At 60.0% G+C, this 100653-nt stretch carries 89 protein-coding genes, 1 tRNA gene and 3 pseudogenes; 48 read left to right on the top strand and 45 right to left on the bottom strand.

Annotation, left to right across the window (positions count from 1 at the left end):
• Positions 1 to 214: pseudogene (locus Q0X21_RS01785) on the top strand (glycerol dehydrogenase); the annotation flags it as partial.
• An 85-nt stretch (positions 215 to 299) separates the two neighbouring features.
• On the opposite strand, the gene Q0X21_RS01780 reads toward Q0X21_RS01785, so the two are convergent.
• From Q0X21_RS01780 to argS, 5 genes are all read right to left on the bottom strand, one after another.
• Positions 300 to 2300, bottom strand: coding sequence for a VWA domain-containing protein (locus Q0X21_RS01780; RefSeq protein WP_297849978.1), 2001 nt, complete (start codon positions 2298 to 2300; stop codon positions 300 to 302).
• 143 nt (positions 2301 to 2443) lie between these two features.
• Entirely contained in the window at positions 2444 to 3373 is a 930-nt protein-coding gene (gene thrB / locus Q0X21_RS01775; RefSeq protein WP_297849977.1) for a homoserine kinase, read from the bottom strand.
• Positions 3374 to 3376: 3 nt separating this feature from the next.
• Complete coding sequence (locus tag Q0X21_RS01770; RefSeq protein WP_297849976.1) at positions 3377 to 4729, bottom strand: homoserine dehydrogenase; 1353 nt, start codon at positions 4727 to 4729, stop codon at positions 3377 to 3379.
• A gap of 75 nt (positions 4730 to 4804) precedes the next feature.
• Positions 4805 to 6160, bottom strand: a complete 1356-nt coding sequence (gene lysA / locus Q0X21_RS01765) for a diaminopimelate decarboxylase (RefSeq protein ID WP_297849985.1) — start codon at positions 6158 to 6160, stop codon at positions 4805 to 4807.
• 57 nt (positions 6161 to 6217) lie between these two features.
• Positions 6218 to 7870, bottom strand: coding sequence for an arginine--tRNA ligase (argS, locus tag Q0X21_RS01760; RefSeq protein WP_297849975.1), 1653 nt, complete (start codon positions 7868 to 7870; stop codon positions 6218 to 6220).
• 62 nt (positions 7871 to 7932) lie between these two features.
• Here argS and Q0X21_RS01755 point away from each other — a divergent pair, with 62 nt between their 5' ends.
• The 6 genes from Q0X21_RS01755 to Q0X21_RS01730 all read left to right on the top strand — a co-directional run bounded on the left by Q0X21_RS01755 (position 7933) and on the right by Q0X21_RS01730 (position 13311).
• Entirely contained in the window at positions 7933 to 8718 is a 786-nt protein-coding gene (locus Q0X21_RS01755; RefSeq protein ID WP_297849974.1) for a (Fe-S)-binding protein, read from the top strand.
• Positions 8715 to 10244, top strand: a complete 1530-nt coding sequence (locus Q0X21_RS01750; protein ID WP_297849973.1) for a LutB/LldF family L-lactate oxidation iron-sulfur protein — start codon at positions 8715 to 8717, stop codon at positions 10242 to 10244. The genes Q0X21_RS01755 and Q0X21_RS01750 overlap by 4 nt, the downstream gene beginning before the upstream one ends.
• Entirely contained in the window at positions 10244 to 10882 is a 639-nt protein-coding gene (locus Q0X21_RS01745; protein WP_297849972.1) for an LUD domain-containing protein, read from the top strand. Before Q0X21_RS01750 ends, Q0X21_RS01745 begins: the two co-directional genes overlap by 1 nt.
• Positions 10883 to 11142: 260 nt before the next feature.
• On the top strand, positions 11143 to 11859 hold the full coding sequence (locus tag Q0X21_RS01740; RefSeq protein ID WP_297849971.1) for a CPBP family intramembrane glutamic endopeptidase: 717 nt from the start codon (positions 11143 to 11145) through the stop codon (positions 11857 to 11859).
• 107 nt (positions 11860 to 11966) lie between these two features.
• The gene (locus Q0X21_RS01735) at positions 11967 to 12860 is read left to right on the top strand and encodes a DMT family transporter (protein WP_297849970.1); all 894 of its coding nucleotides are present in this window, start codon (positions 11967 to 11969) and stop codon (positions 12858 to 12860) included.
• A gap of 91 nt (positions 12861 to 12951) precedes the next feature.
• Positions 12952 to 13311: a VOC family protein gene (locus Q0X21_RS01730; protein WP_297849969.1), complete on the top strand. Its 360-nt coding sequence runs from the start codon at positions 12952 to 12954 to the stop codon at positions 13309 to 13311.
• Positions 13312 to 13514: 203 nt separating this feature from the next.
• On the opposite strand, the gene Q0X21_RS01725 is transcribed toward Q0X21_RS01730, so the two are convergent.
• On the bottom strand, positions 13515 to 14105 hold the full coding sequence (locus Q0X21_RS01725; protein ID WP_297849968.1) for a hypothetical protein: 591 nt from the start codon (positions 14103 to 14105) through the stop codon (positions 13515 to 13517).
• 227 nt (positions 14106 to 14332) lie between these two features.
• Positions 14333 to 14409, bottom strand: a tRNA-Arg gene (locus Q0X21_RS01720).
• 190 nt (positions 14410 to 14599) lie between these two features.
• Here Q0X21_RS01720 and Q0X21_RS01715 point away from each other — a divergent pair.
• A complete protein-coding gene (locus tag Q0X21_RS01715) occupies positions 14600 to 15148 on the top strand; it encodes a YceI family protein (protein WP_297849967.1) in 549 nt (182 codons plus the stop codon).
• A gap of 107 nt (positions 15149 to 15255) precedes the next feature.
• Here the strand turns inward: Q0X21_RS01715 and Q0X21_RS10330 are convergent, their stop codons facing one another.
• From Q0X21_RS10330 to Q0X21_RS01685, 6 genes are all read right to left on the bottom strand, one after another.
• Positions 15256 to 15552 (bottom strand): PspC domain-containing protein, encoded by a 297-nt coding sequence (locus tag Q0X21_RS10330; RefSeq protein WP_367172627.1) that lies wholly within the window; start codon positions 15550 to 15552, stop codon positions 15256 to 15258.
• Between the two features lie 95 nt (positions 15553 to 15647).
• Positions 15648 to 16121, bottom strand: coding sequence for a MarR family winged helix-turn-helix transcriptional regulator (locus Q0X21_RS01705; RefSeq protein ID WP_297849966.1), 474 nt, complete (start codon positions 16119 to 16121; stop codon positions 15648 to 15650).
• 53 nt (positions 16122 to 16174) lie between these two features.
• Entirely contained in the window at positions 16175 to 18853 is a 2679-nt protein-coding gene (locus Q0X21_RS01700; RefSeq protein ID WP_297849965.1) for an AAA family ATPase, read from the bottom strand.
• Positions 18853 to 20070: a DNA repair exonuclease gene (locus tag Q0X21_RS01695; RefSeq protein ID WP_297849964.1), complete on the bottom strand. Its 1218-nt coding sequence runs from the start codon at positions 20068 to 20070 to the stop codon at positions 18853 to 18855. The genes Q0X21_RS01700 and Q0X21_RS01695 overlap by 1 nt, the downstream gene beginning before the upstream one ends.
• A 70-nt stretch (positions 20071 to 20140) precedes the next feature.
• Entirely contained in the window at positions 20141 to 20965 is an 825-nt protein-coding gene (locus Q0X21_RS01690; protein WP_297849963.1) for a hypothetical protein, read from the bottom strand.
• A 15-nt stretch (positions 20966 to 20980) separates the two neighbouring features.
• Positions 20981 to 24046, bottom strand: a complete 3066-nt coding sequence (locus Q0X21_RS01685) for a DEAD/DEAH box helicase (protein WP_297849962.1) — start codon at positions 24044 to 24046, stop codon at positions 20981 to 20983.
• Between the two features lie 154 nt (positions 24047 to 24200).
• Between Q0X21_RS01685 and putP the strand changes: the two genes are divergently transcribed.
• From putP to Q0X21_RS01670, 3 genes are all read left to right on the top strand, one after another.
• Entirely contained in the window at positions 24201 to 25760 is a 1560-nt protein-coding gene (gene putP / locus Q0X21_RS01680) for a sodium/proline symporter PutP (RefSeq protein WP_297849961.1), read from the top strand.
• A 117-nt stretch (positions 25761 to 25877) separates the two neighbouring features.
• Positions 25878 to 26531 (top strand): HNH endonuclease family protein, encoded by a 654-nt coding sequence (locus Q0X21_RS01675; RefSeq protein ID WP_297849960.1) that lies wholly within the window; start codon positions 25878 to 25880, stop codon positions 26529 to 26531.
• 6 nt (positions 26532 to 26537) lie between these two features.
• The gene (locus tag Q0X21_RS01670; RefSeq protein ID WP_297849959.1) at positions 26538 to 27020 is read left to right on the top strand and encodes a DUF2269 domain-containing protein; all 483 of its coding nucleotides are present in this window, start codon (positions 26538 to 26540) and stop codon (positions 27018 to 27020) included.
• 66 nt (positions 27021 to 27086) lie between these two features.
• On the opposite strand, the gene Q0X21_RS01665 is transcribed toward Q0X21_RS01670, so the two are convergent.
• The 3 genes from Q0X21_RS01665 to Q0X21_RS01655 all read right to left on the bottom strand — a co-directional run bounded on the left by Q0X21_RS01665 (position 27087) and on the right by Q0X21_RS01655 (position 30741).
• Positions 27087 to 28076, bottom strand: a complete 990-nt coding sequence (locus Q0X21_RS01665) for a trypsin-like serine protease (protein WP_297849958.1) — start codon at positions 28074 to 28076, stop codon at positions 27087 to 27089.
• A gap of 88 nt (positions 28077 to 28164) precedes the next feature.
• The gene (locus Q0X21_RS01660; RefSeq protein WP_297849957.1) at positions 28165 to 30084 is read right to left on the bottom strand and encodes a DEAD/DEAH box helicase; all 1920 of its coding nucleotides are present in this window, start codon (positions 30082 to 30084) and stop codon (positions 28165 to 28167) included.
• Between the two features lie 99 nt (positions 30085 to 30183).
• On the bottom strand, positions 30184 to 30741 hold the full coding sequence (locus tag Q0X21_RS01655; RefSeq protein WP_297849956.1) for a hypothetical protein: 558 nt from the start codon (positions 30739 to 30741) through the stop codon (positions 30184 to 30186).
• 130 nt (positions 30742 to 30871) lie between these two features.
• On the opposite strand from Q0X21_RS01655, the gene Q0X21_RS01650 reads away from it, so the two are divergent.
• On the top strand, positions 30872 to 31525 hold the full coding sequence (locus tag Q0X21_RS01650; protein WP_297849955.1) for a hypothetical protein: 654 nt from the start codon (positions 30872 to 30874) through the stop codon (positions 31523 to 31525).
• A gap of 24 nt (positions 31526 to 31549) precedes the next feature.
• Here Q0X21_RS01650 and Q0X21_RS01645 read toward each other — a convergent pair whose 3' ends face one another.
• Complete coding sequence (locus tag Q0X21_RS01645; RefSeq protein WP_297849954.1) at positions 31550 to 31975, bottom strand: hypothetical protein; 426 nt, start codon at positions 31973 to 31975, stop codon at positions 31550 to 31552.
• Between the two features lie 896 nt (positions 31976 to 32871).
• Between Q0X21_RS01645 and Q0X21_RS01640 the strand changes: the two genes are divergently transcribed.
• Positions 32872 to 34080, top strand: coding sequence for a DNA cytosine methyltransferase (locus Q0X21_RS01640; protein ID WP_297849953.1), 1209 nt, complete (start codon positions 32872 to 32874; stop codon positions 34078 to 34080).
• Positions 34081 to 34899, top strand: coding sequence for an Eco29kI family restriction endonuclease (locus Q0X21_RS01635; RefSeq protein ID WP_297849952.1), 819 nt, complete (start codon positions 34081 to 34083; stop codon positions 34897 to 34899). It abuts the gene before it with no gap.
• A gap of 301 nt (positions 34900 to 35200) precedes the next feature.
• Here Q0X21_RS01635 and Q0X21_RS01630 read toward each other — a convergent pair whose 3' ends face one another.
• Positions 35201 to 36205, bottom strand: a complete 1005-nt coding sequence (locus Q0X21_RS01630) for a nucleoside hydrolase (protein WP_297849951.1) — start codon at positions 36203 to 36205, stop codon at positions 35201 to 35203.
• Positions 36205 to 37494, bottom strand: a complete 1290-nt coding sequence (locus Q0X21_RS01625; RefSeq protein WP_297849950.1) for an MFS transporter — start codon at positions 37492 to 37494, stop codon at positions 36205 to 36207. Before Q0X21_RS01625 ends, Q0X21_RS01630 begins: the two co-directional genes overlap by 1 nt.
• A 128-nt stretch (positions 37495 to 37622) precedes the next feature.
• Between Q0X21_RS01625 and Q0X21_RS01620 the strand changes: the two genes are divergently transcribed.
• Entirely contained in the window at positions 37623 to 38084 is a 462-nt protein-coding gene (locus Q0X21_RS01620; protein ID WP_297849949.1) for a hypothetical protein, read from the top strand.
• Here the strand turns inward: Q0X21_RS01620 and Q0X21_RS01615 are convergent.
• A complete protein-coding gene (locus tag Q0X21_RS01615; protein WP_297849948.1) occupies positions 38081 to 38953 on the bottom strand; it encodes a hypothetical protein in 873 nt (290 codons plus the stop codon). The two genes, Q0X21_RS01620 and Q0X21_RS01615, sit on opposite strands and share 4 nt — an antisense overlap.
• Positions 38954 to 39063: 110 nt before the next feature.
• Positions 39064 to 40647: a carboxylesterase/lipase family protein gene (locus Q0X21_RS01610; protein ID WP_297849947.1), complete on the bottom strand. Its 1584-nt coding sequence runs from the start codon at positions 40645 to 40647 to the stop codon at positions 39064 to 39066.
• A 131-nt stretch (positions 40648 to 40778) separates the two neighbouring features.
• Here Q0X21_RS01610 and Q0X21_RS01605 point away from each other — a divergent pair, with 131 nt between their 5' ends.
• The 4 genes from Q0X21_RS01605 to Q0X21_RS01590 all read left to right on the top strand — a co-directional run bounded on the left by Q0X21_RS01605 (position 40779) and on the right by Q0X21_RS01590 (position 50453).
• The gene (locus Q0X21_RS01605; protein ID WP_297849946.1) at positions 40779 to 41711 is read left to right on the top strand and encodes a hypothetical protein; all 933 of its coding nucleotides are present in this window, start codon (positions 40779 to 40781) and stop codon (positions 41709 to 41711) included.
• A 39-nt stretch (positions 41712 to 41750) separates the two neighbouring features.
• The gene (locus tag Q0X21_RS01600; RefSeq protein ID WP_297849983.1) at positions 41751 to 45428 is read left to right on the top strand and encodes an ABC transporter ATP-binding protein; all 3678 of its coding nucleotides are present in this window, start codon (positions 41751 to 41753) and stop codon (positions 45426 to 45428) included.
• A gap of 65 nt (positions 45429 to 45493) precedes the next feature.
• Positions 45494 to 49249 carry a multifunctional oxoglutarate decarboxylase/oxoglutarate dehydrogenase thiamine pyrophosphate-binding subunit/dihydrolipoyllysine-residue succinyltransferase subunit gene (locus Q0X21_RS01595; RefSeq protein WP_297849945.1) on the top strand — a complete coding sequence of 1252 codons (3756 nt, stop codon included), beginning with the start codon at positions 45494 to 45496 and terminating at the stop codon, positions 49247 to 49249.
• Between the two features lie 133 nt (positions 49250 to 49382).
• Positions 49383 to 50453 carry an HNH endonuclease signature motif containing protein gene (locus Q0X21_RS01590; RefSeq protein ID WP_297849944.1) on the top strand — a complete coding sequence of 357 codons (1071 nt, stop codon included), beginning with the start codon at positions 49383 to 49385 and terminating at the stop codon, positions 50451 to 50453.
• Here Q0X21_RS01590 and Q0X21_RS01585 read toward each other — a convergent pair.
• Entirely contained in the window at positions 50450 to 51154 is a 705-nt protein-coding gene (locus tag Q0X21_RS01585) for a hypothetical protein (protein ID WP_297849943.1), read from the bottom strand. The genes Q0X21_RS01590 and Q0X21_RS01585 overlap by 4 nt on opposite strands.
• 23 nt (positions 51155 to 51177) lie before the next feature.
• Positions 51178 to 51720 carry a general stress protein gene (locus Q0X21_RS01580; protein ID WP_297849942.1) on the bottom strand — a complete coding sequence of 181 codons (543 nt, stop codon included), beginning with the start codon at positions 51718 to 51720 and terminating at the stop codon, positions 51178 to 51180.
• Positions 51721 to 51814: 94 nt separating this feature from the next.
• Here Q0X21_RS01580 and Q0X21_RS01575 point away from each other — a divergent pair, with 94 nt between their 5' ends.
• Positions 51815 to 52954: an Mrp/NBP35 family ATP-binding protein gene (locus tag Q0X21_RS01575; protein ID WP_297849941.1), complete on the top strand. Its 1140-nt coding sequence runs from the start codon at positions 51815 to 51817 to the stop codon at positions 52952 to 52954.
• Here Q0X21_RS01575 and Q0X21_RS01570 read toward each other — a convergent pair.
• The 3 genes from Q0X21_RS01570 to sigE are packed head-to-tail and all read right to left on the bottom strand — an operon-like array spanning position 52951 to position 54393.
• A complete protein-coding gene (locus Q0X21_RS01570) occupies positions 52951 to 53394 on the bottom strand; it encodes a Sec-independent protein translocase TatB (protein WP_297849940.1) in 444 nt (147 codons plus the stop codon). The genes Q0X21_RS01575 and Q0X21_RS01570 overlap by 4 nt on opposite strands.
• 4 nt (positions 53395 to 53398) lie before the next feature.
• Entirely contained in the window at positions 53399 to 53722 is a 324-nt protein-coding gene (locus Q0X21_RS01565; protein WP_297849939.1) for an anti-sigma factor, read from the bottom strand.
• A 5-nt stretch (positions 53723 to 53727) separates the two neighbouring features.
• The gene (sigE, locus tag Q0X21_RS01560; protein ID WP_297849938.1) at positions 53728 to 54393 is read right to left on the bottom strand and encodes an RNA polymerase sigma factor SigE; all 666 of its coding nucleotides are present in this window, start codon (positions 54391 to 54393) and stop codon (positions 53728 to 53730) included.
• Here sigE and Q0X21_RS01555 point away from each other — a divergent pair.
• The gene (locus Q0X21_RS01555) at positions 54378 to 55028 is read left to right on the top strand and encodes an O-methyltransferase (protein ID WP_297849937.1); all 651 of its coding nucleotides are present in this window, start codon (positions 54378 to 54380) and stop codon (positions 55026 to 55028) included. The genes sigE and Q0X21_RS01555 overlap by 16 nt on opposite strands.
• Before the next feature lie 96 nt (positions 55029 to 55124).
• Here the strand turns inward: Q0X21_RS01555 and glgC are convergent, their stop codons facing one another.
• Entirely contained in the window at positions 55125 to 56357 is a 1233-nt protein-coding gene (gene glgC, locus Q0X21_RS01550; protein WP_297849982.1) for a glucose-1-phosphate adenylyltransferase, read from the bottom strand.
• Between the two features lie 87 nt (positions 56358 to 56444).
• Here glgC and glgA point away from each other — a divergent pair, with 87 nt between their 5' ends.
• Positions 56445 to 57614, top strand: a complete 1170-nt coding sequence (gene glgA, locus Q0X21_RS01545; protein WP_297849936.1) for a glycogen synthase — start codon at positions 56445 to 56447, stop codon at positions 57612 to 57614.
• 16 nt (positions 57615 to 57630) lie between these two features.
• Complete coding sequence (locus Q0X21_RS01540) at positions 57631 to 59022, top strand: GH32 C-terminal domain-containing protein (protein ID WP_297849935.1); 1392 nt, start codon at positions 57631 to 57633, stop codon at positions 59020 to 59022.
• Between the two features lie 58 nt (positions 59023 to 59080).
• Here the strand turns inward: Q0X21_RS01540 and Q0X21_RS01535 are convergent, their stop codons facing one another.
• Genes Q0X21_RS01535 through dapE form a run of 7 tightly spaced genes read right to left on the bottom strand, consistent with a single transcriptional unit; the run spans position 59081 to position 64023 of the window.
• The gene (locus Q0X21_RS01535) at positions 59081 to 59953 is read right to left on the bottom strand and encodes a methyltransferase domain-containing protein (protein ID WP_297849934.1); all 873 of its coding nucleotides are present in this window, start codon (positions 59951 to 59953) and stop codon (positions 59081 to 59083) included.
• Positions 59954 to 59976: 23 nt separating this feature from the next.
• Entirely contained in the window at positions 59977 to 60147 is a 171-nt protein-coding gene (locus Q0X21_RS01530) for a DUF3117 domain-containing protein (RefSeq protein ID WP_259798789.1), read from the bottom strand.
• Complete coding sequence (locus Q0X21_RS01525; protein ID WP_297849933.1) at positions 60135 to 60482, bottom strand: cell division protein DivIVA; 348 nt, start codon at positions 60480 to 60482, stop codon at positions 60135 to 60137. Before Q0X21_RS01525 ends, Q0X21_RS01530 begins: the two co-directional genes overlap by 13 nt.
• Positions 60483 to 60491: 9 nt before the next feature.
• The gene (locus tag Q0X21_RS01520) at positions 60492 to 61235 is read right to left on the bottom strand and encodes a glucosyl-3-phosphoglycerate synthase (RefSeq protein WP_297849932.1); all 744 of its coding nucleotides are present in this window, start codon (positions 61233 to 61235) and stop codon (positions 60492 to 60494) included.
• Positions 61232 to 62080: a dihydropteroate synthase gene (gene folP / locus Q0X21_RS01515; protein WP_297849931.1), complete on the bottom strand. Its 849-nt coding sequence runs from the start codon at positions 62078 to 62080 to the stop codon at positions 61232 to 61234. The genes Q0X21_RS01520 and folP overlap by 4 nt, the downstream gene beginning before the upstream one ends.
• Entirely contained in the window at positions 62080 to 62880 is an 801-nt protein-coding gene (locus Q0X21_RS01510; protein WP_297849930.1) for a TIGR00730 family Rossman fold protein, read from the bottom strand. Before Q0X21_RS01510 ends, folP begins: the two co-directional genes overlap by 1 nt.
• A gap of 57 nt (positions 62881 to 62937) precedes the next feature.
• Complete coding sequence (gene dapE / locus Q0X21_RS01505; RefSeq protein WP_297849929.1) at positions 62938 to 64023, bottom strand: succinyl-diaminopimelate desuccinylase; 1086 nt, start codon at positions 64021 to 64023, stop codon at positions 62938 to 62940.
• A 42-nt stretch (positions 64024 to 64065) separates the two neighbouring features.
• Between dapE and Q0X21_RS01500 the strand changes: the two genes are divergently transcribed.
• The 3 genes from Q0X21_RS01500 to dapD all read left to right on the top strand — a co-directional run bounded on the left by Q0X21_RS01500 (position 64066) and on the right by dapD (position 67539).
• Entirely contained in the window at positions 64066 to 64995 is a 930-nt protein-coding gene (locus Q0X21_RS01500; protein ID WP_297849928.1) for a succinyltransferase, read from the top strand.
• Positions 64996 to 65074: 79 nt separating this feature from the next.
• Positions 65075 to 66445, top strand: a complete 1371-nt coding sequence (locus tag Q0X21_RS01495) for an amino acid permease (RefSeq protein ID WP_297849927.1) — start codon at positions 65075 to 65077, stop codon at positions 66443 to 66445.
• Positions 66446 to 66573: 128 nt separating this feature from the next.
• Positions 66574 to 67539 carry a 2,3,4,5-tetrahydropyridine-2,6-dicarboxylate N-succinyltransferase gene (dapD, locus tag Q0X21_RS01490; RefSeq protein ID WP_297849926.1) on the top strand — a complete coding sequence of 322 codons (966 nt, stop codon included), beginning with the start codon at positions 66574 to 66576 and terminating at the stop codon, positions 67537 to 67539.
• Positions 67540 to 67588: 49 nt separating this feature from the next.
• Here the strand turns inward: dapD and Q0X21_RS01485 are convergent, their stop codons facing one another.
• The 7 genes from Q0X21_RS01485 to typA all read right to left on the bottom strand — a co-directional run bounded on the left by Q0X21_RS01485 (position 67589) and on the right by typA (position 74669).
• Complete coding sequence (locus Q0X21_RS01485) at positions 67589 to 68101, bottom strand: GtrA family protein (RefSeq protein WP_297849981.1); 513 nt, start codon at positions 68099 to 68101, stop codon at positions 67589 to 67591.
• 173 nt (positions 68102 to 68274) lie between these two features.
• A complete protein-coding gene (gene dapC / locus Q0X21_RS01480) occupies positions 68275 to 69378 on the bottom strand; it encodes a succinyldiaminopimelate transaminase (protein ID WP_297849925.1) in 1104 nt (367 codons plus the stop codon).
• Positions 69379 to 69382: 4 nt separating this feature from the next.
• Complete coding sequence (fdxA, locus tag Q0X21_RS01475) at positions 69383 to 69706, bottom strand: ferredoxin (protein ID WP_297849924.1); 324 nt, start codon at positions 69704 to 69706, stop codon at positions 69383 to 69385.
• A gap of 46 nt (positions 69707 to 69752) precedes the next feature.
• Positions 69753 to 70052: a hypothetical protein gene (locus Q0X21_RS01470; protein WP_297849923.1), complete on the bottom strand. Its 300-nt coding sequence runs from the start codon at positions 70050 to 70052 to the stop codon at positions 69753 to 69755.
• Positions 70053 to 70119: 67 nt separating this feature from the next.
• Positions 70120 to 71025, bottom strand: coding sequence for an N-acetyl-1-D-myo-inositol-2-amino-2-deoxy-alpha-D-glucopyranoside deacetylase (gene mshB, locus Q0X21_RS01465; protein ID WP_297849980.1), 906 nt, complete (start codon positions 71023 to 71025; stop codon positions 70120 to 70122).
• Positions 71003 to 72706: an ABC transporter family substrate-binding protein gene (locus tag Q0X21_RS01460; RefSeq protein ID WP_297849922.1), complete on the bottom strand. Its 1704-nt coding sequence runs from the start codon at positions 72704 to 72706 to the stop codon at positions 71003 to 71005. Before Q0X21_RS01460 ends, mshB begins: the two co-directional genes overlap by 23 nt.
• 46 nt (positions 72707 to 72752) lie before the next feature.
• Entirely contained in the window at positions 72753 to 74669 is a 1917-nt protein-coding gene (typA, locus tag Q0X21_RS01455; protein ID WP_297849921.1) for a translational GTPase TypA, read from the bottom strand.
• A gap of 235 nt (positions 74670 to 74904) precedes the next feature.
• Here typA and Q0X21_RS01450 point away from each other — a divergent pair, with 235 nt between their 5' ends.
• Both Q0X21_RS01450 and Q0X21_RS01445 read left to right on the top strand, forming a co-directional pair.
• On the top strand, positions 74905 to 75603 hold the full coding sequence (locus tag Q0X21_RS01450) for a hypothetical protein (RefSeq protein ID WP_297849920.1): 699 nt from the start codon (positions 74905 to 74907) through the stop codon (positions 75601 to 75603).
• Positions 75604 to 75611: 8 nt separating this feature from the next.
• Positions 75612 to 76241: a DUF402 domain-containing protein gene (locus Q0X21_RS01445; RefSeq protein ID WP_297849919.1), complete on the top strand. Its 630-nt coding sequence runs from the start codon at positions 75612 to 75614 to the stop codon at positions 76239 to 76241.
• Here the strand turns inward: Q0X21_RS01445 and Q0X21_RS01440 are convergent.
• The gene (locus Q0X21_RS01440; protein WP_297849918.1) at positions 76238 to 76594 is read right to left on the bottom strand and encodes a DUF2218 domain-containing protein; all 357 of its coding nucleotides are present in this window, start codon (positions 76592 to 76594) and stop codon (positions 76238 to 76240) included. The genes Q0X21_RS01445 and Q0X21_RS01440 overlap by 4 nt on opposite strands.
• Positions 76595 to 76673: 79 nt before the next feature.
• Between Q0X21_RS01440 and Q0X21_RS01435 the strand changes: the two genes are divergently transcribed.
• The 3 genes from Q0X21_RS01435 (at position 76674) to Q0X21_RS01425 (ending at position 80230) form a co-directional block, all read left to right on the top strand.
• Entirely contained in the window at positions 76674 to 77591 is a 918-nt protein-coding gene (locus Q0X21_RS01435; protein WP_297849917.1) for a DUF808 domain-containing protein, read from the top strand.
• Positions 77592 to 77664: 73 nt separating this feature from the next.
• Positions 77665 to 78777 carry a hypothetical protein gene (locus tag Q0X21_RS01430; protein ID WP_297849916.1) on the top strand — a complete coding sequence of 371 codons (1113 nt, stop codon included), beginning with the start codon at positions 77665 to 77667 and terminating at the stop codon, positions 78775 to 78777.
• 169 nt (positions 78778 to 78946) lie between these two features.
• A complete protein-coding gene (locus Q0X21_RS01425; protein WP_297849915.1) occupies positions 78947 to 80230 on the top strand; it encodes a DUF4185 domain-containing protein in 1284 nt (427 codons plus the stop codon).
• A 17-nt stretch (positions 80231 to 80247) separates the two neighbouring features.
• On the opposite strand, the gene Q0X21_RS01420 is transcribed toward Q0X21_RS01425, so the two are convergent.
• Entirely contained in the window at positions 80248 to 80634 is a 387-nt protein-coding gene (locus Q0X21_RS01420; RefSeq protein ID WP_297849914.1) for a DUF4298 domain-containing protein, read from the bottom strand.
• Positions 80635 to 80745: 111 nt separating this feature from the next.
• Between Q0X21_RS01420 and Q0X21_RS01415 the strand changes: the two genes are divergently transcribed.
• From Q0X21_RS01415 to Q0X21_RS01400, 4 genes are all read left to right on the top strand, one after another.
• Entirely contained in the window at positions 80746 to 81180 is a 435-nt protein-coding gene (locus tag Q0X21_RS01415) for a cupin domain-containing protein (protein WP_297849913.1), read from the top strand.
• A 261-nt stretch (positions 81181 to 81441) separates the two neighbouring features.
• Positions 81442 to 83463 (top strand): bifunctional UDP-sugar hydrolase/5'-nucleotidase, encoded by a 2022-nt coding sequence (locus Q0X21_RS01410; RefSeq protein ID WP_297849912.1) that lies wholly within the window; start codon positions 81442 to 81444, stop codon positions 83461 to 83463.
• Between the two features lie 129 nt (positions 83464 to 83592).
• The gene (locus Q0X21_RS01405) at positions 83593 to 85038 is read left to right on the top strand and encodes a DHA2 family efflux MFS transporter permease subunit (RefSeq protein WP_297849911.1); all 1446 of its coding nucleotides are present in this window, start codon (positions 83593 to 83595) and stop codon (positions 85036 to 85038) included.
• A gap of 64 nt (positions 85039 to 85102) precedes the next feature.
• The gene (locus Q0X21_RS01400) at positions 85103 to 85963 is read left to right on the top strand and encodes an SDR family oxidoreductase (protein ID WP_297849910.1); all 861 of its coding nucleotides are present in this window, start codon (positions 85103 to 85105) and stop codon (positions 85961 to 85963) included.
• Between the two features lie 188 nt (positions 85964 to 86151).
• Here Q0X21_RS01400 and Q0X21_RS01395 read toward each other — a convergent pair whose 3' ends face one another.
• Entirely contained in the window at positions 86152 to 88335 is a 2184-nt protein-coding gene (locus Q0X21_RS01395) for a YhgE/Pip domain-containing protein (protein WP_297849909.1), read from the bottom strand.
• A 230-nt stretch (positions 88336 to 88565) separates the two neighbouring features.
• Here Q0X21_RS01395 and Q0X21_RS01390 point away from each other — a divergent pair, with 230 nt between their 5' ends.
• The 3 genes from Q0X21_RS01390 to Q0X21_RS01380 all read left to right on the top strand — a co-directional run bounded on the left by Q0X21_RS01390 (position 88566) and on the right by Q0X21_RS01380 (position 91391).
• Positions 88566 to 89657, top strand: a complete 1092-nt coding sequence (locus Q0X21_RS01390) for a hypothetical protein (protein WP_297849908.1) — start codon at positions 88566 to 88568, stop codon at positions 89655 to 89657.
• 207 nt (positions 89658 to 89864) lie between these two features.
• The gene (locus Q0X21_RS01385; RefSeq protein WP_297849907.1) at positions 89865 to 90524 is read left to right on the top strand and encodes a hypothetical protein; all 660 of its coding nucleotides are present in this window, start codon (positions 89865 to 89867) and stop codon (positions 90522 to 90524) included.
• Positions 90525 to 90713: 189 nt separating this feature from the next.
• Positions 90714 to 91391: a YoaK family protein gene (locus Q0X21_RS01380; protein ID WP_297849906.1), complete on the top strand. Its 678-nt coding sequence runs from the start codon at positions 90714 to 90716 to the stop codon at positions 91389 to 91391.
• Here the strand turns inward: Q0X21_RS01380 and Q0X21_RS01375 are convergent, their stop codons facing one another.
• Positions 91392 to 91952 carry a DUF1707 domain-containing protein gene (locus tag Q0X21_RS01375; RefSeq protein WP_297849905.1) on the bottom strand — a complete coding sequence of 187 codons (561 nt, stop codon included), beginning with the start codon at positions 91950 to 91952 and terminating at the stop codon, positions 91392 to 91394.
• 290 nt (positions 91953 to 92242) lie between these two features.
• On the opposite strand from Q0X21_RS01375, the gene Q0X21_RS01370 reads away from it, so the two are divergent.
• The 10 genes and pseudogenes from Q0X21_RS01370 to Q0X21_RS01325 form a co-directional block, all read left to right on the top strand.
• The gene (locus Q0X21_RS01370; protein ID WP_297849904.1) at positions 92243 to 92812 is read left to right on the top strand and encodes a TetR/AcrR family transcriptional regulator; all 570 of its coding nucleotides are present in this window, start codon (positions 92243 to 92245) and stop codon (positions 92810 to 92812) included.
• 178 nt (positions 92813 to 92990) lie between these two features.
• Positions 92991 to 93602 (top strand): hypothetical protein, encoded by a 612-nt coding sequence (locus tag Q0X21_RS01365; RefSeq protein WP_297849903.1) that lies wholly within the window; start codon positions 92991 to 92993, stop codon positions 93600 to 93602.
• A 104-nt stretch (positions 93603 to 93706) separates the two neighbouring features.
• Positions 93707 to 94747 (top strand): FUSC family protein, encoded by a 1041-nt coding sequence (locus tag Q0X21_RS01360; RefSeq protein WP_297849902.1) that lies wholly within the window; start codon positions 93707 to 93709, stop codon positions 94745 to 94747.
• Positions 94748 to 94757: 10 nt separating this feature from the next.
• Entirely contained in the window at positions 94758 to 95201 is a 444-nt protein-coding gene (arfB, locus tag Q0X21_RS01355) for an alternative ribosome rescue aminoacyl-tRNA hydrolase ArfB (RefSeq protein ID WP_297849901.1), read from the top strand.
• An 88-nt stretch (positions 95202 to 95289) separates the two neighbouring features.
• A pseudogene (locus Q0X21_RS01350) lies at positions 95290 to 95551 on the top strand (cation-transporting P-type ATPase); the annotation flags it as partial.
• A gap of 652 nt (positions 95552 to 96203) precedes the next feature.
• Positions 96204 to 98165, top strand: a complete 1962-nt coding sequence (locus Q0X21_RS01345; RefSeq protein WP_367172629.1) for a heavy metal translocating P-type ATPase — start codon at positions 96204 to 96206, stop codon at positions 98163 to 98165.
• Between the two features lie 47 nt (positions 98166 to 98212).
• Complete coding sequence (locus Q0X21_RS01340; protein WP_076599909.1) at positions 98213 to 98524, top strand: metal-sensitive transcriptional regulator; 312 nt, start codon at positions 98213 to 98215, stop codon at positions 98522 to 98524.
• A 94-nt stretch (positions 98525 to 98618) separates the two neighbouring features.
• Positions 98619 to 99686, top strand: a complete 1068-nt coding sequence (locus Q0X21_RS01335; protein WP_297849900.1) for an LLM class flavin-dependent oxidoreductase — start codon at positions 98619 to 98621, stop codon at positions 99684 to 99686.
• A gap of 82 nt (positions 99687 to 99768) precedes the next feature.
• Entirely contained in the window at positions 99769 to 100128 is a 360-nt protein-coding gene (locus Q0X21_RS01330; protein ID WP_297849899.1) for a helix-turn-helix transcriptional regulator, read from the top strand.
• Positions 100125 to 100653: pseudogene (locus tag Q0X21_RS01325) on the top strand (cation-transporting P-type ATPase); the annotation flags it as partial. The gene Q0X21_RS01330 and the pseudogene Q0X21_RS01325, both read left to right, overlap by 4 nt.

The raw sequence follows: 100653 nt of genomic DNA, 5'->3' as shown, positions 1-100653 counted from the left end.
CCTGACCGAGGTCGGCCTCACGCCTGAGGACACCGAGGAACTCGAGGCAGTGGCCAAGGCCGCCACCGCTGAGGAGGAGACCATCCACAACATGCCGTTCCCGGTCACCCCGGAGATGGTCGTCGAGTCGCTCATCGCCCTCGAGGGCATTTCCCGCCGAGTCCGCGAGGAGCGCGGCCTGCCGGAGCCCGTCAAGTACGAGGCCAAGCACTAAATAGCTTCGCTTAACGACGAATCGCCCCGCAGCCCACCCCGCTGCGCGGCGATTTTTCGTTTCAGGCCCTCAGCCCTTCCAGGTTCTACGCCCAGGGCCCTCCAGGGCCAGCAGGGCCTTGCGGACCGCCGTGGAAGTTCTGTTGCGGGTAGGCGCCGTTGGCCATATTCGCCGCATTCTTCTTCTTATTCCTCCGCAGCAGGAATACCAGAAGGCCAATGAGAGCCAGAAGCAGCACGCCAGCACCGATCACGGCTGGCAGTACCCACGACGGCTTTCCGGACTCATCATCAACTGCTGCTGCACCGTCGTCTTGAGCACCGTCATCCTTGGCGGAGCCAGAATCCTCCGCCTTAGCACTATCGAAATTGATCGGCTCATCAGACGGCTCCGGGCCATTCTCGTAGGTGGGCTGCCAATCCAGGCCGCCATCGGCAGGCTCACCATCGAGGGCGACCGCGAACTCATACGGCTGCTCCACGCCGGTGATGTAGTCCCCGCCTTTCGAGCCCATACCGAACCACACAAAGTAATAGCCTTGTCGCTCGCTCTGAGAAGCTTGCCAGGCGTAACTACTAGGGGAGACTGGACCTTCCTCAACGGCTTCATCAAAAAATGTCAGCGATCCTTCGCCGGCTCCTCCGCGGGTCGGATTGTAAAACCCGAACTTGATCGAATCTGCAGCTTCTGCCACTGATTTCGGAGTCTTGGCCTTGATCACCGGGCGCTCGCCCCATTTAACCGGGATCTTGTAGAAGCGGTATTCGCCCGGAACAATCTTGTCGGAATAGGAACCTTCAGAGATTTCCACTGCGTCATTGAATCCGGTGCCGCCGTTGATCGGCTCAGAGTCCTCGATCTCCGGGACCTCATCAGGATCGCCCGGGGAAGTGATTTCGCGCTCATCCCACTCCCTCGCCTGCTCTTCGTCCGGCAACGGTGCGTGGAAAACGCTAATTTCGATAGGCACATCCTCAGTGATCTCGTCCCCGTTCTGATAGACCTGAGCGCCGATGAGCCAGTTGCTCATATCGCACCGATTCTCTTTGCCCTTGAACCGTTGAGGTCCATCTCGTTTCAAAGCAATGTGGTAGGAATCAATCCCGAACTGGGCACTCGCGACATTGGAAGCATTCGCTAGCGTCGTTTTTGCTTCACCGCAGGACGAATCGCCTTCATTGGTCACTTCACTAGTCGTTATGAAAATCTCGCCATCATGCCAGTCACCATTGGTCTGCCACACCGGGGTGATGGTGATCAGGGCGTCGTGCTCTTCAGGCACAGAGACACGGAAGTAGCGATCCTTCTTCGCATTACGGTCCGGCTTCACCTTCGTTTGGTACTGGCCTTCTCCAAGCCACTTGGCATCTTCGGGGTTGTCGGCGAATTCGAATTCGGTGCCTTTGACTTTGTACTTACCCACATCACGCTGAGAGAGGAACTTCAAAGACTCAGCGAGACTGCCGGCGTCATCGGCTTCCAGGAACTGACCATTGCCAGCCTCTGCAATGCACTCCAACTCTTCGCGAGCTTTATCGTCGACTTTGAAGCCGACGGTGTGAATCGCCAGGTCGACTCCGTCGCTGGCGAGCTCCTCAGCCACCTCACACACCGGCGGCGGAGCACACGTATCAATGCCGTCGGAGACGAGGATGATGGAACGCTGCCCCTTGTCACCAAGCTCATCAGCAGCAGCGCGAAGGGAATTACCCATCGGGGTATAACCCTTCGGCGTCACACCGTTGATCGCCTTGACCAACTTGTCCTTATCCACATCGCCAACAGGTGCAAGGGTCTCAATATCCTTGCAACCAGTCTCGTGGTTCTCCGGCGCATCAGTCACCTTCGAGCCGTAAACCATCAGGCCCATCTGAGCCGTCGGCGGCAAAGACTCGATCAAGTCCTTTGAGGCCTGCTTGGCAGCGTCGATACGCGGACCTTCAGCATCTTCCTCCAACATCGACGACGAAGCGTCAAGAATCAGCATTGCTTTGCTATCCGCACTGCCTTGCTCCTCATCGGAAGCTTCCTGCGCAAACACAATCGGCGTCCACGCGACACAACAAACAGCTGCAAGAATAAGCACAAGGACAGCTCTGGCCCTCGCTATTGAAGATAAAGCCTGCATCGACCCGTTCCCTTCTGCGATGTGTCCAACGTCACTTCGCAACATAAAGGAAACGAGCCCCTATTGCAGGACTCGTTATCGGTTTGTGCCAGAAAGTTCTTCTAAGCGCGCAGCAACTCAGCCTTCACAGGGCCGGCAATGTCGAGCTCGAGAACGCGGAGACCGTCTTCGCGCGCGGATTCGAGGATCTTCGCATCCACGGGCTCGGTGGACAGCACCATCGCGGTCGGGCCGGCGCCGGACAGGTACGCAGCGTAACCACGGTTGCGCAGACGGTTGACCCACTCAGCGGTAACCGGCAGAACATCAGCGCGGTACGGCTGGTGCAGGCGGTCGCGGGTGCCCTCCCAGAGGAACTGGGGGTGGGTCTGGATCGCCACGGTCATGACTGCGGTGCGCGAGACATTGAAGCGGGCATCAGAGTGCGTGACGTGGGATGGCAACACTTTGCGCACAGCATTTGTCGACGCATGGAAATTCGGCACGAGAGCTGTGGCGATGATGTCCTTGTGCACGGTCAACGGGACCGCACGGTACTCGGGCTGCGAGACACCATCAACGGGGATATCCGTCCAGGACACCACTGCCCCACCGACGACGCTGGCTGCAGCATTGTCGGGGTGTCCTTCGAAGGCGGAGCTGAGCTGGATGACTTCATCGGTGCTCAGCGGGTCACCAGCCAGGGTATTCGCCGCAACCACACCAGCGACAGCAGCAGCCGCGGACGAGCCCAGACCACGGGATTGTGGGATGCTGTTGTGGCACGTCACCTTCAGGCCCGGGGCATGCACATCAGCTGCGTGCAGGCCCGAATTGATGGCCTTGACCACGAGGTGGGAGGAATCGCGGGGCAAGTCGTCGGCTCCCTCGCCGAAGATCTCCACCTCAAGGCCGGAGTTGGTCACTTCAACTTCGACCGTGTCGTAGATCCCCACGGCAAGGCCGAGGGTGTCAAAGCCGGGACCAAGATTCGCAGAGCTGCCAGGGACGGTCACGCGGGCGCGTAGGCCCACCTCAAGATCAATGGCCATGTTCTAAGCACCCAAACGGATGACGGAGTTGATGGCCTTGACCTCTTCGATGTCACGCAGCTCGTCGACAATTCCGGCAAGCTTGCGCTCCAGCGAGGAGTGGGTGACCACGATCAGACGGGAATCATTCCCTGACTCCTCCTGGCGCACTGCCGAAATGGAGATATCCTGCGCGGCAAAGCGGCGGGAGATCTCAGCGAGCACACCGGCACGATCCACCACGGACATGTCAATGTGGTAGCGGGTCGGCACATCGCCGAAGTCCGCGATCGGGTAGTGCGCGTACGGGTTTTCAGCCGGAGCACGACCACCGTGGATCTTGTTGCGCGCGGCACCGACCAGGTCGCCGAGCACGGCAGAAGCGGTCGGCGCACCGCCGGCACCATTGCCGTAGAACATCAGGCGACCTGCAGCTTCAGCTTCGACGAACACAGCATTATAAGACTTATCGACGGTCGCCAGCGGGTGCTCATTCGGCACCAGCGTCGGGTGGACGCGGGCGGAGACGGAGGTGTTACCGGCGTCGTCGATAAGCCTCTCGCAAATGGCAAGCAGCTTGATGGTGAAGCCGGCTTCGCGCGCGGCTTCAATATCTTCGGCCGTGATATTGGTGATGCCTTCGGCATGGACATCGTCGTAGGTGACGCGGGTGTGGAAGCCCATGGAGGCCATGATGGCAGCCTTGGAAGCGGCGTCGTGGCCCTCGACGTCAGCGGTCGGATCGGCCTCGGCGTAGCCCAGGCGGGTGGCCTCGGCAAGTGCTTCCTCGTAGGACATACCGGTGGATGCCATCGCGTCGAGCACGAAGTTGGTGGTGCCGTTGACAATGCCGGAGATGCGCTGGACCTGGTCACCGGCCAGGGAGCGGCGCAGCATGCCCACGACCGGGATCGCGGCAGCAACGGCAGCCTCGTAGTAGAGGTCGACGCCGGCCTCATTAGCAGCGTCGGAAAGCTCGTCAGCGTGTGCGGCGATGAGCGCCTTATTCGCAGTGACGACGGACTTGCCCGCCTTGAGAGCGGCGAGCACCAGCTCACGCGGGTAGTCGATGCCACCGATGACCTCAACGACAACGTCGATATCGTCGCGATCAATCAGTTCGCGTGCGTTATCGGTGAGCGTGATGTCCGGGAAGTGATCGAGAACGTCGCGCTTCTTGCTCAGGTCAGAAACCGCAACGCCACGGACGTCGATCGGGCCGCCGATGCGGTTTTCCAGGTTGGAAGAGAACTCATTAATCAGGCGCAGGACCTCAGTACCGACGGTACCCATACCGAGCACGGCAACCCCCACGGGTTGCCCGATGCCCTTACCGGGGTAGTTTCCGTTCCTTCCTTCGGCGCTCAACGCAGTCATGGTTCTCCTGTGTCGTAGTTGACGGCTGTTTTTCACCATGGTGGCGGTGGAAACGGCCGTTGCGGACGCAATGCTCTAAGAGTCTACAAAAACCTCGCGGGCAAGTAGATCTTCGACCGTCTCTCGGCGGATCATTGGGGTCACTTCCCCATCGCGCACACTGACTACGGCGGGGCGTCCGAAGCAGTTGTAATTTGATGCCATGGAGAAGCAGTAGGCCCCCGTGGCGGCAAGGGCGATCAGGTCGCCGGGCGCAATATCGTCAGGCCAGAGGGCATTATTGATCAAAATATCGCCGGATTCACAGTGCGATCCGACAAGACGCGTCGCGTGTGGCGCGCCTTGTGTGAGGCGATTGATCACGCGCGCGTCGTACTCAGCTCCGTACAGAGCGGTACGAATATTATCGCTCATTCCGCCGTCGACAGCGATGTAGCGGCGCGTAGCTTCGTCAGTGACGTGGACGTCTTTGACGGTGCCAACCGAGTAGACAGTCACAGCAGCGGGACCGGCGATTGCGCGACCCGGCTCAACAATCACCTGTGGCGGGACAATGCCCAGATCGCCTGCTGCTTCATTGACTGCGCGGAGCAGATCGCGTGCAACAGCTTCGACGTTGAGCGGCTCCTCCTCGACGGTGTAGGCAATGCCGTAGCCGCCGCCCAGGTCGAGGTACTCCAGCTCCACGCCGAGTTCGCGGTAGATCTTGGCGTACAAGCCCAGCACGCGGGAGGCGGCCAGCTTAAAGCCTTCAGCATCAAAAACCTGGGAGCCGACGTGGCAGTGCAGGCCGGTCAGGCGCACATTCGACGCGGCGTGCGCGGTCTGTGCAGCCAAGAATGCGGAGCCTGAAGCCAGAGAGAGTCCGAATTTCTGGTCCTCGTGGCTAGTAGCGATGAACTCGTGGGTGTGCGCCTCCACACCAGGCTTGACGCGAATGAACACGTCTTGGACGACACCCTCTTCCCCGGCAATGCGCTCGAGTGCGTCGAGCTCCTGGTGGGAGTCAATCACCACATGGCCCACACCATTGGTCACGCAGCGGCGCAGGAAAGAATCGGATTTGCTGTTGCCGTGCGCGGTGATGCGCTCAGCCGGAAAATCAGCAGCAAGTGCAATGAGCAGCTCGTTTTCACTCGCGACATCAAGAGCCAGACCTTCTTCAGCCACCCACTTGGCAATCCGGGTAGTCAGGAATGCCTTCGCCGCATAGTGCACGTGCGCCGGATCGCCATACGCACGAGCCATGTCACGGCAGCGGGAACGAAAATCGTCCTCGTCGACGACCATGACGGGAGTGCCGTATTCAGCGGCAATCTCGGTCAGGGAGACGCCGGCGATGGAGACTGTGCCGTCGTCATTGCGGGAGGCATTGCGTGGCCAAACATGCGCGGGCAGATCATTGAAGCAACCAGCCTCCTGGTGGCGCATGCGCAGAAGGTCATCGCGCGACAGATTCGCCGTATTCAGGACGGGATCGAGCATGCTTTACATCCTTTCCGGCGCGGTAATGCCCAGCAGGCGCAGGGCATTCGCAAGCACCTGGCGCGATGCGGAGGCGAGCGCCAGACGCGCAGCGTGGATCGGTTCTGCATCTTCGCCAGCCTTGGGCAGGATCTGGCATGCGTCGTAGAACTTGTGGAAGACGCTGGCCAGTTCCTCGGCGTAGCGCGCGATACGGTGTGGCTCGCGCAGCTCCGCAGCAGCCTTGACCACAGCGGGGAATTCACCGAGGGTGCGAATCAGGTCGCCTTCCTTCTCATGGGTCAGCAGCGACAGGTCAGCGCCATCCGCGGACACGCCCGCTTCAGCCGCCTTACGCTCGATGGACGCAAGACGCGTGTGTCCGTATTGGACGTAGTAGACCGGGTTGTCGTTGGACTGCTTCTCCCACAGGTCCAGGTCAATATCCAACGTGGAATCGACCGAGGAGCGCACAAGCGAGTAACGCGCAGCATCACGGCCAATCAGGTCGACCAAGTCGTCGAGAGTGATCACGGTGCCAGCACGCTTGGACATCTTCACAGGCTTGCCGTCGCGGACAAGGTTGACCATCTGCCCGATCAGAACCTCGACGGCTTCCGGGTCATAGCCCAAAGCCTGAGCAGCGGCACGCAGACGCGCGATATAGCCGTGGTGATCCGCACCGAGCATGTAGATCGCTAGCGTGTGGCCACGATCAAATTTGTCTGCCACATACGCGATATCGCCAGCGATGTACGCAGCATCACCGTCGGACTTGAGCACCACGCGGTCCTTGTCATCACCGAAATCAGTGGAACGCAGCCACCACGCGCCGTCAGCCTCATAGAGGTTGCCGTTGTCCTTCAGAGTCTGGATTGCACGGTCCACAGCGCCGGATTCAAACAGTGAGTTCTCGTGGAAGAACACATCGAAATCGGTACCGAAATCGTGCAAAGACTGCTTGATCTGCTCAAACATCATTTCCACGCCCTCAGCGCGGAACGCTTCCTGGACAGTTGAGGCATCACCGTCGAGAGCATCAGGACGCTTATCGACGACCGCACGCGCAATCTCCTGGATGTACTCCCCGCCGTAACCGTCTTCCGGGGTCGGCTCGCCCTTGGCTGCTGCAACGAGCGACCGTGCAAAGCGGTCGATCTGGCCACCGTGGTCGTTGAAGTAGTACTCACGGGTCACCGAAGCACCGGAGAATTCCAGGACACGGCCGAGGGAATCACCGACGGCTGCCCAACGGGTACCACCAAGGTGGATCGGACCAGTCGGATTCGCGGAGACGAATTCAAGGTTGATCTTCGCATCAGCCAGCAGATCAGATCCGCCGAAAGATGGACCCTTTTCAAGGATGTCGGCCACGATGCCACCCGTGGCAGCTGCACCGAGGCGGAGATTGATGAAGCCTGGGCCTGCGACCTCGGCGGAGTCGATCTCGGGGCGGTTCGCCAATGCGTCGCAAAGCCACTGCGCAAGCTCCCGCGGATTCGTGCCCGCCTTCTTGGCCACCTGGAGCGCGATATTCGTTGCGTAGTCGCCGTGCTCCGGGTTGCGGGGTCGCTCAACAGTGACAACGTCGGGGACGACCGTCGAGTCGAGGCCGCGTTCGTCCAGCGTCTGGACAGTGATTGAGCGAACAGTGGAAGTCAGATCAGCAGGCGTCATGGCAAAGGAGTTTAATTGAAGGTAGCCACTGCCCGGCAACTTACCCAGAAAGGAGCCAATCAGTGCGCGTAGCCCTATTTTCCACCTGCATTGGAGACGCATTGTTCCCCGATGCACACAAGGCGGCTGCCATCGTCCTATCTCGACTTGGATGTGAGGTCGTCTTCCCGCCGGAGCAAACCTGCTGCGGCCAAATGCATATCAATACTGGGTACCAGAAAGAGACGGTGCCCATGATTGAAAATTACGTCGACGCTTTTGCCGACGATTCCATTGATTATGTTGTCACCCCGTCCGGCTCCTGCACCGGTGCAGTGCGCGAACAGCACACCCGCATCGCGGAGCGCTACGGCTCCAAAGAGCTCGTTGCCGGCACCAAGAAAACTACGAAGAAGACCCTGGACCTCTCCGAGTTCATCGTCGATGTCATGGGTACTACCGATGTGGGTGCTTTCTTCCCGCACCGCGTGACATATCACTCCACCTGCCACTCCCGCCGCTTCATCAAGGTCGGCGACCGCCCGACTGATCTGCTCAAGGCAGTCGACGGCCTCGAACTTGTCGAGTTGGAGAATATTGAGGAGTGCTGTGGTTTCGGCGGCACCTTCGCAGTGAAGAACTCTGATACTTCAGCTGCGATGGTCTCGGACAAGGTGCGCCACATCAAGGACACCCAGGCGGAATACGTCACGGCGGGTGACTCGTCGTGCCTGATGAATATTGGTGGCGCCATGTCTCGCCAGCACACCGGCATTCGTGCGATCCACCTCGCTGAGATCCTTGCCTCCACCCGTGAGAATCCGTGGACTCCAGAGTCCGCCGCGTACACGAAGGAGAAGATGCTGTGAAGGTCGGACTTGGTACCCCGACGATGCCACCCCATGCTCCGAGTGACTTGGGGCACTTCCGCGAACACGACAAATTTCAGAAGAACGCCAAAACTGAGCTGAATAACTCAACTCAGCGTCGCAATCTGAATTACGCCACCACCCAGATCCGCTTGAAGCGCCAGGGAGTTGTCAGCGAGCTTGATGACTGGCAGGACCTGCGCGAGGCTGGTTCAACCATCAAGCGTGATACGCTCGCTCGCCTGCCGGAGTTGCTGGAGCAGTTTGAGGAGAACGTGACCAAGCGTGGCGGACACGTCCACTGGGCACGTGACTCCAAGGAGGCGTCGCAGATTGTCACCGACTTGATCAAGAAGACCGGCGAGACCGATGTTGTGAAGATCAAGTCGATGGCCACCCAGGAGATCGCGCTGAACGATGTCCTAGAAGAAAACGGCATCAGCGCGCGTGAGACGGACTTGGCTGAGCTTATTGTGCAGCTTGGCGACGATTTCCCGTCTCACATCGTCGTCCCCGCTATTCACCGCAACCGTGCGGAGATTCGCGACATCTTCACCGAGAAGATGCCCGGTGCTGGCGACGATCTGACTGCTGAGCCTGCGGTGCTGGCGGAGGCTTCCCGCAAATTCCTCCGCGAGCAGTTCATGAAGGCCAAGGTGGCCATCTCAGGCTGCAACTTCGGTATCGCGGAGACCGGTTCGGTCTCCATCGTCGAATCCGAGGGCAACGGCCGTATGTGCCTGACCCTGCCGGAGACCCTGATCACCGTCATGGGCATTGAGAAGATCCTGCCTAAGTACGAGGATCTGGGTGTGTTCATGCAGCTGTTGCCGCGTTCGTCGACAGGCGAGCGCATGAATCCGTACACCTCGATCTGGTCGGGTGTGACGGAAAATGATGGCCCGCAGGACTTCCACATCGTGCTCGTGGACAATGGCCGCACCGCTGCCCTGTCCAATGAGATCGGCCGCGAAGCCTTGAAGTGCATTCGCTGCTCTGCCTGCCTGAATGTGTGCCCGGTCTACGAGCGCGCTGGTGGTCACGCCTACGGTTCGGTTTACCCAGGCCCGATCGGCGCAATTCTCACCCCGCAGCTCGCCGGCATGGATTCTGCCGACGATGTGACCGCTTCCCTGCCGTACGCGTCCTCGCTGTGCGGTCGTTGTGATGAGGTCTGCCCTGTCAAGATCCCGATCACCGACGTCCTGTTGGAGATGCGTCACCAGAAGGTGGAGAACCACCGTCCCGCAATGGAAGGCGCGATGTTCGCTGCCATCGGTCAGCTGTGGGGCCACTCCAAGTTGTGGGACAAGGCCGTGCGCATGGTTGCTGCTGGCCGCGTGCTCGGTGGGTTCAACGGTGTGATCAACAAGATGCCGCCGCCAGTTTCCGGTTGGACGAATTACCGCGATGTGGCTGTGCCGCCGAAGAAGTCCTTCCGCCAGTGGTTCGAGACCGATGAGGCGAAGGATCTCATGGCCAAGGCTCGCGCTGAAGGTGTGCATACACGCAAGGAGGACCAGTAATGGCTACTGCTAAAGAAGAGATCCTCGGTCGCATCCGCAACGCCCACCAGCTGGCGGATTCCCCGGCGAGTGTCGAGCAGGTACGCAATTACCGCACGGAATCGCCTCTGAACCGCGATGAGCTGCGCGAGATGCTCGTTGATCGCCTCGTGGACTACAAGGCAGAAGTCTCCACTGTTTCTGCTGCTGAGTTGCCCGGCAAGATTGCTGAGATCCTCAACGAGAACAATGCTAAAGAGGTCCGTTATGCGCAGGGCCTCGATGCCGAACTGTTCGTGTCTTTCGACGGTAATGCGCAGCCGGACGACGTCGCAGTGGATCCGCGTGATCTGAACGATGTCGACGCAGTTGTCACCAGCTCCGTCGTCTCGTCTGCCCAGACTGGCACCATCTGCCTTCAGTCTGAAGGCGGTGCCGGCAAGTGCGGCCGCCGCGCTTTGAGCCTGGTCCCCGACCGCCACCTGTGCATCGTTCCGATGGATTCGGTGGTCTACGGCGTTCCTGAGATGTTCGCCAAACTCAACCCTGAGCTGCCGACAACGCTGATTTCTGGCCCGTCGGCCACCTCGGATATTGAGCTTGTCCGCGTCGAGGGCGTGCATGGTCCGCGTGACTTGATTGTGTTGATCGTCGATTAGCACGCACACACAAATCGGCCCGCACCTTCCGTTTGTAAGGGGTGCGGGCCGATTTGCTGTCATTTTCCCGTGCCGCGCTTTGTCGCGCGCAAGATCTACTATGAGGCATCAACCGTTGAGCGCAATGACTAACTGATGCTTGTTCCATCTGTGTTTTCTCCCTGTTTGCTGGGAGCCACAACACCGCCCTTCCTCATCGCTGTCTGCGCAGTACAAACGCCCGATCTTCACGCATGCGCATCATTGCTAAAGTTTGGGCAATGAGCACTCCGTACGACGAAGAAATGGCCTCATCTGTCGACCGCGCAATATCCGATCCGCTCAGCGTGCGCCCGCAGCTGAAGGACATGATCGTCGGCGTGGTTGCAATGCTCGCCGTCTATGCGTTGCTGATCGGCACCGCCCTCGGGCTCAAAGCGCTAGATCTTCCCGTCGGGATCAAAGCGGCCTTGCCAGTGTTGATCATCTTTTCACTGGTGATCCCCACAATCGCATTGGTGATGTATCTGAGACGCCGCAATCTTCCTCTCGGGTTCCGCCCACTGGGTAAGCGTGGCTGGCATCTGCTGTGGCAGATTCCCGTTGCAATTGTTGGCTCTGCAGTATGCACGTCGATCGTCCGTCCACTGCTCGGCATTGAATCCACCGATGCGTCGAGTCCCGCTGGAACTGGTACTGCACTGGTGTTGTTCACACTGGGCGCATACCTGTTGATCGGGCCGTTCCTTGAGGAGGTCGTCTTCCGCCGCCTCATCATGGGGTACCTGGATACTGTGATGCCCGCGGTGGCCAGCGTGCTGCTGACCTCCCTGGCGTTCGGGCTCGTACACATCGCACCGGCTGCCATCGTCTATACGTTCTTCGGTGGTCTCGCTTTCGCACTCGTGACCAGGTGGCACCGCTCCTTGTGGGCCGGTTTCATCGTGCACATGTGCAATAACGTGCTCGTTGAAATCATCGTGCTCGCCGGCGTTTAAACCCCATTTGTCTCTCCTCTGCGCAATAGGGATACGATCAGTAGCCGTCTTTCCTCCGCCGCGTGTGGGGGCTTTGTTCTTCACTACCCCGGCAAAGAAGGCGGCACATGGCTCAGGCACACAGCAACGCAGTCGATTTACGCCCAGTCGTGCTCGTTCTCATTGGCTCGTTGGGCATTCAATCTTCAGCGATCGTGTCCTCAACGCTCTTCGCGGGGCTCGGCACAGTTGCTGTATCCACTTTCCGTTTGCTGATTGCGGCAGTGATGCTGCTTGTCGCATTCCGCCCGGCAGTACGCACTTTCACCCGTCAGCGCTGGATCAATGCGTGCATCTACGGCATCGCCATGGCCGCGATGAACCAGTTCTACTTCGCTGCCGTCGACCGCCTCCCGCTAGGTGTTGTGGTCACACTGGATTTCCTCGGCCCGTGCCTTGTGTCATTTCTTGGCCTCAAGTACTGGCGCGAACGCGGCTGGGCACTCATCGCATTCATCGGTGTCGTCCTTATCGCCGGGCCATCATCCGGCATGGACCCCGTCGGCCTGATCTACGGTTTCCTCGCCGGCGCATTCTTCGCCGCGTACACCGTCTTCGCGGAGCGCGTCGGCAAGGCCGAAGGCGGTGGCATGAGCGACCTGGCCATCTCCGTCGCGGTCGCAGCACTCGTCACGCTTCCCATCGCCGCGCCGACGCTTATCGACGTCTCCCCCAACTCCTGGCTCATCCTCACCCTCGCCGCCCTGATCGGTGTGGTGATCCCCTATATCGCTGACACGGTGGCAGCACGAATCACCTCTGCACAGGTCGTCGGCACGCTTTTCGCCCTCGATCCTGTTGTCGGTTCCATCCTCGGCTGGTTATTCAAGGGCGACGAGCTGACCACCCGCATGCTCATCGGCATCCCCATGGTCGCGCTCGCCGGCGCCATAATCACCTGGCGCTCCAAACCCCGCGATGAGGCCGGTGGTTCTGCTGCCTGGCCGCAGGTGCAGGAATAGCCTCTTCCCCGAGTGGGGCTTGTCCGGGCGGCCTTCGCTCCGGAGATTTTCTTTATCCTGGCATCACTGTCCGTTATCTAAGGAGCAACCAGTGAACCGCGAAATCGTCTTCATCGTCTACGTCTCGGATATCGACACCTCCGTCGCGTTCTACCGCGATCTTCTCGACCTCGACACCGACTTCGTCTCGCCCCGCTACGTCACATTCGCCCTGGCTGAGAATGTGTACCTGGCCCTGTGGACCGGCAACTCTGAAGACCTCGACGCCGCAGGAAACCGCACCACCGAAGTGTGCATCAACGTCCCCGCCGACGAAGTCACCTCCACGTTGAAGCAATGGAAAGACAAAGGCGTGAACGTCCTCCGTGAACCGTACGAGGAAGTCTTCGGCACCACCTTCGTCGTCGCCGATCCGGACGGCAACCTCATCCGCGTCGCCCCCATCGACTAGTGGCGCGTACTGGCAGGAGGGAAAGCGAGAGCAGCCCCAGACCGGGCAACAAGAATAAAAGAAGTCTCGAGACATAACCGGAAGGTTGTCTCGAGACTTAAACGGTTTCGAGTACTCATCTCGCTCGTCTCAGGATGTCGGACAAGGCCGCGATTCTCTAGCGAGATGGGTTCCAGTTCCCTTTGCAGCAGATGCCAAACGCTTTACTCAAGCTTGTCGTCTTCTTGTCTGCGGACTGTCCTAACAAACTTCCCCATGAATTGGAAAACTGGAGGCGCTAGGAAAACTCCTGCCAACCACTCGGAACCTCCACCAAAGTGCACGAGCAAGGCTGCACCGACCGAGGATAGAAACATTCCGAAGCTCAAGTACTGACCACGTTTTAGAGCGTCCACATCTCCTTTGGCAAGCCACTCTTTCTCGTGGTTCGACGCCGAAATGCTTTGTTCCGCCATTCGCATTGCGCGGTCAGCAAAGGTGGGGTCAACCTGCTGATATGCCTCCAGGGTCTCCGGTGCGGGGGCTGGGGCACTCCACAGGTATGCGGAACCTGCAATCTGCCGGGTAACCTCCTCAACGAGTTCAGCATCGATTACTTCGCCGGGAGCACCTTCCGAATGCTGTTGTCCATTGCGTTGAACGTCATGCTCCACCCGTTGTAAATCGTCGCCCGGGGGTCGTTGGCCCTCATGCGGGCTTGCGTCCGCAGCGGCCGAGGATTCGTCTCCATTATGTCCACTCCCCGGCGACGTGCTCGACCGGCGGCGCTCCTCATTTTGAGTGTCATCGTTCATGCACCTTCTTCCTTCCGGTAATGGCACTAACGCACATCTGGAGTTTGCAGTCTAACGCCAATTCAACCACAACATATCCGCCAACAACATACAGAACCACCAAGTAAGCTCATCAGAGCGCCACAACCCCGGTAAGCGTCGACTCACCTCAATCAAAAAGTCATCCGGACAAACTCATAACCGGGGACTGGATTCGTTTAGACGTTACAGAAAAACACCACGTCAGATGGTGTCCCCGACAGGATTCGAACCTGCGACCTTCGGTACCGGAAACCGATGCTCTAATCCACTGAGCTACGGAGACATTGCTTTTAGCAGCGCCCCTTAATCTAGCACTCTGTGAAGTGTCGTCGCTAATTACCTAAAGCTTGTTGCTGGCCTGCATCTATAAACTTGTTGACACATCACCATGTGTGCGCGTAGCATCGTTGGCAGATGGTGTAGACACGTCAACAACATTAGAAATGCGCACTTCCATCAAAGGAGCATTAGCAATGACCACCGCATCCAACTTCAGCGGCACCTACGACCTTGACACCGCCCACTCCTCCGTCGGCTTCACCGTGCGTCACGCAATGGTGACCAAGGTCCGCGGCGAGTTCACCGACTTCACCGCTTCCCTTACCGCTAACCAGGACAACCCGGCCGAGAGCAAGGCTGAGGCAACGATTCAGACGGCATCCGTCGATACGCGCAATGCTGACCGCAATGGCCACATCAAGGGCGAGGACTTCTTCGACGTTGAGAAGTTCCCGCAGATGACCTTTAGCTCCACCGCTTTCGACGTCGACGCATCCGGCAACGGCACCGTCACCGGCGACCTGACCATCAAGGGCACGACCAAGCCGGTCACCCTCGACGTGGAGACCTTCGGTGTTGAGGAAGACCCGTTCGGCAACACCCGCCTGGGCTTCGAGGCTCGCACCACCATTAACCGTAAGGACTTCGGCATCGACTTCGAGGCACCGCTGAACTCCGGCGGCGCACTCGTTGGCGAGAAGATCAACATCGAGATCGAAGGCTCCGCCATCAAGCGTGCCTAGTTTTGTCTGGTGACTTGTAATAAGTCACTCGTCACGCAAAGAGCACGGCCGTGCAGGTTTAGTACTGCACGGCCGTGTTTTTCTTTTGCATGTTTTGAGCTGACCTTTTAATAGCGACCGTCCGGGATAACGACCCAGCAGATCAGGTACAGCAAGATACCGGAGAAGCCCAGGAGCGTCAGTGCCACGAAGATCACACGCACGAGGGTCGGATCCATGTTGTAGGTCTCCGCAAAGCCACCACACACGCCGGCAATCATGCGGTCATTGGCCGAGCGGTACAGCTTCTTCGACGGCATTCCCCCACCGTTCGGAAAAGCACCATGATTCGGAGCCATATTCTGCTCACCCTGATTGAAATTATTGTCCTGATTATTGCTATTCGGATTCACTGGGTTGGACATGTCAGGTCCTTTCTCATGGAAGGTCGTTAAAGTTCTGACACCACCCATTCAACCCGTCTCCAGCCCGTGCGACAACGGTAAATTATTTCAGCTAACTAAGTTCCCAGTGCTTTCACTTCACCGGAAGACATAATTCCTTCGAAAAAACCACGGATTACAGGAATATCGTCATAGTCCAAATCATCAAAAACCACGCGACGAACCGTTTCAACGTGGTCCGGCACAGCCGCCTTCAAACGTTCCATGCCCAAGTCAGTCAGGCGGACAACAACGCCGCGCCCATCACCCGGGCTCTTCTCCTTTGTGACCAGACCACGACGCTCCATACGAGTGATCTGGTGGGAAGCACGGGAGCGGTCCCATGTCAGCTCCGTGCACAAATCACGCAACCGCAAACAGTGATTATCAGCCTCAGACAGCGTGACCAGCACACTAAATTCAGGACTGGACAAATCAGCGCTGTCGAGCAGCGAAGCTTCAACAACGAGATCAAGCTTGCGCACTGTATCCAAAAGTAGGCGCCAGAATGCCTGCTCTTTTTCGTTGAGCCAACGTGGTTCTGCCGTCATAATGCTTCAAGGGTACTAAACACTTGCACCAGGAAGAAATTATTTAATCCCTGCTAACTGCCCGCTTTTAGCTCCTGAATTGAAGCACTACGGGCCGCCGCGACGCGATCGAATCGCTTGGGGAAGCACGTGAGCACAAATACTTGAGACGACGTACCCACCTGAGTGAACAGAGCATTCATCAGCTCCAGGCGTTGCGGGTCGGTCGCACCCAAAGCATCGTCGACGACAACAGGTACCTGCATGCCATCAACATCACTTCCGGCGACCATGTCAGCGATGGCAAATCGTGTCAGCAGCGCCATCTGTTCCTTCGCACCACCGGACAGCTGCGCGAGATCAACCGTCGTGCCATCCACGGTGCGGGCGGACACGCGCAAGGAATCATCCAACGTGAACTCGGTGCCTGGGCCGAAGACACGGCTGGCATAGCGCTGCAGTGATTGTGCGAAAGGTGCGGCATATTTCGCGCGGGCAGCATCACGGTGCGTGACCAAGGTGTCGTGCAATAGCTTCACCGCATTCGCTTTTCGACGCAGCCTGTCACGCCCCACCCGCGCCACTTCAAGCGCGGAGCGTGCCTGGTCGAGCTTCTCCCCCTCGCCTTCTGCAGCACGCACACGTGCCTCGAGCTGGAGTCGACGATCGCGGGCAGCGTTGTAGCGCTTGGTCAGGTTGTCCACGCGGTTGCGGGCACCGTCGCGCAGGCTTTCCGCTTGTACCGGATCAACTTGTGCGACCTCTTCCGCGACAGAAGCTGCTTCAATCTCAGCGACTTTAAGGGCCGCATTCGCCGCCTCACGGATGGCGGTCACAGCATCGTCGTCGCTCTTTTCGCGTGCTGCTGCCAGATCAGCCCGCGCACCTTCCACTGTGATGTTCAAACCTTGAATCTTCGTATCCAATGCGATGAGCGTGGCGTGCTCAGGTTTGGTGCGCAGTTGGACGAGCTCAAGAGCACAATCGTGAGCAGCCTGCGCTGCCTGCTCGACCTCAGTGCGGGCTGATTCAACAGCTGCGGTGGCGTCGTCGAGTGAAAGGGGTGCAGCGGCATCGTCTGCAGCATCGATAAGTTCGGTCAGCCGGGAGTACTCGTGGCGCACGTCATCGGCATCACGTCCGCGAAGAATGTCCTGGCGACGATCACGTGCAGCGGTCAATGCAGCGGCAGCGTCACGGTGGGTATCCCTCAGGGAACGAGCCTCATCCACATCAGCGCAACCAAGTGCAGTGCTCAACCGAGTGAATTCACTCTGCGCTGCATCGAGTGCACCGGACGCAGACTCTGTTCCAGCAGCGGCACGATACGTCAGCGTCACTCCACCGACACCCAGCTCAGTGCCGTCGTGGAGAGCGATCGAGTCACTTCCCTGTTCATCTGAATCGACTGCATGGGAGTCACCGTCAACGGTGATCGTGGTTCCATCAGGCGCGGTGATCTCCATGCGTGCGGCAGCGGCATCCCGGAGGCGCTTCTGCAAAGCGACCTCATTGGCAGCAGCTTCGAGTGCGCGAACATCATCGTCAGTAACCGGGCGTTCCGGCGCGCTGTCCCGAAATCGGGCGATCTCCGCATCGGCTTCGTCGAGGCGTGTCACGGTATCGGTGAGATCCGCAAGACGATCTTTCGCCTGTACCGCTGCCAGAGTCTTTTCGGCAGTGGTGAGACGTTCACGGGCCGTCTTCTCATCCTGCTCAGCCTTTGCGTGTGCCTCTTCTTTCGCTGTGAGAGATTCTGCTTCTGCCCGTTCACGCTCACGAGCTGGCTCAAGCTGTTCGGAGACATCAGCCAGTTCAGTTTCGACTTCCTTCACACGCGCGATGAGCACTTGGCGGCGTTCAACATCATCGGCGGCACGCTGTGCATCAACAGTGGCACGTGCGACTTTTTCCTGCGCTGCTTCGAGCTTGCCAGCTAGCTCCTTCGCCGCGATTGCCTCGCTCTCCCGCTGGGTCAGTTCTTTTTCGGCTTCGGGGAGCTCGTTCTGAATATCCGCCATGGTCGCTTCACTGCGCGCGAATTCATCCACTGCTGCTTCGTAGGACCGCAGCTTCTCTTCTGCTTCGGCCACGATCTGTTCTGCTTCATCCACCTCTTTATCGGCTGCGGTAAGCACCTGCTTGTCATTGCCTTTGGCGGTGAAATACCGGCCAAATTCGGCTTCAACGCGCTGCATCAAACCAGAGTCATCGAGTGGTGCGCCAGCTGATTGTTCTTCGTCTGCAGTGGCACTATCAGCCGCCCCGGATTCCTCGAGCGTCCGAGTGAACGACGGGATGCCGGCAGCAGCGATCGTTTCGGTGAATTCGCCTTGGCGGAGAAACAAAGCGTCAAAAAGCTCTGTGTCGACGTGCTCGGCAATGATCTCTTTCAACCGGTCATGCGCCTGCTCCCCTGCAAGCTCCTCGCGGTGTGGGGCGGTAATGATCAGCTCGGCTTTGCCCTTGGCGCCTTTACCGAAGCGTTTATGCACGGTAAAGGTGTACGGGCCAATTGTGGCACCGAGCGTGATGTCCGGTTGTTCATCGCGGCCGATCGGGTAAAGCGCGCGGATCTTGGCAGCCGACGAATCGTGCTTGATGGTCAATACGGCATCGAGCGCATCGAGAATCGTGGATTTTCCGGCCTCATTGTCACCGTGAATGAGGATGACACCGGTGTCCGGCAGATCAGTGAGTTCAAGGTGCTCAACCGCACGGACGTTGTTGATAACCAGGGAGTGGATTCGCATTATTTCGACTCCTTGCTCAGGCGGAACAACAGGTTGACGGCGTCACGTGCCGCTTCGGTGTGGTCCGGGCCGGCGGAACCAGCAGACATCGCCAACAAATCCGACATGGCATCACTCGCGTAGCCGGTCAAAGGCAGATTGGCCAGCTCATCCTCGCTGGGTTCGAGGTGGAGATCCATCAGGCGTTTTCGCTCATACAGCGCGCCGAAAACATTCTCTTTGGCGGCGAGCCCCTCCTCCAGCTCACGGGTGGCCTCCAATCCGAGTGTGCCGACGATGGAGTATTTCACCACCGTGCGTGGCTTTTCCGGATATGCCTCAAGCAGGTCGAGCAGGTCTTTCACATCCGCACTATCAGCAACCTCGAAGTGCAGGGCATCAAAAGTCCACTCCCCGACTTCGCACTCGTCCACGGTCACGTCTGCTGAATCTGCGGAAGGCTTATCCACGCTAACCACCAACGCCTTGCCCGAATTGACCTCACCTCCTTCAACATCTTCACGGCGGTCGTGGAAATCGGTGACCTCGGGCGCCCCGGAGAACCACACGCGGCCACTCGTGCCGATCTGCCCGGCGGAGTGTGTATCCCCCATGGCCACATAGTCAATAACGCCGGCGTCAAGTGCTGCTTCGAGCCCAGGCAAGTCAATCGTGTCTGGACTTCTATCACCACTGCGGTCCTCGCACTGGCCATGTGCGACCAGAACGCGGATCTTATCCGTAGGCTCGAGCCCAGCGATCGCTTTCGCAGCCAGATCTTCAGTGGCGGTGCGAGCGAGCAGTGGCGCACCGATGACCTCCACTCCGGGGCGGACCTCCACCGGGGCGGAATCAGCCAGCACAGTGATGTTCTCACGCTGCCCAGCGCGTTCCAGGGCGGCGCCTGGGATCAACGGGTCGTGGTTTCCGGGCAGAAGATAAACCGGGACGGGCAGCGCATCGATGGCATCGAGCGCGCGGTCCATCGTCTGAGGCTCGAGCGCATTAGCTTCAAAGACATCACCGGCGACAACGATGAATTCAGCGCCAGTCTCCTTCGCGAGATCACCGAGACGAGCGATGGCGCGCAGCCTTGAGTCATCGAATCGGGCTTGTGCTTTGACATCAAAAAACCAGCGGGTCATGCCCAGCTGGAAATCCGAGGTGTGAATGAACGTCACCTGCTGGGCATCTGAGTGTGTGGCTGCAAGATGGGCTGACTGTGGGCTCGTGGTCATGGTCTTAGTACTACCACTCGTGATGAACCATGCTGTTTACATGGGCAAATATGGATAAAGAACGGTTGGATTATCTACGGGTCAGTTCGTCGTAGAGGTCTTCCAGATCGGACACGGCACGTAGCTGGTCGATATTGGTAAAGGAGATGGTCTGCATCGCCTTGTGCAAAAGGTCCAGATCTGAGTCCTCAATCATCGGGGCGATCTTCGGCTCGGGCAGGTGCGGGAGGATGTGGCCGTCCCAGAAGAATTCAGAGCCTTCCCTGGCAGATTCCATGGCCCGCTCCCCGGCGGATTCACGGAGTTGGCGCTCTAGCGTGTTCAGGTCGAGGTTGCGGAGGCGGAAGAGGAGGGTGGGGTCGGCGTCGATAAGCTCTGCTGCTTTGAGTGCGGCTGCGACCCCGTGCTTGCACACGCGGGTCTCATCCGGGCAATCGCAGCGGAAGCGGATCTTCTCGTCCTCGGTGGCCAGCAGACAATCGAGCAGCTCTCGGCCAATGTAGCCGTTGCGGACTTCAGCCAGCGCATTCGCATTGTGCGACATGATGCCGAGCGCATCGCGGATCGCACCGGAATCGCGGTACGGGAGGATGATCAGCGTGGTGAATGGTTCGTTCTGTGAACCGGCGATCGTGGCAGTGAAGCGACCGGCTTCTGCGCGGAGCTCAAGCACATTGCCTTGCTCCGCGTATTTTCGGCCACGGGAGAACCGGCCTTGGTCCGCGCCCTGCTGGGCCGCGCGGTAGATCGTCCGGGCGGCTTCGTTGTAGCGCAGAATCTGCGAGCGAGTCTCCTCCGACGCATCATTCGGCGTGGTGGTCTCCGCAGCGCTGTTCACCTTCTCGCGCGAACCGAAATTCACCCAGGTGACATTGTCTAATTGGGGCCGTGGCATGCGTGCTCCTCCCTCCTACTCGCTCGTCCGGTAGCTCATCAGCGTGGTCAGATCATCGGTGTCCAGCTCGGTGATCCAGCCTTCGCCTTCACCGACCACTGCGCCGGCGAGCTGGAGCTTGCCGTCCAGAATGTCTTGGATGGACTCCTCCATCGTCCCGCGGGTGATCATCTTGTACACCTGAACATTCTTGGCCTGCCCGATGCGGTACGCACGGTCAGTGGCCTGGTTCTCCACCGCGGGGTTCCACCACCGATCCATGTGGATCACCATCGATGCCGCAGTCAGGTTCAGGCCCGTGCCGCCGGCACGCAGCGACAGAATCATGGCGCGCGGACCATTCGGATTTTGGAATTCATCCACCATCGCATCACGCGCAGTTTTGGACACTCCGCCATGCAGGAACGGAATGTCCTGGCCCAGCCGGTCGCTCAAATACGGCTGGAGAATATCGCCGAAAGCCTTGTACTGAGTGAAAACGAGGACGCGCTGGTCGGTGGCCACGGCTTCGTCGATAAGCTGCAAAAGCTTTGCCACCTTGCCGGAGCGGTGCTTGCCCTTGATGGTCACCGCAGACCCATCGCCGAGGAAGTGCGCGGGGTGGTTACAGATCTGTTTGATGCGCGTGATCGTGGAAAGCACGAGCCCCTTGCGCGACATACCTGTGCGCTTCTCCAGCTCCTTTTTCATCGATTCCACGAGCGCGGTGTACAGCGCGGCCTGCTCATCCGTCATATCTACGGTGACCACTTGCTCGCTTTTCTCCGGCAGGTCCGAAATAATCGTCGGATCCGTCTTCAACCTGCGCAACACAAATGGCGCGGTAAGACGCTGGAGGCGATCCTGCATCTCATCAGCCAGCTGCTCATCACGTCGCGTCTCAATGATTTTGGCGAAGTGATTGCGGAAGAAGCTCTGCGTCCCCAAAATGCCGGGGTTCACGAAATCAAGGAGGCTGCGCAGCTCCGCCAGACGATTCTCCACAGGAGTACCCGTCAGCGCGATGCGGTGGCGCGCATCAATTGCACGCACGCTTTGCGACGCCCGCGTCGACGCATTCTTGATTGCCTGCGCCTCATCAAGCACCACATGGTCCCATTCAATGAGCCCCAATTGCTTGTAATCCCGGGTGACCACGCCGTAGGAGGTGATCAGCAGATCCAACTGCCCGATCTCCTCGACCAGCGCATCGCCTTTGAGACGCCCTTGCCCATGGTGAACACCAACCCGCATGTTGGGCACGAAGCGCTGCGCCTCGCGTGCCCAGTTGCCCACCACAGAAGTCGGTGCGACAACCAACGTGGGACCCGTCTTCTCCTTATTCTCCGCCTCGATGGCCAGAAGCGTGAGCAGCTGCAACGTCTTGCCCAGCCCCATGTCATCGGCGAGCACCGCACCGAGCTGGTTCCGCGACATGAAATACAGCCAATCCACACCACGGCGCTGATAATCACGCAGCTCCGCAGTCACCGTATCCGGAATCGGCTGACGGTCCGGGGCCGGGCGGTCGGTCCCGCCAATCAAAGTGTCCATCCACGCCGGTGAATCCACATCACCGGCGATCTCCAGCGCGCCGCCTTCAGCCTCCGCCGCAGACTCCAACGCCAGCTGGCGCAGCTCCTCGGCAGTGATGACGCCCTCTTCGACTTCCTTCTCCGACAAGGACTCGATGTATTTGCGTGACCTCGCCAGAGACTGCGAATCCGCCATCACCCACTGGCCACGCAGCTGGATCAGCCCTGACTTGGAATTGACCAGCTGGCGCATTTCTTCTGCCGTTAGCTCCGTATCCCCGACAGAGAGTGACCAGTCATAAGAAATCAGCTGATCCACGCCGAAACGACGCGTCGTCGCGGCATCAGCACCGTCATCATCATTGGCGCTGACCTTGAGCTTCGCCGTAGTCTCCATGCGCTGCCAGGAGCGCGGCAGCATCACTGTGATGCCCTTCATCTGCAGCCGCGTCGCATCCTTGGCCACGAGCTCCATCAGCTCATCCGTGCTCAAGTACGCATCCCAATCCCCGTCCCTGTCCGTCATCGGGGTAAAAGGCATGCGCGGATGCTTCTCCGGATCCACCAAGCCAGTGACCTCAACCGCGCGGCGCAGCTGATCACGCAAACTGGACAACGTGGCCACATCGACCTCATCAAGATGAATCGGCCGCGGCGCATCCGTACCCGCACGCACCTGGGCACGCACCGGCCACTGCACCTTCGCCGGATCCATCGAGGCATTCGTATCCGTGCCAGTACTGGTGGCAGTGATATCGGCGAGCTCACTGAGCATCGCACCGGCTGAATCATTCTCGTGCGCCTGCTGCACCGGATCCGTTGGCTCCTCGACGATGAAGACCAACTGCACATTCACTGCAGTGATCGAGCCATTCCAATGCGCGATCTGCTTCGACACACTCGAACCGCCACGGCGCAAAGGCTGAGAATTCAGCAGTGCGTCCGAAAAATCATGCCACGGGTATGCCCGCGTCTGGTCCTTCAAATGCGACAGGTGTGCACTAGCAATCCAGTGCACCAATGTCGTGGCCACATCCTCGCCCAGGTTCACGTTATTCGCCGTAATCACTCCCGGCGCGGCCGCAATCATCGATGCCAACCAGCCACGCTCTTCCAGGCCCGTGCCCAATTGCCACTCCGGGTACCAGGCACCATCGGATGGACGCACACGAATGCTCACCCTGCCCGCACGCACAAACCGAGTCAGGCCCACATAGAGGCGAATGATCCAGTACAGATCCGGTGCGATCGACTGGCGTTGAGCGGTGGTGGCGGCGGGCGACGCATCGTCGAGAAGCGAAACCTGGCTCAAAAAAGCCACCGTTTCCTCCGGCGAAAATGCTGCCGTCGGAGCACGCAACTGCACCTGCTTGCCCTTCGGAGTCTGCAGCGTGATCGCCCCGCGGCGACGGAACTGCGAATCCTGCAGCATGTTCTCCACCATCGGCGGGAACGTGCCCGCAGGAACCTGCGAAGGCATCAAAATCTTGTGCCCATCTACACGCTCAACCCACAGGTTGAGACCTGAGGCGGGCAGCCACAGGCCGTGCAGAAGGAATTTAGGCATAACCTCTTTTGTACCACCGACGGCGAAACGCACCACAGAACCTATAACTAGATATCCACACCCTGTGAATGGCCGTACGTTATTCTGGCCGTTGCTTCTGACAACCACGTGCCTTGAAAGCTACGGGGCCGTAAGAACATGAAAAGGAGACTTCATGTCCGAGAGCACTTGGATGATCATCGCGGTGGTCATCTACTTCGGATTGATGCTCGCCATCGGTTATTACGGATGGCGCAAAACCACTAAATACGGCGACTACGTCATCGGCGGACGTGACCTGCCTGCCTTCGTCGCAGGCATTTCCGCCGGCGCGTCAGATATGTCCGGCTGGCTACTGATGGGCCTGCCCGGCGCGCTGTTCGTCTCCGGCATGAGCGAACTGTGGATCGTCATCGGCCTGTTCCTGGGCTCCTGGGCGAACTGGCAGTGGGTCGCCCCACGCCTGCGCGCCTACTCGGAGGTGGCCAATAACTCGATCACCCTGCCGAGCTTCTTTGAAAACCGCACGCACGATCAAACCCGTGCGCTGCGCGTGATCGCCGCATTGATCATCATCTTCTTCTTCACCTTCTACGTCTCCTCCGGCATGGTCGCCGGCGGACGCTACTTCGAATCCACCTTCAAGGGCGAGTACGTGTGGGGCATGCTGATCGTCGGTGCCATCACCGTCGTCTACACCTTCGTCGGCGGCTTTTTCGCAGTGTCCTACACTGACGTTGCGCAGGGTCTACTGATGTTCGCCGCCTTGATCATCGTCCCGATCATGGCGCTGTTCGCCATCGACAATGCCGGCGATGTCTTCTCCTACCCGCTGGATAACCCCTACGGGCCACATGAGAATGGCAATCCGACATTCTTCAACTTCTTCGCCGGTGTTTCTGCCGCCACCATCATCGGCAACTTGGCTTGGGGCTTCGGCTACATGGGCCAGCCGCACATTGTCACCCGCTTCATGGCGCTGCGCAGCCCGTCTGAGGCACGCTCCGGCCGTAATTCCGGCCTGATCTGGGTTGGTGTCTGCTACGTCGGCGCTGTCTTCACCGCCATCGTCGGCACGAGCTTCTTCGGCCAGACCCAGCACTCCGTCACCGACCGCAAGGGCTTTGAGACGATCTTCCTGGACATGACCTATGTTCTGTTCCACCCGCTGTTCGCTGGCCTGGTTCTCACCGCTGTTCTCGCGGCCATCATGTCCACCATGTCTTCCCAGCTGCTGGTCACGTCTTCCGCACTGATCGAGGACCTCTTCCGCGGCCTGACCAAGAAGGAACTGACCGGCAACGGTTTGCTGATCGCTTCCCGCGGCATGGTCGTGCTCGTCGCCATCATCGCCATCCTCATGGCGCTCAACCCGTCCGACACCATCCTTGGCCTCGTCGGCTTCGCATGGGCTGGCTTTGGTTCCGCATTCGGCCCGGTCGTCGTCGCCTCCCTGTTCTGGCGTCGCCTGACCGCCCAGGGCGCGATGGCCGGCATGATCGTCGGCGCAGTGACTGTGATGGTGTGGGGCTACGTCCCCGCCACCTCCGAGCTCATCTACGAGATGGTCCCGGGCGTGCTGTTCGCCACCATCGCCATGGTGGGTGTCTCCCTGGCTACCAAGCCGAACGCCGAGGCCGAAGCCGAATTCGACCGCGCCGGCCAGGTCTTCGACTACGCCATGACCCACCCGGAGCAGAGCTTCGACGACGCACTGGAGAGCACCCAGCGCTAGAACTCCTCTAGCTCACAACAAACGCACCGCTTGATTACCGCGGTGCGTTTTTGTGTCTCTTTCGGCTGCACTATGCGATGTGGAACCGCTACACGCCCCGCCGCAGTCCAATAAGGCATGACACCATTCCGCGCGTATCTCTGCGCCCTCATCATCGCCACCATCGCGGTCGTCCCGTTCCCCACTCCGCATTCGCTTATCGACGTCCCCTCAAGCCCCCACCCCCGCCACACCGTCCTCGGATACGAACGCAGTGTCTTCGGCGCTGGTTGGGCCACCCACCGCAGCGGCTGCACGACGCGTGAGGCCGTCATGGCAGACGCATGGCAGGTCGACTCCTGCGCTGTGCCCTACCGCCAGTGGGACATGAACACGGTCACGCCTTTCACTGACCCATACACCGGCGAGCTCCTTCAACCCGACGATGTTGAAATCGACCATGTCATTCCCCTCCGCGCCGCCTGGGATATCGGGGCATTCCGCTGGCCGGATAAGAAGCGTCTCGCTTTTGCCAACGATCCGTTGAACCTTGTGGTTACCTCACGGGCCGCTAACCAATCCAAATCAGATGCCTTGCCCAGCGAGTGGGTGCCAATGGATGCGTCGGCACGCTGCGCCTATGCCCAAAGAATCGGAGAGGTGGCCAGAAAATATGGGCTTGCGCTGCCCAAACCTGATGTGCGCGCGATGCGTCGACAATGTTCGGGCATTCGTGGTTTGATCAGCGGGCACTCCCCAGATGGGACAATTCCAGTGTTTTCCGTAGAGTAAGGACCCATGACTTCATTCATGCTTTTCCTGCACGTTGCCGCCGCGATTCTGCTTATCGGCCCGGTAACGGTTGCCGTGTCCGCGTTCCCCAAGGCCGCTCAGCAGGCCCAGTCCGGTTCGGAAGAGGCTGTCGGTCGCGCATCTTTCCTGCACCGCTCCTCCACCACCTACGGTCTGATCTCCATGCTGGTCCCGCTGCTCGGCGGTGCACTGCTCGCCTTCGATTGGGAGACCCATAAGGCTAATTACTGGATGCACACCGCGATCGTGCTTAGCGTTCTGGCATGGGCTTTCCTGTTCGCAATGGTCATTCCGCAGCAGCGCAAGATCATGGGCAGCCTGGGCGCCCTGTCCCCTGCTGATGCGGACCCGCGCGATGTGACCAATAACTTTGACTCCGCCCGCGTCAAGGCCGCTGCCGGCGGCGGCATCTTCTGCCTGCTGTGGTTCCTGGTTCTGATCCTGATGTTCCTGCCGACTCCGGTCTAAACACAGGACTACTTCCCCTCCTTCGCCTTCCGGTTCGTCGGGTTGGTCAAGGGGGGATTTTTGGTTTTAGAAGAACCCGAGGACCTGCCCTACCAGCGGCACTGCAGCGACAATGACCATCAGAACATAGGCGAGGATCGCGCCAGGGGACGTCGCTGAGCTCTGGCTGCTCCCGTGGTCTTGCTGTGCATCATCATTGTCAGTGGCACCGGGATCGGCCGCCTTGCCGGGATAGTTCTTGTATGGCTCCGCAGTCGGGCCAGACTGTCCGGTGGAGGCGCGATCGATGGTGTGCAGAAGTGGCACGACGCCGGGGTTGCTTTGATCGCGCAAATAGCCGGTGACCGCCCAGCGGTGGAACTGGCTCACGGCATCAGCAGGACCGTCTTGCGGGAAGGTCGCGCGCAGGAAGCGGGCTTTCACCCCCTGGAAGCCGGGTAGGTTCAGTGTCGGCGTGACGTGTCCGGAGACAACACCGACCAGGCCACGCCCCGGAATGAAGACCGGCCCGCCGGAATCACCCGGCTGACCGGAAACACCAATGGCATAGGCCTCATGACCAAACGTGATCACGGCTTCACCACAGTTGGATTCGCGGTTTCCCTTGTGCGTGGTCGAGCCGTGGTAGCAGATCTGATCGCCGGGACGAATCTCATCGGGATGGATCAAAGTGTCACCGGAATAGTTATTTGGTGCGATGGTGATGCCCTCATCCCATTCGATGACAGCCCAGTCATTCGGGCCACGCATGCCGGCATATTCCGGGGAGAGACGAAGAGTGCCCACATACCCAGAGCGCTGCCTGAAATCAGCAGGATCAACCAGGCGGACGCGTGCACCATCAGCACCACAGTGTGCAGCGGTGAAGCTGCGACGATTCTCGGCATCGTTATAGCCGATGGTGCACCGTTGGCCGGTGCCTTCGACGCTAATTGGCATGCCTTGATATGCGACGGTAGGGACAGCAGCATGCGCGAAACCAGCATCAGGCCCAGCAAACAAAACAGAGCCAGCCACACCGATGCTGAGTGCTAAAGCGGCACTAATCCTCCGCACTGTTGTCTCCCTGTCCCTTGCCGTTTAATCCACCAAAGCCACCGACGGGAATCGCTCTCCCCGTCGGTGGCCCTAATGTACGTAGAAATTAGTCACGCCAATTGCGGTTGCCCCGACCGCCACGTCCACCGCGCCCACCGCGGCCACCGCGGTAGCCGCGATCGCGATCGTCGTCACGCCGGCGGTAACCACCGCGGCCGCCACGATTGCGCGGCGGTGCGCCGTGATCACGCTGAATATTGATCAGCTGACCGGAAATGCGCGTGTCCGACAGGCGGTCGAGGACAGCCCGGTCGAGGTTCTTCGGCAGCTCCACGAGCGTGAAGTCACCACCGATGGTGATGCGACCGAAGTCGCGGTTGGTCAGGCCACCTTCGTTGGCGAGCGCACCGACGATCGCACCCGGGCGGACGTGCTGACGCTTGCCCACGTCCAGACGGTAGGTATCAAAATTCGGGTCGTCGTTGTGGAAACGGCTACGACCACCACGATCATCACGGCCGCGGCCGCGTCCACGACGGTCATCGCGATCCCAACGGTCACGATCACGGCGGTCGCGCTTGTCCTTCGGCGGCTCCTTCATCAGGAACTCATCACCAGAAGTCTGTGCGGCGAGCGCTGCTGCGATGTCTTCCATCGGCACATCGTGGTCAGCGGAGTAGGTGCGCACCAGGCCACGGAAGAGATCCATCTGGTCGTTTTCCAGCGACTCGGTGATCGAGTCGGAGAACTTAGCCATACGGGAGACATTGACCTCGTCCACGGTGGGCAGGTCCATCTCTTCGATCTTCGCGCCAGTGACCTTCTCAATCGAGCGGAGCATGCGGCGCTCACGCGGGGTGACAAAGAGGATCGCCTCACCAGTACGTCCAGCACGACCGGTGCGGCCAATGCGGTGGACGTAGCTTTCCGTGTCATTCGGAATGTCGTAGTTGAGCACGTGCGAGATGCGCTCCACATCCAGACCACGCGCGGCGACGTCGGTGGCGACGAGGATGTCCAAGCGCCCGTCGCGAAGCTGATCAACCGTGCGCTCACGCTGCTGCTGTGCAATATCACCATTGATCGCGGCGGCGGAGAATCCGCGCGCACGGAGCTTCTCCGCGACCTCTTCCGTTTCGTGCTTGGTGCGCACGAAAACGATCATGCCGTCGAATTCGGTGACCTCAAGGATGCGCGTGATCGCATCGAGCTTGTTGCGGTGCGCGGTGAACAGGTAGCGCTGCGTGATATTCGTGTTCGTGCGCGTCTCGGACTTGACCGTGACTTCAGCCGGGTTGTCCAGGTACTGCTTCGAAATCCGGCGGATGCCATTTGGCATCGTCGCCGAAAACAGCGCGACCTGCTTCTCGTCCGGGGTGTCCTCCAGGATGCGCTCAACGTCTTCCTGGAAGCCCATGTTCAGCATCTCGTCCGCCTCATCGAGCACGAGGAAGCGCAGGTTGGAGATATCCAGCGAGCCCTTCTCCAGGTGGTCAATCACACGTCCCGGAGTACCCACGATGATCTGTGCGCCACGGCGCAGACCCGACAGCTGAATGCCGTATGCCTGACCGCCGTAGATCGGCAGCACCGAAATGCCGCCCAGGTGATCAGCAAAAGACTGGAAGGAATCGGACACCTGCAGTGCCAGCTCACGCGTCGGCGCAAGCACAAGCGCCTGCGGGTGACGCGCCTTCCGATCAATCTGCGACAGCACCGGCAGCGCGAACGCCGCGGTCTTGCCCGTACCCGTCTGCGCCAGGCCGACCACGTCGCGGCCTTCCATCAGCAGCGGAATCGTCTGCGCCTGAATCGGCGACGGCTCCTCAAAGCCGACCTTCCGGATCGCGGCCAGCACATCATCAGGCAGGCCGAGCGCATCAAAGCCATCGCTTGCCGACGCCCCGTCGCCCCCATTTTCCTTCACATCTTCCGCACCTTGATCTGCGGACCCATTCCCATTTTCTTCCGGCTCAACCGGGGTATTCGCCTGCTGTTCTTCAGCGGCGTTCTCATCAATATTCATCACGCCAAAGCCTACGTCAGTGCCGGCGCTATAGCCATTTACACTCAGCCATTCCTTGGCATCAACTTCCCGGGCTTTCAGGACCGTGCCCCGCTGGAGCTACATGCCTTGCTGCGGTGACCAGTACGCGGCCTGCTCACGTCGTCGCGCTTGTTTTTCGTGGTAGTTCCCCACTACTGCCAGAATGATCCCGGCGATCAGTAGTGTTCCAGCACCCATCGCGCCGAAGATGGAGCCGAGCACCCCGAAGATTCCTTTGCCGATCGCATCAGCTGAATCAGCGGTGCGCACCATGGCGTCACCGGTGCAATCGAAGTCATATTCACCGGCTTCTTGGGTGGTGAACTTACTCATCGAGTACCACGCACCCTCCGTATTCTCAATGGTCAGGCTGATCCCTGATGATGACTGCTCCATTACTTCCCCGCCGGGTGATGTGACCTCACAAGAAGTATTCCTTGGCGCCTCCCCGGTGCGGAAGAGCCGGTATTCCGTTTCCGCTTCCAGCTGCACCTGGCCACTTCCACCATTGATGTCGTACTGCGTCTCATTCAACCCATCACGCAGCCCCGCGCCACTGACGAAGATGCCAACAATGAGCGCCGCGGCAAGACCAATCGCCCCGATCACCGCGATCACAATTCCGAACTTCTTCATACCCTGCCTCCGGCCCTTTGAGCACCCATCAATCCTGTTATTTTCCCCGAGAATACTGTCCCCTAGCAGCACCAGCAGGACTTCCGCTTAGCCCACACGAGCCCCGGCCAACCACCTACACTGTGCTCTTATGCGTCTTTCACACCGTGCCCGCATCACCGCCGTCTTCACCACAGCCACCATCGCCCTGGCTGGCTGCTCCACCCGCGAACCAGACACCGATGCACCCGTCCTAACCACCATGGCCACCTCTGAGGCCGAAGCCGCAGGCGACGAGTCGTCCGAGCAGGCCAACGACGACAAGGAACCAAACAACAAGAAGAAGTCCGACGACAAGGACTACAAAGGCAATAAGGCCAAGGACGAAAAGAAAGACTCCGCGTCCGACGACAAAAAGGACGCGGGGAATGACAAAAAAGACAATGAGAAGGCCGATAAAGACAACGGCAAGCGCGACGACAAGGTCGACATGGCCCGCGCCCCGGAGGGCACGCACTGCGGTGAATTTCCCGATAAATTCGGCGACCCGTTGACCGTTGTCGCGCTCGCCGACAACACGGACTGTGAGACCGGGCTCAAAGTCGTGCAGCAGTACCTCTCCCCCAACCCTCCCGGCACTCCACCCCAAGGATCCGCCGGCATTTGGGAATCCCCCGAAGGCTGGGTGTGCTCCTCGCGAGTGATCCCGCCGGGAATGCATGATGAGCCTGGTACCCGCCACATTGGCTGCGGACCGAACAACAGTGACCGCAGCGTCATCCTCTATAGCGCCGACGAGCTCTAAAACTCCGCTGCCTGCGCGCGGTACCTACTGCATCAGTGGAATCATCGCGGCGAACAGCGCGATGCAGATACCCACCATGATCTTCCAGTGACGCTTCGTGCGCTTTGGCGGCTGAATCCCGCCCATCCCCTGCAGGATCCGCTTATCTTCCTCAGTGAGCAGATGAACAAGCGACTCATTGGTCCGCAGCGATTCCTCATAGGCCTCGATCGCCTTCACATCCTCGGCGGAGCAATACATCCACCGCACCGCCGGGATGATGAAGATCAGACCGAATAGCACCATCCCGAAACGATTCAGGGTGCTCATCTCAACATCACCCGGGAATACTCCCGCGAAGATGGCCACCACACCCCACGCAACGCACACCCACGCAACGACCTTGAATAACAATTTCGGCCGTTGCGCAAGGTCAGACTGTTGACGCGGTGCCGTCGGCTGGGTGCTCATCTCACACGGTCCTTAGCTCAGCAATAAAGCGGAATCGAATGCGCTCATCATAACCGCTGCGGGGAACCATCGGTGCCCTACATTTGCTCACTTGTAAGGAGAACGAATAGTCGCAAGTCACGACAGTTGATCCATTTCCCGGAGCATTCTCGTCCCCCTTGCCATGCAAATCCACATCATCTTCAACAATATCGTCGCCGACTACGCTTATGACTCCGCCTCGTTCAACCTGACCGAAGGGGTAACTCCCACATTGGCTTCAGTTATGCGAAAAAGACTATCGACGGAGACGTCTGGTCACTCACGACTACAACCAGCAGCGACTGGGCTCACAGCAGCGCCCAACACATCGAACGATGATAAGTAGAACGAAAAAACTAATAGACAGTAAGTCAACGTAGAAAAGAGTCTGCAAGCCAAGAATCGGCAAGGACAGTGACTTCAAGAGCACGATGTAGAAAGCCTTGGATAATACGTACTGCGATAATAACCAGACAACGAGCGCAAACCTCTCCGTGTCAACGCTGTTTCAAGCGGCAAGGGCTGTGTTTAAGCCTCAATGTCACGAAACTCACAACCGATCTCCTCTTAAGGACGATCGCGGGCCATACACCATCTGAAATTCTCGACAGGCTCGAGTCCAAGCCCGGAAACAGTAAATTCAAATGTGCCCCTCATGCCCATCGACCGAACCAAAATCTTCGTGCATTACAACTCGCGCACGCGTTTCAGCCTGAAAGCCAATCAAAAGGCAATCACGAAGTCAGAGCGTTACAGTCATCCAGAAGAGCACGGTGCTTGATTCCGAACTCCCAATCCTATCTAGGCCCTCCAGTAAGTTCGCATAAAAGGCTATTCAACTATTCGAAAAAATTGCAGTGTGTAAAGATATCCGCATGACCCATTCGAGGAACGCCAGAGTTAAAACTCAAAAGCTAAAAGGTATTGAGCTCTTCGCGGGCGGCGGTGGCCTCTTGCTCGGATCATCCAAAGCCGGAATCAATCACGTAATTGCATCTGAATGGGATATGTGGGCATGCCAAACAATGCGAGAAAACTCTAGTAACGGGCATCCTCTAATAAGAGGGGTCCGTATCCTAGAAGGCGACGTGCGCGACGTTAAGTGGACTGAACATGCACAACCCGGCGAAATCGATGTCGTGACCGGCGGGCCACCATGCCAGCCGTTCTCCCTCGGTGGCCTAGCCAGGAGCGCTGACGACCCTCGCGATATGTTTCCAGCCGCTACGTCGGTAATTGAGAAACTCATGCCAAGAGCTTTTGTGATAGAGAATGTCAAAGGATTGACCCGCTCGACATTTGCGGACTATTTCGAATACGTCAAGCTCCGTTTGAGCCACCCCGAACTTCGATCGCGTGAAGGAGAATTATGGCACGAGCACTATGCACGCTTAGAAAAGGAACATCTTCACGTTCATAGCGACCTTCGCTACAAAGTCGTGTCTCGTCTTGTAAATGCAGCAGACTATGGTGTCCCCCAGCACCGACATCGCGTCTTCCTAATTGGATTCCGAGACGATGTGGACGCAGATTGGGAGTTCCCCACGCAAACCCATAGCGGTAAGGCGCTAGCAACTGCCCAAGCCGATGGAAGCTACTGGGAAGAGCACCGCATTCCGGAAAAGGATCGAGTTCCAATTCGCAACCGCGCAGAAGAAGACGGATTGAAGCGCTGGCGAACAGTTCGCGATGCACTTCAGGATCTGCCCGACCCTACTACGGGTTCCTCAACCGATTGGCCCGACCATGATTTCCGGCCTGGCGCAAAGATCTACCCAGGGCACAATGGATCACCTATCGATGCTCCCAGCAAGGCTTTGAAAGCGGGCGCGCACGGAGTTCCTGGAGGCGAAAATATGATTAGGTTTCCAGATGGATCCGTTCGCTATTTCACTGTACGAGAAGCTGCGCGTATCCAAACTTTTCCAGATGACTATGTTCTCCACGGAGCCTGGGGAGAAGTAATGCGGCAACTAGGCAACGCTGTGCCTGTTGAATTGGCGCATATCGTCACGTCATCGGTCCACAAATCATTGACAAGAAGAGAGAAAGTTACTCACGAGTCATCCTTGCAGGTGATTTAGATGGCAAAACCCAACCAACCATTCATCGCCGATTTTAAACTCAGTATCACGAAGGCACTAGCTACTCAGTTACATGAGACCCTTCAGGGCATTGAAACCGCCACACTTCAGCCAAATAATGTAAGTAAGTTGGAGCCCCGGTCCGGAGTGTACGAACTATTCAAATATGATCGCGGCTCTTTGGCGAGGGTTTATGTGGGAAAGGCCAAGTCTGACCTACGCGCTCGCTTAAGCCAGCACATGTTAAAGATTTCGGGGAGAAAAGGGTTATCCCTTGAGCAAATCCGATTTAAAGCTGTCTACGTCGATGAGGATCTGGATGCGGCGGCTCCAGAAAAGATGTTGATTGACGGATACAGAAAAGAAGGGTCAGTGCCGTGGAACACCAATGGGTTTGGCAACAAGGATCCAGGACGCAATAGAGATAGAACCCTGGTTAAGCGTAATCATTTTGATGCCCTATACCCCATCGACCTTAATTTTATTCCCGACGGGCAAACCATGAGCGGAGCTAAAAATACAACCGTTGAAGAAGTTCTGGGTTCACTCAAGAGAGCAGCGCCTTTTAACATTCGTTTTGAAAGCCACCCAGACCTAGAAAACGATTTTGCAGTTGCTCCGCATGTCGAAAGCCCCACGACAATCGATGAATGGATCGAGTCAATAATCTGGTCTTTACCCGACGGCTGGCAGGCGACTGCCTTGCCAGGCTACGTAATCATCTACCGCGAAACTCAAGATTATAAAGCCGCAAGTTGTTACTGGTATCGAACAGCAGAAATCACCCTGCGTCATACTTCGGAACCGAGTTTCGAATAGCGCTAACTCAAGTCGGCCAAGTCCCGTGTAGTGGTGTAGCCGTTTGTGCTTTCGGCTCGGTACGAAGTTTGGGGCTGTGGGGAGGCTTCCGCCCCAACCTTCATGTTTTGAGTTGCAGAATATCGCAGCTCAAATTGGCAAAGTACTTAAGCTCTCCGCATTTACCTCTCCAATGACTAAGGCTAAGCATCTTCGCTTATCCACTGCACAGTTATTGCAAATCGGCTTTTAGCGCTGAGTGAATAATCAGTTAAGAAAAGTGCACCACAGGTGAATGGACCGAGGTTCGGTTGACGAAAGGTCAATCCTCCGCCCGCAGGTGCCGGAGCTTCTCCAGGGCGGCGTCGCCGGTGGCGATGCGGGAGAGGATGTGGCAGGCGTCGTCGAAAAGCGACCATGCGTGTTCGATGGTGGCGGTGTCGGTGCTTGGGATGATGTGGGCATTGGGTTCGCGTTCCCAGAAGTCTTTGGTGTCGGCGACGGATGTGCCGCGGGTCAGCTCGCTGTCGGCTTCAACGTCGACGGTGGTCAGCTGGGATTCGGTGGTGATCGCGCCGGTAGCGGTGAGCACGGTGAACAGGTCGTGGATCTGGGCTTGGTAGCCCTCCCCCATGTCCTCGTGGAACTCGAAGTAGAAGCGGGTGATCGGGTCGAGCTGTGTGGCGATCGGTGCGGTGCCGAGGGTGTGTGTGATGCGGTCGAGGCGCTCGGGGGTCAGCAGCATCTGCTCCGTGGCGTTGAGGGGACAGATGGTGATCGATGCGGGGGCGTTTGCGAAGACTTCTTTGGCGGCGTGTGGGTCAACCCAGAAATTCCACTCGGCGGTTGGTGTGGTGTTGCCGGGGTAATTGAACGCGCCACCCATGACCGTGATGTGGCGGAGTTGGGCGTAATGGTCGGGGTGGAGGCGCTGAAAAGCGGCGAGGTTGGTCATGGGACCGGTGACAATCAAATGAAGGTCGTCGGTGCCGCGCTCGATCGCGTCGATCCAGAGGCGGTGCCAGTCATGCTCAACGTGGCGGTCGGGGGCGTGCGCGTAGCCCAGGCCAGTGTCGCCGTGGGTTTCCGGGGTGGTGGTCAGCTCCCACTCGATCGGGCCAGGAATGCCGGCGGCGAGCGGAATGATGGGCAGGCCGCACAGCGACAGAATCCATGCGGCATTGCGTGCGCACTGGTCGGCCTCAACATTGCCTGCGGTGGTGGTCACGCATTCGAGTTCGTGGGTACCCGCGTGCACGGCGGCCGCGAGGTAAATCAACGCATAGGTGTCGTCCACGCCCGGGTCGCAGTCGTAGATGATTCGCACTAGTTCTCCTTCGCGGTGGTCGCCACTGTGTTGTTGCGCATCGGGTGGGTCTCCTGCCCCATCAGCGCCCAGACGGTGAAGGCGCCAGCGGCGATCGCACCGCACGCAGCGAATGCGACAGGGAAACCGTAGGCCTCCGCCAGAGCGCCGATCACGATCGGGCCGAGTACCTGGCCGGCATCGCCACACATCTGGAACAAGGACAAGGCCTTGCCACCCGAACGGTCATTGCCGATGATGTCCGCCAGTGTTGCTTGCTGGCTGGGCACGAGCAGACCGCCACCGACACCAGCGAGCGCGGACAGGGCGATCAGTGGCCAGAAGCTCGTGGCAAAGCCCAGTGTCGCGGTGGCCACCACTGTCACGGCCAGGCCAGACAGAATCATGGGCTTGCGGCCGATCTCATCCGCAAGCCGTCCGGAGAACTGCAGGGTGATCGCGTTGCCAGCAGCAAAAGCCGCGAGCGCCAGGCCCGACATCGCAGCACCATGAGTGAACACGGAGGCCGCGAACAGCGGCAAAATAGCCACGCGCACGCCCATATTCACCCAGCCCTGGGAGAACATCGACGCGAGCAAGCTCCGGTAGCTCGGATTGCTCAGTGCCTCATCCAAACGCAGCGGAAGACGTTTTGCACGGTTCAAATCATGATCCGACTTAGGCAACCGCACCCACACCACAAATGCAGCCAGGCCCACGGCAACGCCATAAATCACAAAAGGCCAGCGCATACCCAAAAACGACAGGCCAGCGCCCACGACAGGGCCGATGATATTGCCCAGCAGGAAAGCCGTCGCATACGTCGAGCTCGCCTTGCCACGGATCTGCGGCGGCGCCACCTTCACAATCAGTGCCTGCGCCGAAATCGTGAACATGGTCGAGCCCAGCCCCGCCAGAAAACGCAGCAGCATCATGTGCCAATACTCCTGCGCAACAGCGACCAAACCAGTGGTCACCGCCACAATCACCAGGCCGGAGATATAGATTTTGCGCGAGCCAAGCTTATCGACGAGCCGTCCCGCCCCCGGCGCCCCCACCAACCGCGCGACCGAAAACACCGACACCACTGCGGCCGCTGCAGCCATAGACACACCGAAGCTGCCCGCGAACTGCGGAATGATCGGCGCGATCAGACCGTAACCCAGCGCGATCAAAAATGCCGCGGAAACCAATACCCAGATCTCTTGTGGGATCGGTGGCAATGGTTCTCTTTGCAGTTTTGCTGCCTTGGCTTCAGCCCGCTGATGGCGGCGATCGGCCCAACGGCCATGTCGAAAAAGGGTTGTCATATCGCCCCACAGGCTACCCTTTTAAACCCAATAAAGACATTCGCTGACCACGCAATTCACACCCAAGTTCGAAATCCTGTTCGAATAGCTGGGATGGTGTGTCCACCACGACTCGTAGTTTGTGAGCCATGACGAACACACGAGAACTCGCCCAGCAGATCCGCAACACCCACACCGATGCCCTCAACCGCTTCGAAGCGGTGGTCCACCACCCGCGTTCGCTCGCCCGGCCAACACCGGCTTGGCGGCCGCCAACAAGGGAGCTCCCCCGCATCGGGCACGGTCCACAACTGAAAGCGGCGGTCACCCGCCGCCGCGTCGGCCCGCGCGCCCAGGCCCGCGTCAAGGGCTACGGCGAATCACATATTCCGGCCTACCTGATCGAAGTACGTCTTACCGATGTCACCGGCATCACGGTTGACCGCGACCTGGCCGAGGCATGGGTCCGCGCACTTGTTCCTTCATCCATGGCCGGTGCGGTCCACGAGGTCTACTCCCCGACCGGCACGACGTTTGTCTGGCTTGTCGACGGCACATTCACCCCCGTCTACTCGCCCGCCTCCATGTTTGAAGGTCTGGCCGCCGCCTAGCCCTCGTCGGACTCTTCCTCGTCGTCGCCTTCGTCCTCGTCCTCGTCGTCGTCGTCGAGGTCGTCATCTTCGTCGTCGTAGTCGAAGTCATCGTCCTCGTCGTAGTCGACATCCTCATCATCATCTGGGTCGTCGGCGCCGAAGATATCGTAGATGTCCGGTTCGTCGAATTCATCGTCGTCGAACGGGAGGAGCTGCGATTCCCAATCCTCGGCATGGTCGGCAGCGAGTGAGAGGACATCAAAAAGCCGATCAAAATCGACGAAGGTACCCAGGTCCAGGGTTTCCACCTCAGCGATCGCTTCGGCATGAAGACTGGCGAAGAGACGCTCGCGGTCTTCATCGGTGAGCTCGGCATCGCCGTCGGACTCCCAGAGCTCACCAATCGCATCATCCAGCAGATCGTCATAGGTCTCCGGCAACGCAATGAACGTGACGGCGGCGCACGGCGTGCCGTCTTCGAGTTCAACCTGGACCTGCAGCTCAGCATTCTCGCCGACCTCAGCGCGCACGAGGTTCGGGTTTATTGGGTCCTGGAAGAAATCAAGGTCACCAATCCGCTCATCGGTTCCCTCCAGCAAGTCACTGAGAACAGTGATCACCTGATCAGTGGCCATGTGCTTGGCAGCAGTCTGAACTGCATCTTCCACGGAGAAGACCACGGAGACCAAAACGGTCTCAAATTCATCATCATCTTCATCCACATCAGCAGCAGCGATATACACGTTGGCTGCTGGCAGCAATGGGTCGATCTCAACGAAGTGGATCTCCACATCGGACGTGATAGGCACGAACATGGTGTCGTCGTGCACGCGTGATTCGATGCCTTCACGATCAAGGCCTGCGGCGATGTCCTCGAAAAAGCTCATGACGGCAGCTCCCTCCTGCTGGCAATTCAGACACTTTCGGCCTGGCGCGAACCAGCCTAGCTACGTCGCCGACACTACGCACTGGTTACACAGGGATTGACATCAGAAATTTAGGTATCAAAAACTTCTAAATCTTCAGGTTCTAATCCAAGGAAGTCGGTCACGCTTTCCAACACTTCCGGTCGGCCGGTGCCCCAGTTGGTGAATTTGAAGCCTTCCCACGCACGGCGCTTCTCCGGCTTCGGGTCACGCACCACGATCGATTCCGCACGAATCACCGCGGTCGCCCGGCCCGGCGCGTCTTCGGAACGGAAACCATAGAGAGGCCAAGCATCATCCACGCGACCGGTGTGGAAGAAGGCACCCCAGTTGCGTTGCATCATCTCGCTGACAGACTCGAAATCACCCATCGGACCCAAACGTTGCAGGAGGCCAGCTGGGGTGGAATATGGGGCACCAAAAACGGCCTCAAGATCAGCGGTGTGCACTGCCCCGATCCCGAGCCTTTGGATAGCGGGTGCGGCGTGATCGAAATGATACATCCACACATCTGCTGAGTGGCGGTGTTCGGTGGCCAGGCGTACCGACGGCGCCCAGAACACCGCATCGGCCACCAGCTCCGCGAAATCGGACCGTGTCTGCGCACCGTTATAGGCTTCCAAGATCGCATCGGCATGATCCGGGTCGAAGACCTCCAAGATGCGACGTGCCGCGCGCTCCCGGGAGCGGTTGAATACGTACATCGCTTTGGTGAAGCTGGCTTCCCCAGAATTCGAGCCAATGATCAGTGGCACTGGCGCCTGCTCATCATCGGTGAAGGTGTCGATCGGATGGCGCGGCAGAACATCGCCATCGACCGTGGGCATAAATGCCAGGTTCAAATACGGCAGCTCCCCGCTGCGGATCAATAAGGAATTGCCCACGCGGACGAGTGATTCGCCATCAACCTCCCGCAGGTCGTCGAGGGTGGAGAGGCGGGACATGCCCATGCCGTCGAGAAGCTTGCGCACCCACATTGCGGCCTGAATGCGTGAGTGAACTGCGGCGGCGGGTGCGGATTGGGCGACAGCGCCGTGGAAGAGACCGCGTGCGGACGGCGCACACATCAGCGCGATGACGGATGCTGCACCCGCGGATTCACCCATGATGGTCACTCGGTCTGGGTCGCCACCAAATTCCGCGATATTGTCCCGCACCCATTCAAGCGCCAGGATCTGATCCATCGTGCCGGGATTGGCCACACAATCAGGGCCGAGTGAGCGCAGATCCAAATAGCCCAGCACGCCAAGCCGGAAATTCAGCGAGACATAAACGATGTCAGTGGCCTCAGCAAAGCGGTGTCCCTGCAGGACCTTCTCGTGCGAAGAACCAGTTAGAAATGTTCCGCCGTGCATGTATACGACTACGGGAAGTTCCTCGTCGGTATCAGGCCGGACGATATCCAGCGTGAGGCAGTCCTCGGTACCTTTGACGCGGTCATTCCAGCCATAGGTTCCCTGCATGGCTGGGTGTGCGAAGCGACTCGCATCGAGCTCCCCTGCCCACGGTTCACGCGGTTGTGGCGCGCGGAACCGTCGCTGGCCGCCCGTGGGCGCGCCATACGGAACGCCGCGCCAGGTGCGCATGCCTGTCGTCGGATCCACGATGCCGCGGACCCGACCGGAAGTCGTGTGCACGACGGGATCGGTAGCCATGCCCTGCCACTTTAGCCACGCCACCGTAAAAGAACCTGCGTGTTCCGCACCCGAGCTCGTTCACGCGTACGACGGGCAATGGAGCTCTTCCTATAAGTTGGTACGCATTGGCTTTTAAAGGAGGACCCACCATGGCCCTGTTCAAAAAAGATAAGAAGAACCAGCCCGCAATGACTACCGAAACGGCAGATGCACAGCTCATTGAGCAAAACGCATCCCTTTTGGGACGGTCCTTCATCACCGGCCTCGACCGCGCCGTTCGTCTACAGTCCGGCGTGATCCGCGCGTATGTCGACCATTTGCGTCGCTCGAATCCGGAGGCCTCGCCAGCTGAGATTCAGGCGATCATGGATAAGCACTTCCTCTATGCAGCATCCGGCACCGGTGCTGGCGCGGGCGGCGCTGCCGCGATTCCGGGTATCGGTTTTGTCACGGGTGCTGCTGCAATCGCGGGCGAATCGCTCGTCTTCGTCGACCTGGCAGCGGTGTACACCGTCGGCTCGGCCTACCTGCGTGGTGTAGATATTTCTGATGCGGAGCGTCGTCGTGCAATCGTTTTGATGGTGCTCTCTGGCGCACAGGGCGCTGCGATCGTGGACACCCTCGTGGGCCCCAATGCCCAGTCCGTTCCGTCGGTAAAGATGCTGTCGAAATTCTCCGGCCCCACGCTGAACCAGGCGAACAGTCTTCTCACTCGCTCATTGATGAAGTCGCTGAAGAGCCGTCTTCGTCGCATGTGGATCGGCAAGCTCATGCCGCTTGGTATCGGTGCAGTCGCCGGCACGATGGCTAACCGCGCACTAGCAAAGAAGGTCATCGAAGGAGTTGACCCCAACCTTGGCCAGCCGCCCGTTGAATTCGCTAATGAGCTGCCCGCTAAGTCCGAAGCTGAAGAAGAAATCGACAAGGCTGAAAAGAACAAGAAGTCCCGTGTCAAGGCTGTCCTGGACGTGTTCAGCCGTTTCCGCGACCGTGACAATGACAATGACAACGCCGGCGATGATGATGCCGACGCAGCCGAAGCAGCAGCCGCGGCAGCCATCGACGCGAAAGCCGAAAAATAGCAGGACTCTTACGGGCAAAATGAAGGAAGTGAAGGGGCGATCGTCGATAAGCTGCGTGGGCATTTAATTACCCGGTCGCTGAAAGCAAACCCTGGGTTTGCGGCACTCACGCTGGTCACCGCTGTGCTTGCGGCAGTGCTGCAAACCACTGTGCCTGGATTGACAGGCACGGCCATCGACGTCGCCACCGGCGCACGCGAGGGTTCCGCCACCCGGATCGCGTGGGCCATGGCCGGTATCGCTGTCGCGCAATTCGCATTCCAGGTCCTGCGCCGCTGGGCCGCTGGCAACTTGGCCACCCGCTCGCAGCACTACGTGCGCGTCGAACTGCTCAAAACGCTGCACCGCCTCGACGGGCCAGGCCAAGACCAAATCGTCACCGGGCAGATCGTCTCGCGCTCGATCACGGACTTAGGCCAGCTCTTCTCTGTTCTCGCGATGAGCCCGATGGCGTTTTCACGGCTGGTACAGCTGATTCTCACCGTCGCTGTCATGGCGTGGGTAGACCTCCCGCTGACCGTAATGGCGCTGGCATTCTTGCCCGTCATCGTGTGGGTGGCCGGACGTTCGCGCAGATCCTTATATGCCGCCACGTGGGCGAATCAGCAATCCGCTGCTGATCTGACCAGCCACGTCGAGCAAACCGTATCCGGTGTGCGCGTGGTCAAAGCCTTCGGCCGCGAAGACCACGAAGTAGAAAAGCTCGATGGGCTCGCGCGCCACCTGTACGCCGTGAAAATGCGCGCGGCCAAGCTCACCGCACGATTCCAGCCCGCACTAAGCCAACTACCCAACCTCGCGCTTGTTGTCACCATCGTCGCGGGCGGCCTCATCGCACTCGGCGGCGGCATGACGGTCGGCGGCTTCGTCGCATTCACCGCGTACCTCACGTCGCTGACCTCGCTGATCTCCATGCTGGCGAATACGTACGTGACGCTTCAAATGGGCATGAGCGGCGTCGATCGCCTCGACGAAGTCCTGCAGCTCGCGCCCGAACATCCCGATCCCGCGCAGACGCGCACGATCCCCGACGGACCGGTGGGCATCGCGTTCAACGACGTCACATTCAGCACCGACGGTCGCCGCGTCCTCGATGGCTTCAACCTCACCGTCGCGCCGGGCGAACAAGTCGCCGTCGTGGGGCCCGCCGGCAGCGGCAAATCAATGGCCGTGCAACTCGCCGGCGGGTTCTACTCGCCCGAGCGTGGACACCTCGCGGTTATCACGCCCGACGGGGAGATCCCGTACGACGAACTCACGCACCGCGAACTCCGCAGCGCCGTCACGTGCGTTTTCGACGAAGCATTCCTCTTCTCACTGTCCATCCGCGACAACATCGCCATGGGCGCCGATGTCACCGACGCCGAGGTCACACACGCCGCACGCATGGCATGCGCCAATGAATTCATCACCCAATTGCCCGATGGCTACGACACCGTCGTCGGCGAACGCGGCCTCACGCTCTCCGGTGGCCAACGCCAACGCATCGCCCTTGCCCGCGCGCTTCTCGCCCGCCCGCGCGTGCTCATCCTCGACGACGCGACCTCCGCCATCGACGCCGCCACCGAAGCCGACATCCTGGCCAACCTGCGCGACAACCTCCCCGGAGTGACCATCATCGCGGTCGCACACCGCCAATCCACCGTCGAGCACGCCGAACGCGTCATCATCGTCGATCAGGGCACAACGCTTATCGACGCACCCCTTGCCCACACCCTCACCCACCCCTCCTACACCGCGCTCATGGTCCCCGATGACGCCACTTCGTCAGCTGCTGTGACTGAGCCAAGTCACGTCGATCTTTGGCCCGAGATTGCAGATGACGCACCCCACGAGCATGTTCTGAGCCCCTCTGGCGGAGGCGGCGGTGGCGGACGTGGAGCCCACGTGGTCACCGCCACCCCTGAACTCCGGGAACGCCTTGCCCACCTCCCACCCGCCGATGAAGAACCGACCGGCACGATCCCCGCTGGTCTGCGCGCAATGTTCGGGTCCGTGAAATGGCTCATCGCGGCTGTCACTGGACTGCTTATCGTTGGCGTGCTCGCGGACTTAAGTTTCCCCACCTTGGTGCGCACGGCCGTGGATAAGGGCATTCAAGCTGGCGATGCCCGCACCCTGTGGCTCGTCGCCGCCGCCGCACTCGCCGTCGTGCTCATCGCGTGGCTCGCCAGCGCAGCAATGACTGTGCTCTCCGCGCGCTCCGGCGAGCGCCTCCTCTACGGCCTGCGCGTGCGCAGCTATGCCCACCTCCAGCACCTGGGTATGAGCTATTTCGAATCGCACCTGTCGGGTCGGATCATGACACGGATGACCACCAACATCGACACCCTGTCCAGCTTCCTACAGACGGGGCTCGCCCAAGCCATCGTGTCTGTCGGCACACTCATCGGCGTTGCCGCGATGCTGGTTGCCACCGACGGCTCACTCGCGCTCATCGCGCTCTACGCCGTGCCGGTCATCGCGGCCATCACCATCGTTTTCCGCCACTATTCCAAACGTTTCCACGCTGAATCCCGCGCCCAAATCTCCGCGGTCAACGGTGAATTCGCCGAACTCATCGGCGGCATCCGCATCAGCCAAATGCACCGCATGGAGCCCTCTGCCGAAGTCCACTTCGCCGCCGAAAGCAACGCTTATCGACGCCTCCGCATGCGCTCCCAACTCCTCGTCGCCACCTACTTCAACGGCATGCAAATGATCTCCCAGATCATGAGCGCCATCATCATCGGCATCGGCGCCACCCGCATTGCCGACGGAACCCTATCTGTCGGTGTTCTCGTCGCCTTCACCATGTACTTGAGCCAGCTCTACGGCCCCATCCAACAGCTCGGCCAAATCTTCGACTCCTGGCAGCAAGCCACCGTAAGCTTCGACCGCATCCGCGAGCTTCTTAGCGAAGAAACCACCGTCCCCGACACCGGCACCACGCCCGACGCCGCAGACGCAGCCCGCGGCGAACTTGCCTTCAATAACGTCACCTTCTCCTATGGCGCACACCCTCAAATTGACGAGGCTACAGCCGATCCCACCAGCACTTCTCCCGTCACGCTGTCCGACCTCACCGTCACCTTCCAGCCCGGCGAGACCGTCGCACTGGTGGGGTCGACGGGGGCGGGCAAGTCGACCGTCGTCAAGCTGCTTGCTCGTTTCTACGATCCGTTAAGCGGCGAAGTGACCGCAAGCGACACAAACGTGCGCGAATTCCCGTTGCCTGCCTGGCGCCGCGCACTCGCGCAAGTGCCGCAAGAGTCCTACCTCTTCCCCGGCACCGTCGCAGAAAACATCGCCTACGGCGCACCCGACGCCACCGAAACCGACATCGAAGACGCCGTCCGTCGCATCGGCGCGCTCGGAATCATCGCCGCCATCCCCGGCGGGTTCAACCACCGCATCGGCGAACGCGGCCGCGGCTTAAGCTCCGGCCAACGCCAAATCATCGCGCTCGCCCGCGCCGAAATGCTCCACCCCGACGTCGTGCTTCTCGACGAAGCCACCGCCACCCTAGATCCCGCGACCGAACGCGCCGTCCTCGACGCCTCTGCACAGACCACCAAAGGACGCACATCCATCATCGTCGCGCACCGACTCGCCACCGCCGCACGGGCCGATCGAGTACTCGTCATCGACCAAGGACGTATCATTGAGGACGGACCCCACACCGACCTGCTCAAGCAGGGCGGGAATTATGCAGTATTGTGGGCTGTTAGCCATTGATTGATACTGATCAATAAAGCAATCAAAAGCAGACGTAGAACGAAGAAACGAGGCGAGTACCTGCCGTGAGCAGCGAGAGCACATTCGGCCAAAACGACTGGCTGGTTGATGAGATGTTCCAGCAGTACAAGGAGGACCCCTCCTCCGTCGACGAAGAGTGGCGCGAGATGTTCGACAAACAGGGGCACAGTGGCGCAAGCCAAACCACCCCGCTCGTCTCCCCCGCCACAAAGCAGGCTTCGGTGCGCGACACCCAACAGCACCAGTCCCGCACAGCAACCAAGGTCGCTGAAAGCACCGGTGCGCCCAGCCAGGACGGACGCGCCACCCGCGTGGACGCAGCCGTCAAGGACGTGCCGCACCCGTCCGCAAAGCAGGCCGGTAAGAAGAAGGCCAAGCAGTCCCCGATGGAACGCCTGCAGCCACTGCCAGAAGCTGGCGAGAAGCAGCTGAAGGGCACCTTCAAGGCCATTGCCAAGAACATGGACGAGTCCCTGACCGTCCCGACGGCAACGACCGTGCGCGATATGCCGGTCAAGCTCATGTTCGAAAACCGCGCGCAGATCAATGATCACCTGAAGCGCACTCGCGGTGGCAAGATCTCGTTCACCCACATCATCGGCTGGGCAATCGTCAAGTCTGCCCTGCTTCACCCGGGCATGAACGTGAACTACAAGGTGGAGGACGGCAAGCCTTTCGTCGTCACGCCTGAGCACATCAACCTCGGCCTGGCCATCGACCTTCCGCAGAAGGACGGCACCCGCGCCCTCGTCGTCGCAGCCATCAAGGAATGCGAAACCCTCACCTTCGACGAATTCGTCAAGGCATACGAGGACATCGTTGCCCGCGCCCGCCAGAACAAGCTGAAGATCGACGACTTCCAGGGCGTCACCATCCAGCTGACCAACCCGGGTGGCATTGGCACCCGCCACTCCATTCCGCGTCTGACCAAGGGCCAGGGCACCATCGTCGGTGTCGGCGCCATGGACTACCCGGCAGAATTCGCCGGAGCATCCGAAGACCGTCTCGCAGAACTCGGTGTGGGCAAGCTGACCACACTGACCTCCACCTACGACCACCGCGTCATCCAGGGCGCAGAGTCCGGCGAGTTCCTGCGCGACATCTCCCAGCTGCTTAACGACGACAAGTTCTGGGACGAAATCTACGACGCCATGCAGATCCCCTACGCACCAATGCGTTGGGCACAGGACATCCCGAACCACGGTGTGGACAAGAACACCCGCGTGATGAACCTGATCGAGGCATACCGCTCCCGCGGACACCTCATGGCTGATACCAACCCGCTGCAGTGGCGCCAGCCCGGCCTGCCAAAGCCGGACTCCCGCGACCTCCTGCTAGAAACCCACGGCCTGACCCTGTGGGACCTCGACCGCACCTTCAACGTCGGCGGCTTCGGTGGCAAGGAAACCATGACGCTGCGTGAGGTGCTCACCCGCCTCCGCGCCGCATACACCCTCCACGTCGGAGCTGAATACACCCACGTCCTCGACCGCGACGAGCGCGAATGGCTGCGCGACCGCATCGAGGTGGGCATGCCCAAGCCGACCAGCGCCGAGCAGAAGTACATCCTGCAGAAACTCAATGCCGCAGAAGCATTCGAGAACTTCCTGCAGACCAAGTACCTCGGCCAGAAGCGATTCTCCCTCGAGGGCGCCGAGACCCTGATTCCGCTCATGGATGCCGTCATCGACACTGCTGCCGGCCAGGGCCTCGACGAGGTCGTCATCGGTATGCCGCACCGTGGACGCCTGAACGTGCTGTTCAACATCGTCGGCAAGCCAGTCAAGACCATCTTCGGCGAATTCGAAGGCAACCTGCAGCCCGCCCAGCAGGGCGGCTCCGGTGACGTCAAGTACCACCTTGGCTTCGAAGGCGAGCACATCCAGATGTTCGGCGACGGCGACATCAAGGTCACCCTCGCTGCCAACCCGTCCCACCTGGAAGCAGTCGACCCAGTCATGGTCGGCATCGCCCGCGCCAAGCAGGACATCCTGAACCGCGACAAGAACGTCAACGAGCGCTCCGTCGTCCCGATGATGCTGCACGGCGACGCGTCCTTCGCCGGCCTCGGCGTCGTTCAGGAGACCCTGAACATGTCCAAGCTGGCCGGCTACGACGTCGGCGGCACCGTCCACATCGTGGTGAACAACCAGGTCGGCTTCACCACCACCCCGGACCAGGGCCGTTCCACCTACTACGCCACCGACCTGGCCAAGGGCTTCGACTGCCCGGTCTTCCACGTCAACGGCGACGACCCCGAAGCCGCAGCATGGGTTGGCCAGCTGGCCACCGAGTACCGCCGCGAATTCGGCAAGGACGTCTTCATCGACCTCATCTGCTACCGCCTCCGCGGCCACAACGAGGCCGACGACCCGTCGGTGACCCAGCCGCAGATGTACGAGCGCATCAACTCGCACCCGTCCGTGCGTACCCGCTACACCAATGACCTCATTGGCCGTGGCGACATCACCAAGGAAGAAGCCGAGATCGCGGCACAGGACTTCCACGACCAGCTGGACTCCGTGTTCACCGACGTCAAGGAAGGCGGCGGCTCCCCCGCTTCCCAGCACGGCATCACCGAATCCCAGTCGCTCACCCGCGGCCTGGACACCTCTATCAACGCGGACATGTTCAAGCAGCTTGCTAACACATACGCTGAGCTGCCAGGCGACTTCACCCCGAACAAGCGCCTCAAGTCCGTCCTGAAGTCCCGTGGTGGATCCTTCGACAACGGCAACGTCGACTGGGCATGGGGCGAACTCCTCGCCTTCGGCTCCCTCGCTGCGGAAGGCAAGCTCGTCCGCCTCGCCGGCGAGGACTCCAAGCGCGGTACCTTCACCCAGCGCCACGGCGTCCTGTTCGACCCGAACACCGGTGAGCAGTACAACCCGCTCGACGCCAACGCCATCGAGGCCGGCAACGGCGGCCGCTTCACCATCTACAACTCGGCACTCACCGAGTTCGGTGGACTCGGCTTCGAGTACGGCTACACCGTGGGTAACCCGAACGCACTCGTCGCATGGGAAGCACAATTCGGCGACTTCGCCAACGGTGCCCAGACCATCATCGACGAATACGTCTCCTCCGGTGAGACCAAGTGGGGTCAGCTGTCCAGCCTGATCATGCTTCTGCCGCATGGTTACGAGGGTCAGGGACCGGACCACTCGTCGGCACGCATCGAGCGCTTCCTGCAGCTCGTTGCCGAGGGTTCCATGACCATCGCGCAGCCGACGACGCCGGCTAACCACTTCCACTTGCTGCGTCGTCAAGCGCTTGGCGATATGCGCCGCCCACTCGTCGTCTTCACCCCGAAGTCGATGCTGCGCAACAAGGCCGCAGTCTCCCAGCCGGAAGAGTTCATCGAGACCAAGTCCTTCCGTTCCGTCATCGACGACCCGAATATCGTCGATGCGAAGAACAACGTCATCGGCGACGCCGACAAGGTCACCACGATCATGCTGTGCTCCGGCAAGATCTACTACGACCTGGAGAAGCGCCGCCAGAAGGACGGACGCGACGACGTGGCCATCATCCGTATCGAGATGCTCCACCCGATCCCGTTCAACCGACTCAACAAGGCATTCGCCAACTACCCGAATGCCAAGGAAGTCCGCTTCGTTCAGGACGAGCCCGCCAACCAGGGTCCGTGGCCGTTCTACAACGAGCACCTGGCTAACCTCGTGGATGACCTCCCGCCGATGCGTCGCATCTCCCGCCGCGCACAGTCCACCACAGCGACCGGCGTGAGCAAGATCCACCAGCAAGAAGAGAAGGCGCTTATCGACGAAGCATTCGCCTAACCCTCCCCTTCCACCCCGCCCCGCCTTCCCGGCGTGCGGCGGGGTGTTTTGCTGCTGTGGATAACTTTTGGTTATCCACAGCCTGGGTTGCGTGCGCTGTTTTTGTCCCCGTTGTGCGTTTAGCGTTTGGGGCATGACAGTTTTTGACGCGTTTTTGGGCTCTCTTGCGAGCCCGATGGATATCCTGGCGGGGTTTGATCGTCAGGCTGCTTGTGCTGCTGGCGTCAAACCTGCCACCTACCAGGCCTGGGAGCGTGCCCATAAGGTCTATTTCGGTACGACGCGGTTTCGGCGTCAGCAGGCCAATGCGGTGCGTGTGGCCCGTTCGACGGGCAAGTCGTTGGATCAGATTCTGTTCATCGAACAACACGTCTCCGCTTTGGCGGCGGAGGGTGAGAAGTGGAAGATCCGCCTGGCGTTGCTGTCTGTGCGCGGGGACTTTAAAACATTGCAGCGCCGCGCTAAAGACATCGTCCCTGAGGTTGATAAACCTGCCCCGGAATCGAAGGTGCGGTTTGGTAAGTCCTGTAAAGGCAAGCGGACTTTTTCTGCCACGGGTGATGAACACCTGATCGCCGCATTAGAGCACACCTTGCGCCGGGGGCTTAATCCGGATCGGCCGGATGCCCCGCAAATGTACGAGGCTTTTGCGGATTTGTTGCGTGATGGTGGTGGTGTGGCTGCGGCCGCACCGCGTCCGTTGGTGGTGGTTCCGGTGCCGGAGTACTTCAAGATTCTGGCGGGTGATGGTGATGAGACCATCTTGGGTTTATCTGATGGTACGACGATGACGGGTGCGGAGTTTTTGACGGAGCATTACGGCAAGGATTTAGAGGTTGGTTTGTTCCACCCGCAGGCGGGTCCGGTGAATTTGTATGACACGAAGCGTTGTGCCAACGCTAAGCAGCGTGATTTGGCTCGTGCGACGCTAACGACGTGTCCGGTGCCAGGGTGTCGGCATGCTGCGGATCATTGTCAGGTTCATCATGTCACCCCGTGGGTGGTTGGTGGGCAGACGAATATGAACAATCTGTCGGTGTTGTGCAGGTATCACAACCTCACCAATGATGATGACCCACGGCGAAAACATCGGGGGCGAATACGTATCCGGCACGGAACACCAATATGGGTTTCACCACGTGGGAAACCAGTGCCGAACACCACCCACCAGTACGGGGCGATGCACCTACTGTTCGGAACCTAGACTTCGCGAGCCTGCCCCTCATCAACGATGCGCTGCAGCTCCGAACCCATGCCGGTCTTCTCCTGCATCCACGCATTGACGGCTGCACTTGGGCTGCCGTCTTCTTCGGTCTGCTCGACGAGCTTTTCCAGATCGGTCGTGGACAGCGCACGTGTGACCTTATTCATGGCGTTGCGCACGCCGCGATCAAACATGCCTGCCTCAAACACCGGGATGATGTTCTGGGGCAAGTCGTCGTGCTCGGTCTTCGAGCAGCCTTCGGCGGGTGATGGGTCGACTGTTTTGAAGGATCCGGGCAGCGTGCCCACGGCTGCGTCGTAAGTCGCGAGCGCCAGGTCGGCGTTGTTGGAATCTTCTTCGTCGGCTTCGTTCTTCTTTTCTACCAGTACCTCGGCCTCACCGGGATTCGCAGTGACCACCAGCGAACCGACGCACATGACTGCGAAATTCGCGTCACGTGTTTGCAGCACGTCCAGCTTGGCGGCATCATCCACATACCGCTTGCCGACGATCCCCACTTCCCTTCCATCCAACTCCGCCACCTGGCGGTAAATCTCCGCCAGCACCAGCTGTTCGGGGTCAGACGGGTCAGCAGCGATCTTCACCGCCGGGCTTTTCTCGCCGCAGGCGGTCAGAGCTGTCATGCCAAGTAGAGCTGTCGCACCAATTGCCACTACGCGTTTGCGCCGTGAATTCGCCACGCTTCTCTCCTGCGATCTAGCCATTACTGCTGCGGGCGTGGCTGCTGCGGGCGTGGCTGCTGCGCATTTTGGGACGGGCGTGGTCCCATCTGTGCGATCAGGTCACGGGCCTGGGGCGCGGTGGATGGTTCGCAGAGAATGTCATAACGCCCAGCAACAATATTCGTTGCGGACGAAAAATCACGGCGTCCCTGCGTGAAGGCGTAGCCGAGTGCCGCAAACGCAACGCCGAAAATGACGCCGAACACGATCGCGGACAGCAGCGCCGCCCACACATTCGGCGTGAACAGAGCGAACAGCAGGCCGACAAAAAGGCCAAACCACAGGCCGGACAGAGCACCGCCAGCAAGGACGCGCCCCCACGTCAGCCGACCAGTGACGCGCTCCACTTGCATCAGATCAACACCGACAATGGTGATGTTCTCGACGGGAAACTCCTGGTCAGACAACCCGTCGACAGCTGCTTGCGCGTCGACGTATTCCTGGAAGCTACCCACGGGCCAGCCTGCAGGTCGCTGCGGCTCAGTCAGTCGACGTCGTGCGGAGGCTGGGTTCGGCTGAGTCATGTGGCTAACCATCCTTCTCGTTGCATTCGTGTATCGGCTCAAGTCTAGTGCCGGCTTCGTGCCCGGGCGGGGAAGGCCATATACTTTACGTGCAATGACTGACACATCACCGATTTCAGAAGCAGCTGTCCGCAACGCGCTTGCGCGTGTCGACGATCCGGAGATCGGCAAACCGATCACCGAGCTAGACATGGTCGAGTCCGTGCGTATCGACGGCCGTGATGTCGCCGTCGGCATCTACCTCACCATTGCTGGATGCCCAATGCGCGACACCATCGAGTCCAACGTGCGTGCCGTCGTCGAGGAGCTCGACGGTGTCGGCGAGGTCAGCGTGACCATGCACACCATGAGCGAAGAGCAGCGCCGCAATCTTGCGCAGCGCCTCAAGGGCGATAGGTCTGAACCGGTAATTCCGTTCTCCCAGCCGGGTTCGACCACACGTGTGTACGCCGTGGCATCGGGCAAGGGTGGCGTAGGCAAGTCCTCTATGACGGTGAATTTGGCGACGGCGCTCGCCGAGCAAGGGTTGACCGTGGGCATTCTCGACGCCGATATTTATGGCCACTCCATCCCTGGTCTGATGGGGTCAGAAGGCCAAGGCCCAACGGTCGTGGATGAGATGCTCATGCCACCGATCGCTCACGGCGTCCGCCACATCTCGATTGGCCAGTTCGTCGAAGGCAACGCCCCCGTTGTCTGGCGCGGCCCCATGTTGACCCGCGCAATCCAACAATTTCTTGCCGACGTCTACTGGTCCGAACTCGACGTCCTCTTCATGGACCTCCCGCCAGGAACCGGCGATGTCGCCATCACTGTGGCGCAGCTCGTCCCGGATGCAGAGCTGTTGATCGTGACCACCCCGCAGGCTGCTGCAGCTGAGGTCGCCGAGCGTGCAGGCTCCATCTCCCAACAGACCGGTCAGCGTGTCGCCGGCGTGATTGAGAATATGTCCGCCATGGTCATGCCGGACGGCTCCACAATGGACATCTTCGGCACAGGTGGCGGCGAGAATGTGGCTGAGCGCCTCTCCGCGATCACCGGCACTGATGTCCCCCTGCTGGGCTCCGTCCCGCTCGACCCGCAACTGCGTGTCCAGGGTGACGAGGGCACCCCCATCGCCATCCAAGCCCCCGAGTCCCCCTCTGGGAAGGCCATCGCAGAGATCGCCGGCAAGCTGAAGATTCGCCGCGATTCGCTGGCGGGCAAGAATTTGAACCTCGGTGTGACTCGCTAGGTCACGTCAGTCCAGGAGAACCCGCCGCCGCCAGATTCGGCGGGTGGTTCCGGGTTCATTCCTGGCTGCCTCCGTCGCGGCTTCGAAGGTGGCTGCGTACTCCCCATGCCTGAAGTTGAACCGGACTCAGCGGGATCCTCATCCATCATTTTGCGGGGGTCGAATTGGTCGAGGTAGTCACCGTCTTCGTCGAAAAGCATCTTGGCAATCGCCCGCTTCGGCCCCATCGCCGCATACTCGGTGACGGTGTTCATCGGCTTGCGGAACTCAGCGAATTCCTCGCCGTAAAGCTCTTTCTTCGCATCATTGATAGAGCGACGAGCCGCGAAAATAGCGGCACGCACGTCCATGATCACACCGGGGAGGCGCTCCGGACCAATGATGATCAGGCCCGCGAGAATAATGACGAAGATTTCGCCCCAACCGATTGAGTCAAACACGGTTTCACCTTAGCCCGTTACGCAAACGACTCCACGAAATAGGCCACTTTCCACCCGAATTCTCTGCGGCAACTCGAGTCAGCGGCGCCTGATCGTCCAGGTGCGCCAATTTCTCCACCAGCGACCGTGGTGCGCGCAAGCAACCATCGGTGTTGTGTTCCCGCACGGCCTCAGACGCGGCGCGCTGCTGCGCTACTTCACGACGACAATCCTCACACTGCGCCAGATGATTCTGGGCGCGGTGGTAGGCGGTGGGGGTGAGTTCGTCGTCGATAAGCGCGGCGACAGCTTCGAAATTGAGGTGCTCGATCGAATCAAACTTCGGCACGGCAATCACCTCGCGCGGAGCAGCTCGCGAGCGCTTTCGTTCGTCGCGGCCTGTGCTTCAAGCGATGCGCGCAGCTGGCTGCGGCCGCGGTGAATACGCGAACGCACGGTGCCCATTTTCACACCGAGTATCTTCGCGATCTCCTCGTAGCTCATCCCCACAACATCACACAGCACGACCGACACGCGGAACTCAGGGCTGAGTTCATCGAGCGCTTCCTGCAGCGCCGGATCAAGGTTGACCTCGGAGTACACCTGTTCCGGCGTCGGCGCGGTGCCCGGCACGCGCTCGTAGTCTTCCGGGAGCGCCTCCATGCGGATCTTGCTGCGGTGACGCACCATGTCGAGGAACAAGTTCGTGGTAATGCGGTGCAACCACCCCTCGAAGGTCCCGGGCTTGTACGACTTCAGGTTGCGGAACACGCGCATGAATGTTTCTTGCGTGAGGTCTTCGGCGTCCTGCTGGTTGCCCGACAGGCGGAACGCGAGGCGGTACACACTGTCGGCGTGCTCCTCGACGAGTTCAGCCCAGCTGGGCATGGTGCCGCGTCCTGCGTCGAATGCGGCGGTGCCTGTCAGATCTTCTGGCATGGCTTCTATTCTTGCGTACCGCGCTTCTTCCCGCACGGGCGGGGTCGATTTCGTAGGATGAGCGTGTGAGCGATTCAGCATTTACCTCCCTTAACGAGTACATCACGGCGAAGCAGCAGGACGGCACGCTTATCGACGCCCGCGCCGACGCCTCCGAATACTCCCTCCCCACCCCGAGCGTTGCGGTGGGCAACCTGTTGGGCACCCTCGCTGCCTCCGGGCATGCTGCGGGTGGCGCAACGGGCGCCGTCGCTATCACTCCCGCTGCGGGCGTGGTCGGGCTGCATATTCTCGCGGGTCTGCCGGAGAAGTCCGCGTTGACGTGCATCGACCCGGAGGCAGACCACCAGGCACGTGCAAAGGTGGCATTCCGCGATGCTGGTTATGGTGCTTCGCGCGCACGGTTCCTGCCGTCGCGCCCGCTGGATGTGCTGGGACGTCTGGCCAGCGGGGCGTACCACCTCGTCTATGCCGACGTGGATCCTGTGGACCTGCCGGGCGTCGTCGAGGCTGCCTGGCCTCTGCTCTCCCCCGGCGGCACACTCGTCCTCGCCGGTTCGCTTCTCGACGCCACCATCACCGACCCCACCCGCAAAGACCGCCCCACTCTCGCTGCTCGTGAGGCAGAAGAGCTCATCGACGGTCTGGAAGGTGCAGTAGCCACGCGCCTCCCCCTGGATTCCGGGGTGACTCTGGTGACACGCTTGGCTGAATAGCACTGCGGAGTTCTGCGCAGCTCTGCGCTAGTTTCGTTGCCCGCAGCTCAGTCGAGCTGCGGGTTTTCTATTTCCTCAACTAGTCACTCGAACTAGTCACTCGACGACCTCGGACTTGCCCACCACGACGACGCCTTCCTTCGAGATCGTGAATTCTCGTGCGCGATCAGAGTCCTCGCCAACGCCCACGCTCGCTCCGTCTGAGACGTAGACATTCTTGTCCAGAATGGCGTGGCGTACGACAGCCCCCTTGCCGACCCGGACCCCCGGCATGAGCACCGAAGATTCGACGATCGCGCCTTCTTCAACGCGGACGTCGGTGGACAGCACCGAATTACTCACCGTTGAACCCGAAATGATGGAGCCCGGCGCGATGATCGACTCCTGCGCCACACCACCTGAGACGAATTTCGCCGGCGGGAGGTTCTCGTCCTCCGTGGAGTGGATCGGCCACGACTTGTTGTATAGGTTGAAAATCGGGTGGATCGAGATCAGATCCATGTGGGCCTCGTAGAAAGAGTCGATGGTGCCCACGTCGCGCCAGTACGCCTTATCGCGCTCGGTCGCGCCAGGCACCTGATTGGCGGTGAAGTCATAGACGTTGGCTTCGCCCTTGCCCACGAAGTACGGAATGATGTCGCCGCCCATGTCGTGTTCGGAGGATTCGTTCTCGTTGTCGAGACGGAGTGCGTCGATAAGCGCTTCTGTTGAGAAGCAGTAGTTGCCCATGGACGCGAAAGTCATGTTCGGGTCGTCGGGGGTGCCGGGCGGATCGGCTGGTTTTTCCAGGAATTCCGTAATACTTCCGTCATCATCCGCCTGGATGCAACCAAATGCGGAGGCTTCGCTGCGAGGCACGCGGATACCCGCGACGGTGCACTCCTTGCCCGAGGCAATGTGGTTTTCCACCATCTGCGACGGGTCCATGCGGTAAACGTGGTCCGCGCCGAAGACGAGCACGTAGTCCGGCTGCTCGTCAAAGATGAGGTTCAGCGACTGCAGCAGCGCGTCTGCGGAGCCTTGGTACCAGCGCTTACCCAGGCGCTGCTGCGCCGGGACGGAGGCGATGTACTGGTGCATCGGACCGGAGAAATTCCAGGCAGTAGCCACGTGGCGGTCGAGCGAGTGGGACTTGTACTGCGTCAGCACGGCGATGCGGTTATAGCCGGCGTTGACGAGGTTGGACAGGACGAAGTCGATGAGTCGGTAATTCCCGCCAAATGGCACGGCGGGTTTAGCGCGGTCGAGGGTTAGCGGGAAGAGGCGCTTTCCTTCTCCGCCGGCAAGGACAATGGCGAGGACATTCGGCTGGTTGTTCACGCTTTCCAGCCTAGGTAAGTCGCACAGAAACTGCAGTGCGCTTGGAAAAATTCATGCGCCTGCACGCGTGTTCAAACATAACTAGGCTCGAGGACTATGAGAGTCGGAATGATGACCCGCGAATATCCTCCCGAAATTTATGGTGGCGCGGGTGTCCACGTCACCGAGTTGACGCGCTTCATGCGCAAGCTTGATGGCGTCGAGGTAGACGTCCACTGCATGGGTCAACCGCGCGATGAGCAGGATGTTTATGTTCACGGCGTTGACCCAGAGCTGGAAGATGCCAACGGTGCGCTAAAGACAATGTCGACGGGTCTGCGGATGGCACATGCTGCGAACAACGTGGACATCGTCCACTCGCACACGTGGTACTCGGGGCTGGGTGGCCACCTCGCGGGTCTACTGCACGGTATCCCCCATGTGGTCACCGCACACTCGCTGGAGCCTGACCGCCCGTGGAAACGGGAGCAGCTTGGTGGCGGCTACGACGTCTCCTCGTGGTCGGAGAAGAATGCGATGGAAAACGCAGACGCGGTCATCGGTGTTTCTTCAGGCATGAAGGACGCGATTTTGCGCGCCTACCCGCGTATCGACGAATCCCGCGTCCACGTCGTCCTCAACGGCATCGACACAGCCGTGTGGTACCCCACTGACAACGCCCAAGACAACGTCGTAGAACGCCTCGGTGTTGACCCGACCCGCCCAATCGTGGCCTTCGTCGGCCGTATCACCCGCCAAAAGGGTGTTGCTCACCTGGTGAAGGCCGCCCAGGATTTCGACCCGGATATCCAGCTTGTCTTGTGCGCCGGTGCGCCGGATACGAAGGAGATCGCGGAGGAGACGGAGGGGCTCGTCGATAAGCTGCGTGAAATGCGTGACGGCGTGTACTGGGTGACGGACATGCTGCCCAAGGAAGATATCCGCGATATTTATTCCGCCGCCGACATCTTTGTGTGCCCGTCGGTGTACGAACCGCTGGGCATCGTGAACCTGGAAGCGATGGCATGTAATACTGCCGTGGTTGCATCTGACGTAGGTGGAATTCCCGAGGTTGTCGTCGACGGTGAGACCGGTACCCTGGTCCACTACGACGCGGAAGACACACAGGCCTTCGAAAAAGACCTCGCCGCCGCCGTCAATGCACTCGCCCAGGACGCGGAAACCAGCAAACGATTCGCAGCAGCTGGCCTGACCCGCGTGAAGAAGGAATTCACCTGGGACAAAATCGCCCAAGAAACCGTCGACGTGTACAAGTCGCTTCTGTAACCCGGAGGACGAAACTGTGAGCAATTTGAGACCCGAACTCCATGTCACCGCTGATAAAGGCATCCTCGATGCCGCGGCAGGCATGCTCCGCGACGGAGATGATTGGCACATCTTCTACCAGTACGAACCCACCGCAGACGCACCTTCACGCTGGGCACACCAGTTCTCCGAAGGCAATCCTTTTGAGTTCTACGAGTGCAACGACGTCATCGCGCCAGTCGGGGGTGAAACGCGTGTGCTCGCCGGCTCTGTCGTCTCCTCAGCGGAGGGCACGGACCTGTATTTCACGTCTGTCACCAACGCTGGAACAACGATTCAAGCCGCGCGTATCGACGAAATCGAGACGCTTAGCGACGAAGTAGACGAAGCCGGCGACATCGACCCCGGCGTGCGCCGCCTCGGCCCCCTGGTGAAGGACTCCGGGCGTTTCACCCGCTTCCGCTCCCCCTGCGTTGTCCCTGACTGGAAGGAAGTCGACGACCGTGACCGCGGCCAGTCCGGCTGGATCATGCTGGCGAGCAGTGGACCGTCCGAAAAGCCGATGCCGATGGTGCTCGACTCTTCTGACGGCACCACCTGGACACTGCTCGGCCCGTTGAAGTTCAACGGCGAAACAGGTCTGCAGGAGGACGATGTGACGGTCGCCCCGCGCATTATTCGCCTGCGCGACGAGGAAGACGGCGAGATTTACGACGTTCTCTTCCTCACCATCGAGCAGGAATCGGGTGATCTTTCGGGTTACCTCGTGGGCACGCTCGACGAGACGGAATTCACTGTGAAAACGCCGTTCACGCGCCTTGACTATGGCCACGATTTCACCCGCCCCCGCAGCACGAATGTTGTCCGCGGTACGCAGACGGACGACGAGCGTTATGCCGAAGCACGCATCTTCGGTCTGCTCGCTGAGTCCGGCCGTGGTGGTAATCCAACTGCTCAGCCGACGTGGGAGACCGAAGGCTGGGCGAATGCGCTCTCGTTGCCGCGCGTGGTCACCCTCGCTGGGGGCGCACTGTTCCAAACACCTGCACAGGGCCTCCCGGATGCAGTCAGCTCCACTGAGCGTGCCAAGTTGTGGACTGGTCTGTGCGAGATCCCGGTTGGATCGTCTGTGACTGTTGACGTGTTGGACACCAAGGGCGACGTCACCGCGACGATCACGCACTCGGGCGACACGATCACACTCGACCGTCTCGACGGATCCCCCACCACCGCCCCGCTTTCCGACGATGACGAGGACCACATCTCCGTCCTCGTCGACGGCTCCGCTATCGAAGTTTTCGCTGGCGGCGGTGCAGTGACGATGGCTAGTCGCTTCTGGCCTGAAAACGGTGTCGGTGAACTTCGCGTCACCACCGATGGAGACGCGGAAATCCTGAACCAGTGGAGTCGTCCGCACACGGCTCTGTAAACAACGAAAGCACCTGCGCTGCCAATCAGCAGTGCGGATGCTTTGGCTATCTGGAGGCTTAAGCCTTCTTCATGCGGGTGAGCTGAGCTCGTGCCGTGACCGTCATGGTCTCTGGCAGAGCTGCAACGCGCTCAGCGAGGACCTCCGGGTCGAGGTGACGCGCCGAAGGACTCATTCCCACCTGCGCTGCGATGGACTCGCGGTCCAGGTTCATCGGGAACTCAATCAGCTCCGGCTCACCGACCGGAGTCAGGTGTCCGGCTGCTTGCTCGAGCATCCGCTCAAGCTTGCCTTCCTCAACGCCCAGGATGCCGAGTGGCTCGCGCAGTTCGTCAAGGTGGCCGGTTTGGGGGGTGAGAATGAGGACCTCGCCGTCATCGACAAGCACGCGTGCGAATTCCTCCGGGTTGCGCGGCGCGAAAATCACGGTGATCACGTCGATCGACTGATCACGCACCGGCAGACCATCCCACACATCAGCGACAACGGCACCGATATTGCGGTGTGCCTTCGCCAGGTGCTTCGCGGCAGGAACAGCGATGTCCACACCCACGCCGCGGGAATTCTCCACGGCATCAAGGGTGTGGGACAAGTAGTAGCCAGTTCCGGCACCGACTTCGAGGATGGTGGGAGGGGTCGCGGCGACGTCGTCAAGCGGGAGACCTTCGAGGGCGTCGAGGACGCGTTCCGTGATCGTTTCCACGAACGGCGCGAAGTGGCCACGCGACAAAAATGCCTCGCGGGAAGCCACCATTTCAGCGCTGTCACCCTTGTGGGCGATGCCTGCGCCGGACGCCAACGTGACATAGCCTTGCTTGGCCACGTCATAGGAATGTCCGGACTCAGAGACCAAGCGGCTGAAATCGTCCGCGCCGGTCAGGGCGCTTCCGTCGACGGGGTCCGCCAGCACATCAACAATGTCTTTGAGCATGGCGCGTTATGTTACCTGCAGTTCTACTCAGCTGCGACATCGGTGAGGAGCTGGCCGAGCTCGGCTGCTTCCTCGTTGTTCAGCTCCACCACGAGACGTCCGCCGCCATCGGATGGGATGCGCATCACGATCTTACGGCTTTCCTCGACGACTTCCATCGGACCGTTGCCGGTACGCGGCTTCATTGCTGCCATGTGGTGTTACTCCTTGGCTCTTCGGTTATCTCTTTCCCTCCGGCAGGCGCGGTGGCCGTCGGCGGGAACTCTTCTCCAATATTACGCTTTTGTTTGCCGAGCAGGTGCTCAAGGAGTGCGTCGACTTGGTCTTGGCGGTAGCCACGTGGCACGACTTCGAGGGCAATGTCGTTGTAACGGCCCTCGTCAACGGCGGTGCGGTTCGCGGCGATGACGTCGTGGGGTTCGTCCAGTGGTGGGATGGCTTCCCCGCGTCCGACGAAGGAGGCGGTGACCCACGCGCCGAAGATTGCGATCGCGGCGATGACGAGAATGAGGATGAGCCAAGACAGCATGAGCTGATGCTACCGCAGTTGCGCCCACGGGCTGCGTTGTGGAATGTCGAGCACACCAGCGCGGGCGAGGATGGTGCGGGCGACGGTTTCAGACATCTCAGTCAGTTCGGTCAGGGGCCGGTTGCGGTGGGCTTTGTGCCCGAGGTCAACTTGGGTGATGGAGTGGGGGCCGTGGAGGGTTGCGACGTCGATAAGCAGGCCCGCTTCAACCCCGTAACCTGCGACGAATGGCACTTCGAGCGCGGTTTCGCGGCGGATCGCGTACTCGCCGGCGAGCGGTTGATCGAGCTCCGGGATGTGCGGAAAGAGCAGGCGCAACAGTGGTTTTGCGGTCAGCTCCGTGACGCGCCCACCGCCGCTCGGGGCACCGTCGAGCGCGCGGGAATAGGAGGCTTTCACAAGCTGCACTCGCTTATCGACGAACTCCCCCACCAACCCATTCACCCACGCCGGCTGCACCGTGGTCACGTCTGCGTCGAGAAAAACAACAATGTCTCCTCGGGCCGCGCGGACTCCACGCCAGAGTGCTTCGCCCTTGCCGGGTTGGACAGGAATCTCGGGGGCAATGTCGCGCCAATTGAGCACAGTCGCCCCGGCTGCTGCTGCGTTGGCTGCGGTGGCATCGGTGGAATCGGAGTCGACGACGATGACTTCGTTTGCGCAGGATGCGAAAGCTGCTCGCACGACATTTGTGACCGTGGTCTCCTCATTGAGCGCGGGAATGACCACCGACACACTCGGATTGGCCGTCATGCGAGCCCTCGGATCGTGTCGAGGGGTGCCGCCGTGCCTTGAATGGCTGCGATCGTGCGGATGACATCAAGCGTTTCGGCGACTTCATGGACGCGGAAAGCTGCCACCCCGCGAGCGGTGCACCATGCGGTTGCTGCGAGCGTTCCTGCGACGCGTTCGCCCACGCCGCGGCCGGTGGTTTCTCCGATGAAGTCCTTGTTGGACAAGGCCATGAGGACGGGCCAGCCAGTTGCGACGACTTCGTCGATACGCCGCAGGATCTCAAGTCCGTGGAAGGTGTTCTTGCCAAAGTCATGAGTCGGGTCGATGAAGACCTTTTCTTCCGGCACTCCACATGCGACAGCACGCTCAGCAAGAGCAGTCGTTTCGCGAATGACGTCTACAACGACGTCGTCGTAGTGGACACGGTGCGGGCGCGTGCGTGGTGTCGCACCACCGGTGTGTGAGCACACGTAGCCAGCCTTATGGGCACCAGCGACCTCGACCAGTTCCGGTTCGTATCCCGCCCAGGTGTCGTTGATCAGCGTGGCTCCTGCACGCGCAGCTGCATCAGCTACTTCTGGGCGCCACGTGTCCACAGAGATATCGACGCCCTCTGGAAGCCCCTCACGCACAGCAGCGATGAAAGGCACGACGCGGTCGATCTCTTCGGCAGCGTCTACTTCATCACCGGGGCCAGCTTTCACTCCCCCGATGTCCACGATCGTTGCACCTGCCTCAACCACGTCACGGCACCGCTGCACAGCAGCATCGAAAGCGAAGGTCGCGCCCTTGTCATAGAACGAATCAGGGGTGCGGTTAATGATCGCCATGACACGAGGCAGACCGTTTACAGCTGTGCTCATTAACGCTCGTATTTGTGCAGGTTGCGTGGGTCGGCCATCTTGTGGTGGGCGTTGACGATGTACTCGACAGCTTCCTCAACCGAATCAGTGACCAGGAAGAGCTGGTCATCGCCTTCGGAGATGAGGCCGCGTGCGAGCTGCTGGTTGCGAATCCAATCAACGAGGCCGGACCAGAACTCGGTGCCCAACAGCACCATCGGGAAGTTCGTCACCTTGCCTGTTTGGATCATGCAGAGGACTTCGAAGACCTCATCCATCGTGCCGAATCCACCGGGCAGCGAGATGAACCCTTGCGAGTACTTCAAAAACATCGTTTTGCGGGCGAAGAAGTATCGGAAATTCAGGCCCAGGTCGACCCATGGGTTGAGACCTTGTTCAAACGGCAGCTCAATGCCAAGACCGACAGACATGCCACCCGCCTCGTATGCCCCACGGTTCGGTCCTTCCATCAGACCAGGGCCACCACCAGTGATGACGGCATATCCTGCCTCCACGAGAGCTTTGCCAACCTGGCGAGCCTGCTCGTATTCCGGAGTGCCCTCCCCCAGACGGGCCGAACCGAACACAGTCACTGCCCAGCCCAAGTCGTGCAAGGCATCAAAACCGGAAACGAATTCACTGGTGATGCGCATGACGCGCCATGGGTCAGCGTGCTTCCAGTCGTGATCTGCTCGTCCCATCTGCAGCAAACGCTGGTCGTAGGTGGAAGCGGGCCCAGTGTCGCCGCCCTTGTGGCGCCGCAGGATCGGACCGCTGAGCGTGCGGTCCCGGTCCGGGCGCGGAGTGATGTGTGGAGCCACGGAAATCACGCCTTCTCTTCAGAGTGGTTCAAATGTGCTGCGGGCTGCAGAAACCTGCTAGGCCTTAGCGCCGGACAGGTACGCCATCAACGTGTCGGCGACGGTGCGGATCTGGTCGATCGGGCACTGTTCGTCGATCTTGTGGGCGAACCCGGGGTCGCCGGCGCCGAAGTTCACAGCCGGAACTCCGAGCGTAGAGAACCTGGACACATCCGTCCATCCGAACTTCGCACGGTATTTCCCACCGACAGCAGCAAGGAGTCCCTGGGCGGCCGGGGCGTCGAGGCCGGGGAGGGCGCCGGGGACGGCGTCGTCGTAAAGCAATTCGAGGCCTTCTTCGAGCGCGAGGGTCTCTTCGAGGTGTTGCTTTGCTTCTTCCAAGCTGCGGTCGGGGGCGAAGCGGAAGTTGATGGTCAACGTGGCTTCGTCGGGAAGCGTGTTAGTAGCCACCCCGCCGGACAGGCCGACGACGTTGAGGCCTTCGCGGTACTCGCAGCCGGCGATGGTGACGGTGCGTGGCTCGTACGCGGCGACGCGGCCGAGCACTCCCGCGAGATCGTGCGCCGCGTTGTGCCCGAGCCACGCGCGTGCCGAATGTGCTCGCGTGCCGTGCGCAACCACCTTGACGCGGATGCTGCCCTGGCAGCCCGCCTCGATAATCGCGCCCGAAGGTTCGCCGAGCAGCGCCAGCGAGCCCTCCAGCAGCTCCGGTGCGTCGCGTTCAAGGTGTGCCAGCCCGTTGTACGTTGCGGCAACCTCCTCCGCCTCGTAGCAGATGAGCGTGAGGTCAAAGGCCAGGTCGTCAGAGTTGCACAGCGTGGCAAATGCGTGGAGGTAGCATGCCATGCCGGACTTCATGTCTACCGATCCGCAGCCCCACAGGATGTCGCCTTCGACGTGGTGCGGCACATTGTCGGCGATGGGCACGGTATCAATGTGGCCAGCGAGCACGATGCGATCAGCAAAGCCGCGGTGGGTGCGCGCAACAACGGTGTTGCCGCGGCGGATCACCTCGATACCGTCGAGCGCTTGCAGTGCTGCTTCGATCGCGTCTGCGATCTCCTTCTCCTCGTGGGAGGGAGATGGGATGTCAATCAGAGCTTTTGTCAGCTCCACCGGGTCAGCAAAAAGGTCCAGATTCACGGGGGCGATCCTACCTGCCGGGCGGGCACGTAGGATACAACCATGCCTTTTGGAGCACGCGCGACAGGGATCGCACACATCGCCGCTGACGGAACAGTTCTGGATAGTTGGTTCCCCACCGTCCAGCTTGTCGACGACGCCACCCACCCCCACACCCGCCGCGTCAGCGCCAATGACCTCTCGCCCAGGCTGTTGAACTTGGTCGGCATGGACCGTGACCGCCATGTGGAAGTGGTGCCGGTGCGTACTGAGATCGCTGATCTTTCGGCTCCTGCCGTCGATGCGCATGATGTGTATTTGCGCCTGCACTTGCTCTCCCACCGGAAGGTGAAGCCGCTGGAGATCAACATGACGGATGTGCTTGAGCATCTCGTGCCCGTAGCGTGGACGAATAAGGGGCCGTGCCTGCCTGATGATTTTGAGTACGTGCGCACCAATTTGCGCGCCCGCGGAAATATCCACGTCTATGGCATTGAGCGTCTCCCCCGCATGGTGGACTACGTGGTGCCCACGGGCATCAGCATCGCAGAAGCTGAGCGCGTGCGGCTCGGCGCTTACCTCGCGGAAGGCACGAGTGTGTACCGCGAAGGTGCTGTCTCCTTTAACTCCGGAACGCTTGGCCCCGCGCGTGTGGAAGGCCGTTTGTTCTCTTCTTGCGTGATCGGTGCCGGCAGCGATATCGGCCTGTCTTCCTTTGTGATGTCCGAACGCACCGACGGCCACAACCGCACCCCCATCCGCATCGGCGAGGACTGCATCATTCGACCATCCGCCGGGCTGATCGATCTGAATATGGGTGACCGCTGCGAACTCGGTGCCGGCGTGATCCTGGAGCCTGGCACGATCGTCTACGACACCCGCAGCCCGGGCGAGAAAACCTATGTCCCAGCTCACACCATTACTGAGCAGTCAGATTGGTCGATCACGCACGAGCCTCACAGTGCCACACCGGTCGTGCGGCAACGCATGTAGCGAGCTTGTATCCACAGCGCGGGTGTATATAATTCACCCCCAATTATCGGTGAGTGCCCAGTGTTTCTACACTTGACTCATGTCGAACACCCTCAATAGCGGTTTGCAAACCCGCCACCTGACCATGATGGGACTGGGCTCAGCCATCGGCGCTGGCCTCTTCCTCGGAACCGGCGTGGGCATCCAGGCCGCGGGCCCGGCCGTCCTCATCGCCTATATCTTCGCCGGAGCTGTCACGGTCTGCATTATGCAGATGCTGGCAGAGATGGTCGCAGCGCGGCCATCGTCGGGAAGCTTTGCTACGTATTCGGACCAAGCGTTCGGTGCGTGGGCGGGCTTCTCTGTCGGCTGGGCGTACTGGTTCATGCAGGTGCTCATCATCGGTGTGGAAATCACTGGTGCTTCAGCGATTATCAGTGGCTGGTTCGGGATTGCCCCCTGGATCCCGGCGCTGATTGCGGTGGTGTTCTTCGCCGCCATCAACCTGGTTGCTGTACGTGGCTTTGGCGAATTCGAGTTCTGGTTCGCGCTAATCAAGGTCGCTGCGATCATCACATTCCTCGTCATGGGCGTGCTCATGGTCATCGGCCTGTTCCCGGGCATGGACGCAGTGGGCACGAGCAATATCGAGGGTGTTGGCTTCATGCCGAATGGCATCGGTGGTATTGCCACCGCAATGCTCGCCGTGGCATTCGCTTTCGGCGGCATCGAGCTGGTCACCATCGCTGCAGCTGAGTCGGAGGACCCGAAGGAAGCCGTCGGCGCCGCCATTCGTTCCGCGATCTGGCGTATCGCTGTGTTCTACATCGGCTCTGTTCTGCTGATCATTCTGCTGCTCCCCTACGACCAGATTGCGGGCGCTGAATCGGCTGCGGAATCCCCGTTCACCTTGGTCCTGGACCGCGCGAATATTTCTGGTGCTGCGACGATCATGGAGGTCGTCATCGCTCTCGCACTGCTGTCGGCTTGTAATGCGCAGCTCTACGGCAACTCGCGTCTGCTGTACTCCATGGCACGCGGACACGATGCTCCAAAGTACTTTGCACAGACCAATGATTCCGGTGTTCCGGTGCGTGCTGTGCTCGTGTCGATCTTCTTCGGTTTTGTCTCCGTGGGTCTCCAATGGTGGAACCCGCCGGGGCTGCTCACCTTCCTGCTCAACGCCGTGGGTGGCATCTTGATCATGATTTGGACGATGATCATCCTCTCCTACATTCGCCTGCACCCGCAGCTTGTGGCGAAGGGAGAGATCACCGAAGTGCGCATGTGGGGTTATCCGTGGCTCGCATGGGCCACCCTGGCAGTACTCGGCGGCTTCGTTTTGCTCATGCTTTTCGACGCCGGTGGCCGCACCGAGCTCATCTCCGCCATCATCGTGGTGTCGACGATTGTGATCATCAGTCTCATCGTTCACCGCGGCAAGGCAACGGAACCGGCCGAGATGGCTTAACCACCTCGCGTGTGGAGCCCCCACACATAACTGAAGATCTTCTAAACTATGCACGGCTGGCGCATTGCGTTGGCCGTGCAATTTCATACCCAGAATTTGTAACCTGACGAGAAAGACTGATTGCTACTATGACCACCGCATTCGCACGGGGCTTGGCCACTGTCACGCACGACGGAACTGTCCTTGATGTTTGGTATCCGGCTCCGAAGCTCGGTGAGTCGGTGGCGTCGACAGGCACTACTCGCTTGGAGGAGACCCCGCAGCAGTTCGCGAAGCTCGCTGGCCCGGATGAGGACCGCGGTGTGGCACGCGTGCCGGTGGCGACGTCGATTGCTGATATCTCCGCCGCCCCGATCGATGCGTACGACGCGTACCTGCGTCTGCACCTGCTCTCCCACCGTCTTGTGAAACCGCACGAGGCGAATCTTGATGGCCTGTTCGGCCTGCTGGCGAATGTGGTGTGGACGAACTACGGTCCGTGCGCTGTCGCTGATTTCCAGGTTGTGCGTGGCCGTCTGTCCGCGCGTGGCCCGGTCGTGGTGTTCTCCGTGGACAAGTTCCCGCGCATGGTCGATTATGTCGTTCCGTCTGGTGTGCGCATCGGTGATGCGGACCGCGTGCGCCTGGGCGCTCACCTGGCTGAGGGCACCACGGTGATGCACGAGGGCTTCGTCAACTTCAACGCGGGCACGCTCGGCGCGTCCATGGTTGAGGGCCGCATTTCCGCGGGCGTCGTCGTGGGCGACGGCACCGATATCGGCGGCGGTGCATCCATCATGGGCACCCTCTCGGGTGGCGGCAAGGAAACCATCAAGATCGGTGAGCGCTGCCTGCTCGGCGCCAACGCAGGCATCGGTATTTCGCTTGGCGACGACTGCACCGTCGAAGCCGGCCTCTACGTCACCGCCGGCACCAAGGTCGTTCTGACCGCTGCGATCGCTGAGGCCGTGGGTAAGTCTGAGGGCGACTCTGTGAAGGCTGTTGAGCTTTCCGGTGCCAGCGGCATCCTGTTCCGCCGTAACTCCGTTACCGGCGCTGTGGAAGCCACCAAGGCAAAGGGCGTGGAGCTCAACGCGGAGCTGCACAAGAACTAATTCTTTTCCACTCCCCCGCGGCGCCGCGGCCTAGGGCAGGAAACTGCTGCTAGGACCGCGGCTTTTTCGGGCGACTGAACGTCCAAAGCTTGTTGATGATGAAGTTGACGGGCATGGCCACCAGCGTCGATATGCCAGCTGCCCAGTAGAACTTGGTGCGAAGTCCGGTGGAGTCGTCGAAGATGTCGTCGGGAAGCGCGACGGGCGTCGTCGGATTCATCAGCAACGTCGCGACGATCTGGCTGACAACGAACGCGACAATGCCCGTGGCGAGGAACGGGAAGTACCCGCGCAGCCACGACCGCTTCGGCACGTTGCGGAAGGTCCACGACCGATTGAGCTGGTAATTCCACGTGTTCGCGGTGATGAACGCGATGGTCATGATCACGTGGTACCAGCGGACATTCCAGCGAGTGCCGAACAGGTTGAAGAAGACTTCATTTTCGTGGATGTTCCAGCCGAGCTCGAGTGCCTTCGTCACGAGGTAGACAACCGCGAGGTTGACCAGCACTCCGGAACCGCCGACGATGCCGAATTTGATGAATTCGCGGGCACCGTTCATCACGCGCAAGGCGGTGCTGCCTCTCTTTTGCTGCGCAGGTGGCGCCGAGCGGGCGACATCGGACGCCGCGTCTTCAGCTATATCGTGTTGGGTCACCCCAGCCGCCTTCCTTCCTGAACTTGTGACAGTGTAGTCCCGCGAGGGCGGCGAAATGAAAACGTTATGCGCGTGTGCTATTCGACGATGCGGCGTGCGGCCTTAGCGATATTCTCATCCGTCGCAGTCAGTGCGATGCGGACGTGAGATGCGCCTGCCGGGCCGTAGAAATCGCCGGGTGCACCGAGGATGCCGCGCTCGGCGAACCAGTTAAGGATCGCGCGTGAATCCATGCCGTCGCGGCGAACCCAGAGGTACAGGCCAGCGTCAGAGTCATCGACGGTGAAGCCTGCTTCAGGCAGGGCCTTGAGCAGCTCGAGGCGGCGCATGGCGTAGTCCGAGCGTTGCATTTCCTCGTGCAGGTCGCTCTCCAATGCCGCGACCATGGCGTGCTGGATCGGGCCGGGAACGATCAAGCCAGCGTGCTTGCGCACCTCGAGGAGTTCTTGGACGAGAGCTTCGTCGCCGGAGATCATGCCGCAGCGGTAGGACGCCAGATTCGAGGTCTTAGACAGGGAGTGCAGCGCCAGAAGGCCGGTGTTATCACCGTCGGTGACGGACGGGTGCAGCACAGAGACAGGTTCAGTGGCCCACCCGAGGTAGAGGTAGCACTCGTCGGAGGCGATGATCGCGCCAGTTTCGCGCGCGAAGGCGACCCAGGAGCGCAGCAGCTCAACGGAGGCCACAGCGCCAGTCGGGTTCGACGGGGAGTTGAGGAAAATCAGGGCGGCATCGCGGGGGGCTTGCGCCGGGTCGTCGCAACGCACGACATCGCAGCCAGCCATGAGTGCGCTGACCTCGTAGGTGGGGTACGCGACTTCCGGGATGACGACGGTCTGGCCACGCAGACCCAGCAACGTCGGCAGCCACGCGATGGCTTCTTTGAGCCCGATGGTCGGCAACACAGCGCGCTCGTTCAGTCCGGCGATGCCGAAGCGGCGCTCCAACGCCGAGACGATCGCGGCGCGCAAGGCAGGCGTGCCCATCGTCTGCGGGTAGCCGGGCTCGGCGGAATTCTCCGCGAGCGCGAGCTGGATCGCAGGCGGCACATCATCGACCGGCCCGCCGACGGACAGGTCCACCAGCCCATCTGGGTGGGATGCTGCCTTCGCCTTGACGTCGGCGATGGTGTCCCATGGAAAATCCGGCAGTACCTGACTGAGCGAGCGGCGAGACCCCATCTGTCTACTCCTGGTTCATCGGTGGCAATGCAGCCACGAATGGGTGGTCGAAATCGTATGGGCCTTCTGCGGCAGCACCGCCCGGGGAGCCGATTTCATCGAAGAAGGCGACGTTCGCGTCGTAGTAGTCATTCCACTCTTCGGGCAGGTCGTCTTCGTAGAAGATTGCCTCGACCGGGCATGCGGGCTCGCAGGCGCCGCAGTCCACGCATTCGTCGGGGTGGATATAAAGCATGCGCTTGCCTTCGTAGATGCAGTCGACCGGGCACTCTTCAACACAAGCGCGGTCCAGTAGGTCGACACAAGGCTCAGCGATGATGTAGGTCATGGGCTGTTGTCACTCCTCGTCTGACGAAAATTCTCACAACAGTATGTCACTTCCGCATCGCAATGGGCCACACGGCCCCAGCTACGGCGGCGGCGAGCAGCAGAGCGCAGCGAATCTTATTTTCGGCGACGATCGTTGCAGTGACTTCCGGACCGACCGCGAGCATGATGAATGCGCAGATCCACGCCCAAAGTGGAATAAGCGCCAGCCATGTGCGTCCGCGCACCCAGAGCAGCGCGGTGCGGGTGAAGACAACCCCAAGGCCCGCTGCGGCAAGAATCGAAACTACGCCGTAGAGCGTGCTTATCGACGCCACCTCCACCAGCCCTGACAGCCCAGCCCCCACTGAGAGCCAGGCTAAACCTGAGCGGGCTTCCCCACGGGTGAAGTCTGTCCGGACAGCGGGCTGCATATTAGAAGTCCAGGCCGCTGGTGATATCTGCGCCGTGCTCAAGAGGCATGCCAGCGCCAAGTAGGTAGTGCTCGCGACGAATGATCGGTTGGGCGATCAGGTTGGACAATGCATAGGTGGTCACTGGGCCGCGAGCGATGGCGGCGTGGGGGTTGGTGAGGGTGACGGAGGCGTCGGCAAGCCAAATCTGCGTGGCGTGAGCTTTCATGGCTTCGGCTTTGGCAGCGTAGACAACATCATCCATCTCAACCCACGTGTCGGTGGTGTCGACAGCGTCGAGCTCGCCCGGCGCGGGGCGGGTCCATCCTTCGGGGATGTCTTCCGCGAAATTGGCCTCGAGTTCTTCACGCAGGCGCGCTGCCCAGAGGATGCGTGGGATCTCGACCTGTTGTGCTGCGAGGTGCGTGATTTCGTGAGCACGAATGTGGTCAGGGTGGCCGTAACCACCGTTTTCGTCATAGGTGAGCACGAGGTGTGGTGCTTCGCGTTCGAAGATGTCTACGAGGTCGTTGACGGCTTGCTGGCCGGAGTTGACGAAGGCGCGAGGGTTGCGGCTTGCAGGTGATCCCGCCATGCCGGAGTCCCGGTAACGGCCAGCACCGCCAAGGAATGCGCCGCGGACGCCGAGGATCTCCAATGCACGGGAGAGCTCATGGATGCGGAAGCCACCGAGTTGGTCAGCGGCATCGTTGACGAGGCCTTGGTAGGTCTCCCCGATCACTTCGCCTTCCTCGCCAAGTGTGCAGGTGACAACGAGGACGTCGGCGCCACGTCGCGCGAGGTGTGCGAGAGCACCGCCGGTGGAAATGGACTCGTCATCCGGGTGCGCGTGCACTGCTACGACGCGCAGACCAACGAGATCACGCGGGCCTTTCACTGCGCGCTTAGCCGGCTCGGAGCTCGGCATCGGAATCAGGTTCGGGATCGGGCTCGCTGCGTTCATCTATGGATTCACCTTCCGTATTGACTGGTTCCGCTAGCTTCCACTGGGCTGCTCCTGCCACCCCACTGCCCCACTCATCGAGCTGTGCGGCGGGTCCTTCTATGCCATTGCCTAAGACCATGATGCGACGCTCGGACAATAAAGGCACCCAGACAGCTTCGCGTCGCAAGGTGTCAGAAACGACATCGCTGGCGCGGTCTGCAGGAATCTCTCCGGACAGGATGTCGCCGGAAAGCATGCGTGTCGACGCCAAACACAACCCACTCAAATTCCCCGAGACGTATTCAACGTCCGCTGGTGGGCACTGCACCTTGCTAGCCCACACCCCGGGACCACCGTCGAGCGACCATGCGACCGTTGCATCGACAGTGCCGGCGCGCAGGCGCTGTGCAGTCTCGGTGGCATCCGCTGCGACCGCTTCTGCTGACACCCCGGCGCGTACGAGAACATCGACCAGTGCTCGAGCTGCTGGCATAGCTTGATCATCGCGGGGATCAGCAGCAATCCGCAATGGACGGGACTTCCCTGCTGCAGCGCGCAGAGCATCAGGCTCACGCTCGACCTGACGGGTGGGTTCTGCCTCTGCCAGATCGCGGGTGCGACCGGCGGCGATGCGGGCGATGAGTGGGACGTCGATTAGCGATGCGAGTTCCGTACGCACATCGCGCGACTGAAGAATCGGCGAATCAACCGACAAGGTGAGGCCGAGCTCACGCGGACCTTCCTCGAGCCGGACCTGCGCATCTGGGATTAGCGAATATGTATCCCACGAGGTCTCCCCCGGTACATGATCGACGAAAGCGAGCTGCCCTGAGCGCAACCGATCAGCTGTCAGATCCGTGGACCGCACGAAATTGAGCGTGAGCAGATCAATGCCTGCCGGGTTCGCCCCCCAGAACCTGTCATTTCGGTTCAGGTCGATCGTGCCTGCGCCACGGTCGACATTGTCCACCATGTAGCGGCCTGCCGACGCTGGGATCGTGTCACGCAACGCCGTGGCAAAGTCCTCTGCACGCGAGTCGAGCAAATGCGAAGGCAGGAGGTAATTGAAAAGGTCGGGCCAGGTATCCACCTGTTCGTCGAAAAGCACATCCACGGTCTTGCCGCCACCGCCGGTGACCTGCACATCCCGAATCGCGCGGTACCCAGCCGGGGCGACTGCGCCGGGCGTGGAGGTGATTCCGCGCCACAGGTACACGAAATCCGCGCCCGTGATCGGGCTGCCGTCTGACCACTGCGCAGCAGGGTTGATCACATACCGCACTGTCATTGCAGGCGCGTCTGGCACCTCGTTGTCTTCAGCATCGAGCACCTCGGCTGATTCCAACAAGTCGGTATTGAGCTTGCCGGCGTGAAATGCGCTCGGCAGCGTCAACTCAGCAACATCACGCACCGTGGAATTCTCATCAGCCACAAGGTGCGGGTTGAGACCATTGCGCAGTGGCTGGATGCCCACATTCGCTTGAGAGCGTGTCGCGGGCTGCTCCGTCGTGCTGGTCGTCTCCGTTGTTTCCTGTTCTTCTTCCTCAACGATTGGCGGCGGGCCAGGTTGCGCGGAACACGACACCAAAGACGACAGCACCCCCAGAGCAAGAACCGGGGCGAGAATCCTCGCCGTAGTAGTTCTGCAACTGGGGGTGCGCATGAGGGTCAATGCTACTGCATCTCGGCGACCCTCCCGCTATTTACCGCTACTTGTTCATCTGCTTAGCGCGGGAACGAGCACGACCACGCTCGGTGGCATTCAGGATGACCTTGCGCACGCGCATGACGTCCGGGGTGACCTCAACGCATTCGTCGTCATCACAGAATTCGATGGCCTCATCGAGTGACAGAGACTTCGCCTTCGCCAAGGTGACCGTAGTGTCCGCCGAAGCAGCACGCATATTGGTCAGCTTCTTCTCCTTAGTGATGTTGACGTCCATGTCCTCATCACGGTTATTCGCACCAACGACCATGCCCTCGTAGGTCTCAGCGCCGGGTTCCACGAAGAAGTTGCCGCGGTCAGCGAGCTGCATCAGCGCGTACGAGGTGACCTGGCCGGAACGGTCAGCGACAAGCGAGCCCGTCGGACGACCCTTGATCTCACCCGCCCACGGGCGGTGCTCGATGGAGTACGAGTTAGCAATACCAGCACCATGAGTCTCAGTAAGGAAGGTCGTGCGGAAGCCGATGAGGCCACGGGACGGAACATCAAATTCCATGCGCACCCAGTCGCCGGAGCCTGCATTGCCCATCGCGGTCATCTGCCCCTTGCGGCTGGCCATCAGCTGGGTGACAGCGCCCTGGTACTCAGACGGAGTGTCAATGACCATGTGGTCGTACGGCTCGTGGATCTTGCCGTCGATCTCCTTAGTAACAACCTGCGGCTTGCCCACGGTCAGCTCAAAGCCTTCACGACGCATCGTTTCAATCAGGACGGTCAGCGCCATCTCGCCACGGCCCTGAACCTCCCAAGCATCCGGACGTTCGGTCGGCAGCACCTTGATGGAGACATTACCGATCAGCTCCTGATCCAGACGCGCCTTGACCATGCGGGCAGTGAGCTTGTCGCCACCACCACGACCAGCCATCGGAGAGGTGTTCACACCGATGGTCATGGAGATCGCCGGGTCATCAATCTTGATGCGCGGGCGCGGCTCGACATTCTCCGGATCACAAAGGGTGTCACCGATCATGATCTCGTCGATACCGGAGACAGCAGCGATATCGCCTGCTACGACTTCGCCCTGCGCCGGAACGCGCTCGAGCCCCTCGGTGACCAGCAGCTCAGCGATCTTGACGTTCTTGACGTGCTGCTCGCCTTCCGCGTCGTAGTGCACCCAAGCGACCTGGTCGCCCTTCTTTACCGAGCCGCGGTGCACACGAACAAGCGCGATACGACCGAGGAAGGAAGAGGAGTCCAAGTTGGTGACCTGGGCCTGGAAAGGTGCGTCGATATCTGCGGACGGCTCTGGGAGGACGTCGTAGATGACGTCGAAGAGCGGCTGAAGATCATCGTTGTCCGGCAGCTCGCCGTTGCCAGGGTTGTTGAACGAAGCGCGGCCAGCACGACCGGAGGCGTAGAGCACCGGCAGCTCAAGCAGGTTCTCAGCCGCTTCGGCAGCTTCCGGATCCTCAAGGCCGGCGCCGAGCTCGAGGAGCAGGTCCTGGGCTTCTTCTACGACTTCGTCGATACGCGCGTCCGGACGGTCGGTCTTGTTCACGCAGATGATCACAGGCTTCTTCGCCTCGAGCGCCTTGCCCAGCACGAAGCGGGTCTGCGGAAGGGGGCCTTCGGAGGCGTCGATAAGCAGGACAACGCCGTCGACCATGGAAAGGCCGCGCTCGACCTCTCCGCCGAAGTCCGCGTGGCCCGGGGTGTCAATGACGTTGATCACCAGGTCGCGGCCATCTTTGCCGAGGCCTTTACGACGAATGGACGTGTTCTTCGCCAAAATCGTGATGCCACGTTCGGATTCGAGATCACCGGAATCCATGACGCGGTCTGCAACCTCGCCGTGATCGCCGAACGCGCCGGACTGCTCCAGCATGCCGTTGACGAGAGTGGTCTTGCCATGGTCGACGTGGGCGACGATGGCGACGTTACGGAACTCAGGGTGCGACACTTCTTCGTCTGCTCCTTTGAATAGGCGTACTGCTTTATGGCAGTTGAACGGTTAAACCCTACTCCCATAGGGCCTTACGTGCGATATCAAAACTACATGGACTTTCCGTCCAGTTAAGACCCTTGACACCAAAGAAAAATCAAGAAACTGATGCGATTGATGTTGCGGAAGTCATATATGTGACTACAGTTGCTAAAGTTGTAACGTTATTTTCCCTCAGCTAAGGATAGTTTCGTTGAAGATAGCAACCGCTGCACGCACGCTTGCTTTGTCTGTCGCCCTCACCGCTGGCACGATTCTCGGACCCAGTGCCATCTCCCCTGCACAGGCAGCGCCGACCCCATCTTCACTGTCCTCCCTACCCTCTCAGGTCGTGGACCCGCTCGGCCGCCCAACCCCGCAGGTGCAACGCGCCGTCAAGGACTTCGCCAATCATCCCGGCGTGCCCGCTCCGGTGCGCGATGCCCTGCTAAACGGCCTGGCCTTCGCCGCTGGAACCGGCGAGCCAGGTGGCCCGGGACTCCCCCAAAACGGCCCAGCTTTCCGCCAAGGATTCTGGCCGACAGTCTCTCCCAACTGCATGGGCGCAGGCATGCACTCCACCGGATCTTTCCTTGCCGTGCCCGGTCCTGCCCGCATTCCAGTGCCAGCACCGAAGGCTGGACAGACCACTTTTGTATTCACAGCTTTGGGTACAAAACCTGCATCCGCCCAGCAAGGAGCGATGCGTGTCCACTGGATCAACCTGTCCAATCTTCGCAGTGGTGTAACGCCGCTTCATAACAAAGGGATAAACCCAACAGGACCGGCAACGCTCTCCAACGTGGCCAATACGGGCTCCGGCACGGTATTGGCGGTTGTCTCTGGAGCTGTCAATACCGGCGGCCGCAGCTGCGGTTTCGCCCCGACGGCACTGAGCGTGACGGTGAAGTAGATAAGCCCATGAATGCGCATAAAGACGAACGGCAGGTGAAGGACATGACAGCAGCCACGGTAGGCAGCGGCAACAGCGCCTATAAAGCCAACAGCGAATTCGCGCCTGACCTTCACCCAGTCAAGCAGGAAACCTTTGACACGACATCAAAGATCAACACCGACCCGAAGGGGTACCTGCGTGATGTGGATACCTTCCGGGTCACAGACTTCGGCCTTTACATGGCACGCGGCGCGAATCACCCGAAATTCGGCTACCTGGAAAGCTGGCTGCTGCCCAAGCTGAATCTGCGTGCCAATATCTTCCACTTCCGCGAAGGCGTCGAGGTGGAGCAGGACTACTACTTTGATATCGCTGATATCGATGTCGAGGGCGAAGTCTGGCGCACACGCGACTTGTACGTCGACCTCGTGGCCGTTCGGGGAGAGGCAGTCGATGTTCTCGATATCGACGAACTGGCTGCAGCCACCTCAGCTGGTTTCATCACGGCTGAAGAAGCCGAGCGCGCGATTGATGCAACGCTCAATGCTGTTGAAGGCATTACTCGCCACGATGATGATGCGATGGAATGGCTCCGCGCGCAGGGCATCGACCTGACATGGGCAGATGAGGTAGAACTCACCCCTGCTGCAATTTAAGCGCTGGTAAACCGCACCAAGCCCTTATCACCACGGGCGAATTCGACAACCACGTCTTCATCTTGAGCTAGATGAATCAACTGTGAGGCCATCTGACGTTCCGCGTTTTCCACGGCGGGCTCTGGACCTTCAACGCTCAGCATGAGCACGCCCTCAGTGGCGATCACATCGCATGTCGCCGAATCACATGACTCATTCTGCGAGTCCTCGGCGGAAAAAGTGAAAGACCCTTTGGCAGTCTCGGGGTCCCATGTGGCGTCGATAAGCTGCTCAAAGTGATGAGCCAACAGCTTGCCGTAACGTGCTGGGCTGCCCAGGCGCACGCGCGCGGTCGAGGTCACGGTTTCTGACATGGATCACACCCTACCCAAAGCTGCTCCGCACATTAAGATTTGTTGATCGAACGCACTTCCCCAACAGAAAGGCCCGCACATGGCTGGCGGTCTCCTTGCACTGCTTGACGACGTTGCCCTCATCGCCAAAACTGCTGCCTCCAGCATGGACGATGTGGCCACAATGACCGCGAAAACCTCGACCAAGGCCGCAGGTGTTGTCATCGACGACGCGGCGGTGACCCCGCAGTATGTCACGGGAGTGACCCCGGCACGCGAACTGCCGATCATTTGGAAGATCACCAAAGGCTCGCTGCGCAATAAGCTGCTGATCATCCTTCCGATCGCGCTTTTGCTCAATGCGGTCGCGCCCTGGGCGCTGGTGCCGATCCTCATGATCGGTGGCACTTACCTGTGCTTCGAGGGTGCGGAAAAGATCGCCGATAAATTCCTCCACAACGAGGAGGAGCAACAGGACCGCGCGGTGAACCGCAGTCCTGAAAGCGAAGACACACTGGTCAAACGCGCTGTGACGACCGACCTGATTCTTTCTGCTGAGATCATGATCATCTCCCTCGATGAGGTTGCTGACCAGCCCTTCATGATGGAATTCATGGTGCTCGTCGCAGTGGCACTATTCATCACCGCGGCTGTGTACGGCGCCGTCGCGTTGCTGGTGAAGGTGGACGATATCGGCCTGGGCATGATCGAACGCGATAATGCTCCAGGCGTCGGCCGTGCTCTTGTGAAGGGCATGCCGTACGTGCTCAAGGCGATCGGCATCATCGGCACTGTTGCCATGCTGTGGGTCGGTGGCCACTTGATCATTCGTGGTCTGGGCGAAGTCTTCGGTTGGCACTGGCCCCACGACGTGCTTGCCCAAGCCTCTGAATCTGTCGGCGGCGGCATGCTCGGCTGGTTGGTGGATACCGCTGGGTCCACCGTTGTTGGCTTGATCGTCGGCTTCCTCGTCTTCGGCATCGTGGAGATCGTCAGCAAGCCCCTCAAGAAGGACTAGAGCGTCCGCTTTCCACGCACCCACGAGTGGCGCGCCCAAGTTCTGCCACTCGATCGCGCTAAGGTCGAGGGCCATGGAACCACTGCCCCGCTATCCGCTCGCCCCGACCGCCCTCGGTGGCGGCACCGAGCTCAGCGTGGGCAATTTAGTCTCTGCCACGCTATTCGAATTCGCTGGCACGCCCGATGCATACGCACCCATGGTCACCACCGTTGAGCTGGAGCCAGACCCGATCAATGGCACATGGCGTGTCCGTTGGCCAGACGCTTTTGGCGGCATCATCGGAGACATCAGCGCCCATGACCGCGCGCCGTACCGCAGTGTAGACACGCTTCACGACGCAGGACTTGTCCCCACCGCCCAAGCCCTGATTTCCTATAACTCTTCCGCCGAAACCCACAACGTTGTCGTGCAGCTCGCACCAGCGACGATGTGCATTCCGCGCAATAATCTCCTGCCCGGCGCACTTCTTCTGCCCGGCACTGGCCCGGGCGAAGCACCTGTATACGTGCACGTCGCCGATGGCGAATTCACCGCTGCAGAAACCATGCTGATGTCCCCTGGCCAGTGGCTCGTGGGATTACATTTGCATGGCCACACCGTGGTGGTCACGTGCGGTGGTCGTGTCCTAGGCACATTGGATAGCAACCATGCTGGCCCGATCCGCGAGAAGATCGCCGCGCTGTTTTCGCAAGGATCTGATGTCAAGGCACGCGCATGGGCAGTGGACGGCACCATCAGTGTGGACGTCACCCGCAACCGTGGTGCATTCCCCGTCCGCACTCTCCCACCACTGCCATTGCCAGACGGCCCCGAATTGGAAATCCCTAACCCAGAGGTCTACTACTTCGACGACGGCTCCTTTGTCATCACCGTGGATCTGGCTGCTGCCATCGACCCGGAAGACTGGGTCTACCCCGGCACTGGTGAGCGGACCGTTGCCCCGGTCTATGCCGGTGCCACTGCAACCGAGGATGATGCACCAACGCAGTACTTCCCGGCTTTGGTCGATTTCGCCCCGGCAGATACCGGTAATGACGGTGAAGCAGCTTCCAGCGAGGCCTACCTGACCGAGGTAGAAAAAGTCCGGCTGCGCAGGGCACGCCGTAATCAGAACGGCCCGAAGCACAGCAAGGACAATGTGGCTCCGCAGGAGTACACCGGCCGTCACCGCAAAGACGACTAGCTCACTTTTTGCTACAGTTCCGCTGTCGGTCCTTTCCGCTTCACCTATTTCTGCGCCCTGTGCGTCCTCAATCGAAACGAGCCTTCTTATGCGCTTTAGTCGCCGCATTCTTGTCCCCGCTACTGCTATTGTTCCTACCGCTCTCGCTGGGGTACTCACAGTTTCGACAATGGCACCGGTGACAGCTGAGGCACAGGGACTGTCGTCGACAAGCTCGCTTAGCTCTTTGAGCTCCGGAAGCTCACTGTCTTCGAAGCGTGGTCCTGCTCCTGCGCCGCAGACGAATCCGTGGAGCAAAATCAGCGACGGCCTCGATGTGAAAATGATCGGTGACCTGCTGGGCAACCACCAAACGCCCTCCGGGCTTGGTGTCGTGGATCTGGGCATCATGGTGCCACTGGTGAATAAAGACTTCGCCGTCATCTTCGGTGATTCATTCACGGGTAATCGTTTCGGCACCGGCGATTGGCTCAGCCCTGTCGGGCTCGTGGCGCAGATGGATGAAAACGGCCGCATCAAATTCACTCGCCCGCTTAACGATGATGAGCACGTCGACCAGCTCATCGACTACAAGCACAACGACATGCTCACACTCATTCCGTCTGATGTGATCAACCTCGACGGAACCCTTTACATGCAGGGCATGTGGAATAAGGGAATCGGCAATGTGCAGGAAACCCAGATCTGGAAGTCCACTGACCTCGGCGCCAGTTGGACCTCCGTTGGTCGCACCAGCAACCGCTACATGAGTGGCATGGGCAACCTGATCAGTTGGGAGAAGGGCCCCGACGGATATATCTACGTTGTCTCCTCTGATTTCCGCCGCGATAGCCCTGTTTACCTCTCCCGTTTCCGTGAAGAGCAGATGGCTAACCGCGCTGCTTGGGAGCAGTACAACCCAAAGACCGGCGGCTGGGGCCACGACCGCACCCCGATCCTGTCCACCAATGTCCGCGCCGGCGAAATGTCGCTGCGCCGCATCGAGGACCACTGGGTGTTGGCCATGTTCAATGAGCAGACCCGCTCCATCGAGGTGCGCATTTCGGAAACGATCGCCCGCGATTGGAATTCCATCAAGCCCGCACGCGTCGTCGTCGCTGGCGATAAAGGCTGGGGTGGCAAGCAGAACGAGAATAACTTCACCCAGCTCTACGGCGGATACATCGTGCCCGGCTCCACCCTGGACAACATGGACCTTGTTGTCTCCCAGTGGAATACCGCGACCAACTCTCGCTACATGTCCACGCAATTCAACGTGAAGGGCTTGGACACCTTCTTCGGCATCAACCCGAAGGACACCGCGACATTCCGCAGCGCCCCGGCACCGACTGGTAACCAGGACAGCATCGAAGTCGATGCCAGTGACGTGACCGATGAGACCATGGAGCGTCTGGGCGAGGAACAGGCGATGGAGCAGGCCGCCGATGTCACGCTCACTCCAGTGGACCAGTAGCCGGCGTGCCTTGAGGCTTAGGGCTCCTCGGTTCCCTCATCGTCGTCAATGATGGTGCCCGGATCGACTTCCGGGTCATTGTCCTGCTCATATTCGCGGACAATCCGGGTCGCTGTCTCCGCGATCTCCTTCATCGACTGGTAGAAACGCCCCATCTCGTTCCATACGCCGTCTTCGGAGAGCACGCCAAACTGGGCTTCGGGGAAATCGCGGACGTCGTCACGCCAAATGCTCTCGTAATAGGCGATGAGTTTCTCCATCGCTTCCCAGTCCTCGATGAGCCGCTCGGGAATCTCTTCCCAACGGTCATTCGCGCGGACGAAATATTCCAGTCGCCCGTCGTTGACGACTATTCGTTCCGGAACATCTTCGGCTCCGGAGAAATCAGACTGCGCAGTGCTCATGCCGTAACTGTACCCCTGTGATCCCCCGAAAGCCGTGTTCAATGTCCACTCTTTTCCTGGGAAATGGGGGTAGGATTGAAGGTGTCTGAATCCCTAGGCAAGGAGGACAAGATGACTGCACAAATCGGTAACGATCACGGACCGAACCCGTACGTCGTTGATATTGAGAAGGCAACGCTCGATAACGAGGCTTTCCGCGACACCTTGTGGACCGGCAAGTACCTCCAGCTGACCGTCATGACCATTCCGCCGGGCGGCGAGATCGGCGCTGAGATCCACGACGGCCACGACCAGTTCCTGCGTCTCGAAGAGGGCGAACTCCGCGCCATGATCGGCGCTAGCGAGACTGACCTTGAGGTTGACCAGGTTGTCGGTGCCGACTGGGCCGCATTCGTCCCGGGCGGCAAGTGGCACAACTTCGTCAACGAGTCGGATGCTCCGGCGAAGCTGTACTCCATTTACGCACCGCCAGAGCACAAGCCGGGCACCCACCACGAAACCAAGGCGGAAGCCGACAGCGACCCGCAAGAGACCGACGGCGTCTAAGCCACACGCCCCCTGACCAGCAAAGCCCAGCATTTTCGCTGGGCTTTTTGCTTATCTGCGACACTGTCACCGTCATTTCACCAACCCGTCACGAGCTAGCCATATTGCTGTCACAGCAGGTCAACCTAGGTGGCCTAGCTTTTGATACGCCCTGGTTGGTGGCCCTAAGAATTCCTGTCTTGAACACTGAATACGCGCCTTTCCAACCGGTTTTCACCCCCCGATTAACTGTCTGATCCCCCCGGAAAGGTTCGAACCACAATGCGTAACCGCGTGCTGTGCGCCACCATCGCCGCTTTGTCTGTCAGCGCTGCTTCGCTCTCCCCCGTCGTCGCCCCAGCCGCAGGTGCCGATGAACAGACCGCGAAGATCTCGATCTCCAATATCACCGATTTCCATGGCCGCTTCAAATATGAGGAAAATTCCAAGTCACCAGAGAAATCGATCCCCGGCGCTGAGCGTTTGAAGTGCGCTATCGATAAGGAAGCCGAGCCTTACGGCGACGCACACATCTTCACCTCGTCCGGTGACAACATCGGCGCAAGCCCGTTCGAGGCCATGCTTCTCGACGATGCACCCACCATCGACGTCCTCAACACCATGGGCCTGAAAGTCTCTGCTGTTGGCAACCACGAATTCGACAAGGGTGCTGCCGATCTATCCGACCGCGTCATCCCAGACGCCGATTTCAAGTACCTGGCAGCGAACGCCGATTCAGTCAAGGGCACCGAGCCGTACACGATCGAAGAGCTCGATGGCGTGAAGGTCGCATTCATCGGCACCGTCACCGCTGATATGCCGAACCTGGTCAGCCCGGACGGCATCGAAGGCATCACCTGGAACGACCCGGTTGCCACCACCAATGCACTGGCGAAGAAGCTCAAAGACAACAAGGAAGCTGACGTTGTCGTTGCGCTTGTCCACGCCGGCAGTATTTCCCCGCAGCAGTTCGAGAACGTCGATGTGGCATTCCTGGGTCACACTCACGTCTACGTCGCACCCGAAAATAACTCCACTCCTGTTGTTCTACAGGCTGGTAGCTACTCCCGGGGCTTCGCCAATGTTGACCTGAGCATCAACCGCGAAACCAAGCAGCTCACCGTCGATGAGGCCAAGGTTGTCGACACTGCCACCGTGCTGGGCTGCACCACGCCAAATAAGGAAATCGCCACCATCGTCGACGCTGCGAAAGCAGAGGCTGGTGAAAAGGGCAAGGAAGTAGTCGCTTCCACCACCACGAATTTCGCACGCGGTGCAAACGAAGGCGATACGGCCGGCTCCAACCGCGGTGTCGAGTCCTCTCTGAATAACCTGCTCGCTGATGCTGCTCGCTGGAGCGTTGGCGCCAACTCCAACGTCACCCCGGACATCGGGGTGATGAACGCGGGCGGCGTGCGCGATGATCTCCCCGCGGGCGAGATCTCCTACGAGCAGGCATTCAAGGTTCAGCCATTCGGCAACGAGAACGCCTACGTCACCCTCAAAGGCAAGGACGTAAAGGATGCTCTGGAGCAGCAGTGGAAGCCTGGCCAGGATCGCCCGGTTTTGTCCCTGGGTCTGTCCAATAACGTCAGCTACACCTATAACCCGGACGCGAAGCAGGGCGAGCGCATCCTGTCCGTCACCATCAACGGCAAGCCGCTGGATCCGGAAAAGGATTACATCGTTGCTGGCTCCACCTTCTTGCTCGGCGGTGGCGACAGCTTTGATGCACTTACACGCGGCGGCAAGCCTGAAAACCTCGGGCTTATCGACATCGACGCCTTCATCCAATACCTCCAGAACAACAAGGACCTCACGCCCCGTGGCCAGGCTGGTATCGGTGTGAAGGTCGCACAGCCACTCAAGGCTGGTGCGGAGAACACCATCGACCTCTCTTCACTGACCTACACCGAAGGTAACCCCGCGAAGAAGGTCACCGTCACCCTTGAGGATGCGGAAGGCAATAAACTCGCCTCCGCTGAATCTGACATCGATCCGAACTTCGGAGAAAAGGGCTACGGCGAAGCTGGCAAGGCGACTGTCAAGCTTGCCGTGCCAGCAGATGCCCCGGCTGATGCAGTTCTGCGCATCACCACCGACAAGCGCACCGACGTGACCATGCCGGTGCAGATCGGCGAAAACAAGGGATCTGCTAACTCCAGCTCCAAGCCGGCCCTGATCGGCATTGGTGTTGTTGGTCTGCTCGCCGCACTCGCCGGCATTGTCGCTTTCCTTCCGCAGTTCGCAGCGATCCGTGATCAGATCAATGCGGCGCTGAAGGACTTCGGTATCCAGATCTAATCCGGTTTGTCCCAGCCTTCTTCCCCAGTGAGGGAAGAAGGCTGTTTTTCTTTGCCCACCCTGCCGGGATAGACCCCATTGACTTAAGCGAGTAGATTTCCGATGTCAGGCTAAAAAACAGGAGGCACGATGGCTCAATCGGTGAAAGCACAGCAGCACTCGCCGTGGGCGGCGCTGTGGTCGATGATGCTGGGATTTTTCATGATCCTTGTGGACTCCACCATCGTCGCCGTTGCCATCCCCGCGATCGCATCGAGCCTTGAGGCCACATACAACGACGTGATCTGGGTCAACAGTGCCTACCTGCTGGCCTATGCAGTTCCGCTCCTGATCACCGGGCGTCTGGGCGATCGCTTCGGCCCACGCACTCTTTACCTCTGGGGCTTGGCTGTTTTCACCGTTTCATCACTGGCCTGCGGTTTAGCTGGCTCAGTAGGCGTACTGATCATTGCCCGTGCCTTCCAAGGCCTGGGTGGTGCGATGCTCACCCCACAAACCATGTCGGTGATGATCCGCACCTTCTCCCCCACCCAACGCGGCAGCGCAATGGGTGTTTGGGGTGCCGTGGCCGGTGTGGCCACAATCATCGGGCCGCTCCTCGGCGGTCTCTTCGTAGACCTCGGCGGTTGGGAATGGATCTTCATTGTCAACGTGCCATTCGGCATCATCGGCCTGATTCTCGCCTGGAAATACGTCCCCAAACTGGAGCTCAATGCCCGCCGCTTCGATTGGCTCGGTGTCGCGTTGTCCGCGATCGGTATGTTCTGCCTGATCTTCGGCATCCAAGAAGGCGCGAATTTCAATTGGGACGCTCGCTCCATCGCGCTCATCATTGGTGGCCTGGTCTTCATCGCAGTCTTCGTGTTGTGGCAGGCACGCACCACCCGCGATGCACTCGTGCCACTATCGCTATTCGCTGACCGGAATTTCGCACTCGCTTCCGCAGCCATCACCACCGTGGGCTTCGCGGTTTCCACTTTCGCTATCCCATGGATGATCTACGTACAGCGCGTCCAAGAACTCAGCCCCACCCATGCCGCATTGCTCATTCTTCCGTCTGGGCTTGTTTCGGGTGCCTTGTCAGGATTCATCGGTAAACAAACAAACACGCATGATCCAAAACCCTTTGCGATCGTGGGGTTGACGGTGACGTCGATAAGCATTTTTGCTTCCGCATTGATCACCACCCCGCACGTGGATCCCAACTGGATGCTGCTGATCAGCGTGTTCTATGGCCTGGGCAATTCGCTGATCTGGGGGCCGCTGTCGATGATTGCCACGCGCAATCTCGATCCGTCACTCGCTGGGGCGGGTTCAAGTGTGTACAACACCGTGCGCCAAGTCGGCGCTGTGATCGGTTCCGCAGCAGTCGCTGCAATGATGTCTTCCCAGCTCACGCGACAGCTTGGCAGTGGCAATGCCTCACACTCCGAAACTGGCCCGCTGCCTGAATTCCTTCATGCGCCATTCGCTACCGCGATGAGCCATTCGCTGTTTCTTCCCGCAAGCGTGCTCATCATCGGCATCGCGGTGGCAGCAGTTTTCGCGCCGACCCGCACGTGGAACGAAAACTGATCTCCTCTGCATTTAATTGTGATTTGGACCACGCGAAAACCGTTTCGGCCATAAAGTGACTTTCATGTGGAATCCATTTGCAAAGCCATTTCATGAAGACACCAACGAGACCCCTTATGTGAAGCCAGCAGACTTCAACGCTGACGCAGCATCCCGTCCCGCCGCATTCATCACCGGTGGCGCCAGCGGCATCGGCAAAGCCACTGCGCAGCGCCTACTCAACCTCGGCTGGACCGTCGGCGCCTACGACATCCAAGAAGTCACCTGGGGCACCGACAACATCCCCGAAGGCCAGCTCATCACCGGGCACCTCGACGTCACCGACCGCGCCGAGTGGGACACAGCTCTCGCGGATTTCACGTCCAAGACCGGTGGGCGACTCGACTTCCTGTTCAATAACGCAGGCATCATCATCGACGGCCTGCTCGTCGACCAGGACCCCGAGAAAATCCGCGCGATTTTGGACATCAACTGCCTCGGCGTCACCTTCGGCGCACAGGCCGCACACCCCTACCTGAAAGCCACGAAGGGCGCCGTGCTGATCAACATGAGCTCAGCTTCCGCGATCTTCGGCCAGCCGGAAATCTCTACATATTCCGCCACCAAGTTCTACGTCAACGGCATCACCGAAGCACTCAGCGTCGAATGGCGTAACGACGACATCCGCGTCCACGACCTCATGCCCCTCTGGGCCGCCACCCAGGTGGCCAATGTGAATGCGCAGTCGGTGAAGACCCTGGGCGTCAACCTCACCCCGGGCGATATCGCCGACGAAGCCGTACGAGTTCTGACGAAGAACGCCCCGTGGGGCAAGTGGGTCCCCCACTACGCCGTCAGTCTCACCGACCGCCTGCTTAAGTGGCTGCGCAAGCCGTTCCCGGATCCGATCGCTCAGTTCATGATGCGCATCGTTGCTACGTGGTAGAAGCCTTGCCTGCTTAAACCGCGATACAAAGGCCCCGCCGGAATTTAGCTGTGAATGAACTGCTCCCCGGCGGGGCCTTTAGCGTGCACTATGCGATGTCTACTATGCGATGTGCACCCAAACCGAACACACGCACAAAAAAGAAACGGCCGCAGGCTTTCGCCTACGACCGTCCCTTCAGCGTTTGTTTAGCGGGAGAAGACCGACTGGAGCGGTTCCTCACCCTCGCGGATTTCACGCTCGTACTTCTTACGCTGGCGCTCGTTCTCATTCGGATCGTCGATGAACAGTGCCTTACGGCGGGCATCGTAGATCAGAATCGACATGCCCATAGCTGCGGCAGTGAAGCCGAGCAGCACCAGGATTCCGATCCAGAACGTGCCGTCGTAGATGCCGTCGACAGAGCGGACGAACAGATTGCGTGCGTGGCTCATCGGGTGCAGCGGGTTCATGAACGCCAGCGGTGCCGGCAGTGTGGAAAGCGGCCAGACTGCACTGGAGACGAACAGGCCCAGGGCGAAGAAGCCGATATTGAACATCGCACCGATCACGCGGCCGAAAAGGATTCGGAAGAACTGGAAGATCGAGGTACCGGCGATGTCGATGAGGAGCAGTGCCGCACCGATGACGAACCAGTTCTCTGGGCGCCAGCCCAGCGTGATGGAGACGAAGCCGAGCAGCGCGGTCAGGGCGACGTTGATGCCCAGCATGGTCGCCCATGCGCTCAGCACCGGACGGGCAGCACCGGAAGCCTTGTGACGACGGCCGATGGCGTGCGGCAGGAGAATGGAGACAACTGCCATGAGCAGGAAGTTGATCACGATCAGGCCGAGGATGGAGAAACCGCTCGACGGTTCCTTCTTGGTCGGGTCCTCCGGATCAACGACGACCTGGGTCGGGTGTAGGTTGGCCTCGTCGAAGATGATCGGCACCGCGATCTGCTCCGAAGACTTGTCCATTGCCTTGACCTCAGGAGCGCGCTTGGCACCGTCACCGAGCTTGGTGGACAGCTCTTCCGAACCATCCTTGAGGCGGTTGATACCGTCCTCGAGCTGGCCACCACCGTCAACAAGCTGGGTGGTGCCGTCGGTGAGGCGGGTCGTACCGTCGTGGAGCTGGACTGCACCGTCGTTCAGGCGACCGGCACCGTCCTGGAGGCGAGCAGTACCGTCAGCCAGCTGATCAGTACCGTCTGCCAGCTGGTTCGAACCATCGATCAGGCGGTTCAGACCGTTGCGGTACGGCATGTTCGGATCAGCCAGGTTTGCGTAGAGCTCACCCGTACCGTTGCGCAGACGATTCAGGTCGTTGACCACGTTCTGCGGGTTGCCCGGATCGAGCTGGCCAACAATGCCGGCGATCTTGTCAGCCTCGGCGTGCAGACCAAACTGGCGCAGAGTGTCCACGACCGGCTTCAGCTGGCCGACACCACCCTGAACATTCTCCAGCAGCGGGATCAGCATGCCGGTCAGCTTATTCACGCCTTCGTCGATCTGACGTGCACCGTCAGCGAGCTGGTCGGTGCCGTCTTCGAGCTGGTACAGACCATCGTTCAGCTGGTGTGCACCATCCTGCAGGCGGAGGGAGCCGTCCCGCAGCTCACCAACACCGCTGTTGAGCTCATTGGTGCCGGCGAGAAGCTGACCCGTACCGTCGTGGAGCTGGTGTGCACCATCATCAAGCTGGTTGATGCCATCGATGGCGCGCTTGCCACCATCCTGAAGCTGTCCAACACCATCGTCGAGCTGCTTAGAGCCATCGGCTGCGGCACGAATACCGTCACCGAGCTCGTTGATGCCGCCAAGGACCTCCTCGGCGTAGGTCTTAGCCACCTCGGCGCGGACCTCGGACTGAATCTGCGGAACGAGACCTGCAGTCAGCACAGCACCGTTACTGCCGTTGTAGTCATTGAAGTTGACCATGATGTTTGCCTGCTTCGGCTCAGGGTCAATGACTGTGACTACGTTTTTGGAGAAGTCCTCCGGGATGGTGACCGTGAACAAGTACTTACCCGTCATCAGCCCTTTTTCGGCTTCCTCGGAATTCACTTCAGTGAAGTCCAGGTAGTCGCGGCTGGTTAGACCTTCCACGACATCTGCACCGAATTCCTCTAATCCGGCTCCTTCGCCGCGATCGACACCCTTGTCGTTGTTCACAACCGCAAGCTTGGTATCCGGGACAGATCCTGTCGGATCCCACATTGCCCACATGAACAAACCTGCAAACAACAGGGGGAAGACCAGCGCAAGGATGATCAACGTACGTGCGACCGTAGAGAACGGCCGCCACATAAGCAGACGTTCAAGGGGGCGCAGCGACCTGCGTCCCTCTTCATTGTGCGGAGCGTCTGCACTGATGTCTTTCGTGCTCAACGGGTACCCCATTCCTATTCGATGTCGTATCTGCATCACGCTCTTTGTGCGACGACACACTCAGATTGATACGTGACATAGATTACTTTGTTGAGGAATATAGTACGAACGAAACAAATTGTCAGGCTTTTATCCAGTGTCTGCGAAAAAATTCAAAGTTTTTTGTACAGAACTTTTCTGTTGCCCGTGCGAATAGTCACTGTGTGCCAGCTTGTTTAGGCTGAAGCTCCATGAAGATGAAGTACTACTTCGGGGCAGAAACAGCACACAAGCTCGGTGAACAGCTTGGGCTCGATGGGGCGGAATACGCTGCCTGGGTCGCACCACGTGTGGAGGACCTTGAGATCAAGGACCGTGTCGCGGTGTTCTCGCAGGGGCTCCGGGACCGTCTTCCGGGGGATTATGAGGAGGCGATTGCGGGGATCGTCGATAAGCTTGGCCCCGAACTTGCTGAAGGCGAAGGCTACTTCAACCATGCATTCCACCTCTGGCCCGTGAGCCGCTTCATCGAGGACTACGGCCTCGAGCACCCCGCCACTTCCCTCGACGCGACCGAAGCGCTGACCCGCGCGTTCACCGGCGAGTGGGCCGTGCGACCATACCTTGCGCACTACCCCGCGCTCACTATGGAACGCGTCGAGGAATGGTCGCGCTCGACTAGCCACAACGTGCGTCGCTTATCGACGGAAGGCATCCGCCCCCGCCTCCCCTGGGCCCCCGTTCACCGACCATTCTTGGATGATCCTGCACCCATCATCCCGATTCTCGACTGCCTCTACGACGACACTTCTATATATGTGCGCACCTCTGTGGCCAATAACCTAAATGACATCTCACGCACTCACTCTTCGCTCGCCATCGCCACCGCCGAACGCTGGCTTGCCGCGTCCCCTTCCCCAGAAGTCACTCGCGTGGCTGAACGTGGCCTGCGCGGACTAGTCAAACAAGGCGACCCCGCGGCGCTTAAGGCAGTAGGTTTTGCTGCCTCCGAAGAGATAGAACTGACTTCAACGACCTTCCCGGCGCGCATCTCCATCGGCGAGAAAGCTCCGCTAACCGCCACTATCGCCAATGGTTCCGATCGTTCCTGCGAGATTCTCGTGGACTACCGCATCCACTTCCTGAAGAAGAATGGCAGCAGACGCCCCACTACTTTCCGCCTCGGCCGTCTCACCCTCGCCCCTGGCGAAGAGCGTGCCCTGAACAAACAGCACCCCTTCACTGTCACCAGCACGCGCACCCTCTACCCCGGAACACACGCTGTCTCCGTAGTGATCAACGGTGCCGAGGGCGAGGCCGTCCCCTTCGAGCTCCTAGCCTGAACCCCCTTCGAGCACCTCGCCTGAACCGGTCACAGGTCTGTGTGGATCTAGTTTCAATGCGCCCGCAGCATGTTCGGTAAAACCCCAGGTCAGATTTCCTCAACGCGGCAACGACGTAATCTAAATCCACTGCACCCCAGCACGTGTCCTCTCAACCGGCCATTACCTAACTCTCCAATGCGTCCGGCTCTTGCTAGTGTGACCTGCATGACTTCCCGGCGCCGCGCAACACGTTTTTCCAGTGCATTCATCAGTCTCCCTCTCCTCCTCACCGCCTGCGGTGCCTCTGACTCCGACAACCTTGCGGAATCGGACCCGGCTGGCGATGACGTAGAGATTGTCACCGTCACCCAATACAACGACGGCACCGTTCTCGGCCCGGACAACGAGGTCGAAGCAGAGGAACCTGAGGCCGACGACGCTGGCGGTGTCGAAAAAGCCGATGACGCCGACACTGGCACCGAAGAGGATGCTCAGGATGAAGAGACCAGCGACCTCGCACCAGGAGAAACCGAATACTTCGGCACCGTCGAAAAGCAGAACGTCGAACAAGTCTTGAAGGGTAGGCCGAATCCGAACCCGAGCTACGACACCTCGTCAAGTAGGTATTACGTGCTGGTTCTGGACGAACCCGTCGAAGTCACGGGAAATAAAGGCGGTAACCGCAACTATTCCCAGGTCAACGAGATCATTTCCCTCGGTGACAATAATGGCATCTTTGATTCGAGCGAGCGGTGGGAACCATACGTGGGCAAGCGCATCCGACTGATCGTCACCGACGGGGAATTGAACTATCCTTCCGACACCAGCCTGCCACTCGGAGCGCTCAGCTTGGTGGAAGACGGCGGCCGGATTGAAGAACCCTGAAGAACGAGGACATCATCACGGGAAAGAAGAGCTTCCCACCTGCACCTTAAGGTGGCTTCATCGGGTACAGGAGTCGTGCAACAGTCGCGCCACAGTGGGGACGTCGGCGGGGAGGGCGGGGTGAGGCGTCGATAAGCAATCTTGCGTCATATCCGCAACTTTAATGACCGCATGTTATAGCTTGAGCTCATGAAGGGTTACCGCACGGGCGAGCGTCTCCTCGCTGTTTATTTGTCGTCGATCACCGGCTTCATCGATGCACTCGGCTTCATGTACCTCGGCGGGTTCTTCTTGTCATTTATGTCCGGCAACACGACACGCCTGACAGCAGCGCTTAACGACGGCCAACTCACCGTCGCCGCCAAAGCCGGCACCCTCATGCTGCTCTTCCTAATCGGCGTGGCCATCGGCGCGCTGATCAGCCAGCTCGGCCAGCGGTACTTGCCGCGGACACGCACCCGCGAAGCGATCCTGTTATTTGTGTGCCTGACCTCCGCCATCGCCTCCGTGTGGGTCGCCACCGGACACGAAGACATGGCGGTGTACAGCCTGTCATTTACCGTGGGCGCGATGAATTCGACGTTTGAGCGCAACGGTGAGGTATCCATCTCCCTGACATATATGACTGGCACCCTCGTGAAAATGGCGCAGCGCTTCGTCGCAGCTTTCTTCGGCGGCCCGCACAGCGCGTGGCTGATCAACTTCGCGCTGTGGCTCTCACTCGCGTGCGGCGCGCTGATCGGCGGACGCTGCTACGTCGAATTCGGCCTATATTCCGTGTGGGTGGTCACTGCACTGCTCGTCGCGGGCACCGTGGCCGCCCTGGTGAACCGGCACCAGCGCCGAGTTCGCGGCCTGCCGGTCTAGTTACTTGCCCAGTTCCTTGCGGCGTTCGTACGCAATACGCAGACGCTCCGCCCGCTCCGATTTTTCATCCTCCGCAAGCTTTTCGAGCATCTCGTCTTCTTCGTCGCTGATGCCGTAGAACTCATACAGCCCCCACGAGGCAATACCAGCCACAGGGAAGACAACCCAGAAGAACTCCCAGTCGAACACGAAAAGCCCCAGGAAGAACAGCACGAGGGTGAAAGACCACAACATCCCTAAAGCGCGGTCAAGCTTCTTCTTTTGCCCGAGCATCTCGCTTAGCTCACGTTGCGCTTCACTTTCAGCAGCCGACTGATGCAGGGCACTGCTCTGCTCGCGCCTTGCAGGAACCGGAGCCTGCTGCGTATCGACGCCCGGCAGGTCCCCAAACAGGCCCGACAAATCAGCCTGGGTACGCGCCACTGCCGCCTGACCAGTGCGTTCCTCGAACTCATTCACATCAAGATAGCCATTAGCAAAGTGCTCACCGAGCCGGTCCAGCGCCTCCGACCGCTCCGAGTCGCCAACGCGCATCTGGGAGGCATCAAATTGATCGGACATCGTGGGCGTTTCCTTTCGATTCGCGTCGTTTTCACGTCGTTTTCTAGCGCACAGAGTACAGGGAGGATCCGGGCGGGAGGCATCCACTATGCGATGTGCCCTATGCGATGCTTATCGACGCCAACGCGCGACATGGGCTTTTCACGATCGCATAGCGCCCATCGCATAGTGCTCATCGCATAGTGTGTCTGCGCTGCGCTTTGAATTGCCCCGTGCGACATTCTCCAAGCCCATGAATGGGTAACGGCCATCTGGCTATCTCAAAGTAGCTGGGAACTAAACTCTGATCTATGCCGAAGATCACCGAGTCGACAGTTGCCCAGCACCGCGCCGTTCAACACCGCGCAGTGCTGGAGGCTGCCGAACGACTGATCGTAGCTGAGCACGGGAAGGTGCCTACTCTCGCCGAAGTCGCAGCTGAAGTAGGTCTTGCCCGCTCCAGCATCTACCGCTACGTGTCCTCCCAGCACGACCTGATGGTGCAGCTGCTCGTCCTCGCCACCGAGAACTGGAACAAGAATCTCGACGCTGCCATCGCTACTGCCCCACCAGAGCCGACCGAGCGGATCTGCGCGTACGTCGACGCAATGTTAGATCTCTTCGTCCACGGCTCCCACGGCCCGCTCATGGCTGCAGCACAACACTTCCCAGAGGCGTTCGCTGATGAAGAAGTCCAGGAATCGCACTCTGGTTTCAATGACATCGTGAAGAAATTCTGTCCCGGCGCCACCCGCGAAGATATTGCACTGCTCAATGCCGCCATCATTCGCGCCTCTGAGATGTCAGCCGATGCAGATGCCTACGCACACGCGACAAAAACCCTGCACAATATGGCAAGGGCGATAGTCAAGCGAGACTGACATGGGATTGTTTTCAAAACTGTTCAAATCCGGGGCAAACAGTTCTGGCCACGAACTCCTTCCGTGGCCCGGTGCGCCGGCAGTGAACGACCTTGTGCTCCCCGGTGGGTTCACTCGGACCCTTTATGTTTACGACGACTCCCCATACTAATCCGCCACTGAAGGCGACACGATCTACGTGGAGTTCTTCCCCGGCGAAGCGGTGCTGCGCAGCAAGGCTTCTGGTGCAACCGTGGACACACGCCAGGAAAATGCCGTGTGCTACCTCCACCGCGGGCAGCCAGTTGGTGTCACATTCAGTTCCAATGCGGACCTGAAACTGGCACATGAGAAAGGGATTCGGCTGTTCGCTAAGGCCAGCGTGGGCAAGCCGCTTGCAGCTCACGGTGGTGTCCGTGCGTTGACGCTTCACCTGCCTGAGGGGCCGAACGCCGCCCGGAAGATGATCCAGAATTACGAGTTCTACCAGCAGGTTCCCCAGGACGTAGAGCGAATTTCGTTCAACGAATGGGATGAGGAAGACTTCGCAGAACTCGCTGATCGCGAGCACTGGACCTTCAAGAACGTCCGCCTTGAATACTTGCCAGTCCCTGCCGGATCATCCGCAAAGCCGCATATCTTGGCGAGCTCTGAAGGCGGCACGAAAATCTTCCGCCTCACCGCACGCAATAGTCCCTACCGCCCGATCGCCGCTGCCCTCGAGTCGAGCGAAAATTTCGCAGTGCTGGCTGACCGGCGCATCGCTGGCAACGGCATGACCGGCTACGAAATCACGTTGCTGCACTGGTGACAGGCTGGATCCGTGCCCTCATAGTCGGACCACTACAGTGTCGGTAGCACAACGATCTTGAGGGATGGAGGCTACGGTTGCGTCATTTCAGTCCACTATTCACGATGGGCCCTGCACAACGCGACCACATTCCTGCTTTCCGTACCGCGCTCGGCGTGGCCATCCCGATGTTCACTCTCTTAGCGCTCGGGCGGCTTGATCTTGCGATCTATGCGAACTTCGGCGCTTTCACCGGCGTGTACGGTCGCCACACCACACGTGCAACCCGACTGAAGCACCACGTCCTCGCTGGCACGGCACTGACCCTGATGGTGACTCTTGGTGCGACCATTGCGTGGTTCGGCCTCAGCCCATGGTTTCTGATGGTTATTACTGCCATCGCGTCGTCGATATGGGCGACGATTGCGCTGTCTGCTGATATGAAGCCGACAGGATCCGTGTTTGTCATTTTCGCTATCGCCGCAGTTGGTTCCTTGAGCAACCCGGTCCACCCGCTGCTCGCCTTCGCCATCGCGGGCAGTGCGGCTCTGGGGTGTCTTATTCTGGGACAATTCTCTCACCTCATCGGTGAAGGTCCCGGTGGCGACGCGAAGGAAAACGAGATCCCCACCCGAGCCCCCGACGCAGGCCGAGTACCACGCCAGCGCCTTGCGTTGGAGGCAGCCCGTTTCTTCTTCGCACCGCTGCTCGCCGGCACTTTAGGGCTGATTTCGGTCGCACTAATCGAGCCTCTCTCCCACTCCTATTGGGCAATGGTCGCCGCCGCTGCACCTCTGGTGAACTCGCGGTTCAAGATGCAGTATTTTCGCGCCATCGAGCGTGTTCTTGGCACCCTGACCGGCATCGCTGTCACAGGCTTCCTGTTGTCGCACTCGCTGCAAGGCTGGCAGATCGTTGTCTGGATTGTGATTCTGCAATACCTGACTGAGATGTATGTGACCCGCAACTACACCATCGCTGCAAGCTTCATCACCCCGACTGCGCTGCTGATGGTGCAAGTTGTCGACGCCTCCCCCGTCGTCCCCATGCTCCTTGCCCGCACCGCCGAAACCATGCTCGGTGCGGTCGCCGCCCTCACGATCATCGCCGTGGGCTACGTGCGCAAGTACCCCACCGTCGTGTTGCCCCGGCACAGCAAAACGTAGGCTGGGAAGCATGAAAGACCTGATCATCGCGCCTGGCCCGGGGATCCCCGACGGTGCGGTCATCGCTGCCGCCGACCTAAAGGAGCGGTTCGCTAAATCATCGGGGCCAGGCGGCCAAGGCGTGAACACAACGGACAGCAAGGTCCAGCTCTCCATCGATATCGCCGAAAGCGCATCGCTTACCGACGCCCAACGCCGCCGCATCTTCCGCAACCTCGAGCACCGCCTGGACGGCACTGTGCTCACCGTGTCTGTCTCAACCCAGCGCTCACAGGTCCGCAACCGAACTGAGGCACGCGAACGCTTGGCCGCCCTGTTGCGTGAAGCGCTTGCACCGCCACCTCCCCCGCGACGCAAAACGAAACCGACGCGAGGCTCAGTACGACGCCGCATTGAAGCGAAGAAGCGGCGCTCTGAGCTCAAGTCCACTCGCCGACGGCCCCAGATCCCCTAGTTCGGGCCTTTGAGGATGCGCTCAGGAGGGATTGTTGGCGGCTGGTTGAAGACGACATCCTAACGCTCTTTGAAAAGTAGCCCGGACGGGAGCGATCAACTCCGCCGGTGTGCTGCAGGTCGAAACGACCGCAGCTGGAACGGACAACTCGCTGACCACACTCGTGGACCTGGTCGAGCAGGCGCAGGCGGAAAAGGGCGACCGCGCCCGGATCGCCGACCGAATTGCCCAACCCCTAGTGCCCGGGGTGATGATCCTGGCAGTGCTGGTCGGCGTGACCGGCTCGCTGCTGGGCGACCCCGAAACGTGGATCACCCGTGCGCTGGTGGTCCTGGTCGCCGTGCGCGCTGTTTGGGGGTATCGGTCTGCACCTGGCCTGGGGTGGGCGCGGATTCTGGGGCAGTCTCGTCGTCACCGGGTTCGGCACAGCTGGTCAGGGCCAAAGTGCCCAATGCTGGGACGAGAGCAAGTCGAGTTATCTTGGTCAGCTTGTTCATTTGTGCTTCTGTCGTGCAACGCATCGCTGAATATTTCAATCCATTGAGTTATACCCTATAGGGGTATAAGGTAGAAGCAGAGCGAATGACCGGTTTGAAACTGCCACCTAGCCCAACGACCTGAAGGGCCCGCAGGCTCTCGCGAGGCGCTACACGGTCCATGGGTTTCGCAGGTTCTCCGGGTACGAAAACAATTCATGATCACCCCCACGGAAAGGAATCTGGCATGGTTGATCGCGACCACCACGACCACCATCACCCGACACACCACACTGCGCATCAACACGAGCGTGCTACTGAAACCGCCGTCCACCATGGGGATCATCAATCAAGTCAAGATCGCGGCATGGGCCACGACGGGAATGAGCATCACGAACACGCCCCAGGTGGGCACGGCCAGGAAGGTCAGCACCATTCCGGCCACGAGATGCACGGAGGCCATGCCGGACATGGCCACGGGGGCCACGGGGATCATGTCGGACAATTCCGGCGGTTATTTTGGATCATGTTGGTGCTGGGTATTCCAGTGGTCGCGTTCGATCCGATGTTCGCGGACCTTTTGAGCTATCAGTTACCTGACGCGGCGTGGGTGTGGTGGGTATCGCCGATCCTGGGTACGGTCATTTATTTCTGGGGCGGCCGGCCATTCCTGACTGGGGCAGTCTCCGAGATCCGGTCCCGGCAACCGGGCATGATGCTGCTTATCGGGTTAGCCATCACGGTGGCCTTCGTCGCCTCCTGGGGGGCGACCCTGGGCATCCTGGATCACGAGCTGAACTTCTGGTGGGAACTGGCCCTACTGGTGGTCATTATGTTGTTAGGCCACTGGATTGAAATGCGCTCCCTGGCCCAAACCTCCTCCGCCTTAGACTCGCTGGCCGCCTTGCTTCCGGATGAAGCCGAAAAGGTCGACGGCGATGATGTCGTCACCGTCACGCCGGCGGAGCTGGTCGTTGGGGATGTCGTCATTGTCCGGCCAGGGGCTGCGGTCCCAGCCGATGGTCAGATCATCGATGGTAATGCGTCCATGGATGAATCCATGGTCACCGGGGAATCCAAAACCGTTCGACGCGGGCTGAACGAGCACGTCGTGGCCGGCACTGTCGCCACAGATTCCGGGCTGCGGGTCAAAGTCACCGCCACTGGAGATGACACCGCACTGGCGGGTATCCAGAAACTGGTCGCCGATGCCCAAGCCTCCTCCTCCAAAGCCCAACGCATCGCCGATACCGCCGCCGGCTGGTTGTTCTGGTTCGCCTTCGTGGCTGCGGTAATTACCGCGCTGGCGTGGTCCATGCTGGGCATGCCCGACGCCGCCGTCGTACGCACCATTACGGTGCTCGTCATTGCGTGCCCTCACGCTTTGGGCCTGGCCATTCCGTTGGTGGTATCGATTGCCACTGAGCGTGCAGCTCGTGGCGGGGTGCTGATCAAAGATCGCTTGGCGCTGGAGTCGATGCGCACCGTGGATTCAGTGCTGTTCGATAAAACCGGCACGCTGACCAAAGGTGAACCCACTGTCACCGGGATCCACCCCGTCGGTGATCGGACCAAAGATGAGGTGTTAGCGTTGGCCGCTGCTGCTGAAGCCGATAGCGAACACCCCTTAGCGCAGGCCGTTGTCGGCGCTGCCAGCGCTCGGAAACTCGATGTGCCAGGCGCCACTAATTTTTCCTCTTCCCCAGCTGTAGGCGTCAAAGCCACGGTCAATGACACGGTCATTGAGGTCGGGGGCCCCTACCTGTTAGACCATCACTCCCAAGATGAGTTAGGCATTGCTGAGCAGTGGCGTGAAGAAGGCGCGATCATTCTTCACGTGCTGGCCGATGGCCAGGTTATCGGCGCGCTGCGTCTAGCTGATGAGATCCGACCAGAATCCCGTGACACCGTGGATGCCCTGCATGCCCACGGGGTCCAGGTCGTGATGATCACCGGCGATGCCCAAGCCGTGGCCGGGACCGTGGCCAAAGAGCTGGGTATTGACCGGGTCTTTGCTGGGGTCCGACCCGAAGATAAGGCCGCCAAGGTCGCCGAACTCCAAGCCGAGGGCCGTAAAGTGGCCATGGTCGGTGACGGGGTCAACGACGCCCCAGCTTTGGCTCAGGCCGACGTGGGCATCGCCATTGGCGCCGGAACCGATGTGGCCATCGGCTCGGCCGGGGTCATCCTGGCCTCCTCGGATCCCCGCTCGGTCTTGTCCGTGTTTGAGCTCTCCGAGGCCACCTACCGGAAGATGAAGCAGAACCTGTGGTGGGCTGCCGGCTACAATATCGCGGCTGTACCCTTGGCCGCTGGAGTACTGGCTCCGATCGGGTTCGTATTACCGATGAGCGTGGGTGCAATCCTGATGTCGGCTTCCACCGTGGTAGTCGCCCTCAACGCCCAGCTGCTGCGCCGCTTGGATCTAACCCCAGCTGCCAGTGCTGCCAGGTCCCTGGGCCGTACACCCGAAACCGTGGACGCCTAACATGAGACACTGCTGTAACAACTCTGGTGCACGAAGAAAGCAGACCCATGACTAAAACCCCGCATGCTGATTCCGCTGACCACGGCTATATCAGTGACAAAGACCGCTACCTGGCCCGATTGAAACGGATTGAAGGCCAGGCCCGCGGGATTCATCGCATGATCGATGAAGAGAAATATTGCATCGATATTCTCACCCAGATCAGCTCCATCACCTCAGCCTTGAATAACGTCGCGCTGAGCCTGCTCGATGACCATATGCGCCACTGCGTCGTTCGTGCAGCCCAAACCGACGGGCCAGCCGCCGAAGAAAAACTTGTCGAAGCTGCCGACGCCATCGCCCGCCTCGTCCGCTCCTAAAGCCCGGGACTCTTCAACCCGCCGTCAGCCGTGACAATCCTGAAGCGAAGTATTGCCTTGGTTGTTGATGAATCACCAAAAGGAGTGTTGTTCAATGAAAGCGTTCGGATTCTTAAGCTTCGGGCACTACGCCTTCGGCGGCCAGCGTGGGCCGTCTGCTGAACAGATCGCCAAGATTCACCTGGAAATCGCCCAGGCTGCGGATGAGATCGGCGTGAACAACGCGTCCTTCCGTGTCCACCACTTCGTGCCGCAGGCCTCCGCCCCGATGCCGCTGCTGGGTGCTGTCGCGGCCACCACCAAACACATCGAGGTAGGCACCGGTGTCATCGACATGCGCTATGAAAACCCACTCTACCTCGCCGAAGAGACCGCGTCGCTGTACCAAATTTCCGGTGGTCGCGTGGCCCTGGGCGTCTCGCGCGGCGCCCCCGAGGTGGCTGACCGTGGCTGGGAGACCTTCGGCTACAAGGGTGAAGCGTCCAACGGCGCGGACGTGGCACGAGCCCACCTCGAGGCGTTCATGGCTGCAGTGGACGGCAACGGATTCGCCGCAGCCGCACCGCTGGACCGGCAGTACCCCAACATGTTCCAACCTGGCTCCGCCCTGCCGGTCTTCCCCATGGTACCCGAGCTGCGTAAGCACATTTTCTACGGCTCCGGCACCCACGCTTCTGCCGAGCAAACCGCTAAGGACGGGCTCAACCTGATGTCCTCCACGCTGGTCTCCGAGACCACCGCCGAGACCCTGGGCGAAATCCAGGCGGATCAGATCAGCCGCTACCGCGCCGCGTGGAAGAAGGCGGGCCACGATTGGACGCCGCGTGTGTCGGTGTCCCGCTCCGTCTTCCCCATCGTCGACGGCGCGGACATGCAGTTGTTCGGCATGCAGGCCTCCGACTCCGATCAGGTGGGCATGCTTCCCGACGTCGGCGCCTCCACCTTCGGCCGCACCTACGCCGCCGAGCCAGACAAACTCATTGAGCAGCTCAAAGCCGACGCTGCCGTCATGTCCGCCGACACTCTGCTCATCACCATCCCCACCGGGATGGGCGTGGACGTCAACGTGAAGATCTTGGACAACTTCGCCACGCATGTCGCCCCCGCGTTGGGTTGGCAGCCGAATCACGAAGGCCCAGTTACCGGCTATCCCATCGACTAATTCCTGCAGTTCGCAAGCTCTTCGCTTCAATGTCAGTTCAGTGCGTGTTGAATAGTTCAGTAATTGCTGTATAGTTCAGCATATGCTGACTATTGCTTCACGCCTCGACGTCATGAACCGGCTCGGCCGGGCCATGGCGGATCCGACGCGCTCCAGAATCCTGATGACACTACTCGACGGCCCGAGCTACCCGGCCGTGCTTTCGCGCGACCTGGACCTGACCCGCTCGAACGTCTCGAACCACCTGACCTGCTTGCGCGACTGCGGCATCGTCGTCGCCGAGCCGGAGGGCCGCAAGACACGCTACGAAATCGCCGATCCGCACCTCGCGACAGCGCTCAACGCGCTGGTGAACGCGACGTTGGCTGTCGACGAAAACGCCCCGTGCATCGACCCTGAGTGCTCGGTGCCCGGCTGCGACGGGAAAGGAGCGGACGCATGAGTTCAGCATGTGGATGCGAACACGAACCAGCCACGGAGATCGAAGATCTCGATCGGCCATGGTGGAAGGACCCCGAGTTGCTACTGCCGATCTTCTCCGGCGTAGCCCTCATTACAGGACTGGCGCTGGACTGGTCCGACTTGGAGACGCCCGCGACGGTACTGTATTGGCTTGGCCTGCTGTTGGGCGCTTACACGTTCGCACCTGGAGCGATCCGGAACCTTGTCACGAAGCGCAAGCTCGGCATTGGCTTGCTGATGACGATCAGCGCGGTCGGCGCGGTGATCCTCGGTTACGTCGGAGAGGCCGCGGCGCTAGCGTTCCTGTACTCGATCGCCGAGGCACTGGAAGACAAGGCGATGGACCGGGCCCAGGGCGGACTGCGGGCACTGTTGAAATTGGTACCGCAGACCGCGACGGTGCTGCGCGACGGTACGACGGTCGAGGTCGCAGCGAAGGATCTCGTGGCTGGCGAGCTGATGCTCGTGCGCCCCGGAGAGCGGATCGCCACGGACGGCATCATTC

It is taken from the genome of uncultured Corynebacterium sp. (genome assembly GCF_947253065.1).
Lineage (GTDB): Bacteria > Actinomycetota > Actinomycetes > Mycobacteriales > Mycobacteriaceae > Corynebacterium.
This window is presented reverse-complemented; position numbering and strand designations above follow the sequence as displayed.

Coding starts and splice junctions, on each gene's coding strand:
- thrB (WP_297849977.1), bottom strand. CDS start 3,373: ATGGCCATTGATCTTGAGGTGGGCCTACGCGCCCGCGTGACCGTCCCT.
- Q0X21_RS01770 (WP_297849976.1), bottom strand. CDS start 4,729: ATGACTGCGTTGAGCGCCGAAGGAAGGAACGGAAACTACCCCGGTAAG.
- lysA (WP_297849985.1), bottom strand. CDS start 6,160: ATGCGCCACCAGGAGGCTGGTTGCTTCAATGATCTGCCCGCGCATGTT.
- argS (WP_297849975.1), bottom strand. CDS start 7,870: ATGACGCCTGCTGATCTGACTTCCACTGTTCGCTCAATCACTGTCCAG.
- Q0X21_RS01745 (WP_297849972.1), top strand. CDS start 10,244: ATGGCTACTGCTAAAGAAGAGATCCTCGGTCGCATCCGCAACGCCCAC.
- Q0X21_RS01740 (WP_297849971.1), top strand. CDS start 11,143: ATGAGCACTCCGTACGACGAAGAAATGGCCTCATCTGTCGACCGCGCA.
- Q0X21_RS01735 (WP_297849970.1), top strand. CDS start 11,967: ATGGCTCAGGCACACAGCAACGCAGTCGATTTACGCCCAGTCGTGCTC.
- Q0X21_RS01725 (WP_297849968.1), bottom strand. CDS start 14,105: ATGAACGATGACACTCAAAATGAGGAGCGCCGCCGGTCGAGCACGTCG.
- Q0X21_RS01715 (WP_297849967.1), top strand. CDS start 14,600: ATGACCACCGCATCCAACTTCAGCGGCACCTACGACCTTGACACCGCC.
- Q0X21_RS10330 (WP_367172627.1), bottom strand. CDS start 15,552: ATGTCCAACCCAGTGAATCCGAATAGCAATAATCAGGACAATAATTTC.
- Q0X21_RS01705 (WP_297849966.1), bottom strand. CDS start 16,121: ATGACGGCAGAACCACGTTGGCTCAACGAAAAAGAGCAGGCATTCTGG.
- Q0X21_RS01700 (WP_297849965.1), bottom strand. CDS start 18,853: ATGCGAATCCACTCCCTGGTTATCAACAACGTCCGTGCGGTTGAGCAC.
- Q0X21_RS01695 (WP_297849964.1), bottom strand. CDS start 20,070: ATGACCACGAGCCCACAGTCAGCCCATCTTGCAGCCACACACTCAGAT.
- Q0X21_RS01690 (WP_297849963.1), bottom strand. CDS start 20,965: ATGCCACGGCCCCAATTAGACAATGTCACCTGGGTGAATTTCGGTTCG.
- Q0X21_RS01685 (WP_297849962.1), bottom strand. CDS start 24,046: ATGCCTAAATTCCTTCTGCACGGCCTGTGGCTGCCCGCCTCAGGTCTC.
- putP (WP_297849961.1), top strand. CDS start 24,201: ATGTCCGAGAGCACTTGGATGATCATCGCGGTGGTCATCTACTTCGGA.
- Q0X21_RS01675 (WP_297849960.1), top strand. CDS start 25,878: ATGACACCATTCCGCGCGTATCTCTGCGCCCTCATCATCGCCACCATC.
- Q0X21_RS01670 (WP_297849959.1), top strand. CDS start 26,538: ATGACTTCATTCATGCTTTTCCTGCACGTTGCCGCCGCGATTCTGCTT.
- Q0X21_RS01660 (WP_297849957.1), bottom strand. CDS start 30,084: ATGAATATTGATGAGAACGCCGCTGAAGAACAGCAGGCGAATACCCCG.
- Q0X21_RS01655 (WP_297849956.1), bottom strand. CDS start 30,741: ATGAAGAAGTTCGGAATTGTGATCGCGGTGATCGGGGCGATTGGTCTT.
- Q0X21_RS01650 (WP_297849955.1), top strand. CDS start 30,872: ATGCGTCTTTCACACCGTGCCCGCATCACCGCCGTCTTCACCACAGCC.
- Q0X21_RS01645 (WP_297849954.1), bottom strand. CDS start 31,975: ATGAGCACCCAGCCGACGGCACCGCGTCAACAGTCTGACCTTGCGCAA.
- Q0X21_RS01640 (WP_297849953.1), top strand. CDS start 32,872: ATGACCCATTCGAGGAACGCCAGAGTTAAAACTCAAAAGCTAAAAGGT.
- Q0X21_RS01635 (WP_297849952.1), top strand. CDS start 34,081: ATGGCAAAACCCAACCAACCATTCATCGCCGATTTTAAACTCAGTATC.
- Q0X21_RS01625 (WP_297849950.1), bottom strand. CDS start 37,494: ATGACAACCCTTTTTCGACATGGCCGTTGGGCCGATCGCCGCCATCAG.
- Q0X21_RS01620 (WP_297849949.1), top strand. CDS start 37,623: ATGACGAACACACGAGAACTCGCCCAGCAGATCCGCAACACCCACACC.
- Q0X21_RS01615 (WP_297849948.1), bottom strand. CDS start 38,953: ATGAGCTTTTTCGAGGACATCGCCGCAGGCCTTGATCGTGAAGGCATC.
- Q0X21_RS01610 (WP_297849947.1), bottom strand. CDS start 40,647: ATGGCTACCGATCCCGTCGTGCACACGACTTCCGGTCGGGTCCGCGGC.
- Q0X21_RS01605 (WP_297849946.1), top strand. CDS start 40,779: ATGGCCCTGTTCAAAAAAGATAAGAAGAACCAGCCCGCAATGACTACC.
- Q0X21_RS01590 (WP_297849944.1), top strand. CDS start 49,383: ATGACAGTTTTTGACGCGTTTTTGGGCTCTCTTGCGAGCCCGATGGAT.
- Q0X21_RS01580 (WP_297849942.1), bottom strand. CDS start 51,720: ATGACTCAGCCGAACCCAGCCTCCGCACGACGTCGACTGACTGAGCCG.
- Q0X21_RS01575 (WP_297849941.1), top strand. CDS start 51,815: ATGACTGACACATCACCGATTTCAGAAGCAGCTGTCCGCAACGCGCTT.
- sigE (WP_297849938.1), bottom strand. CDS start 54,393: ATGCTGAATCGCTCACACGCTCATCCTACGAAATCGACCCCGCCCGTG.
- glgA (WP_297849936.1), top strand. CDS start 56,445: ATGAGAGTCGGAATGATGACCCGCGAATATCCTCCCGAAATTTATGGT.
- Q0X21_RS01535 (WP_297849934.1), bottom strand. CDS start 59,953: ATGCTCAAAGACATTGTTGATGTGCTGGCGGACCCCGTCGACGGAAGC.
- Q0X21_RS01530 (WP_259798789.1), bottom strand. CDS start 60,147: ATGGCAGCAATGAAGCCGCGTACCGGCAACGGTCCGATGGAAGTCGTC.
- Q0X21_RS01525 (WP_297849933.1), bottom strand. CDS start 60,482: ATGCTGTCTTGGCTCATCCTCATTCTCGTCATCGCCGCGATCGCAATC.
- Q0X21_RS01520 (WP_297849932.1), bottom strand. CDS start 61,235: ATGACGGCCAATCCGAGTGTGTCGGTGGTCATTCCCGCGCTCAATGAG.
- folP (WP_297849931.1), bottom strand. CDS start 62,080: ATGAGCACAGCTGTAAACGGTCTGCCTCGTGTCATGGCGATCATTAAC.
- Q0X21_RS01500 (WP_297849928.1), top strand. CDS start 64,066: ATGCCTTTTGGAGCACGCGCGACAGGGATCGCACACATCGCCGCTGAC.
- Q0X21_RS01495 (WP_297849927.1), top strand. CDS start 65,075: ATGTCGAACACCCTCAATAGCGGTTTGCAAACCCGCCACCTGACCATG.
- dapD (WP_297849926.1), top strand. CDS start 66,574: ATGACCACCGCATTCGCACGGGGCTTGGCCACTGTCACGCACGACGGA.
- Q0X21_RS01485 (WP_297849981.1), bottom strand. CDS start 68,101: ATGAACGGTGCCCGCGAATTCATCAAATTCGGCATCGTCGGCGGTTCC.
- dapC (WP_297849925.1), bottom strand. CDS start 69,378: ATGGGGTCTCGCCGCTCGCTCAGTCAGGTACTGCCGGATTTTCCATGG.
- fdxA (WP_297849924.1), bottom strand. CDS start 69,706: ATGACCTACATCATCGCTGAGCCTTGTGTCGACCTACTGGACCGCGCT.
- mshB (WP_297849980.1), bottom strand. CDS start 71,025: ATGCCGAGCTCCGAGCCGGCTAAGCGCGCAGTGAAAGGCCCGCGTGAT.
- Q0X21_RS01460 (WP_297849922.1), bottom strand. CDS start 72,706: ATGCGCACCCCCAGTTGCAGAACTACTACGGCGAGGATTCTCGCCCCG.
- Q0X21_RS01445 (WP_297849919.1), top strand. CDS start 75,612: ATGAATGCGCATAAAGACGAACGGCAGGTGAAGGACATGACAGCAGCC.
- Q0X21_RS01440 (WP_297849918.1), bottom strand. CDS start 76,594: ATGTCAGAAACCGTGACCTCGACCGCGCGCGTGCGCCTGGGCAGCCCA.
- Q0X21_RS01435 (WP_297849917.1), top strand. CDS start 76,674: ATGGCTGGCGGTCTCCTTGCACTGCTTGACGACGTTGCCCTCATCGCC.
- Q0X21_RS01430 (WP_297849916.1), top strand. CDS start 77,665: ATGGAACCACTGCCCCGCTATCCGCTCGCCCCGACCGCCCTCGGTGGC.
- Q0X21_RS01425 (WP_297849915.1), top strand. CDS start 78,947: ATGGCACCGGTGACAGCTGAGGCACAGGGACTGTCGTCGACAAGCTCG.
- Q0X21_RS01420 (WP_297849914.1), bottom strand. CDS start 80,634: ATGAGCACTGCGCAGTCTGATTTCTCCGGAGCCGAAGATGTTCCGGAA.
- Q0X21_RS01415 (WP_297849913.1), top strand. CDS start 80,746: ATGACTGCACAAATCGGTAACGATCACGGACCGAACCCGTACGTCGTT.
- Q0X21_RS01410 (WP_297849912.1), top strand. CDS start 81,442: ATGCGTAACCGCGTGCTGTGCGCCACCATCGCCGCTTTGTCTGTCAGC.
- Q0X21_RS01405 (WP_297849911.1), top strand. CDS start 83,593: ATGGCTCAATCGGTGAAAGCACAGCAGCACTCGCCGTGGGCGGCGCTG.
- Q0X21_RS01400 (WP_297849910.1), top strand. CDS start 85,103: ATGTGGAATCCATTTGCAAAGCCATTTCATGAAGACACCAACGAGACC.
- Q0X21_RS01390 (WP_297849908.1), top strand. CDS start 88,566: ATGAAGATGAAGTACTACTTCGGGGCAGAAACAGCACACAAGCTCGGT.
- Q0X21_RS01385 (WP_297849907.1), top strand. CDS start 89,865: ATGACTTCCCGGCGCCGCGCAACACGTTTTTCCAGTGCATTCATCAGT.
- Q0X21_RS01380 (WP_297849906.1), top strand. CDS start 90,714: ATGAAGGGTTACCGCACGGGCGAGCGTCTCCTCGCTGTTTATTTGTCG.
- Q0X21_RS01375 (WP_297849905.1), bottom strand. CDS start 91,952: ATGTCCGATCAATTTGATGCCTCCCAGATGCGCGTTGGCGACTCGGAG.
- Q0X21_RS01370 (WP_297849904.1), top strand. CDS start 92,243: ATGCCGAAGATCACCGAGTCGACAGTTGCCCAGCACCGCGCCGTTCAA.
- Q0X21_RS01360 (WP_297849902.1), top strand. CDS start 93,707: ATGGGCCCTGCACAACGCGACCACATTCCTGCTTTCCGTACCGCGCTC.
- arfB (WP_297849901.1), top strand. CDS start 94,758: ATGAAAGACCTGATCATCGCGCCTGGCCCGGGGATCCCCGACGGTGCG.
- Q0X21_RS01345 (WP_367172629.1), top strand. CDS start 96,204: ATGTTGGTGCTGGGTATTCCAGTGGTCGCGTTCGATCCGATGTTCGCG.
- Q0X21_RS01340 (WP_076599909.1), top strand. CDS start 98,213: ATGACTAAAACCCCGCATGCTGATTCCGCTGACCACGGCTATATCAGT.
- Q0X21_RS01335 (WP_297849900.1), top strand. CDS start 98,619: ATGAAAGCGTTCGGATTCTTAAGCTTCGGGCACTACGCCTTCGGCGGC.
- Q0X21_RS01330 (WP_297849899.1), top strand. CDS start 99,769: ATGCTGACTATTGCTTCACGCCTCGACGTCATGAACCGGCTCGGCCGG.